The 115,343-nt window shown below is 65.7% G+C and carries 92 protein-coding genes and 1 riboswitch (2 of these 93 cut by a window edge); of the genes, 45 read left to right on the top strand and 47 right to left on the bottom strand.

The features are described from left to right. The 6 genes from O6X71_RS04165 to mazG form a co-directional block, all read left to right on the top strand. Positions 1–543, top strand: the 3' portion of a protein-coding gene (locus O6X71_RS04165; RefSeq protein WP_353464580.1) for an AAA family ATPase. It extends 435 nt beyond the left edge of the window; 543 of the gene's 978 nt are visible here — the last part of the coding sequence; the start codon falls outside the window, past its left edge; the stop codon is at positions 541–543. Between the two features lie 50 nt (positions 544–593). Beyond that, entirely contained in the window at positions 594–2,141 is a 1,548-nt protein-coding gene (gene metG / locus O6X71_RS04170) for a methionine--tRNA ligase (protein ID WP_353464581.1), read from the top strand. Continuing rightward, on the top strand, positions 2,141–2,932 hold the full coding sequence (locus O6X71_RS04175; protein WP_353464582.1) for a TatD family hydrolase: 792 nt from the start codon (positions 2,141–2,143) through the stop codon (positions 2,930–2,932). Before metG ends, O6X71_RS04175 begins: the two co-directional genes overlap by 1 nt. Continuing rightward, positions 2,929–3,693 carry an MBL fold metallo-hydrolase gene (locus O6X71_RS04180; RefSeq protein WP_353464583.1) on the top strand — a complete coding sequence of 255 codons (765 nt, stop codon included), beginning with the start codon at positions 2,929–2,931 and terminating at the stop codon, positions 3,691–3,693. Before O6X71_RS04175 ends, O6X71_RS04180 begins: the two co-directional genes overlap by 4 nt. After that, positions 3,690–4,274, top strand: coding sequence for a retropepsin-like aspartic protease family protein (locus tag O6X71_RS04185; RefSeq protein WP_353464584.1), 585 nt, complete (start codon positions 3,690–3,692; stop codon positions 4,272–4,274). Before O6X71_RS04180 ends, O6X71_RS04185 begins: the two co-directional genes overlap by 4 nt. Positions 4,275–4,346: 72 nt before the next feature. Then, positions 4,347–5,081, top strand: a complete 735-nt coding sequence (mazG, locus tag O6X71_RS04190) for a nucleoside triphosphate pyrophosphohydrolase (RefSeq protein ID WP_353464585.1) — start codon at positions 4,347–4,349, stop codon at positions 5,079–5,081. Here the strand turns inward: mazG and hflX are convergent. The 7 genes from hflX to dusB form a co-directional block, all read right to left on the bottom strand. Continuing rightward, complete coding sequence (gene hflX / locus O6X71_RS04195) at positions 5,062–6,354, bottom strand: GTPase HflX (RefSeq protein ID WP_353464587.1); 1,293 nt, start codon at positions 6,352–6,354, stop codon at positions 5,062–5,064. The genes mazG and hflX overlap by 20 nt on opposite strands. Beyond that, positions 6,351–6,893, bottom strand: a complete 543-nt coding sequence (gene hfq / locus O6X71_RS04200) for an RNA chaperone Hfq (protein WP_082441049.1) — start codon at positions 6,891–6,893, stop codon at positions 6,351–6,353. The genes hflX and hfq overlap by 4 nt, the downstream gene beginning before the upstream one ends. Positions 6,894–6,994: 101 nt before the next feature. Beyond that, entirely contained in the window at positions 6,995–8,371 is a 1,377-nt protein-coding gene (locus O6X71_RS04205; protein ID WP_353464588.1) for a sigma-54-dependent transcriptional regulator, read from the bottom strand. A gap of 4 nt (positions 8,372–8,375) precedes the next feature. Beyond that, complete coding sequence (locus O6X71_RS04210; RefSeq protein WP_353464589.1) at positions 8,376–10,619, bottom strand: sensor histidine kinase; 2,244 nt, start codon at positions 10,617–10,619, stop codon at positions 8,376–8,378. A gap of 53 nt (positions 10,620–10,672) precedes the next feature. Continuing rightward, positions 10,673–12,112: a nitrogen regulation protein NR(I) gene (ntrC, locus tag O6X71_RS04215; RefSeq protein WP_353464590.1), complete on the bottom strand. Its 1,440-nt coding sequence runs from the start codon at positions 12,110–12,112 to the stop codon at positions 10,673–10,675. Next, complete coding sequence (locus tag O6X71_RS04220) at positions 12,109–13,146, bottom strand: two-component system sensor histidine kinase NtrB (protein ID WP_353464591.1); 1,038 nt, start codon at positions 13,144–13,146, stop codon at positions 12,109–12,111. The genes ntrC and O6X71_RS04220 overlap by 4 nt, the downstream gene beginning before the upstream one ends. Positions 13,147–13,159: 13 nt before the next feature. Beyond that, positions 13,160–14,158 (bottom strand): tRNA dihydrouridine synthase DusB, encoded by a 999-nt coding sequence (dusB, locus tag O6X71_RS04225; protein WP_353464592.1) that lies wholly within the window; start codon positions 14,156–14,158, stop codon positions 13,160–13,162. 91 nt (positions 14,159–14,249) lie between these two features. Between dusB and O6X71_RS04230 the strand changes: the two genes are divergently transcribed. Genes O6X71_RS04230 through O6X71_RS04240 form a run of 3 tightly spaced genes read left to right on the top strand, consistent with a single transcriptional unit; the run spans position 14,250 to position 16,434 of the window. Further along, positions 14,250–15,398, top strand: coding sequence for a bifunctional 2-C-methyl-D-erythritol 4-phosphate cytidylyltransferase/2-C-methyl-D-erythritol 2,4-cyclodiphosphate synthase (locus O6X71_RS04230; protein ID WP_353464593.1), 1,149 nt, complete (start codon positions 14,250–14,252; stop codon positions 15,396–15,398). Then, positions 15,395–15,919, top strand: coding sequence for a hypothetical protein (locus O6X71_RS04235; RefSeq protein ID WP_353464594.1), 525 nt, complete (start codon positions 15,395–15,397; stop codon positions 15,917–15,919). Before O6X71_RS04230 ends, O6X71_RS04235 begins: the two co-directional genes overlap by 4 nt. Next, a complete protein-coding gene (locus O6X71_RS04240) occupies positions 15,919–16,434 on the top strand; it encodes a CinA family protein (RefSeq protein WP_056048893.1) in 516 nt (171 codons plus the stop codon). The genes O6X71_RS04235 and O6X71_RS04240 overlap by 1 nt, the downstream gene beginning before the upstream one ends. Here the strand turns inward: O6X71_RS04240 and O6X71_RS04245 are convergent. Both O6X71_RS04245 and lipA read right to left on the bottom strand, forming a co-directional pair. Then, entirely contained in the window at positions 16,380–16,853 is a 474-nt protein-coding gene (locus O6X71_RS04245) for a type II toxin-antitoxin system RatA family toxin (RefSeq protein ID WP_353464595.1), read from the bottom strand. The genes O6X71_RS04240 and O6X71_RS04245 overlap by 55 nt on opposite strands. After that, positions 16,853–17,779: a lipoyl synthase gene (gene lipA / locus O6X71_RS04250; RefSeq protein WP_353464596.1), complete on the bottom strand. Its 927-nt coding sequence runs from the start codon at positions 17,777–17,779 to the stop codon at positions 16,853–16,855. The genes O6X71_RS04245 and lipA overlap by 1 nt, the downstream gene beginning before the upstream one ends. Before the next feature lie 174 nt (positions 17,780–17,953). On the opposite strand from lipA, the gene O6X71_RS04255 reads away from it, so the two are divergent. Next, positions 17,954–18,595, top strand: a complete 642-nt coding sequence (locus tag O6X71_RS04255; RefSeq protein ID WP_353465062.1) for a carbonic anhydrase — start codon at positions 17,954–17,956, stop codon at positions 18,593–18,595. 4 nt (positions 18,596–18,599) lie between these two features. Here the strand turns inward: O6X71_RS04255 and O6X71_RS04260 are convergent, their stop codons facing one another. The 3 genes from O6X71_RS04260 to aspS form a co-directional block, all read right to left on the bottom strand. Beyond that, the gene (locus O6X71_RS04260; RefSeq protein ID WP_353434407.1) at positions 18,600–19,376 is read right to left on the bottom strand and encodes a polyphosphate kinase 2 family protein; all 777 of its coding nucleotides are present in this window, start codon (positions 19,374–19,376) and stop codon (positions 18,600–18,602) included. After that, entirely contained in the window at positions 19,373–20,773 is a 1,401-nt protein-coding gene (locus tag O6X71_RS04265; protein WP_353464597.1) for an APC family permease, read from the bottom strand. Before O6X71_RS04265 ends, O6X71_RS04260 begins: the two co-directional genes overlap by 4 nt. 196 nt (positions 20,774–20,969) lie before the next feature. Continuing rightward, on the bottom strand, positions 20,970–22,793 hold the full coding sequence (aspS, locus tag O6X71_RS04270; protein ID WP_353464598.1) for an aspartate--tRNA ligase: 1,824 nt from the start codon (positions 22,791–22,793) through the stop codon (positions 20,970–20,972). 91 nt (positions 22,794–22,884) lie between these two features. Between aspS and rnd the strand changes: the two genes are divergently transcribed. Together rnd and O6X71_RS04280 are read left to right on the top strand one after the other, a co-directional pair. Continuing rightward, positions 22,885–24,060 carry a ribonuclease D gene (gene rnd, locus O6X71_RS04275; protein ID WP_353464599.1) on the top strand — a complete coding sequence of 392 codons (1,176 nt, stop codon included), beginning with the start codon at positions 22,885–22,887 and terminating at the stop codon, positions 24,058–24,060. Beyond that, positions 24,057–24,353 carry an I78 family peptidase inhibitor gene (locus O6X71_RS04280; RefSeq protein WP_353464600.1) on the top strand — a complete coding sequence of 99 codons (297 nt, stop codon included), beginning with the start codon at positions 24,057–24,059 and terminating at the stop codon, positions 24,351–24,353. The genes rnd and O6X71_RS04280 overlap by 4 nt, the downstream gene beginning before the upstream one ends. A 133-nt stretch (positions 24,354–24,486) precedes the next feature. Here the strand turns inward: O6X71_RS04280 and O6X71_RS04285 are convergent, their stop codons facing one another. From O6X71_RS04285 to O6X71_RS04300, 4 genes are read right to left on the bottom strand one after another with little or no spacing between them, the layout of a single operon-like run. Beyond that, positions 24,487–25,998, bottom strand: a complete 1,512-nt coding sequence (locus O6X71_RS04285; RefSeq protein WP_353464601.1) for a Ppx/GppA family phosphatase — start codon at positions 25,996–25,998, stop codon at positions 24,487–24,489. After that, a complete protein-coding gene (locus O6X71_RS04290) occupies positions 25,995–28,160 on the bottom strand; it encodes an RNA degradosome polyphosphate kinase (protein WP_353464602.1) in 2,166 nt (721 codons plus the stop codon). The genes O6X71_RS04285 and O6X71_RS04290 overlap by 4 nt, the downstream gene beginning before the upstream one ends. Before the next feature lie 16 nt (positions 28,161–28,176). After that, entirely contained in the window at positions 28,177–28,821 is a 645-nt protein-coding gene (locus O6X71_RS04295) for an HdaA/DnaA family protein (protein ID WP_056050416.1), read from the bottom strand. An 11-nt stretch (positions 28,822–28,832) separates the two neighbouring features. Continuing rightward, positions 28,833–30,077, bottom strand: a complete 1,245-nt coding sequence (locus O6X71_RS04300) for a heavy-metal-associated domain-containing protein (protein WP_353464603.1) — start codon at positions 30,075–30,077, stop codon at positions 28,833–28,835. Between the two features lie 64 nt (positions 30,078–30,141). Between O6X71_RS04300 and purM the strand changes: the two genes are divergently transcribed. From purM to O6X71_RS04320, 4 genes are read left to right on the top strand one after another with little or no spacing between them, the layout of a single operon-like run. Continuing rightward, positions 30,142–31,257, top strand: a complete 1,116-nt coding sequence (gene purM / locus O6X71_RS04305) for a phosphoribosylformylglycinamidine cyclo-ligase (RefSeq protein WP_353464604.1) — start codon at positions 30,142–30,144, stop codon at positions 31,255–31,257. Then, on the top strand, positions 31,250–31,822 hold the full coding sequence (gene purN / locus O6X71_RS04310; RefSeq protein WP_353464605.1) for a phosphoribosylglycinamide formyltransferase: 573 nt from the start codon (positions 31,250–31,252) through the stop codon (positions 31,820–31,822). Before purM ends, purN begins: the two co-directional genes overlap by 8 nt. After that, positions 31,819–32,184, top strand: a complete 366-nt coding sequence (locus O6X71_RS04315; protein ID WP_353464606.1) for an MmcQ/YjbR family DNA-binding protein — start codon at positions 31,819–31,821, stop codon at positions 32,182–32,184. Before purN ends, O6X71_RS04315 begins: the two co-directional genes overlap by 4 nt. Next, complete coding sequence (locus O6X71_RS04320; protein ID WP_353464607.1) at positions 32,181–32,786, top strand: hypothetical protein; 606 nt, start codon at positions 32,181–32,183, stop codon at positions 32,784–32,786. Before O6X71_RS04315 ends, O6X71_RS04320 begins: the two co-directional genes overlap by 4 nt. Before the next feature lie 164 nt (positions 32,787–32,950). Here O6X71_RS04320 and O6X71_RS04325 read toward each other — a convergent pair whose 3' ends face one another. The 4 genes from O6X71_RS04325 to O6X71_RS04340 all read right to left on the bottom strand — a co-directional run bounded on the left by O6X71_RS04325 (position 32,951) and on the right by O6X71_RS04340 (position 36,054). Further along, positions 32,951–33,469: a GNAT family N-acetyltransferase gene (locus O6X71_RS04325; protein WP_353464608.1), complete on the bottom strand. Its 519-nt coding sequence runs from the start codon at positions 33,467–33,469 to the stop codon at positions 32,951–32,953. After that, complete coding sequence (gene ndk / locus O6X71_RS04330; protein ID WP_031393391.1) at positions 33,469–33,891, bottom strand: nucleoside-diphosphate kinase; 423 nt, start codon at positions 33,889–33,891, stop codon at positions 33,469–33,471. Before ndk ends, O6X71_RS04325 begins: the two co-directional genes overlap by 1 nt. A gap of 72 nt (positions 33,892–33,963) precedes the next feature. Then, on the bottom strand, positions 33,964–34,410 hold the full coding sequence (locus tag O6X71_RS04335; protein WP_353464610.1) for a DNA polymerase III subunit chi: 447 nt from the start codon (positions 34,408–34,410) through the stop codon (positions 33,964–33,966). A 168-nt stretch (positions 34,411–34,578) separates the two neighbouring features. After that, positions 34,579–36,054, bottom strand: a complete 1,476-nt coding sequence (locus O6X71_RS04340) for a leucyl aminopeptidase (RefSeq protein ID WP_353464611.1) — start codon at positions 36,052–36,054, stop codon at positions 34,579–34,581. Positions 36,055–36,237: 183 nt separating this feature from the next. On the opposite strand from O6X71_RS04340, the gene O6X71_RS04345 reads away from it, so the two are divergent. The 4 genes from O6X71_RS04345 (at position 36,238) to rsmA (ending at position 41,935) form a co-directional block, all read left to right on the top strand. Beyond that, positions 36,238–38,502, top strand: a complete 2,265-nt coding sequence (locus O6X71_RS04345; protein WP_435368440.1) for an LPS-assembly protein LptD — start codon at positions 36,238–36,240, stop codon at positions 38,500–38,502. Between the two features lie 79 nt (positions 38,503–38,581). Beyond that, the gene (locus tag O6X71_RS04350; protein ID WP_435368441.1) at positions 38,582–40,081 is read left to right on the top strand and encodes a peptidylprolyl isomerase; all 1,500 of its coding nucleotides are present in this window, start codon (positions 38,582–38,584) and stop codon (positions 40,079–40,081) included. A gap of 7 nt (positions 40,082–40,088) precedes the next feature. Then, positions 40,089–41,096 carry a 4-hydroxythreonine-4-phosphate dehydrogenase PdxA gene (pdxA, locus tag O6X71_RS04355; RefSeq protein ID WP_353464614.1) on the top strand — a complete coding sequence of 336 codons (1,008 nt, stop codon included), beginning with the start codon at positions 40,089–40,091 and terminating at the stop codon, positions 41,094–41,096. Positions 41,097–41,104: 8 nt separating this feature from the next. Then, positions 41,105–41,935 carry a 16S rRNA (adenine(1518)-N(6)/adenine(1519)-N(6))-dimethyltransferase RsmA gene (rsmA, locus tag O6X71_RS04360; protein ID WP_353464615.1) on the top strand — a complete coding sequence of 277 codons (831 nt, stop codon included), beginning with the start codon at positions 41,105–41,107 and terminating at the stop codon, positions 41,933–41,935. Between the two features lie 161 nt (positions 41,936–42,096). Here the strand turns inward: rsmA and O6X71_RS04365 are convergent, their stop codons facing one another. From O6X71_RS04365 to guaB, 3 genes are all read right to left on the bottom strand, one after another. Next, complete coding sequence (locus O6X71_RS04365; RefSeq protein WP_353464616.1) at positions 42,097–42,597, bottom strand: tetratricopeptide repeat protein; 501 nt, start codon at positions 42,595–42,597, stop codon at positions 42,097–42,099. Between the two features lie 56 nt (positions 42,598–42,653). After that, complete coding sequence (locus tag O6X71_RS04370; protein WP_353464617.1) at positions 42,654–43,841, bottom strand: RsmB/NOP family class I SAM-dependent RNA methyltransferase; 1,188 nt, start codon at positions 43,839–43,841, stop codon at positions 42,654–42,656. Positions 43,842–44,274: 433 nt separating this feature from the next. Further along, positions 44,275–45,732, bottom strand: a complete 1,458-nt coding sequence (guaB, locus tag O6X71_RS04375; RefSeq protein ID WP_056048837.1) for an IMP dehydrogenase — start codon at positions 45,730–45,732, stop codon at positions 44,275–44,277. A 118-nt stretch (positions 45,733–45,850) separates the two neighbouring features. Between guaB and O6X71_RS04380 the strand changes: the two genes are divergently transcribed. Together O6X71_RS04380 and O6X71_RS04385 are read left to right on the top strand one after the other, a co-directional pair. Next, on the top strand, positions 45,851–46,822 hold the full coding sequence (locus O6X71_RS04380) for an SPFH domain-containing protein (RefSeq protein WP_093397470.1): 972 nt from the start codon (positions 45,851–45,853) through the stop codon (positions 46,820–46,822). Continuing rightward, positions 46,822–47,259, top strand: a complete 438-nt coding sequence (locus O6X71_RS04385; RefSeq protein WP_353464618.1) for an NfeD family protein — start codon at positions 46,822–46,824, stop codon at positions 47,257–47,259. Before O6X71_RS04380 ends, O6X71_RS04385 begins: the two co-directional genes overlap by 1 nt. A gap of 128 nt (positions 47,260–47,387) precedes the next feature. Here O6X71_RS04385 and O6X71_RS04390 read toward each other — a convergent pair whose 3' ends face one another. Next, positions 47,388–48,998 (bottom strand): phosphoenolpyruvate carboxykinase, encoded by a 1,611-nt coding sequence (locus O6X71_RS04390; RefSeq protein ID WP_353464619.1) that lies wholly within the window; start codon positions 48,996–48,998, stop codon positions 47,388–47,390. A 340-nt stretch (positions 48,999–49,338) separates the two neighbouring features. Here O6X71_RS04390 and O6X71_RS04395 point away from each other — a divergent pair, with 340 nt between their 5' ends. Then, complete coding sequence (locus O6X71_RS04395) at positions 49,339–51,582, top strand: alpha-galactosidase (RefSeq protein ID WP_353464620.1); 2,244 nt, start codon at positions 49,339–49,341, stop codon at positions 51,580–51,582. Positions 51,583–51,639: 57 nt separating this feature from the next. Here O6X71_RS04395 and O6X71_RS04400 read toward each other — a convergent pair whose 3' ends face one another. Both O6X71_RS04400 and O6X71_RS04405 read right to left on the bottom strand, forming a co-directional pair. Beyond that, on the bottom strand, positions 51,640–52,374 hold the full coding sequence (locus tag O6X71_RS04400; protein WP_353464621.1) for a SapC family protein: 735 nt from the start codon (positions 52,372–52,374) through the stop codon (positions 51,640–51,642). Continuing rightward, positions 52,371–53,924, bottom strand: coding sequence for a tryptophan halogenase family protein (locus O6X71_RS04405; protein ID WP_435368442.1), 1,554 nt, complete (start codon positions 53,922–53,924; stop codon positions 52,371–52,373). Before O6X71_RS04405 ends, O6X71_RS04400 begins: the two co-directional genes overlap by 4 nt. Before the next feature lie 156 nt (positions 53,925–54,080). Between O6X71_RS04405 and O6X71_RS04410 the strand changes: the two genes are divergently transcribed. After that, positions 54,081–56,906 carry a TonB-dependent receptor gene (locus O6X71_RS04410; RefSeq protein ID WP_353464624.1) on the top strand — a complete coding sequence of 942 codons (2,826 nt, stop codon included), beginning with the start codon at positions 54,081–54,083 and terminating at the stop codon, positions 56,904–56,906. A 97-nt stretch (positions 56,907–57,003) separates the two neighbouring features. After that, complete coding sequence (locus O6X71_RS04415) at positions 57,004–60,285, top strand: glycoside hydrolase family 2 TIM barrel-domain containing protein (RefSeq protein WP_353464625.1); 3,282 nt, start codon at positions 57,004–57,006, stop codon at positions 60,283–60,285. Between the two features lie 120 nt (positions 60,286–60,405). Here the strand turns inward: O6X71_RS04415 and O6X71_RS04420 are convergent, their stop codons facing one another. Genes O6X71_RS04420 through mdcA form a run of 7 tightly spaced genes read right to left on the bottom strand, consistent with a single transcriptional unit; the run spans position 60,406 to position 66,462 of the window. Then, positions 60,406–61,317 carry an acyltransferase domain-containing protein gene (locus tag O6X71_RS04420; protein WP_353464626.1) on the bottom strand — a complete coding sequence of 304 codons (912 nt, stop codon included), beginning with the start codon at positions 61,315–61,317 and terminating at the stop codon, positions 60,406–60,408. Continuing rightward, positions 61,314–62,147: a triphosphoribosyl-dephospho-CoA synthase MdcB gene (mdcB, locus tag O6X71_RS04425; RefSeq protein WP_353464627.1), complete on the bottom strand. Its 834-nt coding sequence runs from the start codon at positions 62,145–62,147 to the stop codon at positions 61,314–61,316. Before mdcB ends, O6X71_RS04420 begins: the two co-directional genes overlap by 4 nt. Next, positions 62,144–62,773, bottom strand: a complete 630-nt coding sequence (mdcG, locus tag O6X71_RS04430) for a malonate decarboxylase holo-[acyl-carrier-protein] synthase (protein ID WP_353464628.1) — start codon at positions 62,771–62,773, stop codon at positions 62,144–62,146. Before mdcG ends, mdcB begins: the two co-directional genes overlap by 4 nt. After that, entirely contained in the window at positions 62,773–63,489 is a 717-nt protein-coding gene (gene mdcE, locus O6X71_RS04435; protein ID WP_353464629.1) for a biotin-independent malonate decarboxylase subunit gamma, read from the bottom strand. The genes mdcG and mdcE overlap by 1 nt, the downstream gene beginning before the upstream one ends. Beyond that, positions 63,476–64,495 (bottom strand): biotin-independent malonate decarboxylase subunit beta, encoded by a 1,020-nt coding sequence (locus O6X71_RS04440; RefSeq protein ID WP_353464631.1) that lies wholly within the window; start codon positions 64,493–64,495, stop codon positions 63,476–63,478. The genes mdcE and O6X71_RS04440 overlap by 14 nt, the downstream gene beginning before the upstream one ends. Continuing rightward, the gene (gene mdcC / locus O6X71_RS04445; protein WP_353464632.1) at positions 64,492–64,809 is read right to left on the bottom strand and encodes a malonate decarboxylase acyl carrier protein; all 318 of its coding nucleotides are present in this window, start codon (positions 64,807–64,809) and stop codon (positions 64,492–64,494) included. The genes O6X71_RS04440 and mdcC overlap by 4 nt, the downstream gene beginning before the upstream one ends. A 6-nt stretch (positions 64,810–64,815) precedes the next feature. Then, positions 64,816–66,462 (bottom strand): malonate decarboxylase subunit alpha, encoded by a 1,647-nt coding sequence (gene mdcA, locus O6X71_RS04450; protein WP_353464633.1) that lies wholly within the window; start codon positions 66,460–66,462, stop codon positions 64,816–64,818. Between the two features lie 164 nt (positions 66,463–66,626). Here mdcA and madL point away from each other — a divergent pair, with 164 nt between their 5' ends. Genes madL through O6X71_RS04465 form a run of 3 tightly spaced genes read left to right on the top strand, consistent with a single transcriptional unit; the run spans position 66,627 to position 68,545 of the window. Next, entirely contained in the window at positions 66,627–67,061 is a 435-nt protein-coding gene (madL, locus tag O6X71_RS04455) for a malonate transporter subunit MadL (RefSeq protein ID WP_353464634.1), read from the top strand. Between the two features lie 11 nt (positions 67,062–67,072). Next, the gene (gene madM / locus O6X71_RS04460; protein ID WP_353464635.1) at positions 67,073–67,837 is read left to right on the top strand and encodes a malonate transporter subunit MadM; all 765 of its coding nucleotides are present in this window, start codon (positions 67,073–67,075) and stop codon (positions 67,835–67,837) included. Positions 67,838–67,843: 6 nt separating this feature from the next. Then, positions 67,844–68,545: a GntR family transcriptional regulator gene (locus tag O6X71_RS04465; RefSeq protein ID WP_353464636.1), complete on the top strand. Its 702-nt coding sequence runs from the start codon at positions 67,844–67,846 to the stop codon at positions 68,543–68,545. Between the two features lie 37 nt (positions 68,546–68,582). On the opposite strand, the gene pbpC is transcribed toward O6X71_RS04465, so the two are convergent. The 7 genes from pbpC to O6X71_RS04500 form a co-directional block, all read right to left on the bottom strand. Further along, a complete protein-coding gene (gene pbpC, locus O6X71_RS04470; RefSeq protein ID WP_353464637.1) occupies positions 68,583–70,688 on the bottom strand; it encodes a penicillin-binding protein 1C in 2,106 nt (701 codons plus the stop codon). Then, a complete protein-coding gene (locus O6X71_RS04475) occupies positions 70,685–76,441 on the bottom strand; it encodes an alpha-2-macroglobulin family protein (RefSeq protein WP_353464638.1) in 5,757 nt (1,918 codons plus the stop codon). Before O6X71_RS04475 ends, pbpC begins: the two co-directional genes overlap by 4 nt. Before the next feature lie 205 nt (positions 76,442–76,646). Then, positions 76,647–77,390, bottom strand: coding sequence for a dienelactone hydrolase family protein (locus O6X71_RS04480; protein ID WP_353464639.1), 744 nt, complete (start codon positions 77,388–77,390; stop codon positions 76,647–76,649). Between the two features lie 31 nt (positions 77,391–77,421). Then, positions 77,422–78,927, bottom strand: a complete 1,506-nt coding sequence (locus O6X71_RS04485; protein ID WP_353464640.1) for a S10 family peptidase — start codon at positions 78,925–78,927, stop codon at positions 77,422–77,424. Continuing rightward, complete coding sequence (locus tag O6X71_RS04490; RefSeq protein WP_353464641.1) at positions 78,924–80,753, bottom strand: DUF885 domain-containing protein; 1,830 nt, start codon at positions 80,751–80,753, stop codon at positions 78,924–78,926. The genes O6X71_RS04485 and O6X71_RS04490 overlap by 4 nt, the downstream gene beginning before the upstream one ends. A gap of 143 nt (positions 80,754–80,896) precedes the next feature. Beyond that, positions 80,897–82,183, bottom strand: coding sequence for a glycoside hydrolase family 130 protein (locus O6X71_RS04495; protein ID WP_353464642.1), 1,287 nt, complete (start codon positions 82,181–82,183; stop codon positions 80,897–80,899). 168 nt (positions 82,184–82,351) lie between these two features. Then, on the bottom strand, positions 82,352–83,152 hold the full coding sequence (locus O6X71_RS04500) for a class I SAM-dependent methyltransferase (protein WP_353464643.1): 801 nt from the start codon (positions 83,150–83,152) through the stop codon (positions 82,352–82,354). Between the two features lie 201 nt (positions 83,153–83,353). On the opposite strand from O6X71_RS04500, the gene O6X71_RS04505 reads away from it, so the two are divergent. After that, entirely contained in the window at positions 83,354–84,637 is a 1,284-nt protein-coding gene (locus O6X71_RS04505) for an MFS transporter (RefSeq protein ID WP_353464644.1), read from the top strand. Here the strand turns inward: O6X71_RS04505 and O6X71_RS04510 are convergent. Further along, positions 84,630–86,894 (bottom strand): glycoside hydrolase family 3 N-terminal domain-containing protein, encoded by a 2,265-nt coding sequence (locus tag O6X71_RS04510; protein ID WP_353464645.1) that lies wholly within the window; start codon positions 86,892–86,894, stop codon positions 84,630–84,632. The two genes, O6X71_RS04505 and O6X71_RS04510, sit on opposite strands and share 8 nt — an antisense overlap. On the opposite strand from O6X71_RS04510, the gene O6X71_RS04515 reads away from it, so the two are divergent. The 5 genes from O6X71_RS04515 to O6X71_RS04535 all read left to right on the top strand — a co-directional run bounded on the left by O6X71_RS04515 (position 86,881) and on the right by O6X71_RS04535 (position 94,025). Next, the gene (locus O6X71_RS04515; protein WP_353464646.1) at positions 86,881–87,135 is read left to right on the top strand and encodes a hypothetical protein; all 255 of its coding nucleotides are present in this window, start codon (positions 86,881–86,883) and stop codon (positions 87,133–87,135) included. The genes O6X71_RS04510 and O6X71_RS04515 overlap by 14 nt on opposite strands. After that, positions 87,113–88,180 carry a LacI family DNA-binding transcriptional regulator gene (locus O6X71_RS04520; RefSeq protein WP_353464647.1) on the top strand — a complete coding sequence of 356 codons (1,068 nt, stop codon included), beginning with the start codon at positions 87,113–87,115 and terminating at the stop codon, positions 88,178–88,180. The genes O6X71_RS04515 and O6X71_RS04520 overlap by 23 nt, the downstream gene beginning before the upstream one ends. After that, complete coding sequence (locus O6X71_RS04525; protein ID WP_353464648.1) at positions 88,177–91,212, top strand: TonB-dependent receptor; 3,036 nt, start codon at positions 88,177–88,179, stop codon at positions 91,210–91,212. Before O6X71_RS04520 ends, O6X71_RS04525 begins: the two co-directional genes overlap by 4 nt. 70 nt (positions 91,213–91,282) lie before the next feature. Further along, positions 91,283–92,722: a glucoamylase family protein gene (locus O6X71_RS04530; RefSeq protein ID WP_353464649.1), complete on the top strand. Its 1,440-nt coding sequence runs from the start codon at positions 91,283–91,285 to the stop codon at positions 92,720–92,722. A gap of 49 nt (positions 92,723–92,771) precedes the next feature. Next, positions 92,772–94,025 carry a DUF2254 domain-containing protein gene (locus O6X71_RS04535; RefSeq protein WP_353464650.1) on the top strand — a complete coding sequence of 418 codons (1,254 nt, stop codon included), beginning with the start codon at positions 92,772–92,774 and terminating at the stop codon, positions 94,023–94,025. Here O6X71_RS04535 and O6X71_RS04540 read toward each other — a convergent pair. Together O6X71_RS04540 and O6X71_RS04545 are read right to left on the bottom strand one after the other, a co-directional pair. Next, positions 94,005–95,489 (bottom strand): DUF389 domain-containing protein, encoded by a 1,485-nt coding sequence (locus O6X71_RS04540; RefSeq protein ID WP_353464651.1) that lies wholly within the window; start codon positions 95,487–95,489, stop codon positions 94,005–94,007. The two genes, O6X71_RS04535 and O6X71_RS04540, sit on opposite strands and share 21 nt — an antisense overlap. Before the next feature lie 14 nt (positions 95,490–95,503). Continuing rightward, on the bottom strand, positions 95,504–96,838 hold the full coding sequence (locus O6X71_RS04545) for a chloride channel protein (protein WP_353464652.1): 1,335 nt from the start codon (positions 96,836–96,838) through the stop codon (positions 95,504–95,506). 229 nt (positions 96,839–97,067) lie between these two features. Continuing rightward, a riboswitch (cobalamin riboswitch) is annotated at positions 97,068–97,307 on the top strand. Positions 97,308–97,476: 169 nt separating this feature from the next. On the opposite strand from O6X71_RS04545, the gene O6X71_RS04550 reads away from it, so the two are divergent. The 7 genes from O6X71_RS04550 (at position 97,477) to O6X71_RS04580 (ending at position 107,959) form a co-directional block, all read left to right on the top strand. Continuing rightward, entirely contained in the window at positions 97,477–99,663 is a 2,187-nt protein-coding gene (locus O6X71_RS04550) for a TonB-dependent receptor (protein ID WP_353464653.1), read from the top strand. Further along, a complete protein-coding gene (locus O6X71_RS04555; RefSeq protein WP_353464654.1) occupies positions 99,650–101,107 on the top strand; it encodes a PepSY domain-containing protein in 1,458 nt (485 codons plus the stop codon). Before O6X71_RS04550 ends, O6X71_RS04555 begins: the two co-directional genes overlap by 14 nt. Before the next feature lie 115 nt (positions 101,108–101,222). Then, complete coding sequence (locus O6X71_RS04560) at positions 101,223–101,555, top strand: hypothetical protein (RefSeq protein ID WP_353464655.1); 333 nt, start codon at positions 101,223–101,225, stop codon at positions 101,553–101,555. Positions 101,556–101,610: 55 nt separating this feature from the next. Then, entirely contained in the window at positions 101,611–102,873 is a 1,263-nt protein-coding gene (locus O6X71_RS04565) for a TolC family protein (protein WP_353464656.1), read from the top strand. Continuing rightward, positions 102,870–104,024: an efflux RND transporter periplasmic adaptor subunit gene (locus O6X71_RS04570; RefSeq protein ID WP_353464657.1), complete on the top strand. Its 1,155-nt coding sequence runs from the start codon at positions 102,870–102,872 to the stop codon at positions 104,022–104,024. Before O6X71_RS04565 ends, O6X71_RS04570 begins: the two co-directional genes overlap by 4 nt. A gap of 3 nt (positions 104,025–104,027) precedes the next feature. After that, positions 104,028–107,222 (top strand): efflux RND transporter permease subunit, encoded by a 3,195-nt coding sequence (locus O6X71_RS04575; RefSeq protein WP_353464658.1) that lies wholly within the window; start codon positions 104,028–104,030, stop codon positions 107,220–107,222. 62 nt (positions 107,223–107,284) lie between these two features. Next, complete coding sequence (locus O6X71_RS04580; RefSeq protein WP_353464659.1) at positions 107,285–107,959, top strand: DUF2490 domain-containing protein; 675 nt, start codon at positions 107,285–107,287, stop codon at positions 107,957–107,959. A gap of 50 nt (positions 107,960–108,009) precedes the next feature. On the opposite strand, the gene O6X71_RS04585 is transcribed toward O6X71_RS04580, so the two are convergent. Further along, the gene (locus tag O6X71_RS04585) at positions 108,010–109,260 is read right to left on the bottom strand and encodes an NAD(P)/FAD-dependent oxidoreductase (RefSeq protein WP_353464660.1); all 1,251 of its coding nucleotides are present in this window, start codon (positions 109,258–109,260) and stop codon (positions 108,010–108,012) included. A 10-nt stretch (positions 109,261–109,270) separates the two neighbouring features. On the opposite strand from O6X71_RS04585, the gene O6X71_RS04590 reads away from it, so the two are divergent. Next, positions 109,271–109,453 carry a hypothetical protein gene (locus O6X71_RS04590; RefSeq protein WP_353464661.1) on the top strand — a complete coding sequence of 61 codons (183 nt, stop codon included), beginning with the start codon at positions 109,271–109,273 and terminating at the stop codon, positions 109,451–109,453. 9 nt (positions 109,454–109,462) lie between these two features. On the opposite strand, the gene O6X71_RS04595 is transcribed toward O6X71_RS04590, so the two are convergent. Next, positions 109,463–110,011 (bottom strand): TetR/AcrR family transcriptional regulator, encoded by a 549-nt coding sequence (locus O6X71_RS04595; protein ID WP_353464662.1) that lies wholly within the window; start codon positions 110,009–110,011, stop codon positions 109,463–109,465. A 107-nt stretch (positions 110,012–110,118) separates the two neighbouring features. Between O6X71_RS04595 and O6X71_RS04600 the strand changes: the two genes are divergently transcribed. Both O6X71_RS04600 and O6X71_RS04605 read left to right on the top strand, forming a co-directional pair. Continuing rightward, positions 110,119–110,898, top strand: a complete 780-nt coding sequence (locus O6X71_RS04600; RefSeq protein WP_353464664.1) for an SDR family NAD(P)-dependent oxidoreductase — start codon at positions 110,119–110,121, stop codon at positions 110,896–110,898. A 51-nt stretch (positions 110,899–110,949) separates the two neighbouring features. Then, positions 110,950–111,951: an NADP-dependent oxidoreductase gene (locus tag O6X71_RS04605; RefSeq protein ID WP_353464665.1), complete on the top strand. Its 1,002-nt coding sequence runs from the start codon at positions 110,950–110,952 to the stop codon at positions 111,949–111,951. 114 nt (positions 111,952–112,065) lie between these two features. On the opposite strand, the gene O6X71_RS04610 is transcribed toward O6X71_RS04605, so the two are convergent. Further along, positions 112,066–113,565 (bottom strand): MFS transporter, encoded by a 1,500-nt coding sequence (locus O6X71_RS04610; protein WP_353464666.1) that lies wholly within the window; start codon positions 113,563–113,565, stop codon positions 112,066–112,068. 134 nt (positions 113,566–113,699) lie between these two features. Here O6X71_RS04610 and O6X71_RS04615 point away from each other — a divergent pair, with 134 nt between their 5' ends. Next, positions 113,700–114,380 carry a DUF6445 family protein gene (locus O6X71_RS04615; RefSeq protein WP_353464667.1) on the top strand — a complete coding sequence of 227 codons (681 nt, stop codon included), beginning with the start codon at positions 113,700–113,702 and terminating at the stop codon, positions 114,378–114,380. A 41-nt stretch (positions 114,381–114,421) separates the two neighbouring features. On the opposite strand, the gene O6X71_RS04620 is transcribed toward O6X71_RS04615, so the two are convergent. Continuing rightward, positions 114,422–115,343, bottom strand: the 3' portion of a protein-coding gene (locus O6X71_RS04620) for a LacI family DNA-binding transcriptional regulator (protein ID WP_353464668.1). 95 nt of this gene lie beyond the right edge of the window; only the last 922 of its 1,017 coding nucleotides appear in the window; its start codon lies off the right edge, out of view; the stop codon is at positions 114,422–114,424.

A 115,343-nucleotide genomic window follows, 5' to 3' on the forward strand; every position in this document is an offset into this window, starting at 1 on the left:
AACCTCGAGGAACCGCCGGCAGGGACGATCTTCCTGCTCGTCAGCCATGCGCCAGGCCGACTGCTCCCCACGATCCGCTCGCGGTGCCGGCTACTCCGGTTCGAGGGGCTCTCGGACGGCGAGGTCGCGACCGCGATCCGGACGTTGCAGCCCGATGCGGACGAGACTGAGGTCGCCGCGCTGGTTCGAGCCAGCGACGGCGCGCCCGGTCGCGCGCTCCGCTATGCCGGGCTCGACATCGCCGCGATCGACGATGCCATCGCCGCGATCGCGCAGGACGGCGACCGCGACAATGGACGCCGGCTGAAGCTGGCCAAGGCTCTGGGGCTCAAGGCCGCGCAACCCCGCTACGAGGCGTTCCTAGACCGTGCCCCCGCGTTCATCGCCGACGCCGCCCGGACCCGGTCGGGGCCAGCGCTGCGATCCGCACTCGACGCGCAAGCGGCGGCGCGCGAACTGGCAGGCGCCGCGATCGGCCTGTCGCTCGATGCGCAGGCCACCGTGTTCGAGATGGCCGGTATAGTCGCGACATTGCGCCACTGATCCGCCCGCGCAGGCTTCACCTGATCGGGGCGATGCTCTAGGAGCGCGGCATGGCCGACCCTTTCTATATCACCACCGCGATCCACTATCCCAATGGCCGTCCGCATATCGGCCACGCGTACGAGATGATCGCCGCCGATGCGATCGCACGCTTCCAGCGCCAGGCCGGGCGTGACGTCCTGTTCCAGACCGGCACCGACGAACACGGTCTAAAGATGGTCCAGGCCGCGCGTGACCGCGATATGCCCGTGCGCGAACTCGCCAATGAAATGTCGTCGTATTTCCACGAGATGGCCGACCGTCTTGGCATCTCGTATGACCGTTTCATCCGCACCGTCGACGAGGATCATTACGCCGCGAGCGCCGCGATCTGGCAGGCGATGGCGGACGCAGGTGACCTGTATCTCGACCGCTACGAGGGCTGGTATTCGGTCCGCGACGAAGCGTTCTACGACGAGTCAGAGCTGACCGGGGAGGGCGATGATCGCCGCTCGCCGCAGGGCACGCCGGTCGAATGGACCGCGGAGGAGACCTGGTTCTTCCGCCTGTCGAAATATCAGCAGCCCTTGCTCGATCTCTTCGCCGCCAACCCCGATTTCATCCGCCCCGAAAGCCGTCGCAACGAAGTGATGCGCTTCGTCGAAGGTGGCCTGAAGGATCTGTCCGTCTCGCGGACCAGCTTCGACTGGGGCGTGCCGGTGCCGGGCAGCCCCGGCCACGTCATGTACGTGTGGGTCGATGCGCTTACCAATTACCTGACCGGGATCGGCTATCCCGACATGACCGGCGACAAGGCGAAATACTGGCCGGCGGATATTCATCTGATCGGCAAGGACATCGTCCGCTTCCACGCGGTCTATTGGCCGGCGTTCCTACTGTCGGCCGGCATCCCGCTGCCCAAGAGCGTGTTCGGCCACGGCTTCCTTCTCACCCGCGGCGAGAAGATGTCGAAGTCGGTCGGCAACGTCGTCGATCCGATGGCGCTTGCGGATGCCTTCGGCGTCGATGCGTTGCGCTATTTCTTCCTGCGCGACGTGAGCTTCGGCCAGGACGGCAGCTACTCGGCCGAGGCGATCGTAACGCGTGTCAACGCCGAGCTGGCGAACAGCTTCGGCAACCTAGCTCAGCGGACATTGTCGTTCATCGCCAAGAACCTGGGCGGCGAATTTCCCACGGCCGGTACGGTCCAGGATACCGACGGGATACTGATTGAGGAGGTCGTCGTAGCCTGTGCCGGGTTCAAGTCCGCCTTCACCGATCTCGCGCTGTCGCAAGGCATCGAGGCTTGGATGCGCGGCGTATTCGCGTGCAACCAGTATATCGACGCGCAGGCACCTTGGGCGCTGCGCAAGACCGATCCCGAGCGGATGAACGCGGTTCTTCGTACGCTGGTCCGCGCGATCCGCATGCTCGCGATCGCGATCCTGCCGGTGGTTCCGGATTCCGCTGGGAAGGTGCTCGAGCAGATCGGGGCGACCGAGCGCGACCATGTCGCGATAGACGACGACGGCTGGTATGATCGTGTGGCGGCTTCCGACTTCCGGATCGCACCGCCGGCGCCCGTATTCCCGCGTCTCGAACTGCCTGCGGAGGCCTGATGCTCGCCGACAGCCATTGCCACCTGAACTACAAGGGCCTCGTTGAGGACCAGCAGGCGGTGCTCGCACGGGCTAGGGCGCGCGGCGTCACGGCGATGCTCAACATCTCGACACGCGAGAGCGAATGGGACGATATCGTCGCCACCGCCGAGCGCGAGCCTGACGTCTGGGCGACGATTGGCATCCACCCGAACGAGGCTGACGTGTATCCCGACGTGGACGCCGCCAAGCTGATCGAGCGCGCACGGCATCCACGCGTGGTAGGGCTCGGCGAAAGCGGCCTCGACTATTTCCGCGATACCTCGGACCGTGCCCGCCAGCAGACGAGCTTCCGCGCGCACATCGCCGCGTCGCGAGAGACTGGCCTGCCGATCGTCGTCCACACCCGCGACGCCGAGGACGATACTGCGGCGATCATGGCCGAGGAGATGGGGAAGGGGGCCTATCCCGGCGTCATCCACTGCTTCACCGCGAGTGGAGCTTTCGCCGACAAGGCGTTGGATATGGGGCTTTATATCTCGATCTCGGGGATCGTGACGTTCAAGAACGCGCGGGACCTTCAGGAGACCGCCGCACGCCTGCCGATCGAACGACTGCTGATCGAGACCGACGCGCCGTTCCTCGCGCCGGTGCCGCATCGGGGCAAGACCGGCGAACCTGGGTTCGTGGCCGATACCGCGGCGTTTCTTGCCAACCTTCGCGGCGAAAATGTCGAGGAACTATCGCGCCGTACGGCCGAGAACTTCCACACGCTGTTCGGCAAGACGCGGGTGTCAGAGGCGGCGGCATGAAGATCATGATCCTCGGCTCCGGCACATCCTCCGGCGTGCCGAGGATCGGCAACGACTGGGGCGAATGCGATCCGGCCGAGCCGCGCAACCGGCGCAGCCGTGCGTCCGCGATCGTCGAGCATGACGGTACGCGAATCCTGATCGACACAAGTCCCGACATGCGCGAGCAATTGCTGGCCGCGGATATCGACCGTGTCGACGCGGTGATCTGGACGCACGATCATGCCGATCATTGCCACGGCATTGATGATCTCCGCCAACTTTTCCACGCAGCTGGAGAGCCCGTTCGTGGCTACGCCCGGCCGTTCACGCTGGCAGCGCTGGACGCGCGCTTTACCTACGCTTTTCACGGTCGCCCGGGCTATCCGCCAACGATCGCCGCCGAAGTCCTGCCTGATCGGTTGACGATCGGTGGGATCGATATTTCGGTGACCGACCAGCCACACGGTAGTATCCATGCCGCTGGCCTGCGGTTCGAGGCAGCTGGCGTCTCAATCGGATACGCGACCGATTTCAACCTGATGACCGACGACATGGCCAGCCTGTATCAGGATCTGGACATCTGGGTGGTCGACGCGCTCCGCCGGCGACCGCATCCAACGCACATGGAACTGCCTGCCGTGCTTGCTTGGGTGGAGCGCCTGACGCCAAAGCGGACCGCGTTGATCCATATGGACAACACGATGGATTATGCGACGTTGCGTCATGAACTGCCGGTCGGCGTCGAGCCGGGCTATGACGGGCTGATCCTGACCGCATGACCGGTGACCGCGCAGCCCAATTCGCGCTGTACGCAGTCATGTTGATCCTGCCGCTGTCGGCGTTGGTCGCGCGCCGATTGCCGTTGAAGCCGGTGCTGAAGATGGCGCTGGCCTGGGTCGCGATCTTCGCGGTTGGCCTGCTGATCGCGAGCCAGCGGGATCGGCTGTCTGGCTTGAAGACCATGTTTTCCGATCAGCAGGTGAGCGGAACCGAAACCCGGATTCGCATGGCGGACGACGGGCATTTCTGGGCGGATGTCGATATCGACGGTGTCCGCCGCCGGATGCTGATCGATAGTGGTGCGACGACGACTGCCTTGTCGTCCGCTACGGCCAAGGCAGCCAGCCTGGATAGCGACGAAAGCCCGTTTCCAGCGATCATCGAGACCGCCAACGGTACGGTATCGGCGCGCACCGCGACCGCCAAGAGCGTGACGATCGGCACTGTCACTGCAACCAACCTCGGCATCGTCACGTCGCCGGCGTTCGGCGAGACCGACGTGATCGGCATGAACTTCCTGTCGAGGCTGGGATCGTGGCGGGTCGAGAATGCCACTCTCGTTCTTACGCCGAACAAGTAATAGATTTTACATAATGTATATTATCGATCTTACTCTACGCGTTAGATCGCACGCTATCAATGGGAGTCCCTGATGATCGAACGGCTCGTTTCCATCATGGCGCGACTGCGTCATCCGGTCGAAGGTTGCGAATGGGATCGCGTTCAAACCTGGTCGACCATCGCGCCCTACACGATCGAGGAAGCCTATGAGGTCGCGGACGCGATCGCGCGCGATGACCCGACGGACCTCAAGGACGAACTCGGCGACCTGCTGCTCCAGGTGGTATTCCACAGCCGTATCGCCGAGGAGTCCGGCGCGTTCACCTTGGCCGATGTCGTCGCCGCTATCAGCGACAAGATGGAGCGTCGTCACCCTCACATATTCGGCGATGCAATCTCCTCGCCAGGTTGGGAAACGATCAAGGCCGCCGAGCGCGCGGAGAAGTCCGATCACAGCGCTCTCGCCGGCGTGGCGATCGGCCTGCCTGCCCTGGCTCGTGCGGAAAAACTACAGAAGCGTGCCGCCCGTGTCGGGTTCGACTGGCCCGATGCGGCTGGGCCTCTCGCCAAGGTTGTCGAGGAAATAGAAGAGGTTCGCGACGCCGGCTTAGACACGGTAGAAGAGGAAATCGGCGATCTGTTGTTTGCCGTGACCAACTGGGCACGGCATCTCGGTGTCGATCCCGAAGCCGCGCTCAGGGCTGGCAACGCCAAGTTCGAAGCGCGTTTCCGGGCAATAGAGGTCGATGGCGGCGACGCGTTCGCAGCCATGACACTCGATCAGAAGGAAGCGCTATGGCAGGCGGTCAAGCATCGCGGCGGCTGAATCGGTCGTAGTCGGTCTCGGACAGCCGAACATCGTACGTCGTATCGAGCTCGTCGCTGACGCTGCCCAGCACTTCGCCGTGCGCATGTAGCCACGCCGCCCCCGCTCCGTCGCTAGCCTCGATCGTGATGCTATAGCGTCGATGGGCGCCGGTGAGCTTCGCTGCCACCTGCTCGATGAGGTGCTGGACCCCTTCCCCGCTCAGCGCGGAGATAGCCACGACGTCGTCACGATGCGCTGCCTGTCCGGCGATCTCGTCGTGCGTGTCGGCATCGAGAAGATCGAGCTTGTTCCATACTTCGAAGCGCGGCGTGTTTTCATCGACGCCGATCTCCGCGAGCACGGTCTCGACGTCGGTACGCTGCGCCTCGGTGTCGGGATGTGCAATATCGCGGATGTGCACGAGCAGATCCGCCGACACCACCTCTTCCAGCGTCGCCTTGAACGCCGCGACCAATTGGGTCGGCAGATCGGACACGAAGCCTACCGTATCGGACAGGATAGCCTTGTCGATGCCCGGAAGCTGAATCTGCCGTAGCGTCGGGTCTAGCGTCGCGAACAACAGGTCTTCCGCCATGACATCGGCGCCGGTCAGCCTGTTGAACAGCGTGGACTTTCCGGCGTTGGTGTACCCGACCAGGGCGATCACCGGCCATGGCGCACGTTGGCGTCGCTCGCGGTGAAGGCCGCGAGTACGACTGACTTGCTCGAGCTCACGTTTCAACCGTGCCATCCGGTCACGAATCAAGCGACGATCGGCCTCGATCTGGGTTTCACCAGGACCGCCCAAAAAACCAAAGCCACCACGCTGCCGCTCCAGATGCGTCCAACTCCGCACGAGCCGACCCGCCTGGTAATCAAGATGCGCCAATTCGACCTGCAAACGCCCCTCGGCTGTTGCCGCGCGTTCACCGAAGATCTCCAGAATGAGCCCGGTGCGATCGATAACCTTGGTTTCAAGCGCCTTTTCCAGGTTACGCTGCTGGATAGGAGTAAGGCTCGCGTCGAACACGACGAGCCCTGCCTCTTCCATGCGCACCTGTGTCGCGAGCAGCTCGACCTGCCCGCTCCCGATCAGCGTTGCGGGTTTCGCCTGCCGCACGCGATAGGCGATCCGTTCGACGACCTGGACACCGATCGCCGCAGCGAGTCCGGCGGTTTCTTCCAGGCGAGCATCGACATCGCGCGTCGCGTCGCCCTGGTCGGGAAGAACGACAATCGCGCGCGCGCCGCGCGAGAACTCGTCCCGATCGCGTTCGAAACCACTACTCAATCGTCATCGTCCGTTTCATCCGTGTCAGTAGGCTCTTCGGCAAGGTTCAGCGGGCGCGCCGGCTGGATCGTCGAGACAGCGTGCTTGTAGACGAGTTGTGCCATGCCTTCGCGCTGGAGCAGCATGCAAAACAGATCGAAGCCTGCGATCTGGCCCTGCAGCATGACGCCGTTGATCAGGAACATCGTCACGCTGTCTTCGGATTTCCGCACGGCGTTCAGGAAGATATCCTGCAACAACGGGTGCTTCTTCTGATTTTCTCCCACCGCATCGACGATTGCCGACACGTCCATGGGCCCAGCAGGCATGATCGTCGAGATCGCATGCTTGTAGATCAGTTGCGACTGGCCATCGCGGCGCAGCAGGACGGAAAAATTATCGAACCATGTGACGATGCCCTGGAGCTTTACGCCCTTGACGAGGAACATCGTGACCGGCGTCTTGGAGCGCCGGAGTGCGTTCAGGAACAGGTCCTGAAGCGAGCCTGGTTTATCGGCCAATGGGATAACCCTTTGTTTTTGGCGGGACTTTGCCCGCAAGGCGCCGTTTCCCGGCGTCGGAGATGCACCCGGGTACCGGGCGCGGTACTGATCTATGATCGCTGCCTTGCTATATCCAGAGGGCGGCGAAATTACGGCGTCTATTCCTCGCGGGTTTCGGTGATGCCGAGCAGCTTCAATTTTCGATGAAGCGCCGAACGCTCCATGCCGATGAAGCTGGCCGTCCGCGAGATATTTCCCGAGAAACGTCGGATCTGCACCCGAAGATATTCGCGCTCGAACGTCTCGCGCGCTTCACGCAGAGGTGAACCCATGATCGCGGTGGACCCGGCCGATCCGATATCGCCCTGGTCCCCGAGAACTTCGGCCGGCAACAGGTCGAGATCAATCCGCCCGATCCGGTCTCCCGGCGCCAGAATGATCGTGCGCTCGACGACGTTGCGCAACTGCCGGACATTTCCCGGCCAGTCGTAAGATTGCAACGCAACCATCGCGTCCGGCGCGATTTCCGGCGTCGGCACGCGGCGTTCGGACGCGTAATGCGCGATGAAATGCTGGACCAGCGCAGGGATGTCCTCGCGACGATCGGACAGCGGCGGGATCATCACCGGTACGACGTTGAGCCGGTAATACAGGTCCTCGCGGAAACGTCCTTCGGCGATTTCGAAGACGAGGTCGCGGGCCGTCGCGGAGACGACACGAACGTCGACTTTGACGACGCGCGTACCACCCACTCGCGCAAAGCTCTGGTCAGTCAGGGCGCGGAGGATACGGGCCTGCGTCGCGATCGGCATGTCAGCGATCTCGTCGAGGAACAACGTGCCACCATGCGCCTGTTCGAACAGACCGGGACGAACGAGATCGCCCGCTTCCTCGACGCCGAACAGTTCCTCGTCCATCCGCTCGGGCGTCATCCGCGCGGCGCTGACGATGATGAACGGCGCGTCGGTCCTCAGGCTCCAGCCGTGCAGCAGGCGGGCAGCGACTTCCTTGCCGACCCCCGCCGCGCCCATGATCAGAACCCGACTACCGGTTGCCGCCACCCGCTTCAGGGTCGCGCGGACGCCGTTGATCGAGCCCGAACTGCCGGTTAGGTCGGTTTCGCGGCCGACCGTGGCGCGCAGCGTCGCGACTTCGCGGCGGAGGCGTTCCGTTTCCGTCGCACGGGCTACCATCAGTAGCAGTCGTTCGGCTTCGAACGGCTTTTCGATAAAGTCGGACGCCCCGCGGCGGATTGCTGCGACGGCCGTATCGAGGTTGCCGTGGCCGGAGATAACTAGAACCGGGATCGAGGGATCGCGCCGCTTGATCTCGTCGAGCAGTTCCAGCCCATCGAGACGCGACCCTTGCAGCCACACATCGAGCAGCACCAGCGAGGGACGCCGCGCTGCGATCGCTTCCAAGGCAGAATCGCTGTCGCCAGCGTCGCGGGTCTCATAGCCTTCGTCCTCCAGGACGCCGGCCACTAGTTCGCGAATGTCACGTTCGTCGTCCACGACGAGAATATCGAGCGCCATTAAATCATGTCCGGTTGCGGGTCATCGTGTCGAGTCGGCCCTCCCCAGCCAACTCGGATGCGGATGCCCCTTGGTCGAGCGCGGCCAGCGCCTTGGCGTCGAAGGTCATGGTGACGAGTGTACCGCCCCCCGGCCGATCGGAAAAGCCGATCGTGCCGCAATGCTCCTCGATGATCTTCTTGACGATGGCAAGGCCGAGGCCTGTGCCGCGGGCACGGGTCGTTACATAAGGTTCGACGATCCGGTCCCGCTCCGCGGGTAGCCCGATCCCCGTGTCGGCGACCGCGATGCCTACTATATCCGCATCACTCGTCAGCGTCATCGTCACCGATCCGCCGGGTTCGGACCGCGTTTCAATGGCTTCCACAGCGTTCTTGACGATGTTCGTGAGCGCCTGACCAATCTGACGGCGATCGCAAACGAGCATCAAGCCAGGATCGTCCTGCACCAGTTGGAAGCTAATCGCAGGATGTGCCACTTCGTGCAGGAACAAGGCCTGACGTGCGGCATCGACGAGCGATTCCTCGCGGAACACCGGCTTCGGCATGCGCGCGAACGACGAGAATTCGTCGACCATCCGGCGTAGATCGCCAACCTGGCGGATGATCGTGTCGGTCAATCGCGAGAACGTGCCGTCCTGCGCCTCGATCTTGCCGCCATAGCGACGCTGGAGGCGCTCGGCCGCGAGTTGGATCGGTGTCAGCGGGTTCTTAATCTCATGCGCGATCCGGCGAGCGACGTCCGACCATGCCGCGCGGCGTTGATCGAGCAGCTGCTGCGTGATGTCGTCGAACGTCAGGATCGGCCCGGTAGCGGGTCGCGCGACCCGGACGGCGAGCGTGCGCATTTCGCCCCCCTGCCCGACCTCGACGATCGCCTCTCGGTCGCCGCTGTCCAGCATAGCGTCGAGTTCCGGCGCTACATCGACCAGCCGACGTCCAACCAGGCTATCCGTACCGACAACGGTCGCGAGAAGCCCGGTTGCGGATTCGTTCGCGATCGTAATCGTGCGATCGCGCCTCGTGGCAAGAACGCCCGCGGAAACGCCTGCCATGACCGCCTCTATCAACGCGCGCCGATTTTCGAGTTGACCATTTGCCGTAACCAGTTCGGTATTCTGTTCTTCCAGCCGGCCCGTCATCTGATTGAACGCGTTGGCGAGCGTGCCGACCTCGTCACGGGTGCGCGGGTCCGGTACGCGTGCAGTCAAATCACCCGCGGCCACCCGGCGAGCCGCGTCGACCAGTTCGCCGACCGGCCGCACTAGGCGATCGGCAACGGCCAAAGCGATCCACACCGCAATGCCGACGATCAGTAACGATATTAGCAGCAATGCCGCGTTGAACCGCAATTGCAGGCTACGCGACCGGGCCAGGAGCGATCGATAGCTCGTCAGGACCTCGTTCGCGCGCGTGGTCTGTTCAGACAATAATTTCGTATCCTCGACGCGGCCCGCATAGAGGAACAGTTCGTCCGATCCGGGCAGCATCGTGATCGTCTGGATACGATCGCCGGTGACCGAGAGAACCGCGCTTTTGCCCGACCGTAGCTCCGCGATCGCCGCGGGCGTAACGCGGCGCGTGAAGTCGATCTCGTACGGGTTGACGATCGCCAGCGTCTGTATCCCCCGTTGAGGAGACAGCTTGAACAACGCCGCCTCGGATAGGCTGCGATAATAGACTTGCTGAAGAAACCAGCCCGAAAAGTCCGGGCTTTGTAGCGAGCGTTCGCGAAGATAGGCAGACATGTCGCTCGCCATCGTCACAGTCGCTTCCTGCCACCTGTTAAGTTGGCGCCCGTAGGAGGACTGAGCAAGTCCGGTTGCGTTTTCGAGCATGCCGCGGGCCTGGTCGGAATACCAGAATTGCACGCCGTACTGGAACAGCAGGGACGCGAAAATCGTCACAAGCAGCATCGGCACCGCGGCGACAATCGAGAACAGCGCGACGAGGCGGACGTGGAGTCGTCCACCACCGCCTACAGGCGACCGTGCAGCCCGGCGCATTGCCACGCGTCGACCGAGCAGCATCAACAACGCGATCCCGGGCACGAGATTGGCAACGAGCAACAGCGCGACCAGCGGCGGCGGTATCAGGCGCTGCGGTGCGTCGGTGCCAGTGATGATAAGATAGCTTGCGACGCCAATCGCAACGGCTACTGCGAGAACCAGGGTCTCGATCGCAGGCGTCACCGCGAACCGGTGCGCGGGCCCGTCTTCATCCATCGGTAGCGTCGCGGAAGCGATCATCGTTGCCTCGGTACAACGTCAACCGTTGCCTTGAAACCACATAATGCGCGATTTCATCGCCGATCCGGATCATTCGTACGCATATCGACGACCGCGATGCCGAGCGTGTCGAGCCGCTTGCGCAACGTGTTGCGATTAATACCCATCGCGCGCGCCGCCCGGAGCTGATTCTGGCCATGCCGTGCTAGCATCACCTCGATCAAGGGACGTTCGACCTCGCCAATCACGCGGTCGTACAGACTGCCATCGTCGAGCGCCGTCGGATCGTCGCGCGCGATACGCTCGATCAACGCGCGAACCGCGTGTGCAATATCGATATCAGCCGCATGGTCGGTCGTAGCCGAGTTGCCGATCATCGCACGGATCGCGTCGGCTGCGATCACCTCGTCGCGCGAGAGCACTGCCAATCGGCGCATCAGGTTCTCGAGTTCACGCACGTTGCCGGGCCAGTCGTGCGCACCGAGCGCTGTGAGGGCGTCGCTAGCAAGTTGGCGTCGGGGTAGCCCCTGTGTTGCAGCATGATCGAGAAAATGACGCGCGAGCAAGGCAATGTCCTGGCGGCGCTCGCGCAAGGCTGGCAGCATGATCGGCACGACGTTGAGGCGGTAGAACAGGTCTTCGCGGAATTGGCCAGTCGCGACCTGCGCGGACAGGTCGCGATTGGTGGCGGCGACGATGCGGACGTCGACGCGGATCGTCCGCGCGCCACCGACGCTGGTGAACTCACCCGACTGGAGCACGCGGAGCAGGCGGGTCTGTGCCTCCATCGGCATGTCGCCGATCTCGTCGAGGAACAACGTGCCGCCCGACGCCTGCTCGAACCGGCCGGCATTACGCGTCGCCGCGCCGGTGAAGGCGCCGCGTTCGTGGCCGAACAGCTCGGCCTCGATCAGTTCGCGCGGGATCGCGGCCATGTTGATCGCGATGAACGGGGCTGCGCTGCGGGGGCCCAGATCATGGATCGCGCGTGCGACGAGTTCCTTGCCGGTGCCCGACTCGCCCGAGATCAGCACGGTCAGGTCGTTCGAGACGACGCGGGCGATGATCCGGTACACGTCCTGCATCGCCGCCGAGCGACCGATCAGCGGGAGCGCGCGGTCCTCGTCATGCAGCGCGTCCTCCGACACCATGCCGCCGCGCGCGAGTGCGCCCGTCACTGCGCTGTTCAGAACGTCGAGGTCGAACGGCTTGGGGAGATATTCGTACGCGCCGACCTCGGCCGCGCGGACCGCTGTGGTCAGGGTGTTCTGCGCCGAGAGGACGATGATCGGGAGCAGCGGAAACCGCGCTGCGACGCTGCGGACATGATCGATGCCGTCGCCGTCGGGAAGGATGACGTCGGTGATGAGAACGTCCGGCAGCGACGCCGCGAGCGCGCGTTCGAGTTGCGCGAGGCTGTCGGCGACGGTGACCTCATGCCCCGCGCGGCGGAGGGCCTGCGCGACGACGGTGCGGATCGCGGCATCGTCGTCGACGACCAGGACGGTGCTCATGATGCGGCTCTCGGGAGCAACAGGCGGAGGACGGTCATTTCCGGCGTACCTTCCCGGGCGTATTGGACGATGCCGCCCATGTCTCGGGTGAGCTTGTCGACGAGCGCGAGACCAAGCCCCTGCCCTTCGCGACGACCCGACACGAACGGATCGAACAGGTGATCGGCGATGTCGGCAGGCGCGCCGGGGCCGTTGTCGAAGATGCAGATCTCGATCGGCAGCGGCACGCGCGGCTTGCCCGGCGCGGCGCTGACGGTGATGCCGTGGCGATAGGCAGTGGTCATCACGAGCCGCGGTTCGCGTTCGTTTCTAACAGCTTCGCGCGCGTTCTTGAGCAGGTTTATGACAATCTGGAGCAGGGCGTCGCGGTTGATCTGCGCCGGCGGGAGCGAGGGATCGAAGCGTTCCTCGATCGTGATTCCGCGCGCGAACCCGGCGAGCGCAAGCCGGCGGGCGTGACCGAGCAGCGGATAGATGTTCTCGCTGGCGAGTGGCAGCGGCCGCGTGTCGCTGAAGTCCTGCATGCGGTCGATCAGCGCGGCGATGCGATCGACCTCGGTGACGATCAGCGTGGTGAGTTCGCCTGCGCCAAGTAGTTGGGCGGCACCACGGATGCCGGACAGCGGGTTCTTGATCTCGTGCGCGAGCATTGCCGCCGCACCAACCGCCGCCCTTGCTCCGGCCGCCCGGTCGACCGAATGCCCCAGCCGTCGAGATGTTGCCGACGCATGCAGCGTGATCGCGCGCCAGCCGGGATAGTCGGCGATCTGCGTCTCGGCGAAATCGACGCGGATCTTCACGCCACGCGCGGTCGATATCTCGGTGTCGTAGACCGCCAACCCGTGCCCGTCGCGGTTACGCGGATCGTCGGGCGGCGGGATGATCGCATCGAGCGGTTGGCCGATCATCAACCGCTCGGAGAGGTTCAGCAATTGCTCGGCTAGCGCGTTGGCGTGCGCGACGCGGTGGTCTGGATCGACGACGACGACCGCGACCGGGAGTGCTGCGAACAGCTCCGCAAAGCCCGGCCGCACCCGTGATTGCGTATCAGGCCGCTGCAAGGTCGCGCCAGGGAGCGTAGAACTCGGCGAGCATCGCCTTGACTTGCTTGGGGTCCGGTACCTGGTTTACCTTATTGCGGAACTCGGCCGAACCGGGGAGCCCCTTGGTGTACCAGCCGATATGTTTCCGGGCCATGTTGACGCCGGTCTCGATCCCGTAATGTTCGAGCATCGCCTCGTAATGCCCTGCGATCGCGTCATATTGCTCGGTGATCGACGGGTCTTCGATGCGACGGCCGGTGGCGAACCACTCCATCACCTGGCCGAGCACCCAGGGGCGGCCATAGGACCCGCGGCCGATCATCAGGCCGTCGGCGCCGGATTGGTCCATTGCGGCTTCGGCGTCCTCGATTCCGCAGATGTCGCCGTTGACGATCACCGGCACGCTCACCGCGTCCTTGACCTTGCGGACGAAGCCCCAGTCGGCGCTGCCCTTGTACATCTGGTTGCGCGTGCGGCCGTGGACGGTGATCAGCTTGATGCCGAGGTCTTCGGCGATGCGCGCGAGGTCGGGCGCGTTCAGGCTGTCGTGGCACCAGCCCATTCGCATCTTCAGCGTCACCGGAACGTCGACGGCCTTGACGGTAGCCTCGATGATCGCGCTGGCCAGCTTGGTGTCGCGCATCAGCGCCGAGCCCGCGTCGCCGTTGACGACTTTGCGCACGGGGCAGCCCATGTTGATGTCGATGATCGCCGCGCCACGATCCTGGCTGAGCTTGGCTGCCTCACCCATCTCGTAGGGGGTGCAGCCGATCAGCTGCATCGACACCGGCTCCTCGAGCCGATCCCACGCCGCCTTCTGCAACGACTGGCGCGTCTCGCGGATCGCCGCCTGGCTCGCCACCATCTCGGTGACGTTGAGGCCCGAGCCATAGCGTCGCACCAATGTGCGGAACGGCATGTCGGTGACGCCGGTCATCGGCGCGAGCACGACGGGGCTTTCGATCCGGACGGGACCGATCTGGATAGGGGCAAGATTACGCATGGATGTGCCTGAAAATGAGGCATCGCCCTACCCCAACCTGCCGATTCAGGCAAGGCTGGCGAGGGCCGGAGCGAAACGCTAGGTCGCGAGGATGACACAGGCAAAGCGTATCGTTGCGATCATCGTCGCTGCCGGGACCGGCGTGCGCGCGGGGCGATCAGTTCCTAAGCAGTTCGCGCCGATCGCCGGTCGGCCAATGATCGCCTATTCCTATGAGGCGTTCGCGACGCATCCGGCGATCGCCGAGACGATCGTCGTCGTCGCCGAGGGCCAGCAAGGCTTGGCGACCGCAGCATTAGGGGACGTGTCGATCGCCGTTGGCGGGACGACGCGCCGCGAGTCGGTCACCAACGGCCTCGCGACGGTCGGCGACGCGACGCACGTATTGATCCACGACGCCGCCCGCCCCTTCCTTTCGCACTTGGTCATCGATTCGCTCGTCGCCGCCTTGAAGACCAGGGACGCGGCCATTCCCGTCCTCCCGGTGACCGATACGCTTGCCCGCGGCAGCGTCCTGCTCGGCGACATCGTGCCGCGCGCGGACCTCAACCGGGTGCAGACCCCCCAGGCGTTTGCCGTGGAGGCACTGCGTGCCGCGCATGCCGTCTGGCCGGTGGACGAAGAGGCGACCGACGATGCACAGATGGTGCGACGGCTTGGCGTCGGCGTCGCGTTGGTGCAGGGCTCCGCGATGCTCGAGAAAGTCACGCACCCAGAAGATTTCGCGGCCGCCGAAGCGCGTGTCGCCTACGAAACCCGCACCGCGATGGGCTTCGACGTCCACCGCCTCGAAACCGGCGAGGAGCTGTGGCTCGGCGGCGTCCTGATCCCGCACGACAAGGGCTTGTCGGGGCATAGCGATGCCGACGTCGCGCTCCACGCGCTGACCGACGCGTTGCTCGGCACGATCGCGGCGGGCGATATCGGCACGCATTTCCCGCCGAGCGACCCGCAGTGGAAGGGCGCCGACTCCGCGCAGTTCCTCCAGCACGCCGCCAAGCTGATCGCCGACAAGCGCGGCCGGATCGATTTCGTCGACCTGACGATCATGTGCGAGGCGCCGAAGATCGGCCCGCACCGTACGGCGATGACCGCGCGGATCGCCGACCTGCTCGGGCTTACGCTCGACCGGGTCAGCGTCAAGGCGACGACGACCGAACGCCTCGGCTTCACCGGGCGCGGTGAGGGTATCGCCGCGCAGGCCGTTGCGACCATTCGCTTGCCCGGATCTCCGCTGTGAAGATCGTCGGCGCACTTGCCGCGATCGCACTCCTTGCCAGCCCGGCGGTCGCCCAACAGCGTTGCATCACCGGGCCCGAGGCCGAATCGCTGACGCTCGTCGCGATGCCCGACATTCTCCGCGAAACCGGTCGCGTCTGTGCGGCGCAGCTTCCCGCCAGAAGTCTCATCCGATCGCAGTCGAGTGCGTTGATCGACCGGTATCAGGTCGAGTCCGACCGGGCTTGGCCAGCGGCCCGCGCGGCGATCGTCAAGCTCAGCGATCCTGCCGTGGACGCGATGCTCGATTCGGAGTTTGCGCGACCGCTGCTGACGACGTTGCTGGTGCCGCAGATCGTCGGGCGGATCGCCACGCGCGATTGCGGGACGATCGACCGGATGGTGACGCTGCTCCAGCCCTTGCCACCACGCAACACCGCGGGCATCGTCGTCGAGACGTTGCGGTACCTCAAATCCCAGAAGTCGCGCAGCGGTGATATCGCCGCGGTGGCGATGCTGCTTTGCCCGGTGGAGACTCGCTGATGGATACGATCCTTCCCGCCGAACTGGTCGACGCCGCACGTAAAGTGGTCGAGCAGAACCGTGCGATCGGCCGCCGAGTCGCGGTCGCCGAGAGCTGCACCGGCGGGCTGGTCGCTGCCGCATTGACCGAGATTCCTGGTTCGTCGGACGTGTTCGAGGTCGGTTTCGTCACCTACTCGAACGCCGCCAAGCTCGGCGTGCTGAAGATCAGTTCCGACGTGCTCGAAACGTTCGGCGCGGTCTCGATCGCGGTGGCGTGGAGCATGGCTCAGGCCGCGCTCAAGCAGTCGGGCGCTGATATCGCCGTGGCGATTACGGGCGTGGCGGGCCCCGGTGGCGGTTCGCTCAAGAAGCCGGTCGGCACAGTGGTGTTTGGTCGCGCCGAAAAGGGCCGTGACCCATCCGACGTCCATGCCGATCGCAAGGATTTCGGCGATCTCGGTCGTGGCGGGATCCGGCTTCAGGCCGCGTTGTGCGCGCTCGAACTCTTGTTGCCGGACGCTTCGGCGCCGTAAAGCTCGGCGGCGCGGGTCTCGAACGCCCCGATCATCTTCCGCAGTGCAGCGCCGAATACCTGCCCGGCGATCATCTCGAACATCCGGTTCTTGAACGCGAAGTCGACGGTGAAGTCGACCGCGCAACCCTGTGGCTCGGGACGGAAATGCCATTCGTTGCGCAGATACTTGAGCGGGCCATCGACGTAATCGACGTTGAGTTCGCTCGGCCGGACCTTTTGCACGCGCGACGTGAACGTCTCGCGCAGCCCCTTGAAGCCGACGATCATGTCGGCGAGCGTCTCGGTCTCGGTGTTCGAGCGCACCCGCATCGCGCTGACCCAGGGCAGGAACTCGGCATAGCGACCGACATCGGCCACCAGGTCGAACATCTGCTCAGGCGTGTAGGGCAAATGGCGCGTTTCCGAATGCTTCGGCATCAGATGCGCGCGACGCCCAGCTTGGCGTCACGGTTAGCGCGCAGCCGTTCGAAATCATCGCCTGCGTGATAGCTCGACCGCGTCAGCGGCGAAGATGCGACCAGCAGGAAGCCCTTCGCGCGGGCGATTGAGGCATAGGCGTCGAACGCCTTGGGCGGCACGAACTCGGCGACCTTGGCATGGCGCGGCGTCGGCTGGAGATACTGCCCCATCGTCAGGAAATCGATGTCGGCGCAGCGCATGTCGTCCATCACCTGATGGATCTCCAGACGCTCCTCGCCGAGCCCGAGCATCACGCCGGACTTGGTGAAGATCGACGGGTCGTGGCGCTTGACGCTCTCCAGCAGCCGCAACGACGCATAGTAGCGCGCGCCTGGGCGGATCGTCGGGTAGAGCCGCGGCACCGTCTCAAGATTGTGATTGTAGACGTCGGGGCGCGCCTCGACGATCGACTCGATCGCGGCCTGCGCCTTGTTGCGGAAGTCCGGAGTCAGGATCTCGATCGTCGTCGTCGGGTTCGACGCGCGGATCGCCTGGATCACCTTCACGAATTGCGACGCGCCACCGTCCGGAAGATCGTCACGATCGACCGAGGTGATGACGATGTGGTTGAGGCCCATCTGCGCGGCCGCATCGGCGACGTTCTGCGGCTCCATCCGATCGACCGCGCGCGGCATACCGGTCTTGACGTTACAAAACGCGCAGGCGCGCGTGCAGGTGTCGCCGAGGATCATGACCGTGGCGTGCTTCTTCGACCAGCATTCGCCGATGTTCGGGCACGCCGCCTCTTCGCACACCGTCGTGAGGCTTTTGGAGCGCATCAGCTCTCGCGTCTTTGCGAAGCCAGCGGAGGTCGGCGCCTTGACGCGGATCCAGTCGGGCTTGCGCGCACGGACCGGCGCAGCCATCGAGGTCATGTCGTTCATGCACGCCAGATAGCCCCGCCCTGCCGTCGAGACAATGGCGGCGGACGCAGTCGGCGGGTTGGAACCATCGGACGAACCGGATAAAATCATGGAACCAGTTTCAACATGACAAGTTTTTCATGTTGCATCGCAAACTGATATGGAAGGCTAACCGTGCCAACTCACTTTCCGGAAATGATCGAAGGCTATCACCGCTTCAAGGACGGCCCCTGGGAGGAGCAGCGCGAGCGCTGGAAGGAACTGCAGGACGGCCAGAGCCCCAAGGTGATGATCATCGCCTGCTCCGACAGTCGCGTCGAACCTGCGCAGATTTTCGATACGCTGCCCGGCGAAGTGTTCGTCGTTCGCAACGTCGCCAACCTCGTGCCGCCGTTCGAGACGGGTGGTGGTTACCACGGCGTCTCCGCGGCGATCGAGTTCGCGGTTACCCAGCTGAAGGTCGAAGAGATCGTTGTGATGGGCCACGAGAAGTGCGGCGGGTGCAAGGCTGCGCTGACGCAGGCGTTTGCCGATGCCGATCACGGTGCAGGCGGGTTCGTGTCCGACTGGGTCAGCCTGCTTGACGGTGCCCGCGATAAGGTCATCGCAAAGTACGGTGAAGGCGCGGAGGCCGGCCGCGAGATGGAACTCGAGTCCGTCCGCACCTCGATCGCCAACCTTCGCACGTTCCCGTTCGTGACAGAGGCAGAAGCCGCCGGCACGCTGGTCCTTCGCGGCGCCTATTTCGGCATCGACAAGGGCCAGATGCTGCTGCTCAACGAGGATGACGAGTTCATCCAGGCAGAGTCGACAGAAGCCAAGTCAGCGAAGGCCTGACGCGTCAGCGAAGGCCTAACGCCTTCTCCGCCACCTTTTTGACCTTCGGGTCGAGCGGTGGCGGCACCATCGATACGCCGGCTTCGAGGCGGTCCGCGATCAGCGTCAGCGCTGCGATCCGGGCCGCCTTCTTGTCGTTGCCGTCGATCACCGTCCACGGTGCAGTCGCCGTGTCGGTGCGCGCGAACATTTCGGCCATCGCCTCCAGATAGTCTTCACGCCGCGACCGGTTGTGGAAATCGTCGAGCCCGGTCTTCCAGTGCTTCCACGGATCGTCGAGCCGCGCCTTGAGCCGGCGGTCCTGCTCCTTCTGCGTGGTATGGATGAACAGCTTGATGAGGGTCGTGCCGCTCTCGACCTGTTGCGCCTCGAACGCGTTGATCTCGTCGTAACCGTGGCGCCATTCGGTCTCGCTGGCGAACCCCTCGACACGCTCGACCAGCACACGGCCGTACCAGCTGCGATCGAACACCGCGATGTTGCCGTTCGCGGGCAGACGGTTCCAGAAGCGCCAGAGGAAATGATGCGCCTTCTCATCCGCAGTCGGTGCCGAGATCGGCCAGACCTTGTAGTTGCGCGGGTCCCATTCGGCGGAGAGACGCTGGATGATGCCGCCCTTCCCTGCCGCATCCCAGCCCTCGAACATGACGATCGCGCGCGTACCACCGACAATGTGCGCAACCTGGATATGCTCGAGGCGCTTTTGCAGCGCGGCGAGGTCGTGCTTGTACTTGCCGTCGTACTCGTCGCCGGCTTCGTAGTCGGCCAGGTGTATCGTCATGCATCACGCTCCGTCGCAAGGGTCGGGATCTGAACGTTCCAGGCGCCCCGTCGGCGCAGGACGAACCAATAATAGGCGATCGACAGCAGGATCTGCGCGGCCGTCATGATCAGACCGGGGCGTCCCTCCTCGAGATCGAGCCAACTCGTCCAGCAGACATAGCCGAGCGCGAGCAGCGTCACCACCGGAGCGATTGGGTAGAACGGCATCTGGTAGGGGGCGTGGGCGGTCTTGCCGGTACGCCTGCCGACCATCGCCGCGACGCAGATACCCGTGTAGATCGCGACGAGGCCGGTGCCGCTGAGCACCAGCAGCAACTGGAGCGGCAGAAAGCACGCGACGATCCCGAACCCGCCGACCAGCAACGTGCCGACCCAGGGCGAGCCGAACTTCGGGTGGACCTGCATCATCCATCGGTCGAGCGGGCGGCCCCAGCTTCCGTCGCGCGCGGTACCGTAGAAGAAGCGCGCGCAGGCGAGGATGCAGGCGATCACCGCGTTAACGATCGCGACGACGACGCCGATCGAGATCCAGTTTGCCGTCGTCGTGCCGCTGCGCGGGGCGACGAGCAGGCCGAACGGGTCGTCGGCGGTAAGCGTGGCGTGGAGATCGGGCGCGCCGACGAGGACCGCGACGATCGGGATGCCCTCGAACAGCAGCGTGAGTGCGAGCGCCCCCATGATCGCGCGCGCGATCAGCCGGGGGGCGTCGAGCATCTCTTCTCCAAAATACACCGCCGCGCCGTAGCCGTTGAGCGCAAAGATCGCGATCGAGGTGGCGAGGCCGATCGAGGCGGCGGACGCGGGGACGAGATTGGCCCCTTGCGGCATCACCGGGTGGAGCAATAGGTCGCCGATCGGGCGAACGGTATCGGCGAACCCGAGCCAGACAACCGCGCCGATCGCCAGCATCTCGATCAGCAGGAAGAGCCCGGTCAGCCAGGCGTTGACGCGGATCTGGAGGATTGCGACGAGCGTCGATCCGGCGACCACGGCGATCGCAACGGGGATCTGCGGCAGGCCGGGAACCAGCGTTCCGAGCACGGCGCTGACGCCCAGCCCTGCGACCGGGGGGAAGAGCAGGTTATTGAAGACGTTGACGCCGAGCATGACGAACCCCGCCATCGGCCCGAGCGTGTGCGCGACTGCGACATACTCGCCGCCTGCTACCGGCCACGCGGAGGAGAGTTCGGCGTACACGAATGCGGTGGCAACGCAGACGAGTCCGGCGAGCAGCGTTGCCCACACCGCACCGGTGCCGGCGACCTGGAGCATGCCGGGGACGATGACGAACACCGATGATGCCGGGGTCGCGACGGAGAGGGTGAGGAACAGGACGCCCGAGACGCCGAGACTGCGGACGAGGCTTGGCGCCGGTGTCATCTGATCGTCGCGCATGCCAACCCCTTATCGTGCAGAGGTATTTGCATGGTTAGTTGAGTGGGGAAAGCGGTGGAGGAGATAACGTCTTTCCCTCGCCCCTTCGGGGAGAGGGAGGGGCCCGCCCGCGCTTGCGGGTGGGAGGGTGAGGGGAGTTTGGCGCGCACCAACCTCCCCTCACCCTCTCCCCGTAGGGGCGAGGGACAGAGAGAAGCTACCCCGCGTTCGGCGCGACCACCTTGGTCGCATCCTTTGGACCATCTACCGTCAACCGGATGTTGAGTTCCTTCAACTGCTTGGCGCTGACCGGGCTCGGCGCGCCCATCATCAGGTCCTCGGCCTTCTGGTTCATCGGGAACAGCACGACTTCGCGGATGTTCGGCTCGCCCGCGAGCAGCATGACCATCCGGTCGATCCCCGGCGCCGAGCCGCCATGCGGCGGTGCACCGACCTTGAACGCGTTGATCATGCCCGCGAAGTTCGTGTCGACATCGGCCTGCGTGTAGCCGGCGATCTCGAACGCCTTGTACATGATTTCCGGACGATGGTTCCGGATCGCGCCCGACGACAGCTCGACGCCGTTGCAGACGATGTCGTACTGATACGCGAGGATATCGAGCGGGTCCTTGGTCTCCAGTGCCTCCATCTCGCCCTGCGGCATCGAGAAGGGGTTGTGGCTGAAATCGACCTTCTTCGCGTCCTCGTCATATTCGAACATCGGGAAGTCAACGATCCAGCAGAACTCGAACCGGTTCTCGTCGATCAGGCCAAGGTCCGCGCCGATCCGCGCGCGCGCAGCGCCCGCGAGCTTGGAGGCGGGCAGTTCCGTGCCGGCGGCGAAGAAAATGCCGTCGTTCGGACCGAGCCCCATCTCGGCGATCAGCTTCCGCGTGGCTTCCTCGCCGTGGTTCTTGGCGATCGGGCCGCCGAGTTCGCCGTTCTTCTGCGTGATGTAGCCGAGCCCGGCATGCCCCTCGGCGCGCGCCCAGTCGTTCATGTCGGTGAAGAATTTCCGCGACTTGTCGGCGGTGTTCGGCGCCGGGATCGCGCGAACCACGTCACCGCCTGCGACGATGCCCGCAAACAGGCCGAAGCCCGAGTCGACGAAGTGATGGCCGACGTCGTGGATCAGGATCGGGTTGCGCAGGTCAGGCTTGTCGCTGCCGTATTTCAGCATCGATTCGCGGTAGGGGATGCGCTTGAACGGGAGCGCCGAAACCTGGCGCCCCTTGCCCTGCCAGTCTGCGAACTCCTCGAACACGCCGTGCAGTACGGGCTCGATCGCATTGAACACGTCGTCCTGCGTGACGAAGCTCATCTCGAAATCGAGCTGGTAGAACTCGCCCGGCGAACGATCGGCACGTGCGTCCTCGTCGCGGAAGCACGGCGCGATCTGGAAATAGCGGTCGAAGCCGGCGACCATCAGCAGCTGCTTGAACATCTGCGGCGCCTGTGGGAGCGCGTAGAATTTGCCCGGATGGACGCGGCTCGGCACCAGATAATCGCGCGCGCCTTCGGGCGACGATGCGGTCAGGATCGGCGTCTGGAATTCGGTGAACCCTTGCGAATTCATCCGGTTGCGCAGCGACGTTATCACTTGGCTGCGGAGCATGATGTTGGCGTGCAGCCGCTCGCGACGCAGGTCGAGATACCGATAGCGCAGGCGGATATCCTCGGGATACTCCGCCTCGCCCGCGACCGGCATCGGCAGTTCGCCGGCCATCGACTGGACGGTCGCGGCGTTCGCGCGGATCTCGATACCGCCGGTCGGCAGGTTCGGGTTCACGGCTTCCGGCGCCCGGGCCGTAACCTTGCCGGTGATCGTGACGACGCTCTCGCTCTTCAGGCCTTCGATGACCTTGAAGACCGGGCCCGACACGTCGGTGACGATCTGCGTGATGCCGTAGTGATCGCGCAGATCGATGAAGACGAGGTCGCCGTGATCGCGCTTCTTGTGGACCCAGCCGGAGACGCGGACCTCTTCGCCGACCTGTTCGGGGCGGAGGGCGGCGCAGTTGTGGGTGCGATAGGCGTGCATGATGGGTCTTCTCGGACGATAAACAGGTGGTCCGCGCTTCCCTTCATCACCCGCCTTTGTCAACCTCGACGACCCTCGCTATGGAAACCCCATGCATATCCACCCGCTTATCTCCGACAGTGCCACTCTCGCCAATCTGTGCGCGCGCATGGCCGACGCCGACTATGTGTGCGTCGACACCGAATTCATGCGCGAGAGCACCTATTACCCGGAACTCTGCCTGATCCAGATCGCCGACGACAAGGAAGCCGCGGCGATCGACCCGATGGCGCCGGGGATCGACCTCAAGCCGCTGCTCGACCTGCTCGTCGAGAATCACGACGTGCTGAAGGTCGTCCATGCCGGCGGGCAGGACATCGAGATCGTCTACAACCTCACCGGCAAGACGCCCTTCCCGCTGTTCGACACGCAGGTCGCGGCGATGGCGCTCGGCCAGGGCGAGCAGATCGGCTATTCGAACCTCGTCGACAGCTGGCTCGGGATCGCGGTCGACAAGGGCGCGCGGTTTACCGATTGGGCGCGCCGGCCGCTCGACGCGCGGCAGATCGAATATGCGATCGGCGACGTCACGCATTTGTCGAAGATCTTCCCGAAGATGCTCGAGCGGTTGCGCAAGACCGGGCGCGGGGTGTGGCTCGATCAGGAGATGGAGCGGCTTGGCGACATTGCCAATTATGCGAACGATCCCGATCTTGCGTGGAAGCGCGTGCGGATTTCGGGGCGCAAGCCTGACGTGCTGGGCAGGTTGAAGGCGCTGGCGCGGTGGCGGGAACTCGAAGCGCAGGCGAAGGATTTGCCGCGTGGGCGGATCGTCAAGGACGAGACGCTCGGCGACATGGCGGGTCATCCGCCGCGGAAGCAGGCCGACCTCGCGCGGGTGCGTGGGTTGTCGGCGACTTGGGCCGGCAACGATATTGGTGGTCGCTTGATGGCGGCGATCGAGGGTGCGCAGCCGCTTGGCGACGACGAGATGCCGCCGCGCGACGATCGTAAGCCGGGGCTCGGCAAGGAAGGGTCGCTGGTCGCGGATCTCCTCAAGCTGTTGCTCAAGATCCGCTCGCGAGACATTGACGTCGCATCGAAATTGCTTGCACGCACCGATGAACTCGAGGCTTTGGCGGCGGGCGTGCGGACCGGACTGCCGATGCTCGAAGGGTGGCGGTTCGATCAGTTCGGACGCGATGCGCTCGATCTGGTCGAGGGACGACTGGCGTTTGCGGTCATCGGCGGCAAGCTGAAGATGACGCGTACGGAGGATGCCGCATGAGGATCGTTCTGGTCACAGCGTTGGTCGCCACGGCGGCGTGTACGCCGGTCGAGATGCGTGGCGAGACGCCGGCCGCTGCACCGGTGGCTGCGGCGTGCAATGCCGACTCGCTGGGCGATCTGGTCGGCAAGCGGGCTAGCGATGCCCGGGCCGATGTGATGCAGACCCGGTCGGGAGCGCGGACGCTGCGCTGGATCGCCCCTAATACCGCGGTGACGATGGATTTCCGGCCTGACCGGCTGAATGTCTATGTTGATGCGAAGGGGCGGATCGAACGCTTCACCTGCGCCTGAAGCTGCTCGGTATATCCTCCCCTTGCAGGGGAGGTGGCTGGCACTTGCCAGACGGAGGGGTGCCTTTCTCTCGATAGCGCGATACCCCTCCGTCAGTCCTGCGGACTGCCACCTCCCCTGCTAGGGGAGGAATTTAGCTGAGGGCCAACACGGCTTTGCGGCCTAACGCGGTCGCCAGCGCGGTATGGCGACGTTCTACCGCCTCTCCGTAAAGCCCGCGATCGTCCGAGCGGAGCGTCAGCGTCAAGCAGACCCCGTCGTCCGCGAGGCTGGAGCGTTTCAGCGGTCCGGCCAGGCCGCCGCTCATGCGCTGGCCAAGGCGCATTGCCAGCCCCCACGCGGTCGCGCTCTTTACCGCCGCTGGACTCGCCAGGCGTCCCACCGGATCCGCGGCGGCCAAGTCGCCGCCGAGGCTCGTGTAAAGCGCTTGCGCCAGCATGCCCCGGCCTGGAGCGTCGATCGCCACCCAATTGCCGTGCAGCGCGACCTCTACGCCGCGTTCGGCGCGGAACTCCGGATTGGCCCGCCAGCCAACGTCGGCGAGCAGGCATGCGGTATGACGGAGTCGCGCCATTGCAGGCGGCTCGGTGGTGAATAACGGCGCGAGCCAGCGATCGAGCAGGTCGCCGTGCTCGGGAAACCGGCCAAGCAGGCGGCCTTCTTCGCGGGCTGCAACGATCAGGGGGTCGAGCGTGCGGTCTGCGGGCTTCAGATGTTCGTAGAGCAGCCCTTCGCGCAGACCGTATGCCGATACGACCGTCGTCTTGCTGCCGAGTTGGCGCATCAGCACGCCGAGCAACGCGGCTGCGTCCGCCAGCGTCGCGGTACGGCCTGAAGACAAGCCGGGGATCGCCTTCAGGCGGGGCTTCGAAAGCTGCGGGATCGTTCGGCTCAACCGCGTGATGGTCGCGGCGGTCATCGGGTATTGATGGATGATCGGTAGCGGATAATTCGACAGCTCCATGTCGAGACGCGCCAGCGCACGCCACGATCCGCCGACGAGGTAGAGCGGAAGCCCCTGCCCCTTGGCCGTCCAGCCAGCCTCGCGGACCAACCGCGCCACATAGCGTTCGAGCACCTTGCCGCGCTTGGCGCGAAGCGGGCCGATGCGAAGTACGCCCAAGGGAAACGAAACGCGGTCCTCGATCTTGCCGCGGCGAACGCGGACGAGTTCGAGACTGCCGCCGCCGAGATCGCCGACGATGCCATCTGCATCGGGGATCGCCGAGAGCACGCCGTAGCCGGCCGCGCTGGCTTCCTGCTCGCCGGAAAGAGTCTCGACCTTGAGGCCGAGTTGTTCAGCGGTTGCAATGAGTTCGCCGCCGTTCTTCGCATCACGCACCGCCGCCGTTGCGACTGTACGAAGCGTCGAGCACTCCATCTCGCGCGCGACGGCAGCAAACCGCGCCAACGCGACACGCGCTGTCTTTAGCGCCGACTTCTCGATCGACCCAGTCGCCGCGAGGCCGCGACCGAGGCCGGCGAGCACCTTCTCGTTGAACCGGATCGCGGGCAGCCGTGGTGGCCCCTGATACACCACCAGACGGATCGAGTTCGAGCCGATGTCGATGATCCCGGTGCGCGGGTGATCATCTGTCTCCGCCTTGGGGGGCGAATTGCCAAACAGGACGCTGGTAACGCTCATCGTTTTCGGCGGAGCGACAGCGTTGGCACGGCATTGCTGGTCGCGAGCGAGGCGCCGCGGCCGGAGAGCGAAGGATTCGTCATGAAATACCGATGCAGATTGAACGGGCGGTCGCCGGGATCGACGCGGCTATATTCGCCGTCGGGGCCTAGCTCCCAACTCTGCTCGTTGTCGATCAGGTTCGCGACCATGACCTGATCTAGGATCTGGTCGTGGACGGTCGGGTTCAGGATCGGCAGCATATATTCGACGCGGCGGTCGAAGTTGCGCGGCATCCAGTCGGCGGACGAGATGAATAGCTTCGCACCGTCGTTGGGGAGCGCCTTGCCGTTGCCAAACGCCCAGATCCGGCTGTGCTCCAGAAAGCGCCCGATCACCGACTTCACGCGGATCGTCTCGGACAGACCGGGAACACCCGGGCGCAGGCAGCAAATGCCGCGGATGATGAGGTCGATCTCGACCCCTGCCCCGCTCGCTTCGTACAGCTTCTCGATCACAGCCGGGTCGACCAGCGAGTTCATCTTTGCCCAGACGCCGGCGGGCTTGCCGGACCGCGCGTTGGCGATCTCGACGTCGATCAGGTTCATCAGGTTCTGGCGAAGGTCGCGCGGCGACAGGCTGACGCGCGCCATGTCGGTCGGTTCGACATAGCCGGTGATATAGTTGAACATCTGCGCTGCATCGCGCCCGACCGCGGCGTCGGCGGTGAAGAAGCTGAGGTCGGTGTAGATCTTGGCCGTGACCGGGTGATAATTGCCCGTGCCGAAGTGGCAGTAGGTGCGGAACGCCTGACCTTCGCGGCGGACCACCAGCGAGACCTTGGCGTGCGTCTTCCAGTCGATGAAGCCGTATACGACCTGTACGCCCGCACGCTCTAGCGCGGAGGCCCAGACCATGTTCTGTTCTTCGTCGAACCGCGCCTTCAGCTCGACGACGGCGGTGACGGACTTGCCCGCCTCGGCGGCTGTGATCAGTGCGTTGATGACCGCGGGCTGCTTGCCGGCGCGGTAGAGCGTCTGCTTGATCGCCACCACATCCGGGTCGTTCGCCGCCTGTTTCAGAAAGGCGAGCACTACTTCGAACGTCTCGTATGGGTGGTGGACGACGATGTCCTTGGCCTTGATCGCCGCAAAGCAATCGCCGCCGAATTCGCGGATCCGCTCGGGAAAGCGTGGCGTGAAGGGCGGGAACTTCAGGTCGGGGCGATCCTCGTCAACCAGCCCGTCGAGATCGACGATGCCGAGAAGATTGCCGCTCTCGGTGATGATCGCGTCGGCGCCGCCGAGTTCGTCCTTGAGGACGGCGGCGAGCACGTCGGGGATGCCGGTTTCGAGTTCCAGACGGATCACGCGGCCGCGGCGGCGGCGCTTGATCGCGTTGGCGAAGTAGCGAACGAGGTCCTCGGCTTCCTCCTCGATCTCCATGTCGCTGTCGCGCAGCACGCGGAAGCTGGCGGCGGCGAGGACTTCGTAGCCGGGGAACAGGACCGGCGCGAACCGCTTCAGGATCGATTCGATCGAGATGTAGCGGGCAGGCTCGCCGGGCAGGCGGACGAAGCGCGTCATCGTGTGTGGAAGCATGACAAGCTCGCGGACCGGCTCGTTATCCGAACGGCGGACGAGGTCGAAGATTACCGACAGGCCGCGGTTCGGGATGAACGGGAACGGGTGTGCGGGGTCGAGCGCCTGCGGGGTCAGGATCGGGAAAATCTGATCGCGAAAATGCGTTTCGAGCCACTCGTCGGCCTCACCCTCGACCGCCTCGCGCCGGAGGACGAACAGTCCGGCTTCGTCGAGCAGCACGCGGAGATCGCCCCACACCGCCTGCTGGCTGGCCATGAGTTCGTCGGCCTCGCGGACGATCGCGGTCAGCTGCTGGCCCGCGGTCAGCCCGTCCGCCGAGCGTCGATCGACGTCCTGCGTCTGCTGCCCCTTCAAGCCGGCGACGCGGACCATGAAGAACTCGTCGAGGTTAGAGCCCGAGATCGACAAGAAGCGAAGCCGCTCGAGCAGCGGATGCGCAGGGTTGCAAGCCTCCTCCAACACACGCCGGTTGAACGCGAGCCAGGACAGCTCGCGGTTGAAAAACCGGTCGTTCGGCTCTGCGCCGATGGGATCGTCGTCGTCTTCCGATTGGCGGACGATATGGGCTGGACGGTTCATCGGGCCTCTTGGGAGCTTATGGTGGCGTGAAGAGCGGGAGGTCGAGAGCGAGTTGCGGCCGGAGGATCAGCCCGGCCTCGGTGAGTGTGGTTCGTGCAAGAGGAATGGACAAGCGCTTGCGACGTTCCATCGCCTCCTGATCGAGCGCATCGACGGTTCGCGTTACGGTAATATGACTGCGCTCGATTCTGGTCGCGAGCCAGTCGATCAGATCGGGCCGTGCATCGAGGCTGCGCCGCTCGAACAGATGCGCCAGCAACAACCGCATCAGCTCGTCGTCGGGCGCGCCGATCGCCGCGATCGGGCTGGCGGCGAGGCGCGAACGGAGGTCGGGGAGCTTCACCTTCCATTCGGGCGGCGCGGCGTCGGCGACGATGAGCAGCGGCCTGTGCTCCTCCTGCGCGCGGTTCCAGGCGTGGAACAGCTGTGCCTCGGGCACGCGCTCGGCATCGTCGATGATCGTCCCGCCGCTCTTCGCCGCAAAAATGCGCGCGAGCAGACTGCGGCCCGATTTACGCGGGCCGGTGAGGATGGCGGTCATGACGGGCCAGGTCGCGGTGTGCTCCAGCGTATGGACCGCGCGCGAGTTGGAGGGGGTAACCAGGAAGGCGTCGTCGCGAGGGTCCGCCGGCCACCCGAGTGGCAGCGCAATTTGAGTCATCTTGGTCGCGCTCACCCTGTCGTCGCATTGTCCGCGGGCAAGTCCGGCGGAAGAAGTTGGGCGACCCGGCGGATGCGGATCGTCTGGCCGGAGCCGAATACCTGGTAGCCGCGCGCTTCGAGCGCGGTCTTCAGCGCCGCAGGGTCGCCATCGTACGCGACGCGCATCAGCGAGACGCCACCGAGCGCAAGGCTGGTTGTTGCGGCCGAGCGTACGCCGGGAATCGCACGGAGTGCGGCTTCGGTCGAGGAGACGTTTGCTGCCGCGGGCGTGTCGAACTGGACGATGATCGAGATGCCGGCGCCGCCGGTCAGGACCGCGGTGTTAGCGTCGGCAGTCTCGTCTGTGGGCAGGTCGTCGATCACCGCGGCTTCGGGCGGCGGCGGTGGCGACAGGCTGTAGTCGACGCGGAGCGAGCCGTTGCGACGTGCCTGCTGATACAGGTCGTCGATCCGCTTCACGCCGGTGTCGAGCAATTGCGCGATGCCGTCTGGCGTGCCGACCCGCAGCGTGAAGCTGCCGATCAGGTCGTTGTCGGGGCCGTGGCGCGCTTCGAACACGCCGATCACCGGGCCGCCGGGCCATTGGCGATAGAGCTTCACGACCGGGGTGAGCACGTCGCTCGCGCCATATTGGTCGAGAATCGTCCGCCACCAGCCGCGGCCGGGACGCTGCGTCTGGCCGACGTTGAGCAGGAGCGCGTCGGGGCCGGAGCCGGACGGGCGGACATAGTCGATGCTGCTGTTGCCGGTGCGATAGCGCGCCCAGGCCTGCTGCCACTGCGTACTCTGCTCGAACGCCTGGCCGACGCCACCCGAATATTGGACGGGGATGACGAGCATCGGCTGCGAACGATCGGAATAGGTCGAGATGCCGAGGATCGATCCGGCTCGGCCGCGATCGAACAGCACGCCGAGCTTGGCGATGTAGCGCTGCGGGCCGATCTGTTCGTTCTCGACGACGATCCCGGAGACGAGCGAATCGAGCGTGCCATCGGAAACGAGACCGCCACCACCGCCGAGCCGGTTCGACAATTGGACCCAGGCCTTGCGCTGGGCGAGCCGCCAGCCGCTGTAGCGCGCGGCGTCCGCCGTCTTGCCGGCGACATCGACCGTGACGCCGCTCACCTCGTACGCGCTGCCGCTGTCGACCGGGGCTGCGCCTCGGCTGCCGCCTTCGATCTGCGCGAGCACGGCTCCACCGCTCAGCAGGAGAGCGGCGCCAGCAAGCGCGGTGGGAAGGGTACGGATACGCATCAAGCGGGCCTTTTGGCGAAGCAGACGTGGAAATCCAAGCGCGATGTGGCTAGCAGCACCGATCATGACCGATACGCCAGACTCCGCCGCTCCCGCTTCGGGCCCTTATACCTACGCTCAGGCGGGCGTTTCGATCGCCGCGGGCAACGCGCTGGTGCGGGCGATCGCGCCGCTCGCGCGCTCGACCCGTAGGCCGGGGGCGGATGCCGATCTCGGCGGGTTCGGGGGGATGTTCGATCTCAAGGCTGCGGGGTTCGTCGATCCTTTGCTGGTCGCGGCGAACGACGGCGTGGGCACCAAGCTGAAGCTGGCGATCGAATGGGACCGGCATGAGGGCGTCGGCGTCGACCTCGTCGCGATGTGCGTCAACGACCTGATCGTCCAGGGCGCCGAGCCGCTGTTTTTCCTCGATTATTATGCGAGCGGGAAGCTCGATGCGGCGGTTGCCGAGCGCGTCGTGGCGTCGATCGCGGAAGGCTGCAAGACCGCGGGTTGCGCACTGATCGGGGGCGAAACCGCCGAGATGCCGGGCATGTATGCGGACGGCGATTACGACTTGGCGGGCTTCTGCGTCGGCGCGGTCGAGCGGACCAACGTGCTGACCGGGCGCGAGATCGCCGCAGGCGACGTGATGCTCGGGTTGGCATCGTCGGGCGTGCATTCGAACGGGTTCTCGCTCGTGCGTCGTCTCGCCACCGATCGCGGGTGGAAGCTCGATCGGCCTGCGCTGTTTGACCAGGACCGGTTGCTGATCGATCACCTGATGGCGCCGACTCGCATCTATGTCGCGAGCCTGCTGCCCTTGCTGCGCGAGCGCCGGATCAAGGGCCTGGCGCATATCACCGGCGGTGGCCTGCTCGAGAACATCCCTCGCGTGCTGCCCGACGGTGTGCATGCGGTGGTCGATGCGGACGCGTGGGAGCAGTCGCGGTTGATGGCGTTCCTACAGGCGCAGGGCGCGATCGAGCCGGAGGAGATGGCGCGGACCTTCAACTGCGGGATCGGCATGGTCGTGATCGTCAGCGCCGACGAGGCCGAAGCGGTGACCGCGGCGCTGGAGGCGGCGGACGAGACGGTGTTCACGATCGGGCGGATCGAGGCGGGCACGCATGGCTGCACGGTGCGCGGGTCGGCCGGCACGTGGAGCGCGCGCGAGGACTGGACTGCGACGCATGGCTGAGAAGACGCGGATCGGCGTGCTGATCTCCGGGCGCGGATCGAACATGATGGCGCTGGTCGGCGCGTCGCGCGCGGCGGAGTGTCCGTACGAGATCGCGCTTGTCGCGTCGGACAAGCCGGGCGCGGCCGGGCTCGACTGGGCTCGGTCGGAGGGCTTGGCGACGTTCGCGCGCTCGCCGAAAGGTTTGGGGAAGCCGGCCTATGAGGCCGCTATCGATGCGGCGTTGCGCGGGGCTGGTGTCGAGGTCGTTGCCCTCGCCGGCTACATGCGGCTCCTGTCGGACGGGTTCGTCGCGGCGTGGCGGGACCGGATCGTCAATATCCATCCGTCGCTGCTGCCCAAGTACAAGGGCCTCGATACGCATGCGCGGGCGATCGCGGCAGGAGATGCGGTCGGCGGGTGCTCGGTGCATGTCGTGACCGAGGAGCTCGATGGCGGCGTGGTGCTGGGTCAGGCCGAGGTGCCGATCCTTGCCGGCGACGATGCGGATGCGCTTGCGCGTCGCGTTCTGGCGGCCGAACATGCTTTGTACCCGAAGACCTTGGCGGAGTTCGTGACGCGATGACCGATCTGTCCCCCCTCGACCGCGTTCGTGCGGCGGCTCTTGCCTTGCCCGAGACCGAGGAGAAGGTTTCACACGGCCAGCCGACCTTCTTCGTGGCCAACAAGCAGTTCGCGCAGTTCCGGGCGGATCATCACGGCGATGGACTGACACTGGTGTGCGTGAAGACCAGCGGCACCGATGAACAGACGACGTTGATCGAGGCGAACCCGGCAATGTATTCGCGGCCGGCGTATCTTGGCGCGACTGGTTGGGTCGGGATGAATGTTGCCGGCGATCCCGATTGGGCGCTGGTCGAGGACCGGATCGCGCGGAGTTGGGAACTGGCGGCCCCTGCCCGATTGCTGGAGGCTGGCGGACGATGAGCACCGAGACTCCGACCGAACGGCGCGAGGCTGCGGCGACGCGGCGGCGTTGGGTGACGCTGGCAGAGGTGGTTGCGGTCGCGGGCGTTCTGATCGCCGCGCTGACGTTGTGGACCAACTGGTCGGATCACCGTGCTAACGAGGCCGACAAGATCGCCGCGCAATCGAGTGCGGCGCGGGAGCGGACGAAGATCGATCTGTCGGCGATCGTGCAGGATGGCGGCAACACGCTGTTGTTGAAGGACGCGCGGCATGATCTTCAGGACGTGACGGTGACGTTTCCACGGTCGTTGGGGGTTTCGCCACAGCGACCGCCGGCCGAGCCGGTTATCGATGCGTCGTGGTTCTCGGCGCCGTTGCTGAAGCTTACCGATGGCGGGTCGGACGATCGTGCGGGACGGCTGCCGGTGCTGGTGAGTGTGCAGTATTTCGATGGGGATACCACACGGTCGGCTAGCGGGATCTACGACGTGATCTGGAAGACGCATGGTCGGAGGATCCTGGGTCGCTCGTTCAAGCTTGAGGGACTGCGGGTTCGCCAGCTTGGTGGCGATCAGGCGAAACTCGATGCTATCTGGGCGAAAGAGAAGCCGGCGACGTAAGTCGCGTACCGCTAAACGGCACCACCCCGGCGGAGGCCGGGGTCCAATTGGGGAACGTTGCTAACAGAGGGCAGCGTTCCGTTACTGCGACCTTTCCGATTGGGCCCCGGCCTTCGCCGGGGTGGTAGCGCTGCTGTGCAGTGCAGAGCTTTCGCCGGGGAAACTTAGATCGCTCGCGCGTAGACCGGGTCGTCGTGGAGCGTGGTGCCGACCATGAATTGGCGGGCGCCGATTACCTTGAAGCCTTGGCGTTCGTAGAAGGCTCGGGCGCGGGTGTTCTGGTCCCATACGCCTAGCAGCACTCGGGTGCGGGCTGCCGACGCGGCGTCTCCAAGGGCGCGGGCCATCAGGGCGGCGCCCAGGCCTGTGCCTTGGGCCTGCTTCATGAGGTAGATCCGGCGGAGTTCTATGTCCGCGGGGCCGGGTTCGATCGGAAAGTCCGGAGCGGTCAGCACCGTGTAGCCGATCGGCGCGTGGCCGGGCTCGTATTCGGCCAGCGTCACGATCGTGGCGGGATCGACCAGCCACGTTTCGAACGCGGCGATGCTGTTGTTGCGCGTGCAATGGGCGACGATGTCGGCGCCGGACAGCACGGTCGCATAGGTGTCGAGGAACGTGGCGGATGCGACGAGCGATAGCGCGGGCGCATCGCCCGGCTCAGCCCGTCGCAGCCGCCAGGTCATCAGCCGACGATTTCTTCGGGCTTGAAGAAGTACGCGATCTCGATCTCGGCGTTCTCGTCCGAGTCCGAACCGTGGACCGAATTGGCTTCGATCGACTCGGCGAGTTCCTTGCGGATTGTGCCGGGCTCTGCGTTGGCGGGGTTGGTGGCGCCCATGATGTCGCGGTTGCGCTGCATCGCGTTCTCGCCTTCGAGAACTTGGACGACGACCGGGCCCGAAATCATGAACGAGACGAGCTCGCCGAAGAACGGACGCTCCTTGTGGACCGCGTAGAAGCCTTCGGCCTGCTCGCGGGTCATCTGGATGCGCTTCGAAGCGACGACGCGCAGGCCGGCTTCCTCGAGCATCTTGGTGACCGCACCGGTCAGGTTGCGGCGGGTTGCGTCGGGCTTGATGATCGAAAAGGTACGGTTCGCGGCCATGATGGTCACGGGCTCCTGTGTTGACGGTAATCGGATGCGCGGCGATTAGGCGGGGGACGGCCGTAAAGCAACCTATGCGGCCTGTTCCCAGCGGCCGGAATCGTTCTGCTTCCAGTAGCGGCGTTCGACGTCGTCGCGGTCGGCGAGTCCTTTCCAGGCGAGGCGGGCTTCGCGGATCGCTTCGTCGTCGAAGATGTGGAAGGCTCGGTCAAAGGTTAGGATAAGGTCACGCCAACGTCCGTCTACCACCGCGACGTTGCGGGCGGCATTTGCGGGGGCGGTTTCCTGGATGTCTTGAGCGATTAGAATGGGTTGGGCGGTGTCGTCGCTGCTGCCGGCCTGGGCGTGCGGGAGGAAGCTCTCCGGTGCGTAGGACCAGAGCAGGCGGTCGAGCACGACGCGTTGTTCTTCGGGTTCGGCTACGATCAGGAGGCGGCCGCCGGTTTGGACGACGCGCTCGGCGATGCGTGGGAGGACGCGGTCGAGGGGGCTGGTTAGGTGGTAGAAATCGACCTGCATACTTTCCATCCCCCTGCCCAACCCACTTAGTCATCCTGACGAAAGTCAGGATCCAGAGCCACGGAGCGCATCGTTTGGTATCCTGGATCCTGACTTTCGTCAGGATGACGCCGGGGGGAGTTTCCCCTCGCCTAACCCCACCCGCAAGCGGGAGGGGAATTCTTGCGTTCAGCCTTCGAAATTGTCGGCGACGAACTGGTCGAGCAGGCGGACGCCGTAGCCGGTTGCGCCCTTGTCGTGGTTCGTCCCCGGCTTGTCGGACCAGACCATGCCGGCGATGTCGAGATGCGCCCACTTCACGCCCTCGTCGACGAAGCGCTTGATGAACTGCGCGGCGGTGATCGAGCCGGCGCCGCGGGGGCCGACGTTCTTCATGTCGGCGATCGGCGAGTCGATCAGCTTGTCGTAGGCGGGCGACAGCGGGAAACGCCAGAGCGTGTCGCCGGTGGTCTTGCCCGCCGCGATCAGCTGGTCGGCGAGCGCGTCGTCGTTTGCGAAGATGCCGCCATTCTCGGTACCCAGCGCGACGATCATCGCGCCGGTGAGCGTAGCGAGATCGACGATCGTGGTCGGCTTGTGCGCCTGCTGCACCCAAGTGACGCAATCGCAGAGCACGAGGCGACCCTCGGCGTCGGTATTGAGCACTTCGATCGTCTGGCCCGACATCGAGGTGATGACGTCGCTCGGACGGAGTGCCGCGCCGTCGGGCATGTTCTCAACGAGCCCCATCACGCCGACGACGTTCGCCTTCGCCTTGCGGCTGGCGAGCGCCTTCATCGCGCCGGCGACCGCGCCTGCGCCGCCCATGTCCCACTTCATGTCTTCCATGCCCGCGCCGGGCTTGATCGAGATGCCGCCCGAATCGAACGTCACGCCCTTGCCGACGAACGCGAGCGTCGGCGCATCGGACTCTGCCCCGTTCCACTTGAGCGCGAGGATGCGGGCTTCACGGCGCGAGCCCTGGCTGACGCCGAGCAGCGAGCCCATGCCGAGCTCGGTCATCTGCGCTTCGTCGAGCACGGTGATCTCGAGCCCGAGACCTTCGACGTCCTTCGTCACCTTCTCGACGAAGCTCTCAGGGTAGACGACATTCGGCGGCGAGGTGACCAGCCAGCGCGTCAGGTCGAGACCGCCGGTGACCGCGGACGCTTCGGCCCAGACTGCGTCGGTGCCGTCGGGCGCGCCGGCGATGGTGATCTCGGTCAGCGTTGGCTTCGACTTCTCGGCGAGCTTGGTGCGGTACGTGTCGTAGCGCCATGCGCGCTGGGCGGCGGCGGCGGCGAAGTGCGCGGCAGCCATTGGGGTCGGCGTGGCACCGGCCGAGAGGTCGGCGACGACCGACGTCGCGCCCGAGGTCAGCAGGCGCGCGGTGATCGCACCGCCGGCCTTCTCCCAATCGGCGGTCTCGCCGGCACCGACTCCGACGAGCAGGACCTGCCGAACCGCGCCGTCGACCGGCACGAACAGCTCGACGACCGACCCTGCTTCACCTGCAAAGCGTGCCGCAGACGCCGCACTGGTCGCCACTGCCTCGACATCCCCGCCGATCGCGCTCCACGTGATCTTTGCCACGCCGTCCTTTGCAACGGGGACAGCGAGGATCGGGGCGTTGGCGGGAACGGTCGGGGCGAAGACGATCTGCATGAAGAAACCTCGGGGAGCTTTTGAACTATAGGATGGGCTTGGCTCTAAGTTGATGCCGCGGGTACGGCAAAGCAAGGTGGCGGCCTGTCATCTCACGGCGATTGCAGCGAAGCGCCGGTGATGCGATAGGCGGGCGATATGGCGGCAAACGGCTGCCCAGTGCCAAAGGGGTTGGTTCGGATCGTGTTGCGTATCGACCTTTTGACGGGTTGCGCCCTTTCGCTCGCGTTGGCGACCGGGATCGCGACTGCGCCTGCCCAGGCCCAGGATTTCCAGAACCGCCCGGTCGCGCCTCCGGTGCAGGACCCGCCCGTCGCCAACGCGTCGACCGCGACGCCGGCCGAAGACCAGGTGCAGTTCAGCTCGACCGCGCTGGAGTACAACACCAACACCGATATCGTCACCGCGACGGGTGAAGTCCGGATGTTCCGCCAGGGCAGCCGGCTGCGCGCCGACAAGGTCGTCTGGAACCGCAAGACCGGCAAGGTCGTCGCGACCGGCAACATCGCGGTCACCAATCCCGAAGGCGACATCGCGTACGGCGACGAGATCAACCTCACCGATTCGCTCAAGGACGGCGTGGTCGACAACATGCTGGTCGTGCTCGAACAGGGCGGACGGCTTGCGGCCAAGCAGGGCACGCGCGACGCCGACGGCACGGTCAATTTGAAGACCGCCGCCTACACGCCGTGCAGCGTCACCAACACCGCCGGGTGCCCCAAGGAACCGACGTGGAAGATCACCGCGGTCCGCGTCACCTATCGCCCCGAGCGGAAACGCATCTTCTACAAGGGTGCCCGGCTGCACCTGTTCGGCCTGCCGAGCCTGCCGCTGCCCGAATTCTCGAACCCGGTCGGTGGCGGCAGCGACAGTGGTCTGCTCTCGCCCAACGGAGGCTATAGCCGCGTCAACGGCGTCGAAGTCAGCGTCCCCTATTACTGGAAACTCGCCCCGAACCAGGGGCTGGTCATCACGCCGCATATCTACAGCAGCGTGCTGCCGATGGCGCAGGTCGATTATTCCGCGCTCAACTCCAAGGGCGCGTTCAAGGTGCGCGCCTATGCGACCGAAAGCCGGCGCAGTGACGATCTGGCAACCGCTAACACGGCCGACACCAGCATGGCGTTCCGCGGCTATATCGACGGCATGGCGCGCTATCAGTTGACGCCGAACTGGACCGCGAGCGGTTCGCTGCGCCTGACGACCGACCGGACGTTCCTGCGCCGCTACGACATTTCGCGTGACGACCGGTTGCGCACCACGGCGAGCCTGGAGCGGATCGACGACAGCAGCTATTTCTCGCTAAGCGGCTGGTACGCGCAGACGTTGCGCGTCGCTGACATCCAGGGACGGCAGCCCATTGCGCTGCCCGAAATCGATTATCGCAAGCGGTTCGACGATGGCGTCGTCGGCGGTCGGTTCCAGCTCCAGCTGAACACGCTCGCGCTGACCCGTACCGATGGCCAGGACACGCAGCGCGCATTCGCCAGCCTGCAATGGGATTTGCGCCGCTTCACGAACTGGGGTCAGGAAGTCACCTTCACCGCGTTCGCGCGTGGCGACCTGTACAATAGCAACGAGATCAGTTCCACGATCCTCAGCTATCAGGGATTCGGCGGCTTCCGCCAGCGCGCCATCGGCGCGGCCGCGGTGGACGTGAAATGGCCGTTCATCGGCACCTTCCTGGGCGGAACCCAGCGATTCACGCCGCGCGTCCAGTTCGTTGCGGCGCCCAAGGTCGCCAATATTTCGTTGCCGAACGAGGATTCGCGCGCGGTCGACCTGGATGACACCAACCTGTTCTCGCTGAACCGCTTCGCCGGCTATGACCGGTTCGAGGATTCGTCGCGTGTAACCTATGGTGGCGAATGGGCGCTCGACCTGCCGGGAATCGCGTTCACGACCAACGTCGGCCAGAGCTATCGTGTCGACCAGCGGCCGACCATCCTGCCCGACGGTACCGGCCTCAGCGACCGGTTCTCCGACATCGTCGGGCGCAGCGAGCTTCGGTTCCGCGACTTCGTGTCGATCGTCCACCGCTATCGGCTGGACAAGGATGGCTTCGCGATCCGTCGCAACGAACTCGACGCGACGATCGGCTCGCGCGCTACGTATGTGCTGGTCGGGTACCTCAAGCTCAACCGCAACATCGATGCCTCGATCGAGGATCTGCGCGACCGCGAGGAAGTCCGCGTTGCCGGCCGGGTGCAGTTCGCACGGTTCTGGTCGGCGTTCGGCTCGGGCGTGGTCGATCTTACCAATGCGTCAGAGGATCCTCTCTCCCGCAGCGACGGCTTCACCCCGATCCGCCATCGGCTAGGCGTGCAGTACGAGGACGACTGCCTGCGTCTCGGCGGGACCTGGCGGCGGACGTACAACGACACCGGCGACGCGCGGAAGGGCAACAGCTTCCTGTTGACGCTGGCCTTCACCAACCTCGGCCGCTAAGCCCGCGTTCAGCTACTTTGAGGCAAACGTCGCCGGATATGCGCCGTCATGGCAATGACGGTGCGGATTACGGCGTGCGATGATGGGATACCGACACTTGAAGCATGATGTTCGACTGGCGGCGCGTGGCGGCCGTGTGATCGGTTCTGTGGTTCTGGCTGCGCTGGCAGCAGGCGCAATCGCCCAGGCGGTGCCACCCAAGGGCGCTCAGGGCAGGCGCTCGCGACCGGCGTCGGCCCAGGCTGTCCCGGCCAAGACCCCGCAGTCTCAGTCTCAGCCTGCGCCGGCGCAATCGGCTCCGGGCCAGACGGTCCCGGATCAGAGCGTGCCGGACAATACCGGTCTCGACATCCCGACCAACCTCCAGATCTTCGGCAAGGTCGATCCCAACGTCCGCAAGCCGACCGCGATCGTCAATGATACGGTCATCACCGGTACCGACGTCGACCAGCGCGTCGCCCTGGTGGCAATGGCGAACGAGGCGAAGCTGTCGGCGGAGGATCGCGAGCGGCTGAAGCTCCAGGTGTTGCGCCAGCTGATCGACGAGACTCTCCAAATCCAGGAAGCCAAGACCGCCGATATCACGATCACCCCGGCCGAGCTGACGCAGAGCTATGATGCGGTGTCGAAGCGCTTCAACCGCACGCCGGTCGCGATGCGCGCGTTCCTGCGCGAGTCCGGGTCGTCCGAGCGGTCGCTGAAGCGCCAGATCGAGGGCGAGCTCGCCTGGCAGCGCTATCTGCGTCGCCGCGTCGAGCCGTTCGTCAATGTCGGCGACGAGGAGGTGAAGTCGATCATCGACCGTCTCCAGGCGGCCAAGGGCACCGACGAGTTCAACCTCAAGGAAATCTATCTCGCGGCGACGCCGGCGAACAGCCAGCAGGTCTATGCGAACGCCAAGCAAATCCTGCAGGAAATCCAGAAAGGCGCGCAGCCGTTCGAATATTTTGCGCGCCAGTTCTCGGAAGCATCGACGCGCGCCGTCGGCGGCGATCTTGGCTGGATTCGCGCAGCCACGCTGCCGGCGCAGCTGGCCGAAGCCGCGACGACGATGCAGGTCGGCCAGGTTGCCGGACCGATCGAGGTCTCGGGCGGCTATTCGATCCTGTACCTGACCGACAAGCGGCAGGTGCTGACCGCTGATCCGCGTGATGCCAAGCTCAGCCTGAAGCAGCTGACGCTGCGCTTCCCGCCGAATACCAACCAGGCGCAGGCTTCCGCGCGCGCGCAGGCGTTTGCCAAGGCGACGCAGGAGTTGCGTGGCTGTGGTACCGTCGAGAAGGTCGCGGCCGGGATCGGTGCGGATGTGGTCGACAACGACACCGTCCGGATCCGCGATTTGCCGCCGCAGCTCCAGGAAGTGATGCTCAAGCTTCAGGTCGGCGAGTCGAGCCCGCCGTTCGGGTCCGCCGAACAGGGCGTTCGCGCACTGGTGCTGTGTGGCCGCGACGAAGCGGCTGGTGGGTCGGTGCCGAATTCCGAGCAGATCCAGGGTCAGCTCGAGCAACAGCGCGTCAACCTGCGCGCCCAGCAGAAGCTGCGCGATCTGCGGCGTGACGCCGTGGTCGAATATCGGTGATCGGATCGTGACCCGCATCTCGCCGCTGGCGGTGTCGATGGGCGATCCTGCCGGGATCGGGCCCGAGATCATCGCCAAGGCGTGGGATGCGCGCGAGACGCATGCCTTGCCGCCATTCGTGGCGGTCGGCGATGCGCGGGCGATCGAACGGGTCTGGGGCGGCCCGATTGCACGAATTGCCGATCTGAGCGCGGCGGCCGCGGTGTTTGGCGAAGCATTGCCGGTGCTGACTGTGGGCGACGCGGGGGCGATCGTACCGGGCGAGCCCGATGCGGACGGCGCGCGCTGTGCACTGCATTCGCTTGAGCTGGCGGTCGGTCTCGTTCGCACTGGCGCGGCGCGTGCGCTGGTGACCGGTCCCGTATCGAAGTCGCAGTTGTACGCGATCGGCTTCAGCCATCCGGGGCAGACCGAGTTCGTCGCCGAGCGCTACGGCGTCGCGGGCGACAATGCGGTGATGATGCTCGCGGGACCTTCGCTGAAGGTGGTGCCGATCACCACCCACGTGCCGTTGAAGGACGTATCCGCGTTGCTGACGGTCGACCTGATCGTCGCCAAGGCGCGCGCGACCGCCCGCGGGCTGCTGCGGAACTTTGGGATCGAGAACCCGCGGTTGGCCTTTGCGGGATTTAATCCGCATGCTGGCGAGCAGGGCGCGCTTGGCCGCGAGGAAATCGAGATCATCGCCCCGGCGATCGCGATCCTGCGCGAGGAAGGCATCGATGCGACCGGACCCTTTGCCGCCGACACGATGTTCCACCCGCGGGCGCGTGCGACCTACGATGTCGTCATGTGCTGCTATCACGATCAGGCGCTCGTGCCGCTCAAGACGATCCATTTCGACGAGGGCGTGAACATGACGCTGGGGTTGCCGATCGTGCGGACCTCGCCCGATCACGGCACCGCGTTCGCGATCGCCGGCAGGAACCTTGCCGAGCCGGGCGCGATGATCGCGGCGATTGCGATGGCGGGTGAAGCGGCCGGCCGACGCGCGCAGACCGCTGCGCAGTCGTGAGCGATGCGGTGACTGAGTTGCCACCGCTGCGCGAGGTGATTGCGCGCTATGGCTTGAACGCGAGCAAGGCGCTCGGGCAGAATTTCCTGTTCGACATGCAACTGCTCAAGCGGATCGCGGAGGTGCCAGGTGATCTTCAGGATGCCGAGGTGCTCGAAGTGGGGCCCGGCCCGGGCGGCCTGACGCGCGCATTACTCGCGGCAGGTGCGCGCGTGACGGCGATCGAGCGTGACCGGCGGTGTATTCCTGCGCTGGCGGAGCTTGGCGAGGCGTATCCGGGGCGGCTGCGGGTTATCGAGGGCGACGCGATGGAGGTCGACGCGCCTGCGCTGTTCGAGGGCAAGCCGCATATCGTCTCGAACCTGCCGTACAACATCGGAACGGCGTTGCTGGTCGGGTGGCTGTCGACGTCGTGGTTGCCGTGGTGGCAGTCGTGCACGCTGATGTTCCAGAAGGAAGTCGCCGAGCGGATCGTCGCGAAGACCAACGACGACCATTACGGGCGGTTGGCGGTGCTGGCGCAGTGGCGCTCGACCGCGCGGATCGCGATGCCGGTGCATAGGTCGGCGTTTACGCCGCCGCCTAAGGTGATGTCGGCGGTGGTGCATCTGACTCCGGTCGAAGCGCCGGAGGGGGTGAACTTCGCGGTGCTGGAGCGACTTACGGGCGCGGCGTTCGGGCAGCGGCGCAAAATGCTCCGGCAGAGCCTCAAGAGCGTGCCGGGCGCGCTCGATGCGCTGGAGCGGATCGGGGTGGAGGCTACGCGGCGGGCGGAGACGCTTTCGGTTGCCGACTTCACGGCGTTGGCGAACGCTGTCGGCTCCCCGGTACGGACCTAAGCGGACTGTATTCGACGTAGGACCATGGTGCACCACCCCGGCGTAGGCCGGGGCCCAATTGGAGAGGTGGAAGTAACCTCGCACCGTCCACATTTAGCACCGTTCCCCAATTGGACCCCGGCCTACGCCGGGGTGGTGCATGGGGTGGATCCGCTGGTAGCTCAGTCCTTGGCGGCGATTGGTGTCTTCTCGACCTGCGCCGTTGCGATCGGCGGGCCCTTTGCGATCACCGCCGCGAGTTGCGTCGCTTCGGGGCAGACACCCTTGCAGAGCGTGCGGATCTTCACGAGATTATCCTTCGCGCGGACCACGGCGCCCTTGGCGACCAATGCCTCGCCCTGCCCCTTCAACGCGGCGACGTCGTTCGGTTCGAGCAGCAGCGCCTCGCGGTAGAGGCGGATCGCCTTGCCTGGCAGGTCGCGGGTTTCGGCGACGCGCGCGAGCAGGAGGAACGCGCCCCGGTTGCGCGGATCGACCGCGACCGACGTTTCGAGCACATCCGTCGCGCCGTCGAGGTTGCCGGCCGTCATCAGCGAACGCCCTTGCGCCAACAACTGCATCGAGCGCGCGTCGATCTGGGCGTCGGGGCGTTGCCCGCTGAGCGAAGTCGACACGCATACGACGGTCAGCGCGGCGGCAAGGGCAACGGACGAAAAACGCATCATCGTCTCCAGGCGGGATACAGGTTTGGCCGTGAGTTGAGCCATAGGTCGGCTGGCTAGCACGCAGCCCGGAGGCGCGCGACAAAAAAGCCGTCGGTGCCGTCACGGCCGGGTTCCAGGCGGACGCCGTGGCCGTGCTTCGCGCCGGCGGGGAGCGTCAGGGCTTCCGTGGTCCAGCCGGGGTGAGCGTTGAGGAACCAGCTGACCTGGTCCGTTCCTTCGGCGTCGAGCAGCGAGCAGACGATATAGACGAGCGCGCCGCCGGGCTTGACCAGCGTGGCGGCCACGGAGAGCACTTGCTGCTGTGTCGATTGCAGCCGCGAGACGCGGTCGGGGGTAAGCCGCCAGCGCGCCTCGGGATTGCGCCGCCATGTGCCGGTGCCCGAGCAGGGGGCGTCGACCAGTACGCCATCGGCGCGACCGGCCCATTCGCTGAGCGCCTCGATCTCGCGCGTCGGATTTAGCAGGCGGCTCTCGACGATCGTCGCGCCGGCGCGGGTTGCGCGCGGGGCGAGGCGCGAGAGGCGGTTGCGGTCGGTGTCGCAGGCGAGGATGACGCCTTCGTTCTTCATCGTTGCGGCCAACGCGAGGGTCTTGCCGCCCGCGCCTGCGCAAAGATCGACGATGCGTTCGCCGGGTTTCGCCTGCATTGCCAGGCCGACGAGCTGACTGCCTTCGTCCTGCACTTCGAGCGCGCCTTCGTTGAAGAGCGGGAGTGCTTCGACGTTGGTGCCGGTCGGGAGGCGGATGCCGTCGGGGGCGTGCGGGGTGGCTTCGGCGTCGGGAAGTGCTGCGAGGACGGTCGCGCGATCGGCGATCAGCGTGTTGACGCGGAGATCGAGCGTGGCGCGGCCGGCTAGATCGGTCAGTGCGGCGCCGTCTAGGCCGGATGCGCGGAGGGCCTTGCTGAGCCACTGCGGGGCGACGCCGGCGCGGGCTCGGGGTTCGTCCTTGGCGATCGGGGCGGGCGCGTGGGTGGAGCCGTCGAAGGTTGCCGCCACTTCCGGATCGGCGTCGGCGACGAGGAGCATCGCGGTGCGGCCGTTTTCGGGGCGGTCTCCGGCCTTGCGGATCGCGGCGTAGACGAGTTCGCGGACGGCGCGGCGGTCCTTCGAGCCGGCGTAGCGGCGGGTGGCGAAATAGCGGGCGATCAGCGTGTCTGCTGCTGCGCCGGACTCGCGGGCGGCGGCGATGATCTGGTCGAGGAGCTCGATCGCGGCCTGGGTGCGTGCGGGAGGAGTCACGTGTTGGCCCCCGTCTTCGCGGGGGTTCCGGGGGAGGCTTGGTAGGAAGTGTTCGTCATCATCCCCTCCCCTAGCCCCTCCCGCGGGCGGGTGGGGAATAATTTCGGGGCTTGGCTTCGGAGCCCGGTCGCGGGCGGGACTCGGCCCTTCCCCCCGTCATCCCGGCGAACGCCGGGACCCATGGTTGCGGTTTGGGTGGTGGTTGCACGCCACGGCAGGTTCGCCGTGTCCGTGGGTCCCGGCGTTCGCCGGGATGACGGAGAGAGGTGGCAGCGATCTTTTGCGTCCTTCCTACCACGCGCGTTCCGCACCTACGGAGTGGCCCGAGCACAAAAAGCATGTTTCCCCGCGAAGGCGGGGATCCAGACTGGGCTCCCGCCTTCGCGGGAGAACAACGAGGAGCCGGACCAAGCTCTCACCAATTATCCACGTCTTACCGAGTCGGGTAGTTCGGCGCTTCCCGCGTGATCGTCACGTCGTGGACGTGGCTCTCCATGAGTCCGGCACCCGTGATCTGCACGAACTCTGCGCGCGCCTGGAGATCCGGGATCGTTGCCGAGCCCGTATACCCCATCGCCGCCTTGATACCGCCAACCAGCTGGTGAACGACATCCCTTGCCGGGCCCTTGTACGCGACCTGCCCCTCGATGCCTTCGGGCACGAGCTTCAGCTGGTCCTTGATGTCGCCCTGAAAATAGCGATCCGCCGAGCCGCGGCCCATCGCGCCGACCGAGCCCATGCCGCGGTACGACTTGTAGGCACGGCCCTGATACAGGAACGTCTCGCCGGGTGCCTCGTCGGTGCCTGCTAGCAGCGAGCCGATCATTACGGTCGAGGCGCCCGCCGCGAGTGCCTTGGCCATGTCGCCCGAGGTGCGGATGCCGCCGTCGGCGATCACCGGCACGCCGGCCTTGTGGCCTGCCTCGGCGCAATCCATCACTGCCGTCAGCTGGGGCACGCCGACGCCTGCAACGACGCGGGTGGTGCAGATCGAGCCGGGACCGATGCCCACCTTGATCCCGTCCGCGCCCGCACCGATCAGTGCGCGCGTCGCTTCGCCTGTGGCGACGTTGCCGGCAACCACCTGCACCGAGTTAGACAGCTTCTTCACCCGCTCCACCGCACGACCGACGTCGCGATTATGGCCGTGCGCGGTGTCGATCACGATCAGGTCGCAGCCGGCGTCGACCAGCTGTTCGGTCCGGTCGAAGCCCTTGTCGCCGACCGTCGTCGCCGCGGCCACACGCAGGCGGCCCGCCTCGTCCTTGGTGGCATCGGGGAACATCACCGCCTTCTCGATGTCCTTGACGGTGATCAGACCGACGCAGCGATACTGCGCGTCGACTACCAGCAGCTTCTCGATGCGGCGGGCGTGCAGCAGGCGGCGTGCCTCTTCCTTGCCAACTTCGGTCGAGACGGTGGCAAGGTTCTCATGCGTCATCAGCTCGCTGACGGGCTGTTTCGGATCGCCCGCGAAACGCACGTCGCGGTTGGTGAGGATACCGACGAGCTTGCCGTCCGCTTCCACTACCGGGATGCCGCTGATCCGGTGGCCGGACATGAGGGCCTGCGCCTCGCCGAGAGTCGCGGTCGGCTTGATCGTGATCGGGTTGACCACCATGCCCGACTCAAACCGCTTGACCTGACGGACCGCGATGACCTGCTCCTCGACGGTCAGGTTGCGGTGGAGCACGCCGATGCCGCCGAGCTGTGCCATCACAATGGCCATGTCGGCTTCGGTGACGGTGTCCATCGCGGACGAGAGGATCGGGATGTTGAGCGCGATGCCGCGCGTCAGCTGAGTCCGGGTATCGGCCTGGCTTGGCAGCACGTCCGATTCCCCCGGATACAGGAGGACGTCGTCGAAAGTGAGGCCGAGGCGGATATCCATGAGAGCTGCCGTTCCTGGGTGTGAGGTGGCGCGCCATGTAACCAAAGCGCGCCCGTACGGCTAGGCCCTGTCGCGCGCGACGTGCTATAGCGGTGCGATACACGGATGGGGATGTTCGATGGGCTTGACCGTTGCCGCACTCTTATTGGCGCTGGTGCTGCTGTACCTCTTCACCAGCATCAAGATCGTCCACCAGGGCTATCAATACACGATCGAACATTTCGGCCGCTTCACCACGGTCGCGCGGCCCGGCTTCAATTTCTATCCCGCGTTCTTCTACCGCGTCGGGCGGAAGGTGAACATGATGGAGCAGGTGATCGACATCCCCGGCCAGGAGATCATCACCAAGGACAATGCGATGATCTCGACCGACGGGGTCGTGTTCTTCCAGGTGCTCGACTCGGCGAAGGCGGCGTACGAGGTGTCGGACCTGTACCAGGCGCTGTTGCAGCTCACGACGACCAACTTGCGCACGGTGATGGGGTCGATGGACCTCGACGAGACGCTGTCGAAACGCGACGAGATCAACGCGCGGCTGCTCAACGTGGTCGATCATGCGACGACGCCGTGGGGGGTGAAGATCACGCGCGTCGAGATCAAGGACATCCGCCCGCCCGCCGACATCGTCAACGCGATGGGCCGCCAGATGAAGGCCGAGCGCGAGAAGCGGGCCAACATTCTGGATGCGGAGGGTTCGCGCGCTTCGGAGATCTTGCGCGCCGAGGGGCAGAAGCAGGCGCGGATCCTCGAGTCCGAGGGGCGCAAGGAATCGGCGTTCCGCGATGCCGAGGCGCGGGAGCGGGCGGCGGTGGCGGAGGCTTCGGCGACGCGGGCGGTGTCTCAGGCGATCGAGGAGGGTGGCGCGCAGGCGATCAACTACTTCATCGCGCAGAAATACGTCGAGGCGATCGGCAAGTTCGCGACCTCGCCCAATGCTAAGACGATCCTGTTTCCGGTCGAGGCAACGCAGTTGATGGGGACGCTTGGCGGGATTGGCGAGCTGGCTAAGGATGCGTTGCGCGACGCGACCGCGTCGCCGCCGGCCAAGCCCGAGCCGCGGAAGGGGCCGTTCGAGCTGCCGAAAAGCTGATGGACGTGATCGGGGCGGCTGGCGCGTGGCTGATCGCGGCGTTGGTGCTGGGAATTGCCGAGCTGGCGGTGCCGGGGGTGTTCCTGGTGTTCCTCGCCATCGCTGCGGCGGTGACGGGGGTAGCGGTGTACGTGTTGCCGGATCTGCCGGTGGCGGCGCAGTTGGCGGCGTTCGGGGTTTGGAGCGCGGTTACCGTGCTGATCGGGAAGCGCTGGTACCGGGATTATCCGGTCGAGGGCGGGGATCCGATGTTGAACGATCGGTCTGCGCGGCTGGTGGGTATGGTTGTGGTCGTGGAGACGGCGCTGGTCGGCGGGCGTGGGCGCGTGCTGGTGGGCGACGGAAGTTGGCCGGCTCGTGGCGAGGATGCGGTCGTTGGGACGCGCGTTCGGGTAACGGCGGTTGTCGATGGCGAAGTCGTGGTCGAACCCCTTTGAACCCTCTCCCCTCAGGGGAGAGGGAAGCCGCGTAGCGACGAGGGTGAGGGCACGCCGTACCACGTGCCCTCACCTTCCCACCCGACTTCGTCGTGTGGGCCCCTTCCTCTCCCCAAGGGGAGAGGAGTTTAGGCCGACTCTTTCACCTTTGGCGCCGCTTGCCGGACACCCTCGTCGACATGCTCCGCGAATTGGGCGAAGTTTTCCACGAACAGGTCGACCAGCTTGGCTGCGGTCGCATCGTATGCGTCCTTGTCAGCCCAGGTCGTCCGCGGATCGAGGATCGCGCTGGCGACACCCGGCACGCTCACGGGCACCTGGAAGCCAAAATTGGGGTCGGTCCGGAACTCGGCATCGTTCAAGCTCCCGTCCAGCGCCGCGTTCAGCAAGGCCCGCGTCGCCTTGATCGGCATGCGGTTGCCGACGCCGTATTTGCCGCCGGTCCAGCCAGTGTTGACCAGCCAGCAATCGACGCCGCCCTTCGCGATCCGCTCCTTCAACAGATTGCCGTACACCGACGGATGCCGCGGCATGAACGGCGCGCCGAAGCAGGTCGAGAAGGTCGCATCGGGCTCGGTGACGCCGATCTCGGTCCCGGCCACGCGAGCGGTGTAGCCCGAGAGGAAATGGTACATCGCCTGGTCGGGCGTGAGCTTGGCGATCGGCGGCAGCACGCCGTACGCGTCCGCGGTCAGCATCACGATGTTGCGCGGCACCGGCCCCATGTTCTCGGCCGACGCATTCGGGATGAAGTCGATCGGATACGCACCGCGGCTGTTCTCGGCGAGCGTGTGGTCGTCGAGGTCGAGCAGGCGCGTCGCCGGGTCCATCACGACGTTCTCCAGCACCGTGCCGAACCGCTTGGTGGTCGCGAAGATCTCCGGCTCTGCGTCGGCGGAGAGGCGGATCATCTTGGCATAGCACCCGCCTTCGAAGTTGAAGACGGCGGTGTCGGACCAGCCATGCTCGTCGTCGCCGATCAGCGTGCGGCTGGCATCGGCCGAGAGCGTCGTCTTGCCGGTGCCCGACAGGCCGAAGAATACCGCGGTGTCGCCGTTCGCGCCCATGTTCGCCGAGCAATGCATCGGCATCACCCCGGTCGGCGGGAGGAGGTAGTTGAGCAGGCCGAACACCGACTTCTTCATCTCGCCGGCGTACTTCGTGCCGCCGATCAGGATCAGCTTGTCGGTGAAGTTGACCGCGATCACCGTCTCGCTGCGGCAGCCATGACGCCCAGGATCGGCGCGGAAGCTCGGCAGGTCGACGATCGTGTAGTCCGCGACGAAATCCTTCAGCGCAGCCTGCTCGGGACGGACCAGCATCGTCCGGATGAAGAGGTTATGCCACGCCAGTTCGGTGACGACGCGGACGTTGACGCGGTGGTCGGGCTGCGATCCGCCGTACAGGTCCTGCACGAAAAGCTCGTCCTTGGCGGCGAGCGCAGCGAAGAAATCCTCCTTCAGCGCGGCGAAATGCGTGGGCTCCATCGCCTTGTTGCTCTTGCCCCACCAGACGGTCACCTCGGTCTCGGCATCACGGACGATGAACTTGTCCTGCGCCGAGCGACCGGTATGCGCGCCGGTCTCGACGACCAACGGGCCGTCCGCGGACAGCGTCCCCTCGTTCCGCTCCAACGCCGCCTCGACGAGTTGCGCGGTGACCAGGTTCCAGTGCAGATTGGCGCGGGTTTCGATCCCCTGCGCGGATAGGCCGACGGCCGGAATACGCTCGTTCGACACGGCATCTCTCTCCTCAGATTTTCGCATACGTATGTATGTCGTTGGGTCCGGCTGTACGGGGCACAGTTTCGCCGGTCAAATGGGTCGCGCAAACCCGTTCAAGGCTGCCAAGACCGTTCGATTTCAACCGGTTCTTCCGTCATGGGTACGGTAGGTTGCGCCTGGCCGCTGCGGATCCGCGCCGTTCAGCACGAAGGCGACGGGGCGCGGTGTAGATATGGTTTCTGGGGTCTGCCTCGCGTGCCCATCAATCGGCTTTCCATGCGAAGGCAATTATCATACCACGATGTCAATCGTTTGCAGGACCGTACCGGACCATGCGGCGGAAGGGGAGCGGGATATGCGGAAGACGGGATTGGTCCTGGCGTCGGGACTCGTGGCGGCAATATGCGCGACGGCCGCGCAATCGAAGGTCACTGCGCCTGCGGGTGCGAGGATCTTTCGATTGGACGGCGCTGGCGTGACCTACGCGATGGGCGTCGACGAGAAGGGCTATCTGCAGCCGCTCTACTGGGGGGCGCCGCTCGCGGCCGGCGATCCACTCGTCGCCACTGATCCGGTCAAGAGCGGGGATCCGGTGCTTGTGAAAGCCCCTGGCGAGCTTTCCGGGTTCGACCCGGCAGGGTCGGTCACGCTGCAGGAATATCCGGGACAAGGCGAAGGCCTCGTCAACGATCCCGGCATCAAGGCGCTGTTCGAGGACGGTAATCGCGACCTCGTCCTCAAATATCGCTCTCATTCCGTCAAGGGCGAGACGCTGATCGTCGAACTGGCGGACATCAGACGCCCGCTGACCGTAACCCTCCGCTATACGATCGACCCGAAAACCGGGGTCCTCGCGCGCTCGGCATCGGTGCGCAACGGCGACCGTCGCCCGGTACGGGTCGATCAGATCGCCTCCGCGGTGTTCACGTTGCCCGTCGGTGACGACTATCGCCTTCACTATCTCACGGGGCGCCATGCCGCGGAATGGCAGAAGAAGGACGTCCCGATCACCCCTGCCCTGACCGTGCTGGAAAGCCGGCGCGGTTCGACCGGCCATGGCAACAACCCTTATTTCGCGATCGGCAAGGAAGGCCTCACCAGCGAGGACCATGGTCCGGTCTGGTACGGCGCGCTCGCCTGGTCGGGGTCGTTCCGGATCAGTGTCGGCCAGGACAATCTCGGCCGTGTTCGCCTGATGGGCGGATATAATCCCTATGATTTCTCATGGACCTTGAAGCCCGGCGAAACGCTCGAAACGCCAATCTTCTACGCCGGTTATTCCAACGCCGGCATGGGCGGCGCCTCACGCAATTTCCACGAGTTCGAGATCGGGCACATCCTTCCGGGCGGCGTCGATAAAAAACCGCGCCCGGTCGTCTACAACAGCTGGGAAGCAACCGCGTTCGACGTGACCGAGGCAGGCCAGGAAGCGCTTGCTCAAAAAGCCGCACGGATTGGGGTCGAGCGGTTCGTCGTCGACGATGGCTGGTTCGGTGCGCGGAACAGCGACAAGGCCGGGCTTGGCGACTGGACGGTCAACCGGACCAAGTTCCCGAACGGGATGAAGCCGCTGATCGACAAGGTCCACAGTCTTGGCATGGACTTCGGCCTGTGGGTCGAGCCGGAGATGGTGAACGTCGACAGCGACCTGTATCGTGCGCATCCCGACTGGGTCCTGAACTTTCCCGGACGCCCGCGTACCGAGGGGAGGAACCAGCTGGTGCTGAACCTCGCGCGGAAGGACGTACGCGATCATCTGCTCGGCGTTCTCGACACGCTGGTCAGTGAGAACGACATCGCGTTCCTCAAATGGGACTATAACCGCAACTGGACCGAGGCGGGCTGGCCCGAAGTTCCGGTGCAGGACCAGCAGCGGGTCTATGTCGACTATGTCCGCAACCTGTATCACATCTTGTCCGAGTTGCGGCGTCGACATCCCAAGCTTGAGATCGAAGGCTGTTCGGGTGGCGGCGGTCGCGTCGATCTCGGTATCCTCGGACTGACGGACGAGGTGTGGCCGTCGGACAATACCGACCCGGCGGACCGGCTGATGATCCAGGACGGCTTCACCCAGGCCTATCCCGCGGCGGTGATGATGGCGTGGGTGACCGACAGCCCCAATTGGGCGAACACGCGGACGACGTCGCTGGACTACCGGTTCCTGTCGTCGATGCAGGGCGGCCTCGGCATCGGCGCCAACCTCGACAAATGGCAGCAGGAAGACTTTACGACGGCTGCCAAGTGGGTCGCCGCGTACAAGACGATCCGGCAGACCGTGCAGCGCGGCCAGCTCTACCGTATCGATCCGCCCTCGAACGACAACGCGTCGTCTGCGACGATGTACGTGTCGCAGGACAGTCGGCAGGGCATCATGTTCCAGATGCTGCATTCATCGATGTGGCGCGACAATCCGGCACCGAACCATCCGCAGGGCCTCGATCCGGCCGCCACCTACCGCGTGTCGATTCTCGGCGGCGGCGCGTTGCCCGACGGCGTGCCGACGCGCGCGAGTGGCGCATACTGGATGGAACACGGCCTTCGAGCACCGCTCAAGGGCGACTTCGTGGGGGTAGCCTTCGTGTTCGACGCAGTGCGATGAACCCAGCGCGATGGTCGTCGATCACGCTCCGGGTGATCGACGACCGTCCGGTTCTAGTCAGAACGCCGCCAATCCGTCGTCGTGCGATAGACGCGTGATGCGCAGCCGTTGCCGGCCACCGGCATTGTGCAGCTGGCACAGTCGTTCGACCTGCACCAGCGACGCGGCGAGAAGCGTCGCGGAGGCGAGCGCGCCCGAGCGGTGCATGCGCGCAACCTCGTCATCGGATAGCTGCATGAGCGGCTCGGTACCGATCGTGTAGAGCCCGTCGATGACATGCTCCTGCCCGTCGTCGCTTTGAAGCACGAGGTTGAGCGGGCGGATCAGCCGCTGCGTCGCATAGTCGTCGATCACCGCGCGCGCCGCAGCGATATCGGCGATGAGATGCTCCAGCGCCGCTGTGATGCCCGCCAAGACCGGCGATGGCTCCCCGTCCTGGAATAGCGGATCGCCCGAGCTGCCGATCGCCGGATCGTCCTTGACCACCGCCAGCCCTGCGACGCCGTTCGGGTCCAACCGGAACCCCGTCAACTGCAACGCCCGGGGGCAATAGGTCGCATGGAAGTGGCAATCGTGAACGAACAGATTGACCGGCTCGACCAAGCCGACGAGCGCGACCAGATTAAATTGTCCGGTGTTGGCATCCTTGGCAAGGCAGAGCGGCATGTCCGCCGCAGCGAGCGCAAGTTCGGACAGACCGATCTGCACGATGCGTCGCGACGGACCGACGACGGTCGGATCGAAACGGAGCGCACCGTGATCGGCGCGATCTAACGGACGGACGCGGCTCATACCCGTTGCAGCCCGTGTTTGCGTACCGCCCGCAGGAGATCGCGGTGGCGCGGCAGTTTGCTCGTCAGTTCGGCACGAACGCGCGCGTTACGCGCCACCAGCGTGGCGACCAGCTTGCCGTCGGCGGTGACGGGTTCGCCGCGATAGCTACTCCCGAAGCGCATGCCGTGAAGAACATACTGATAGCTCGGCCAGGAAAACACTTCCCGCGCGTGGGCGAAATCCTGCGCGGCGGGAGAATGGTGCGTCCAAAGCTCGAGCCGCTCCTGCAACCCGTCGGGCATCGACGACACGGCGGCATGATCGCGCCAGAAGGCAGTGTCGCGCCGCTGCGTGATGACATAATGGAGCTTGAGGAACTCGATGATCCGTTGCCAGTGATGGCTGAACGTCTCGTTGAACTGTCGCGCGATCGCATCCATCGTCGATCGCGTCTGCGGCAATCGGTCGACCAGCGCATCGAGCGAGGTCTCGATCAGCATCAGTGCAGACGCCTCGAGCGGCTCCAGGAACCCTGCCGACAGGCCGATGGCGACGCAATTGTTCTGCCAGAACCGCTCACGATGTCCTGGATCGAACGCGATCCGACGAACTGGCAGCGCGTCCGACGCCGGGCCGACGTACCGGCGCAACGCCGCCTCGGCCTCGTAGTCGCTGGTATAGGCGCTGCTGTAGACATGACCGACGCCGCGGCGGGTCCAAAGGCCGATGTCCCAGATCCAACCCGCATCCTGCGCCGTGGAAATGGTATGGCAGGCGATCGGATCGTCCTCGCCCTGATACGGGACCTGCATCGCAAGCGCGCGGTCGGCGAACAGGACGTCACGGCAGCTGCGGAAGGGGACATCGTAGACGCCACCGATCAGCAATGCAGAAAATCCGGAGCAATCCACGAACAGGTCGCCCGCCAAGATGCGTCCGTCGGCCAGTTCGACGTTCCGTATGTCGCCGTTGTCGGCCAGGTTTGCGCGCGCGACGTCGCCGATCACGTGCTCGACGCCCAACGAACCAACCGCATGATCGCGCAGCAAGGTCGCGAATTTGCCCGCATCGAGATGATAGGCGTAATTGGCATGGCCGCCATATTCAGGCGCGGTGATCGTCTTCGGTGCAAGCCCTGCGTCGCACAGCGCCGACTGGTAATCCACCCAATCGGCAAAGCTCGCCCCATCCGCGTCCGTCTCCGCTTTCGCGTCTGGCAGACCGAGCCAATAGGGGGCAAGGTCGACATCCCCTGCCCCCGCCGGCGGGTTTAGTGGATGGTAATAGGCGTCATCGGCACTCCCATCGGTCCAGCCCACGAACCGCGCGCCCTGTTTCAATGCGACGTCGCAGGAGCGGATGAACGTGGTTTCGTCGATCCCGATCTTGCGCAGCGTGTTGCGCATCGTCGGCCAGGTTCCCTCGCCAACGCCGACACTCGGTACGGTGGCGGACTCGACGAGCAGGACCTTGATCCCGCTACCCAAGCCGACGGATCGTGCCGCAAGCCGACACGCTGTCAGCCAGCCCGCGGATCCACCACCAACTACGACTATGGTCCGGATCATGCCTCGCATACCCTCGGCGTTCGACATCTCGTCTCCAATCTTATTTACGGCGCGCACCGCTATTTTTCTTGATTGTATTTATAAGATAATACTGTAGCAATCGATTTAAATCTGCCCAATCGAGGCGGGTCGGGAACTGTATAGGAGGGGAGAGCGATGCTAGCCAAACTAGGGCGACCAGAATCTAAATACCTTTACACCGCATGCGGACTGGCCAGCGCGCTTGGCGCGTTGATCGCTGCCGTACCAGCGATTGCACAGGTTGCGCCGCCGACCAGCGAGCAGGCCGGCGGCATCCAAACCGACGCCGACGCGAGCCAGGCCGACATCGTCGTCACGGGCATCCGTCGCAGCATCGAATCGGCCGCCGCCCAGAAGCGCGACGCCGCCGGTATCCTCGATGCGATTTCCTCCGAGGATCTGGGCAAGTTCCCCGACGCCAACGTCGCCGAGTCGCTCCAGCGCATTCCGGGCGTGGCGATCGATCGCAGCAACGGCGAAGGCCAGTCGGTCACGGTCCGCGGTCTCGGCCCGAACTTCAACACCGTGCTGTTCAACGGCCGCAGCTTCGCCTCCGACAACTATAACCGGTCGTTCTCGTTCGACCTTCTCCCCGCCGAACTGATCAGCGGCGCGCAGGTGTACAAGAGCTCGCAGGCCCCGTTGCAGAGTGGCGGCATCGGCGCGACGATCAACCTGCAGACCCCCAAACCGCTCGCGCTGAAGGGCTTCAAGGGCGTCTTCACCGGCAAGGCGAATTACGAGAAGAACAGCGACAAGTTCACGCCGCAGCTGTTCGGCCTGCTGAGCGACACGTTCGCGGACGGCAAGCTCGGCCTGCTCGGCTCGGTGTCGTACCAGCGACGCAAAGCTGCGGTCACGTCGATCACCACCGACGGCTATATTCCGAACACGACGGTCGGACCGACCAACGCGCCGCTGTTCACCAACGTCTACGCGCCGCGCAACCAGAATGTCGGCACCACCACCGATGACCGCACCCGGCTCGGCGCAACGCTGGTGGCGCAATATGCCCCCACCGACGAGCTGACCTTCACCGTCGACGGCCTGTTCAATCGCTTCAAAAGCGATAGCGAGACGCATGCCCTCGGCAGTTGGTTCGAGCCATCGAGCTACACCGCCGCGACGATCGACGGCAATCGCTCGATCACGTCGCTGACGACCAACGGCAATGCCGACTTCATCTCGTCCGGCGCGGTCCGCGAAACCAAGACCTACGAAGCGGGCTTTAATGCCGAATGGAGTCCTAACGATCAGGTCCATATGGTGTTCGACGCTACCTGGTCGCGCGCGAAGAACGCAGGTGGCGGCAAGAGCTATTTCGCGGTGATCGGCACGCCGACCGCCTATTCGTTCACCGCCGCGGGCGATGATGATATCCCGTCGACGTTCGGCTATAATGCCGGCGCACTGACCGACCCGTCGCGCGGAAAGACTCACATCGCCGGGATCAACGGCAACGACGTCACCGAGAAGGTGACCGAATACCGCTGGAACACCGATTGGAAGCCCGGCTGGGGGATCGTCGATACCATCCGCTTCGGCCTGAACCGCACGTCGCGCGACAAGAGCAACGTGCCGATCACCTCAGACCCGAACGTCGGTTGCGTCTATTGCGGTTACGCGACGTCCGCCGATCCTTCGTTGCTGAGCGCGTATTCGCCGAATTCGCTGGGTGCCAGCAGCGGTTCGGCACCGACGCAGTTCCTGCAGTTCGATGCCAATCGCTATTTCGACTTCCTGACCAGCGCGTCGGCGGGCGCGGCGCTTGACCGTGCGCGTAACCAGCCGGTCGGCACGACCGCCGCGCTGTTTGCGGCGAGCAACGGCTATGCGGTGTCCCGCCAGCCGTCCAATCGCGTCAAGGAAATCGTCTATGCGAGCTATGCGGACATGGACCTCGACGGCGACGTCGCCGGCCTGCCCTGGTTCATCAACGTCGGTGCTCGTTACGAATATACCGAGCTCGTATCAGGCGGACAGCAGCTCCTGCTGACCGATCTTCTGCCGGTGCCGGGCGATCCGACCATCTATAACGGCGTGTACGCGAACAACCGCGTCGGCGTATCCGTCAACCGCCGGTCGACCTACAACAACTTCCTGCCCAATTTGAACGCGAAACTGAGCTTCACGCCGAAGTTTCAGATGCGTCTCGCGGCGTACAAGACGCTGACCCGCCCGGCGATCGGCGATCTCGCGCCAAGCCTCAGCTATGACACGCTGCGCCCCGCCACGCTGACCGCGAGCGGCGGCAATCCGGACCTGAAACCATACCGCGCGACCAACTACGACGCGTCGCTCGAATGGTACCCGACCAGCACGACGACGGTATCGGCGGCGGTGTTCCACAAGACCATCGACGACTTCATCGTCCAGAGCTTCGGCGAGGAACTGTTCCCGATCGCCAATGCGGGCAACATCCCGGTCGGCGGTTTGATCGTCGGTCCGAACACGGCACGGTTCAGCGTACGCCGGCCACGCAACGCGCAGTCGCTCAAGGTGAAGGGGCTCGAACTCAACCTGGTGCACACGTTCGATTGGTTGCCGGGCGTTCTGAGCGGCTTCGGCGTGCAGGCGAACGCGACCTTCGTGAAGACCAATCGCGAGTTCGACGTCACGCAGGTCGGTACGTCGTTCGCCGCGGAAGGCATCGGCAATTCGCAGAACGCCACCGTGTTCTACGAGAAATACGGCATCTCCGCCCGTATCGCCTATAACCGTCGCGAGCGGTTCCTGCAGACCTTGGCAGGCGGTCCGGGCAACGAGCCGGTGTTCGTCCGCGATTACGGTCAGTTCGACGGCAGCGTCGCGGTCAACGTCACGCCGTTCGCACAGGTCTTCCTGGAAGGGACCAACCTGTTCAACGCGAAGTACATCACCACCGGCCGGTTCGATAATCAGGTGCTGACGTACCAGAACTTCGGACCGCGCTACGACGCGGGCGTACGCTTCTCCTTCTGATACCCTCGACACCAGAGCATGGGCGGGATCCGGTGACGATCCCGCCCATGCTGACTACACTCGGCGTGCAAGCGGCTGACAAGGACCAGATCTCGGCATGACAAAATTCGGTTTCTTAGGTGGCGTCGCAATCGTCGCGCTTGGCAACATCACCGCGATCGGCGCTGCATGGGCGCAAATTCCTGCCGGGGCCCCCGCCCCGACTCCCGCCGAGCTTCCCGGCGCCCAGCCCCCGCGGGTGCAGCCGGTCCAGATCGATCCGACGCGACCCGACTGGGAAAACCCCGCCGTGTTCGCGCGCGGCAAGATGCCCGCTCGTGCCACCAGCTTTCCGTTCGAGACGCGCGCTGCCGCGGTCGCCGGAGACCGTACCAAGTCGGCGCGGTTCCAGTCACTCAATGGCCAATGGCAGTTCCAGTTCTCGCCCAGTTCGGACGCGGTGCCGCCCGGGTTCGAGCGGCCGGACTACGACGCCTCCGCGTGGAAGAGCATCAAGGTCCCCGCCGACTGGCAGACCGAAGGCTATGACCAGCCGCGCTACAACAACATCGTCTACCCCTTCCCCGCCAACCGCCCACTGATACCCCACGCGACCAACCCGGTCGGTTCGTACCGCCGCGACGTCGTGATCGCGCCGGGCTGGCAGGGCCAGGACGTGATCCTTCACATCGGTGCGGCAGGCTCCGCGTATCAAGTCTGGGTGAACGGCCAGTCGGTAGGCTATTCGGAAGATTCCAAGCTGCCGAGCGAGTTCGACGTCACGCGCTATCTGAAGCCGGGCAAGAACACGATCGCGATCCAGATCCATCGCTGGTCCGACGGCAGCTATCTCGAGGACCAGGATTTCTGGCGAGTGTCGGGGATCGAGCGCGAGGTCTTCCTGATGGCCGCGCCGCGCACCCGCGTACGCGACACGTTCGTCCATGCCGGGCTGTCCGACGATTACCGCGACGGCGTGCTCGGTCTCGATCTCGCGGTGACGCCGGGCGCCGCGACCAGCGCGCGCTATGCGTTGATGGACGGCGAGCGCCAGGTGCTGGAGGGCCGCGTCGCGGTGCCCGCCGGCAAGGACGAGCGTACCGTCAAGCTGGCCGGACGGGTGCCGGGCGTGAAGCCCTGGACCGCGGAAACGCCCAATCTCTACCGGCTGGTCGTCGAGCTGACCGATGCCAAGGGCAAGGTCATCCAGTCGACCGCGCAGTCGATCGGCTTCCGCACCGTGGCGATCAAGAACGGTCTGGTCAGCGTCAACGGCAAGCCGATCACGATCCGTGGCGTCAATCGCCACGAGCACGATCCGGAAACCTTCCACGTCGTCAGCCACGAATCGATGGAGCGCGACATCACGTTGATGAAGGGCGCCAACATCAACGCGCTGCGTACCTCGCATTATCCGAACGACCCGTACATCTACGAGCTCGCCGATCGCTACGGCCTGTACGTGATGGACGAGGCGGATATCGAGAGCCACGCGTATATGGAGCAGGGTAATAATCACCCTGAATCGCGTGCCAAGTTCCAGGTCGGGTTCGATCCCGCGTGGAAGGACGCGCATGTCAGCCGCGTCGTCAACATGGTCGAGCGCGACAAGAACCACCCGTCGATCATCTTCTGGTCGCTCGGCAACGAGGCGGGCATCGGTCCCAATTTCGAGGCTGCCGCGGCGGCTGCGAAGGCGCGCGATCCGAACCGGCTGATCAGCTATCTCGGCTGGGGCACGTTCGACGGCGTCACCGACCATCGTCCCAATTACTATGCCGACATCTATGCGCCGATGTACGACCCGGTCGTCAAGCTTGAGGACTACGCGACCAACTGGAACTTCAAGCAGCCGATGATCCAGTGCGAATATGCGCACATGATGGGCAATTCGGGCGGCAATCTGAAGGAATATTGGGACACGACCTACGCGCATCCGAACAAGCTCCAGGGCGGGTTCGTGTGGGACTGGGTCGACCAGTCGATGTATCGCTATACCAAGGACGGCAAGCGCTATTGGGGCGATGGCGGTGAGTACGGCCCCAATCCGGGCGGCGATATCGAGTTCGGCGACGGCCTGCTCCAGTCCGATCGCACGCCGAACCCGGCCTTCTACGAATTGCGCAAGGTGTATGCGCCGGTGCAGTTCGACGGGTTCGATGCGGCTAACGGCAAGGTGACGGTGCGCAACCGGCACGATTTCCGCGACCTGTCGGGCTTCGACTTCGACTGGACCGTGGAAGAGAACGGCATCGCGGTCGCGTCGGGCAAGCTGCCCGGGTTGACCACCGCGGCGCGGACCGCGGAGACGATCACGCTGCCGATCGCGGCGGTGACGCGAAAGCCGGGGGCGGAGTATTTCGTCACGGTGAAGGTCCATGCCAAGGACGGCGCGGTGCCGCTGGTGGCGGGCGGTACGGTGCTCGGGTTCGAACAGTTTGCGCTGACTCCCGGCGCGGCAACCGTGCCGGCCGCCGATGCGAACGGTGTCGCGGTACGCCAGACGGGCGGTAGCCTGACGCTGGCCGCGATCGGCGCGTCGCTCGATATCGATCGCAAGACCGGCTTGATCACCGGCTATCGCAAGGACGGTCGCGTCCTGGCGAGTGGCGGCCAGCCGCATTTCTGGCGCGCGGTAACCGACAACGACCTCGGCATCGGCACCGCCAAGCAATTGGCGATGTGGAAGACGATGAGCGACACGCGGAAAGTCCGCTCGGTCACCGCCGATCGCGGTACGGGGGCAATCGTCGTCGATTACGATCTTGGCGATGGCACGGCGTCGTTCGAAACACGCTACACGATGGCCGCGGATGGATCCGTCGGCGTCGCGGGCCGCTTCACGCCGATCAAGCAGGATCTGCCCGGGCCGTTCCGCATCGGCATGGCGTTTGCGATGCCGACCGAGACGAAGACGGTCGAATGGTATGGCCGTGGCCCGCACGAGAGCTATGTCGATCGGAAGACCTCGGCGCCGATCGGCCTGTGGCGCGGCGCGATCGCGGAACAGAACCACGACTATATCCGCCCGCAGGAGACCGGCAACAAGGTCGACGTACGCTGGATGGAGCTGTCGGGTGCGGCGGGCGGCGTTCGCGTCCAGGGCGACCGGCCGCTGATGATGAACGCGCTGGCGTTCCCCTATGCCGATCTCGATCGCAAGACACCGGGCAGCTGGAAGTCGAGCGACGTCGTCCCGCACGGGCAGGTCACGCTGCTGGTCGACGCCGCACAATGGGGCGTCGGCGGCGATACCGAGTGGAGCGAAGTCGGCAAACCCCTCCCCGGCTACCGCATCCCGCTTGCGCCTACCACGGTGACGTTCCGCCTGACCCCGTTCGTGGGCGAGGGCACTTCGCCGGACAAGGCGCATCCGGCGACGGCCACGACGGGGGAGTGACCCCGCGCGGTACTATGGGCACTTCGATTTGATCCTCCCCCGCCTGGGGAGGATTGCAGATTCCAAATCGGATCGGAGGGCCTCGGGCAAAGAGGCGCCCGCCGACGATAGCCTACTACCTTAGCCCGCGATCCAAGCCTCGACGCCGGCGATGCTACGAAAATCGTCGACAGCGCGGGCGTCGAGCATCGGGTAGGTAGCCCGCACCATGTCGGCTAGCGCACTGCCGGGGCCGAGTTCGAGAAACCGGCTGCCGCCGCGCTCGACGATCGCTTCGAGCGTCGCCGCCCAGTCGATCGTCGTATCAACCTGGTTCGCGAGGCCCGCGATGCCGCGTGCGCCGCTGACCGTCGAGGCATCGGCCGCCGCTATCAATGTACGGCCAGGCACGGGCCGAGCCGGCTCGGAGGCATCGAGCACGGCGCGAAACGGCGCGACCGCGCGGGACAATCGCGGGGTGTGCGAGGCGATGTGCACCGCAATCGGACGCGCCGCGATCGCCCCCTCCTCCAACGCCACGGCACAGCATCGCTCGACCCGCTCACGCGCGCCGCCAATCACGAACACCCGGTCCGGATTGACGATCGCGATCGCGCAATCGAACTGCGCAACCAGCGTCTCCACCCGGTCCCGCGCCAAGCCGCGCACGAAGCCCAGACCATCGTCGTCGCCGCTCGCCGAATCCATCGCCTCGGCGCGCGCAGCGGTAAGCTTGAGCGTGCGCGCAGGCGACCATATGCCGGCAACGCCCCACGCGGTCATTTCGCCAACGCTGTACCCCGCCACCACGAACGGCAGAGCGGGCGCAAGGCAAGCCGCTGCGACAAGACCGCGTGCGACGCAGAGGATCTGGCTCGTCCGGTTGGCGAACAGCGTCGCGTCATCTGCGGACTTCAGGGACGTGCGGATATCCCGGCCCAGCAGCGTCGAAGCCTCCGCCAGGATTGGCGCGGCGGCGGGGTGATCGACGAACAGGTCGAGCATCGCACGATCCTGGCGGCCCTGCCCGGAGCACAACAGGACGAGCGTCATGCGTCGTGCACCGCAGCGAACAGCGCCATCGCCAGCAGGTCGGCACACCCTCCGGGGCTGAGCCGTCGCGCGGTGAACGCCCCGTGGATCGCGACCGCGCGGGCGCGCCAGTCGTCGGCGCCGATACTGCCCGCAGCGAGAAAGTCCGTCGCCTGAGCCCGCGCGAAGGCGAGCCCTGCGAGACCACCGCGGTAGAGAAGATTGGTATCCTCCACCGCGGCGATCAGCGCCATCAGCACATGCACGCGCCCGGCTTCGCCATCTGCGGTCAGACGCCGCCCCTTGGCCAGCGCGGGCAGCGCGATCTGGTACAGCGTCGGAAAGCCCGCTGCCGCTTCCATGCGCGCACCGCCGCTGGCGTGGCGGCGCGCGACCATGCTGCCGTGGCTGTGGAGCGCGACGGGACCGTGCACGATCTCCGCGCCCCAACGTTGCGCGACGATCGCGCCGAGTGTGCCCCGCATGCGGTACACCGCGCGAAACCCGGCCGCAGCGCAGAGCAGCCCCATGCCGAAGATCGCGCCGCGGTGCGTGTTGACGCCGCCGGTCGCCGCCATCATCGCACTCTCCGCCTCGATCCCAATCACGCGGAGACGATCCATTCCTGCGCCTGCTGCACCCGCCTCGGCGAGCCGTGCGAAGAACGGTTCGAGCGCGTCGGCGCTGCGGTCCATCATCGCCGCGTCCATGTCGTCGTGCGCGCCGCTATCGACCGGGCTGACGAGACCGGGCTTGGGATAGGTCGCGACTTCCAGCTTGAGGCAGTCGGTGGCGATCCGGCCAATGCCTTCGCAGTCGATCGCCGTGGTGGAGCGGGCCAGCGCGGTCATGCGAACACCTCGGCGCGGGCGATCATCCGGTTACCCTCCGCCGTCTTCACCAGCATTTCGGGCGCGTCCGATGCGAACTCCCGCCACTGCACCGCGAGCCCGGTCGGCGTCACGATCTCGCCGTCCAGCCGCATCGGCGCCTTCGCGTCGATGCGCACCAGCGCTGCCACCAGTCGCGCCGCATCATCGGCGGTCGCGACCTGCCATAAGGAGTCCAGGTCGGACGTCTCCGACAGATACGGCAGGCCGGTCAGGTAAGCCCACGCCAGGCTGCCGAAGGACCGCGTCTCGGGATCGAGCGCGACCAGAGCGGTGATCGTCTCCTGCCAAGTAGCCGGCGCAGTCCGCTTTGCCTCGGCAAGCAAAGGCGGCGGCACATCGGACAGGATCGCGTCCGGCGGCACCATGATCGCCAGACGCTGTTTGCCGAGCGATGGCGGTAACGGCAGGCCAAGCGGTACCAGCCCCGCCATGTCCTCGCATACCGACCGGCGGCCGATCAGCGGATGCCCCGCTAAGACCCAGTCTACCACCACCGGGATCGCCCGGAGGGCCGGATATGCTGCAAGTATCTCAGTCCAGCGCGCCGGATCGAGGTAGATCAGGCGGTGCCGCTCGAACTGCATTACGCCTCCGCCGCCGCCGCGACTTCACCGGCGATCAGCGCCGATTTCGGTCGACCGCCCCGCTCCGCGCCGAGTGCGGCCCGGTCGTCGCGCTCGCGCGGGCGTGCCAGAAGCGTCTGCAACTGGTCCGCGAGACTCTCGGCTGGACTCCAGACCTGCGCGATGCCGCCGACGCTGACGAGGTTGTCGAGGCCGGGCGCAAAGACGGGCGTGGTCTTTGCCTTGGCCTCCAGCACCTCGATCGGCAGCTTCGTCACGCGCGCCATCGAGGCGAGGTCCATGACTTCGGGATGTGCGCCGGGCAGCGCGACCAGCGTGCCGCAGGCGAGTGCGGTGGCAATGAACGCCCCCGCCGCGCTGCCACCATAGAGCAGACCGATCGTGCGGTGGCCTTTCGCTTCCGCGAGCAACAGCGACTTGCCGAGATGCGCGAGGTATTCGCTCAGCCCAAGCAGTTCGTCGCGGCGGCTCATGCGCTGGCTGGCGCTGTCTACGAGGAACAGGATCGGCGTGGTGTCGTCGCTGCGGGCGATATCCAGCACCGCAGCGGACAACCGGATCGCCTGATCGATCCCGATCGGCGCGCGTGCAGTCGCGCCGACGACGTGGACCACGTCGCCATCCCGCCAAGTCCCTTGGCCGAACAGCAGGTCACCCTCGGCGGACACCGAATGACCGGCGGGGAACAGCGAGGCGAGGATATCAGCGGGCGTCATCGGCGCTCTCCCGATACTGGGCGGCAAGGGTGGCGAATGCGGTCGATGGCATGTCGGGGATAGCCTTGGGATCGTCGATCCCGAGCGCGCGCCAGATGTCGGTCGCATCGGTCGCGTCGCCGAACCGTTCGATCCGCCGTTCGAGCCGCGCCTGCTCGGCGGTCATAGTATGCAGATCGAGATTGGCTCTATGCGCCGTTCCGGTCGCCCCGGACGAAGTCGAAGGGCTCGGCTCAACCGGTGCTTCGACTTCGCTCAGCACGAACGGTAGGGGGGAGGCGTTTCGATCGTACGCCGCGCCAGTCGGACGCGCCAACGCTGCGCGCGCCGCGTCGCGGAACGCTGCTGCGTCGTCGTCGACGAACACGTCCGCGCCGCCGATCAACGTGCGATGCTTGCCGCCCATCGTCCGCCAGACCAGCGCGCGATCCCGCGAATCGAACTCTTCCACGCCCATGTTGGTCTCGATCACCTCGGGGCCGGTCACGCTGACGCGGCCCTGTTCGGATACGATCAGCGTCGAGCAACAGCCCGCAATCAACCCGCCGCCGCCGTAGCAGCCGGCACGACCGCCGATCAGGCCGACGACGCGGACGCCCGCCATACGCGCTTCGACGACCGCGCGCATGATCTCGGCGATCGCGATCTCGCCGGCGTTGGCCTCCTGCAAACGCACGCCGCCGGTGTCGAACGCGATCACCACGTCGCGCCCGAGCGTCTTGGCGGCGCGCAACAGCCCGGTCAGCTTGGCGCCGTGGACCTCGCCGAACGCGCCGCCCATGAAGCGGCCCTCCTGCGCGGCAACCAGGATCGACGTGCCGTCGAGCGTCGCGCTGCCGACGACGATCCCGTCGTCGAACTGTGCGGGCAGGTCGAAAATGCCGAGGTGCGGGCTCGTCTCGCGCTGTTCGGGTCCGACGAACTCGGTGAAGCTGCCGGTGTCGACCAGTGCCGCGACCCGCTCGCGCGCACCCGCTTCGTACCAGCTCTGGCGAAAATTGCTCATGCCTCGGGCTCCTCGATCATGCGAACGCCCTGGGCGAGCCGCAGCGAGACGGTGTCGGGCCGCGCGCCGCCATCGTTTATGGCGATCCGCAAGCCGCCGGCCGCACGCCGGCCGACGAAATCGGCGACCACCGCGTCCCACAGATCGCGAAAGCCGTGTGCCGCGGTACTAATCTCGATCGCGCACCGATCGGGTGCGTCGCCGCGCTCGACCAGTACCTCGAGATTGCCCGACGCGACAACGCCGACCAACGCCATTTTCCGCGTGCCGGCCACCGGAATCGGTGCGGCGATATCGAAATGGAGAATTTCCATGTTGTCCTACCAGTTCCGGAAGCGGCTCGGCGGCCGGTACAGCCCGCCCGAGGCGAGCATGAGGTCCTTGATCGATCGGGCGGCGAGCATGTTCCGGTTCGCATCAAGCGGATCGATGCCCAGATCCTCGGGCCGCTGGATGATCTTCCGTTCGCGTAATCGCTCGACCATCGCCTTGTCGCGGCCACGGCCGATCTCGGTAAAACCCGCGACGCCGCGGATCGCCTGCTCGCGCTCGTCGGCGGTACGGCACAGCAGCAGGTTGGCGATGCCTTCCTCGGTGACGATGTGCGTGGTGTCGTCGGCATAGACCATGATCGGCGCCAGATCGAGATCGAGCTTCTCGGCAAGTTCGAGCGCGCCGAGCTTCTCGACGAACAGCGGCGCGTTGCCCTCGCCGAAGGTCTCGCCGATCTGCACCACCAGTTTCCGCCCTCGCCTTAAAGGCGCCGCCGTATCCGGATCGGCCTCCGCCCCCGCTTGGAGCCAGGGCGCGCTCGGATGGCGCCGACCGCGCGCGTCCGATCCCATGTTGGGCGCGCCGCCAAAGCCTGCGATCCGGTTCGCGGTGATCGTCGAGCTGTGTCCGGCGAGGTCGATCTGGAGCGTCGAGCCGATGAACATGTCGCACGCGTACAGCCCCGCGGTCTGGCTGAAGGCGCGGTTCGAGCGCAGCGATCCGTCGGGGCCGGTGAAGAAGATATCGGGCCGCGCGGCGAGGTAATCCTCCATGCCGACCTCGGAACCGAAGCAATGCACCTGCTCGACCCAGCCCGCCTCGATCGCCGGGATCAGCGTCGGATGCGGGTTGAGCGCCCAGTGCGTGCAGATCTTGCCCTTCAGCCCGAGCTTCTCGCCATAGGTCGGCAGCAACAGCTCGATCGCCGCGGTGTTGAAGCCGATGCCGTGGTTCAGCCGGCGCACGCCGTAAGGTTGATACAGCCCCTTGATCGCCAGCATCGCGGTCAGGATCTGCGTCTCGGTCATCGCCGCGGGATCGCGCGTGAACAGCGGCTCGACATAGAAGGGCTTGCCCGCGTCGAGCACGAAATGGACCTGGTCGCCGGGAATGTCGACGCGCGGTAGCGTGTCGACGATCGACCCGACCTGCGCGATCACCAGGCCGCTGCCAAAGCTAGTCGCCTCAACCACCGTCGGCGTGTCCTCGGTATTCGGGCCGGTGTAGAGATTGCCGTGGCGGTCCGCGCTGACCGCGGCGATCAGCGCGACCTGCGGCGTGAGGTCGACGAAATAGCGCGCGAACAGTTCGAGATAGGTATGGATCGCGCCCAGCTCGATCTTGCCGCCGAACAGCATCTTGGCGATCCGCGCCGATTGCGGGCCTGAATAGGAGAAATCGAGCCGCTTCGCGATGCCGCTGTCGAACACATCGAGATGCTCGGGCAGAACGACCCCGGACTGGACCATGTGCAGATCGTGGATCCGCGCCGGGTCCATTGCCGCCAGCCCCTTGGCCAGCACGTCCGCCTGCTTCTGGTTGTCGCCCTCCAAGCAGACCCGGTCGCCGGGGCGCAGTACCGCCTCCAGGAAATCGACCAGCGTTTCGGGTTGGACCAGCTTGCCGGTGGCGAAGCCAGACCCGGCCGCGATCCGTTCCTCACGCAAAGCCTTCCGCGTATTCCACTGCCGCACGCATCGTCTCCTGACGCTTATTCTGCACTCTTTGTATTCTCTATTGCTCCAAACGCAACCCTGTGCATACTTAAACCCGTATAAGACGATAGATCGAATACAGTGAGAGGATATGCCATGAGCGAGTCCCTACCCGTCGCCGCTCCAGATCCGGGACGCGGCGCATGATTGCGGGAGTCGCGTTGCTCGCGATCTGCACGTTGATCGGGCAGTTGCTCGGCGAAGGCCTCGGCGCGCTGCTCGGCGTGAAGGCCAATGTCGGCGGAGTCGGCATCGCGATGATCCTGCTGATCGCTGCGCGGATGTGGCTGAAGTCACGTGGCCGCTATGTCGAGGGCGTTTCGCGCGGGATCGGCTTCTGGGGTGCGCTGTATATCCCGATCGTCGTCGCGATGGCGGCGCAGCAGGACGTCGTCGCCGCGGTCGAGGGCGGACCGGTGGTGCTGATCGCCGGCGTCGGTGCGCTGCTGGTGTGCTTCAGCGCGGTCGCGCTCATCAGCCGCCTGTCGGGCACGCCCGAAACGATGGACGAGATCGAGGCACGCGAAGCCCGCGAGGCCGAGGCTGCGCTCGCCCCCTCCACTGCACCCCAGCACTGAGGCGCACCGACATGGAAATGATCACCAAGGTGCTGACCGCCAATGCGCTGCTCACCGCGTTCGCGGTCGTCGGCATCGTCATGTGGCTGTCGAATATGCTGTCCGCCAAGCTGACGATGGGGCGAGTCCACGGCTCGGCGATCGCGATCCTGATCGGTCTCGCGCTCGCCTTCTGGGGCGGGATCGCGACCGGCGGGCACAAGGGGCTGGCCGATTTGCCGATGCTCGCCGGGATCGGCCTGATGGGCGGCGCGATGCTGCGCGACTTCGCGATCGTCGCCACAGCCTGCGAAGTCGACGTCGAACAGGCCAAGAAAGCGGGACTGATCGGCGTCGTCGCGTTGCTGCTCGGCACGGTGCTGCCGTTCATCGTCGGGACGCTGGTCGCAGCGTCGTTCGGCTATACCGATGCCGTCTCGATGACGACGATCGGCGCGGGCGCGGTGACCTATATCGTCGGCCCGGTCACCGGTGCTGCGATCGGCGCGAGTTCGCCGGTGATCGCGCTGTCGATCGCGACCGGCGTGTTCAAGGCGGTGATGGTGATGGTCGGCACGCCCTTGGTCGCCGGGCTGATCGGGCTGAACAATCCCCGCAGCGCAATGGTGTTCGGCGGGTTGATGGGCACCGTCAGCGGCGTGTCGGGCGGGCTCGCCGCGACCGATCGCCGGCTGGTGCCCTATGGCGCCTTGACCGCGACCTTCCATACCGGGCTAGGCTGTCTGGTGGCGCCGTCGATCCTGTACCTGATCGTCCGCGCGATCGTGGGGGGCTGAAGGCAAGTGAGCGGTATCGACATCGAAGACACCGGGCTGCTGTCCGACCGGATCCGCAATGCGCTGACCGATGCGATCTCGTCGGGCGAACTGACGCCGGGCACGATGCTCGACGAACAGCAGTTGGCGGATCGCTACGGCGCCTCGCGCACGCCGGTCCGCGAGGCGCTTCGACAATTGGCGACCAGCGGCATGGTCGAGATACGCCCGCGCCGCGGCGTCATCGTCCGCCACGTAACCGCCAACGAAGTGATGGACATGTTCGAGACGATGGCGGAGCTAGAGGCTACCTGCGTTCGGCTTGCCACCTACCGTATCACGCCGCTTGAACGCAGTCGGTTGCTCCGCATCCACGAAACAAGCGAGGCGGCTGTCGTGAACAATGACGTCGATGCCTATGACGCGCTCAACCGCGAGTTCCACGAGGCGATCTATCATGCCGCCCACAACGATTTTCTGGCGGACCAGACGATGGCAGTACGAACACGCCTGAACGCGTTCCGCCGCATGCAATTGAGACAGGATCGCCGTCTTGCGCATTCTCGCGAAGAACATGACGCAGTGATGCGCGCCATTGCAGAAGGGAATGGCGATGAAGCCGGCCGCCGCATGCGTGCGCATATGCTCAACGCTGCAAGCGCGCTCGACAGCTACATTGCGCACCAAGATCAGGCACTTGCCGAGCCGGTACATCTTCCAAAGCGCTGAGCATTTATTTCGCGAAGCCCCGGTGAGCTATGCATGATCACCGGATCGTGACGATCACCTGATCAGTGATGCGGCCGGCTTGGTCGACTAGGCGAAGGCGGTGTCGGCCTGGTGGAGCGAAGAACAGCAGTTGTTGTGCGGCGGGGCCGAGGTCGCGGTTGTCGAGGAAGACGTGATGCGCGCGGACGTCGCCGGTGGTCTCGATCGCGAGGCGCTGGCGGTCGGCGGGGATGTCGGGGTCTATCGCGTAGACGCTGCCCGAGGCGGGGTTGACGATCCGCGCGCGCCGGGCGGTGGCTGGCGCCGCGGCGATCAGCGACTGGCCGGTGCCGCGGAGAAAGTATTCCACGCGGGGCTGCTCGATCGCGTCGGCAAACGCGATGCGGCGGTGCTCGACGCCGGCGGGCATGGGCGGCCCGCGTTCGTCGTCGCGTCCGAGCGCCAGCATCACGTCGCGCCACACCGGCGCCGCGCCGCTGGTGCCGGAGACCGCGCGCATCGGGTCGCCCTCGACGTTCCCGACCCAGACCGCGACCGTATAGCGGCGCGAGAACCCGACGCACCAATTGTCGCGCATGCCTTTCGAGGTGCCCGTCTTCACCGCGGTCCAGAACGGCAGGCGCAGGGCCGAATCGAGGCCGAAGGTGGCGGCGCGGGCGTTGGGGTCGGCCATCATGTCGGCGACGATCCACGCGGCAGCGGGGGTCGTGACCGGACGAGCGGCAACGTGGGGAGCATCGGCGGTGAGCCGCAACGGGGACCAGCGCCCGCCGTTCGCCAGCGACCGGTACGCGTCGGCCTGTTCGAGCAGAGTCACCTCCGCCGATCCGAGCGCAAGGCTGAACCCGTAATAATCGCCGTCCTCGACGAGACCACGATAGCCCGTATCCCAGAGCCGATCGCGGAACGGTTCGACCCCGACCAGCAGCAGCGTCCGCACCGCTGGCACGTTGAGCGATCCCGCCAGCGCACTGCGCACCGACACGCGCCCCTTGAACCCGCGATCGTAATTTTGCGGTACGTACAGCCCCGACGCGGTATCGAGCTGCACGGGAGAATCGTCGAGCACCGAGGCCGGGGTCAGGTATCCGCGCTCGATCGCCTGCGCGTAGAGGAACGGTTTCAGCGTCGACCCGGCCTGGCGATAGGCGTTCGCGGCATCGACGGCTGGCGCGGTCGAGGCGCCGCCGATCCCGCCGACATAGGCAAGGACGTCACCGCTCGCATTGTCGATCACCACCGCGGACCCGTCGCGCGCGCGCGATCCGCCGAGCCCGAGAAGCTGGCGACGCAGCGCGGCGGCGACCGTGCGCTGGAGCGCGGCATCGAGCGTGGTGGTGATCCGCAGACCGGGCTTGGTCAGCAGGCGATCGGCGAGATGCGGCGCGAGGCCCGGATCGAGCGCGAGCGTTCGGACGGGACCGAGCATCGACGCGGCCTCGCTCGCGAACCGCGTACAGTCCCCCGCGCCACCCAGGCGACACGCCCGCGCGGCGATGCGAGGGGCGGGCGCCTGGGGATCGGGGAGCAGCGCGGTCAGCAGCAGCGCATCGTCGCGCGCCATCGCCGCGGGGGTCTTGCCGAACAGCGACAGCGCCGCCGCGCCGATCCCCTTCGCCTCGCCGCGGAACGGTGCGAGGTTGAGATACGCCTCGAGTATCTGGTCCTTGCTCCACGTCATCTCGAGCAATCGCGCCGCGCGCATCTGGCGGAGCTTGTCGCGCCAGCCGCGTGCGCCGGGCATCGCCAGCGTCGGCGACAGGAACGCCGCGACCTGCATCGAGAGCGTACTGGCACCCCTGCCCCGCTCGCCCTTCGCGCGCGCGCGAACCGAGCCGAGGATCGCCAGCCAGTCGACGCCGCCGTGGCTGCGGAAGCGGGCGTCCTCCGCCGCGACGACGGTGGCGGGCACGATCGGCGCGATCTGGTCGAGCGGTACCCATGCCAGTCGCCGCGCCGCGAAATTGACGCGGGCGCTGTCGATCAGCACGCCGTGGCGATCGTACAGCCACGCTTCCGACGGCTTCCACGCAGCGCGCACCTGCGCATAGCCCGGCAAGGGCGGCGGGAACGTCGCCCAGTCGAACCCGACCGCGGCCAGGATCAACACCAGCAATCCGGCAAGCGCCGCGCGCTGCTTCATCGATCCGCGACGACCATCGTCTGGTTCGGCACTGCGGCGCGAATTGCGGGCGAATACATCGCCTCGACCCGGCTTGGCGGCATCTGGAACCGGCCGGCGCCGTTGAGCCGCAGCGTGTACGTCACGGTGGTGGTCCCCTTGGGCAGCCAGGCGAAATAGGCGCGCCACGTATCGCGGCCGCGTTCGACATAGCTCGGCCCGCCGCTTTCACCATCTGCCCCGCCGCCCTGCTGGAGCAGCTGCGATTGGCCACCGAGGTCGCCGATCACGGTCGCGCCGGCGGGCACCGGATCGCTGATTGCGACCCAGTTGCGCTCGGCGGTCGCCTCGACCGACAGCGTCACCCGGAGCACGTCGCCGGTCGTCAGCCGCCCTGCCGTACGCGCCTGTACGACGTCGACTTTCCGCGTCAGGCGATAGCCGGCGAACAGCGGTTGCCGCAGCGGCACCGCCGCCGAGATCGACACGGTCGCCCACGGCCCGGCCCCGCCGCCTTGCGCCAACCGCAGCGGTCCGGCGGCGGCGAGCGGGAACGATACCGTCCTCGCCGGCTCCGCCAGCGGCCAGCCGCGCGCGACGCTACGCCCTGCATAAGACAGCATCGTCGTCCCCGTGACCGCCTGCGCCGGATAGACCTGCGCGAACCGCCGCGCGGCGATCGCCCCCCACGCGTTGGCGGTGGTCGTATCCCAATGCCCGCGCGACTGGCGCAGCGCCGTGCCGACCATCAGCCGCGGCGCGTCGTCCTGCCAACCCGGCCGCCCGAGCACCACCGCGGTCGCCTTGTTCGCCGCCTCGTCCGCCGACGACATCAGCCACCACGACGCGTTGGCCGAGTCCGACAGATCGAGCCGCGTGCCCTCGAACACCAACCGCGTCCGCAACACCGCCTCGGCCTGCGCCTTGGCCTCGGTCGACGCACCAGGGATCGCCGTCAGTGCGGTGATGTAGTCGGCGAGGCTCGCGGTCGGCATCTCGGCGGGCGTCATGCCGATCTGGCCGAGCATCGCTGCCGTCGCCTCGCCCTGCCGCGCCAAGGCCGCCAGTGCCGCGACCTTGGTTAGGCGGACATCGCCGTAATCCTCATGCCGCAAGCGCCCGTCGAGCACCGCCTTCATCGCCTCGATCATCCGCGCGCGCTGGACCGGCGGCAGTGACAGGTTCGCCGCGCCCGTCATCGACAGGACATAGGCGGTCAGCGCCTCGGACCCCTGCAGGCTGTCGCCGGGGAAATACCGGAGCAGGCCATCGGGCGCCTGATAGGTCGGGATCTCGCCCGCCAGCGTCACCCAACCCGCGATGTCGCCAAGCACGACGATCCGCGACAGCCGCTGCTCGAAACAGTTGAACGGATAGCGGCTCATATAGTCGCGCACCCCGGCTAGCGACGGCGCCAGCGTATCGGCGAGGCGGATGTCGACGCTGCCGCGACCCGGCAGCGCCCCCATCGGCGGCGCGATCGGGATCATCGTATTCTCACCGACCTGCGCGAGCGTTGCCGCCCAGATCTCGGTCGGCACCGCCGGGATGACGTCCTGCGTTACCGTCACCTGATCGGTCGCGCGGCCGTCGTGACTGCTAGCCCGCACCGTCCAGCGCAGCGTATCGACGCCCGCAGGCGCGGTGAGGTTCCACGCCACCGGTGCCGCACCACCCGCGGGAATGGTGACGGTGAGCGGCTTGCCTTGCGCGATCCGCGGGAAGACGTCGACGTTCGCCGTGACGGTCATCGCGCGGTCCGATCCGTTCCGGAGCGTAAACCGCGCGCCGTAGAAATCACCCGATCGGACGAGCGGCGGCATCCCGGCATAGAGCGACAGGTCCTGCGCGGTGCGGATGTCGGTGCTGCCGGTGCCGAAAGCCTGCGCGCCATCGGTGGCGATCGCGACGAGCTTGAACGACGACAGCGCATCCGACAGCGGCACGGACACGCGCGCACGCCCTTGCGCATCGAGCGGGACATGCCCCTTCCACAGCAGCACCGGCTGGAAATTCTCGCGGTTGAGCCCCGACAGGTCGCCGCCGCCACCGCCGCCACCCGCTTCGAGCGCCTTGCGTCCATAATGCCGCTTGCCGACGACCTGCATCTGCGCGGTCGCGGTCAAGACCGACAGAGGGCGATCGCCCATCATCGCGTCGAGAATGTTCCAGCTGTCGTTCGGCGCAAGTTGCAGCAACGCCTGATCGACCGCGGCGAACGCGACATCGGCCTCGCGCGCCGGGCTGCCATCGGGCTTCCGCACCTGGATCGCGACGTTGGCCGTCCCCCGCGGCGCGTAACGCTCGCGATCCGCCTTGACCGCGACGGCGAGCGTATGGCCCTCCCAGCCAACCTTCACCTTGGCGATGCCGAGGCGGTAGGCGGGCTTGGCGAGATCGACCAGCGCGGTCGGCTCGGCCGCGTCCTCGGGCGTGTCCGACAGCCCGAGCGTCCGCGCGATCCGGTGGATCCAGCTCCAGAAACCGCTCTCGACACGGCCGCGCACGACCAGCACCGAGACATAGACGTCGGGCGCATAGGCCGCGTCCATCGGCACTTCGATCACCGGGTCCTTGCCCGACAATTCGGTCACGAAGCTCGACAACACGCCCTCGCGCTCGACGCTGACCAAAGCGGTCGCCGAGCGGAACGGCATCCGTACCTGGAACCGCGCGGTCTCGCCCGACGCATAGGTGAGCTTTTCTGGCACGACGTCCATCCGGTCGCCATTGTCGCCGCCGAACCACCAGTCGTCGTTCCCCGCGAGCCACACCGACTTCACCGCGCGGGCGACGTTGCCGTCGGCGTCGGTCGTGGTGACGACCGCGTAGATCTCGCCCGATACGCCCGGATCCGCCTTGCACTGCGCAAGCCCCTGCGCATCGGTGGTCGCGCTGCACGAGGCCGACAGCTTGGTCGTCCGCATCCGGTTGTCATAGGCGTAGAACCCGCCGATCAGCCGCCGCCGCGCGGTCAGTATCTGGCGACTGTAGAGCGCGACCGACAGCTTCTGTCCCTTGATCGGCTTGCCGTCGGTATCGAGCGCGACGAAGCGCAGGCGCAGATCGTCCGCGCGCATCATCCACCCATCGGTCGCGATGCCGAGTTGCACGCCCGAGGCGTAGATCGGGATCGATTTCGACGCGGTCAGCGTCTCGCCATTGGCATCGCGGTAATCCATCTCGACCTGCATATCGGTCGTGCCGGGCAGCGTTTGCGGCATGTCGACCGTCATCCGCCGCGTACCGTCGCTGCCGAGCGTCGCCGGCAGCATCTGGGTGGGCGGCAACGGCGTCTTCGCATCCTCGCCCTCGCCGTCGAGCGGCTTGACGCCCTCGGTGATCGGTTCACCGCCGAAGCTGAACTTGTCGTAGCCGACAGGCGTCGCACTATGCGCGAACCAGCCGATGCGGACGTCGACCGGCAAGCCGGGGGCACCGCCGCCCGAGAGATAGCCTGCGAACAGATCGAGCTGGGCGGTGCGTGGCTTGACGAGCGCGGTCTTCGGCCCGGTCACGCTCGCGCGCATCGTCGGCAGGCGATATTCGTCGACCTTGAACGACTGCGCGGATTCGGTGGTGATGTCGCCGACGACAAAGACGAGGTCGTAATCGCCCATCGGCGCTCCATTGGGCGCGGTCCAGACCGTCTCGCCGGTACCGTTGGCGCCGATCGTCACGGGCATCTCGAACTGCGTGTCCGAGCCGCGATGCGACAGCCGCAGCGTGCCGGTAAAGCCGGGCACCAACGAGAAGCCGCGCGCGTCGGGGCGGCGCAGGATATGCTTCATGTGGATCGTCTCGCCCTGGCGGACCAGCGCGCGATCGAACACGGTGTGGATGATGTCGGTCGCCGCCGAATAGCCATAGGACAGGTCGAAATCGAACGGCCGGATGCCCTCGCCCCAGTCGGTCAGCGTGAAGCTGAAATCGTCGCCCGTACGCGCCGAGATCATCAGCGGATGCGGCGAACCCTCGCCCTTGCAGCTACCATAGGTCTCGGGTTCGGGCAGCCCGCGCGCGACCATCAGCCCGCCGCTCTTGTCGGTCGCGCCGCGCGCGAGCGGCTTCCCCGTACAGCTGTCGCTGACCTGCACGACCGCGTTCGCCACCGGCTTGCCGGTCGACAGCCGCGTGACCCAGGCGAGCGAGCGATCGCGCCCCCATTCGAAATGCACCGCCAGATCGGTGACTAGCGCGGCGCTCGCAACATAGCGCGGCACGTCGCGGCCGAGCAACGCGCGGCCCAGCGTCGGGCTGGCGAGTTCGACGACGTAGAAACCAGGCTTGCCGAGCGGCAGGCCGACGACCTCGAAGTCCTTGCCCTTGCCCGGCAGATCGAGCTTGAACGGATCGCCTCCACCGCCGCTAGCCCCGCCGCCACCGCTCCCGAACAGCAGCGGTTTCTCGCCGGTATGGTTGATCTGGAGCGGCTCGGCCCCCTTGCGCTCGATCGTCTGATAGTCGGTCTTGCCCGCCTCCTCGACGCGCCGCAGCCACGCGGCGATCTCGCCGTCGGTACCGCCCACGCGCAGCCGCTGGCCGCCGATCCCCGCGGTCTGGCCTTGCAGCGACGGCTCGACGTTGCGCACGGTAACGGGCAGCACGCCGCCCTGTTTCGCCTCGAGGATGCCAAAATCGGCCGCGAACTTGACGAGCGGCGGCGCTTCGTCGAACTTCACCTCGAGCGGGAAACGTTCGCGGTTGGCGAGGATGCGGCCGCTTTCGTCCTTGAGCTCGGCGGGGATCGACACGTTGCCACGCGTCGCGAACGGCAAGGGTGCGGCGAAAGTGACCTGTTCGATCGTCGCGCGGGTCTTTTCCTCGTCGCTGAACACGGGCGCGATCGACTTGCCGTCGGCGAGCATCAGGCGGACCTGCGTCGCCGCGCTCATCGGGACGGGCGCGGAGAACCGCAGATACGCCTTCTCGACCGGGCTGCATCCCGCCGCGGTGTTGACGCGCGAGCATTCGAACCGCGCGGTGAAGGGTTTCCGAACGGTGAAGTCGAACCGCTGGTCGGCACCGGCGAGCTTGCCCCCGGCACTGGCGATGTTCGCGCCCCACACCAGCGCCATGTCGCGGCCCGGCGGCAAAGGCCGACGACACTTTAACGCGGTAATGCCGGCCAGCGCGCGCTGGCGCGACGCGGTATCGGCGGGGACCGTCTTGGGCAGCCCGGCGCTTTCGAGGAAATTGGTGACCGAGTAGTTGTTGCCCAACCCGGCGAGCAGCTTGCCCGGCAAGTCGGGCGCGAGCACGTCGACCGCGATCTTCTCGCCGATTCCGTCGACCGCGCAATAGGCGTTAGCGGCGATCGATTCACGGGTCGCAAGCATGTTCGCGGCGACCAGGAACACCTGGTCCTCCTCGATATCGCCTTCGCCGGGCAGCACCGCGCGGGCGATGGGACCGCCGGCATCGACGGTGAAGCTCTCCGCATCGACGCCGTAGCCCGCCGCGCTTTTGAGTCCCTCTCGCGTCGCCAGCGTGCAGCGGGTGCCGCCGGGCAGGCCTTGCGCGAAGTCCCAGACATAGGTCTGCTGATCTACCCAGCGCCCTTCGCCCGACACCGCGCACTCGACCTTCAGCGGCGACGCGGCGCGCGGATCGCCGAGCGGGACGATCGCGTCGCTGAACCGCACGGTAAAGCGCGTGATCGCGCCGTCCGAGATGTTGGGCGTGGCAAGCGTGACGTGCGGCGTATCGCCCCCGAACGCGGCAACCGGCGCAACGACGATCGCAAGCGCCGCCCACAGTCTAGCAAATCGCATGCCCGCTCTCCCCGCCCGTAGAATAGTGGCTGGGTAGCGCTAGTCCAGACTTAACCTCGGAACGCTTGATCGCGGTGTTACCAGGGGCGACAAATGGTTTGCCCGAAACCAACACATAGGGCGAAATATGAAAGCCGCGGATGCACTATAAAACTGGTATTTCGCGGGCTTAAGCGTTCCAAACACTGGACTATTCAACGACCTGTCATACCAGCGCGCGGCGGTAGAACTCGAAGGTGAGGCTCATTGCCTGCAGGAACAACGCAGGGTCGTAGCGCGGGCCTTCGTCCCTCAGGAATGCGTGCTGGGCATTCAGCTCGTGCCACTCATAGTTCGCGCCGACCTCTTCCAGCCGAGCGCGGATCGTTTCCCGACCGGCGAAGGGAACGTGTGGGTCCTGCCGGCCAAATACGAACATCGCGGCGGCCTTCAGCGCGGCCATCCGCGCAAGGCTGTCGTCCGCTCGCCCCTCACCGAGCGTGCCCGAATGGATGTCCGTCGGATAGAAGCATGCGGCTGCGGATACGCGCGGGTCGAGCGCGGCGCGGTAGGCGAGATGGCCGCCGAGGCACACACCGAACGTTCCCAGCCGGCCATTGCATGCCGGGTGTGCGAGCAATGCGGACAGGCCGGCCTCCGCGTCCGCGTCGAAGGCGGCGACGGGCTTGGCGACCTTCAACGCGTTGCCGCGATCCGTGCCGGCGGGATCATAGGCGAGAACCGTGCCCGGCGCCTCATACTCGTGATAGACCTCGGGCACGGCGACGACATAGCCGTTGCCGGCGATCATCGCGGCCAGCCTGCGGATCGGTGCGGTGACCTGGTAGATCTCCGAAAACAGGAGAATGCCGGGGAAGCGGCCCTCGATCGCGGGCCGGAACATGTGCATCCGCATCGGGCCGCTGCCCGACACGGCGACATCCTGGGTCTCGTCGCTGCGCAAGATCATCCGCTCATCCTCATGCCGGTACGATTCGGAGTCATCGCGCGCCGCCGCCATAGATCGCGCGCGCGTCGCGCTTGAACGCCGCGCCGCTGTCCTCGCGGCTGTAGAACATGTGGCCGCCCGGATAGACGTTGAGCTTCACGCGCTCGGTGGCGCCGAAGCTCGGCATCTGGTCGACGATCAGCCGCGAGGCGAAGAACGGGCAGGACAGGTCGTCCCAGCCGTGCACGATCATCACCGCCATCTTGGGATCGTTGGCGATCGCTTTGCGGAGGTCGGTGACGGGGGTGTCGTCGGGCTTGCCGCGATCCCACGCCGAATTCACCTCGTAGGACAGCGCATGATAGCGCGCGTCGGTCTTCCACCCGACGACGCGCGTGACGAAGTCGACCATCGCGCTGGTCGTCGGCGCGATCAGCGCGTCGAGGATCGGGTCGTTCGACTGGCGTTGCGCGGACCAGGGAAACGGATCGAACGCGGTGACGTTCGAATCGTAGACGCTGCCGATCGTCCCGTCCGCGCGGTGGATCTCGCGCAGGAACGTCGCGGAATCGACACGGCCGCCCATTTTCTGCACCAGCGCCGGATCGAGCCCCGTCAGCCGGCTGACGTTGGTGACGAGCCGCGAGACCGCCTGCGGATCGGTGCGTCCGCGCAGCAGATCGGTGGCGAAGGCGCCACGGGTGTACGCTTCGACATCGACCATCGCCGCGGGGGTGAGTTGATGCTGTTGCTCGAGATGCGCCGCCGCCATCGACGGCAGGTCGATCATCCACGGCAGCGGCGACAACGCGGTCGCGCCGTCGCCCGAGGCGGGATCGAGATACGGCGAGACCATGACGATCCCGTTGACCCCGACGCCGATCTGAGACTGGAGCTCGTACGCGATCCGCGGCGCGCGGTAGCCGCCATAGCTTTCGCCCATTACGTATTTTGGCGAGCGCAAACGCCCGGCTTTTACCAGCCAGTCGTAGACGACCTTCGACAAATATTTGATGTCGGGATCGTTGGCGTAGAACGCCTTCTTGGTCTTCTCCTCATCGACCAGGCTGCGGCTGAAGCCCGTGCCGACCGGGTCGATGAAGACGAGGTCGGTAAAGTCGAGCCAGCTGTTCGGATTGTCGGTCGTGATCGGTGCGTCGGACGGCGCATTGCCCTGCGCGCCGAACTGGACGCGCTTGGGTCCGACCGCGCCGAGGTTGAGGTAGACCGACGATGCGCCCGGCCCGCCGTTGAACGCGAACGTCACCGGGCGGTTGGTGGCGCCTCCCGTCGCGACATAGGACGTGTAGACGACCTGGCCGATCTCCTTGCCCTTGTCGTCGCGCACCGGGATCGTGCCGATGGTGGCGTCGTAGGCGATCGTCCGGCCGCCGATCGATGCCGACTGGCGCACCGTCTTGTCGGCGGGGAGCGGCGGGAACTTGAACTCGTCGTCGACCTTCTTCTCGACGGTCGAGGTCTCCTTCTTGTCCTGTGCCGCGATCGGCGCGGCGAGCAGGCAAGTCGCGGCGAGTGCGGTGACGAAACGTGCGATCACTTGGCTGCACCACCGCCGGCGGCGATCCAGGCGTCGATCTTGCGTTCGAGCACGGGCATTGGCAGCGACCCGGTATCGAGCACCTGTGCATGAAAATCACGCGGATCGAACTTCGCCCCGAGCGCCGCCTGCGCCTTGGCCTTGGTTCGCGCGATCGTCAGCTGGCCGATCTTGTAGGCTAGCGCCTGGCCCGGAATCGCAATGTAACGTTCCACCTCGGCGGTCGCATCTGTCCGCGCCATCGGCGAATTGGCAAGCATGTAGTCGATCGCCTGATCGCGCGTCCAACCCTTGGCGTGAATGCCGCTGTCGACCACCAGCCGCATCGCGCGCAGCATCTCGTCGTTCAGCCCGCCCATCCGCTGATACGGATCGGTCTCCATCCCGAGCTCCTTCCAGAGGCTCTCGGCATAGAGCGCCCAGCCCTCGACATAGGCGGTGTTGCCGCCGAACCGCATGAAGGCGGGGAGTGCGGTGTTCTCCTGCGCGAGGCTGATCTGGAAATGATGCCCGGGCACGCCCTCGTGCAGGAACAGCGTCTCCATCTCCCACATGTACCGCGAGGGCAGGTCGTAGCTGTTGTAGTAGAACACCCCCGGCCGCGATCCGTCCGGCGTGCCGCCCTCGTACGAGCCGCCGGCCGAGCCCTTTTCCTTGAATGCAGGGACCGGGCGGATTTCGAGCGCGGTCTTCGGCGTCAGCGAGAACTGCTCGGGAATCCGCTGATAGATGCGCTTCTCGATCGCCTGATAGCCGTCGCGAAGCTGCGCGACCGAACTTGGCTGGAACTGCTTGTCGGTGCGCAGGAAGGTGAAGAACGCGGGCAGATCGCCCTTGAACCCGACCGCCTGCTTCTGCGCCTCCATCCCCTTCAGGATGCGCGCGACTTCGGACAGGCCGAGCTGGTGGACCTGCTCGGCGGTCATCGGCAACGTCGTGCGCTGCTGGATCAGGTAGGTGTAATAGGCATCGCCGCCGGGCAGCGCAGACAGGCCGACGGTGTCGCGCGCGACCGGCAGATACGTCTTGGCGAGGAAATCGCGCATCCGCTGGTGCGCGGGCGTGATGACGTCGCGGATCTGCTTGGCATAGGCCGCCTTGAGACGCGTCTGGTCGGCGGCCGAGATCGTCGCGGGGAAGGTCTTAACCGGGCCGTAGAAGGTCGAGCCCTCGACGCCTTCCGCGATCAGATTGTCGAACTCCTGGATCATGTTGGTGACGACCAGCTTGGGCTGGACGATCTTGTCCTTCATGCCCTGGCGGAACAGGGTAATCGCGCGGTCGAGCAGGGCCGCATATTGCGCGCTACGCTTGAGGTTGTTCTCATAGTCCGCGAGCGTCTTGAACGGCGCCGCGCCCTTGCCCGACGCGAAGTCGGGATAGAAGGTCTGGAAACCGCCGAAATGGTCGATCGGCAGGTCGCGTTGCACCTTCAGGATAGCGGGCGCGTAGCCGGCCAAATCGGTCTCGTTGCGCGTCCTGAACACGTCATAGGCGATCTGGTCGGTCGGCGACAGCTTGGTCCGGTCGATCGCTTTCAGCGCGGCGAGGTCATGCTCGATCGCGGCGCGTTCGGCGGCGAGGTACGCATCGGTGAGATAGTCGCCGAGCCGGTCGGCATAGCGCAGGTCGCCGCGGAAAATCGCCTCGATCGGGTTGCGCTTCAGGCTCGCCTCATCGCTGTCGTAGAATAGTCGTTTCAGGCGCGTGTCGTCCGTGCTCTCGCCCGCTTGCGCGACCGGCGGGGGGAGCGCCTGCGCCGTCGCCGCGCCCGCGGCAATCGTGGTAGACAGTAGAGCGACGAACATCAGTTTGACGGACACCATGCGTTCCTTTGGATGCGATGGTGCGGGGGTAGGATGCGGCAGGCGTAGCTGCAAGCGTCTGCGACGATGTCCCTGATCAGGGGAAACCGCCGAGCAGCCACCGCTATCCCGGCGCCGGGCAGGGGGCCGGGATACAGGCCCGATCAGGCGGGCTCCATCACTGCCAGCAGATCGTCGACATTGCCCACGGCGAACGCGGAGAACTCGTCGCCGATCGCGTAGGGCAGCAGGATGCGACGATCGCGGATGAGGGCACCGCAGCTATAGGTCACGTTGGGCACATAGCCTCCGCGATGCTCTGCGCTGGGAAACAACAGGGGCGATGCGGTGCGGGCGAGCACCTTCGACGGATCGTCCTTGTCGAGCAGGCAGGCACCGATGCAGTATCCCCGGACCATGCCGACGCCGTGCGTGAAGACCAGCCAACCCTCGTCTATTTCGATCGGCGATCCGCAATTGCCGAGCTGGACGAATTCCCAAGGGTATTTCGGCGCCATGATCGGCGTTCCAGTGTCCCACGTGTAGAGATCGTCGGACCGCAGCAGCCAGATATTCTCGCTGTCCTGGCGGCCGAGCATCACGAACTGGTTGTCGATGCGCCGCGGGAACAGCGCCATTCCCTTATACCCGGTCATCGCGCCGGCCAGCGGCCTCATCTCTACCCGGCGCAGGTCGACACCGCGCAGGATCTCCTGGCGCGCATCCTTGCCGTCGAACGCAGTGTACGTGCCGATGATACTGCGGACACCGTCGTGATCGGTGAAATTGACGAGGCGGAGGTCCTCGATGCCCTGGCGCTGGCTCGGCAGTACGGGGAAGATGACGGTTTCGGACGCGTCCTGACTGTCCTCGCATACCAGCCGGACCCAGCCGTCCTCCTGCCGCTCGATGCGAGGTGGTACGCCGTGCGCGCTCGGCGGATCGATCACCAGTCGGTCGCCCGGGCCCCATTCACCGGTGCGAAACGTAATCGACGAAATATGTCCCTCGCCGATCCCCCGCAGCGACATGACGAAGCGGATGGCGCCGGGCATTGTCGGTTCTTCGTCCGTCAGCGAGACGATGCTGGGATTGAAGAGGGCAGCCGACTCGAATGCGTATTCCTGGCTGAAATAGGCGCCGATCAGGAGCCGTTCGTCGTCGTTGAAATCGCCGTCACCTAATTCCTCGCGCATCTCCTCGAAGCGGCGAAGCAGCACCTGCTCGACGTTGCGATGACGCTCCCGCATCGGGGTAAGCAACAGGTCGAGCATCCTCGCCCGCATCGCATCGTCGAGTCCCTGGATGCGGTCCACGACAACCTGGCTGCGCGGCGGGTGATCCGCCGCAAACGCTGCCGGATAGCCGAAGCTGAACGGCCGGATCACGGTGCGCGACGGATCGGGCTTCAGTTCGACGTCGAGCGTGTTGAAGACATCGGCAGCGTTCATCGGCATCGTTCCTTTGACCCGGTCGCGGACGGACATTCGCGACGAACTTAGGTAACGATGCCGAGCGGCTCACGATCCCAGGCCGAAATTTAGCCGTGCATCGCCAACCGACGGGTCAGGAGGCGGCCGACTCAACTGCCTCCGATTAGGAAACCGGCCGGATCACCATCAACGCGGCTTCACGAACTTGAGCGTCAATCGATCGCTTTCGCCGATCGCTGCATATTTTGCGTGATCGACGTCCTTCAGGCGATACGTCGGCGGCAGCGTCCAGACACCTTCCGGATGATCGTGCGAATCCTTCGGATTGGCATTGATCCGGGACTCGCCCGCAAGCGTGAAGCCAGCTTGCTGCGCGAGCCGGACTATCGTCGACCGCTTGATGTAACCGCTCGTCTTCTCGCGTGCCGTGTCCATCTCCTCCGGCAAGCGATGGTCGACCACGCCAAGCACCCCGCCCGGCTTCAACGCTGCATAGAACCCGGCGAACACGCGGTTCGCTACGGCGGGATCGTCCTGCATCAGCAAATTGTGAACGTTGCGGAACGTGAGCACCACGTCGGCGCTCCCGGCTGGGATCGACGATGCTCCGGTCTTGAAGTCGATCGTCGCAACCTTCGTCGCGCCATAAATAGCGACCTTTTCGGCGAATGTCTTGCGCGTGCGGTCTGCCTGGGCAGCGGGGACCAGGGCGACATACTCCCCCCGGCCCTTTACGATCGGCGCGAGGATCTCGGTATACCAACCGCCCGCCGGCAGGAATTCGACGATGGTCTGCGTCGGCTTCACGCCAAAGAACGCCAGTGTCTCCGCCGGATGGCGATAGCGATCGCGCGCCCGGTTAGCAGGCGTCCGCGTCGAGGCCGCGATACCGGCAGCGATGTCCTTGGACGGGGCAACGGACTGCGCGACTACCCCCGTAGCCCCAAATGCGGCGAGGCAGGTCAAGGTGGTGAGCAATCGGTTCATGTCGTTACACTCCCTGGAATAGTCGGGAGTGTTCATGCCCCGCCCGAGCCGCTCGTTCAATCTCGGCCTTGCTGTCCGACGATACCCGACAGGCGCGTCAGTCATCCGATCCACCGATAGGCTACTGGCATTCATTGACGCGGTCGAACGGAGGCATCAGACGCGCCAGCTACTGCTTCGCTGGACTGTGGTGGGTCGATCTTGCCTGAAAATACCGCAACTCCGGTCGGTACGCTGGTGCTGTTCAGCGCCGGGGACTTTGCGTTCAATCTCTACTGGCAGACTATCAGCCTTTACCTGCTGTTTTTCTACATGGACGTGCTGGCGTTGCCGCCTAGCACCGCCGGGCTGATCTTCATGATCGGGGCGATTTGGGATGGCGCCGCCGATTTCCTCGCGGGGGCGGCCACGGAGCGGATGCGGCTTTCGTATCGTCGGCTGGTTGGATGGGGCGCCTTGCCGCTCGGGTTGGCGTTCGCGGCGATGTTCTCAGTGCCGACCGGTGCGGCACGCTGGGCGCTGGCTACGCAGGTACTATTTCGGATGCTGTATGCGTTCACAAACGTTCCGTACGCGGCATGGACGACACGCGTGGCGCTAACCAGTGGGGAACGCTCGCTGGTGGCGGGCTGGCGTATGGCGTTCGGTTCGGCCGCCGCAGCGTTGGTGGCACTTGCCCTGCCCTGGCTGGCGGAACGGACCGGGAGCTACGGTGCGGCCAGCACAATGCTTGCGATCATCGGCGTGCCGTTGCTCGCAATCATGGCGTGGCGCGTTCCCGAACCGAGCCCCCCGGCCCCGAATGCCGGTCGACCCGCCATCCGTGCGAAACTGGCGGCGCTCGCACGCAACCGGGCGTTCGTTGCGCTCAATCTCGCGGTGGCACTGGGCGGCGCGGCGACTGCACTGACCACGCAATCGGTGCTGTATTTCTTTCGCTACGTATTGCTGGACACCCCCGGCGGACCGCGATCGCTAGCCGGTATGGCGTGCGCCAGCCTTGTCGCCGTGCCGGTCTGGACTGCGCTCGGCCGTCGTCATGGCGCGCGCACCGCGTGGATCGGCACAGGCACGCTGGCGCTGCTTTTGCCCGCCGGATTTGCACTGATCGCTACCCCCGGCAGTGTGGAGACTACCGCGTTCTTGCTGGCAATGCAGGCGACCTTTATCGGATTCGCCCTTGCCGCATGGACGCTGCTGCCCGACGCGGTCGACTGGGACGAAGCGCGCACCGGCGAGCGGGTCGAGGCGCTCGCGTTCGGTACGTTCGCGCTCGTGCAGAAGATCGCACTGGCCGGAGCGGGGTTTGCAATCGGCGCAGTGTATCAGGCGAACGGCTTCATCGCTGGCGCTGCACAGGGCGCGGACAGCTTGCGCGCGATCCGTTGGCTTATGCTCGCCGGGCCTGCCGTTTTGATCGCGGCGATGGTCGCGGCGGTGATCGCCATCCCGCTGCGCCGCGATACGCTGTCGCGTCTCAGGTGAGCGTGAACTCGCCTGAGACGCCTTCGGCCTGTGCCGAGGGGGCGATCCATATCTGGAACCGGCCTGGCTCGACGGTCGGTTTCAGATCGCGTCCGACGAACAGCAGATCGCTGCGGCGGAGCGTGAACGACACGATCTGCCGCTCGCCGGGCTTGAGCGCGATCTTCCGAAACGCCTTCAGTTCGCGCACCGGCCGGGTGATGCTGGCGGCGAGATCGCGGCTGTAGAGCTGGACCGTTTCTTCCGCCGCCCGCGTGCCGGTGTTGGCGATCGTCGCGCGCACGACAAGCCCACCATCGCGGGCCATGATCCCGGTGCCGAGGTCGAGGCCCGAATACCCGATCGCGCCATAGGTCAGGCCGTGGCCGAACGGGAACAGAGCGTCGTTGGCGAACTCGCGGTAATGCGCTTTGTACTCTGTCAATGGACCCGACGGGTTTGGGCGACCGGTACTCTTGTGATCGTAGTGATAGGGTTCCTGCCCGGTCGCATGCGGGAACGACACCGGCAGGCGCGCGGACGGCCCTATCTTGCCGAACAGTACGTCGGCGATCGCCGGCCCGTCCTGCGACCCTAGGAACCACGTAACGAGGATCGCGGGGGCGCCGAGAACCGCTCCGCTGAGCGCCAATGCACGGCCGGTGCGAAGTAGGACGACGAGCGGCTTGCCGGTTGCGGCGACCGCTTCGACCAGCGCCATCTGCGCTGAGGGGATAACGATGTCGACGCGCGATTGTGCCTCGCCCGACATACGCTGGCTCTCGCCGATCGCGAGCACGACGACGTCGGCCGCGCGCGCTGCGGCGATCGCTGCGGCGATGCCGCCGGCCAGAGGTTCGTCGATACCCGAGCCGAGCGCGGTGCTGACGAGCGACGGATCGGCAACGGTTGCGCGAACGCCGGTCGCGAGATCCACGGCCTCGGCATCTGTGCCGTAGACGTTCCAGGGGCCGATCAGGTCGTGCTGTCCGGCCGCGAACGGACCGATCAGCGCGATCCGTTTCCCGATGCGTGGCAACGGCAGGAGGCTGCCGTCGTTCTTCAGCATGACGATCGACTTCGCGCCGGCCTCGCGGGCGAGTGCAAGGTTCTCGCGGGTGCGGATACGGGTTTTCTCGCGGCGCGGATCGATTCGACGGAACGGGTCATCGAAGAGGCCGAGCTGCACCTTCAACGCGAGGACGCGACGGACGGCTTCGTCGAGCCGGGCCATCGGCACGTCGCCCGACGCGACCAGATCTGGCAGGTGCTTCAGGTAGAACCCGCTTTGCATGCTCATGTCGACGCCGGCCATGAACGCGAGCTTGGTCGCTTCGCGCGCGTCGGCCGCGAAGCCGTGCGCGATCAGTTCCTCGTCGCCGGTGTAATCGGACACGACCAGCCCGCCGAAACCCCATTCGCGCCGCAGGACATCGGTGAGCAGCCACCGGTTTGCGGTCGCGGGGACGCCGTTGATCTCGTTGAACGACGCCATCACGGTTGGCGAGCCCGCCGCGAACGCGGACTGGAAGGGCGGGAAATACGTCTCGCGGAGAGTGCGCTCGGAAATGTCGACCGAGTTGTAGTCGAGCCCCGCCTCAGCCGCGCCATAGGCGGCGAAATGCTTGGCGCACGACGCGACCGCATCGGGTGCCGCGAGACCGTGCTCGCCCTGGAACCCGCGGACGCGCGCAGCCGCCATCATCCGGCCGAGCAGCACGTCCTCGCCGGCACCCTCGACCCCGCGTCCCCAGCGCGCGTCGTGGGCGATGTCGACCATCGGCGCGAACGTCCAGTCGATGCCGGATGCCGCTGCCTCGGCGCCTGCCGCGCGAGCGGTCCGCCGCGCCAGCTCCGGATCGAAACTCGCGGCTTCGGCGAGCGGTACGGGGAAGACGGTCCGCAGGCCGTGGATGACGTCGGCGGCAAACAGCAGCGGGATCTTGAGCCTCGACTCGCGCAGGGCAACGGTCTGCATCCGCTGTGCCATGACCGCGCCGTTGCCGTTGAACACGCCGCCGAGTCGCCCCGCCCGGACGTCGGCGATCTGTCCGTCGAAGCTGGCGGACCCGCCCGCCGGGTTGAGCGAGGTCGCCGCCCCCCCTGCCCAGGCCGCCGCCATCAGCGTCAGTTGCCCAGCCTTTTCGACGACCGTCATCCGGCCGATTATTGCCTCGACCGATGCGGGCAACGCCGCTGCACCACCCTTCGCCTGCTGGAGCAGCGCGCGTGCAGGACTGGCCGCCCAAGCCGTCACCGCGGCCGTGCCCATCATCATCGCGCGCCGTGAAATGGCCGTAGAAATCGCCCGTGAATTCGTTGCCGCCGTCATCCGCTCACCCCTGTCCGTGCCTGTAGCGATCGCCTTGGCTCACACCGGAAAGACGATCGTCGCAAGGTTCTTGATCCCCGCTTCTGGATCATGTAACCGGTTACATCAAGAACAAGATGCCGATCGCAAGTCGCAGATCGTGCCAGAGGGGATGCTGACACTTCATGCCGCACGCCACTGTCCGTGATATCGCCCGCGAAGCCGCGGTGTCGGTGGCGACGGTGTCGCGCGCGCTGAACGGGCACAGCAATGTGCGCCCCGAAGTGCGCGAACATATCGAGGCTGTCGCCTTGCGGCTCGGCTATGTGCCGCACGCGGCGGCGCGTCATTTGAGCTCGGCAAAGTCGGGGATGATCGGCGTCGTCGTGCCGGACCTGCACGGCGAGTTCTTCTCCGAACTGTTGCGCGGCATGGACCGCGAGGCGTCCGAGCGCGGCCTGTACTGCATGATGATGGTGATGCACGGCGATGCGCAGCGCGGCGTCGCGGCGCTGCACGCGATGCGCGGCCGCGTCGACGGGCTGGTGGTGATGGCGCCGCAGGTGTCGGCGGACGAACTGCTCGCGCACCTGCCGCGCGGCATGCCTGCCGTTCTCGTGAACTGTGCGCCGGGCCAATCGGGTCGCACCGAACTGCGCATCGACAATGTTGCGGGTGCGTCCGCGCTGGTCGAGCATCTGATTGCGACCGGTCGGCGGCGGCTGGTCCACATCTCCGGGCCCGCGGGCAACATCGATGCCGATGAGCGTCTCCGCGGCGCGCAGGACGCCTGCGCACGCGCCGAGCTGTCGCTCCGCGTGCTGACGGGTGATTTCAAGGAGCCGTCGGGTGCCGCCGCCGCCACGATCCTGATCGAGGAGGGCGCCGATATCGACGCGATCTTCGCCGCCAACGACATGATGGCGATCGGCGCGATGATGACTCTCAAGCGTGCCGGTATCGTCGTGCCCGACCAGATCGCGATCTGTGGCTTCGACGACATTCCGTTGACCAGACTTATCTCGCCGTCCCTCACGTCGGCGAGTATCGACATCGCCAGCTTCGGGGCCAGCGCTGTCGCGCGGCTGGTGAAGGCGATCGCTGGCGATGACGACGGCGGCGTCGAGCAGCGCGTACCGATCGTGATGGTGCGCGAGTCCACTGGCCCCGCGCTCCGGGGCCACCGAGTTCAAAATCCTTCCAGCATTTACAACGAGAAACCCGAACAATCGGGAACAGGGGAACTACCATGAATACGATGATGTTGCGCGCAGCGCTCGTCTCGCTGACCGCATTGTCGAGCGGGCTGCTGTTCGCGCCGGCGCCGGCAACGGCACAGGTCGGTCAGGCATCGCTCCGCGGCACGATCACCGCCCCCGCCGACAATCCGGTCGTCGAGGTCACCGCGGTCGAGATCGCTACCGGGCTGCGGCGCACCGTGCCTGCCGAGACCGGCGGCGCGTACAACTTCGCCTCGCTGCGCGCAGGTACCTATCGGCTTGAGATCAAGCAGCGCAACGGCACGCGCAATTCGGACGCGTTCACGCTGCGCGTCGGTCAGGTTGCCGGGCTCGACCTCGATTTGTCGGCGCCGACCGCACCGGCTGCGCCTGCCGGCACCGCCGAAACGCCCGCTTCAGGCACAGCCGAAACCGGTGACGAGATCGTCGTCACCGGCAATCGCATCCGCTCGCTTGCCGGTGGCCAAGTCGGCAGCGTCATTTCGTCGCGCCTGATCGAGCAACTGCCACAGAACAACCGCAACTTCCTCGCCTTCGCCGATCTCGCACCCGGCGTGCGCTTCATCGAGGACGCGAGCGGGGCGTCGCGAATCCAGGGCGGTGGCCAGGATAGCCGCACCGTCAACGTCTTCATCGATGGCGTCAGCCAGAAGGATTACGTCCTCAAGAACGGCATCACAGGGCAGGATTCCTCGCCCGGCAACCCGTTTCCGCAGCTCGGTATCGGCGAGTATCAGGTGCTGTCGTCGAACTACAAGGCGGAGTTCGACCAGGTCAGCTCGGTCGCGATCACGGCAGTCACGAAGTCGGGCACCAACCAGTTCCACGGCGAGGGCTTCTACGACTTCACCAACCAGAATTTGCGCGATCGTCGGCCGAGCGAAATCTTCCCGACCGTGATCTCCAAGGTCGACACCAGCAACAAGCAGTTCGGTGCGGCGCTCGGCGGCCCGATCATCAAGGACAAGGCGCACTTCTTCTTCACGTACGAAGGCAAGCGCATATCCAGTCCGTACGACGTTCGGCCCGAGAACGGCTATCCGGTGTCGTCGATCCCGCAGCAGTATCAGGGTAATTTCGGCACCTTCGCGCAGCAGTTCAAGGAAGACCTGTATTTCGGCAAGATCGATATCGTGCCGACCGACAACGACCTGATCGAGCTGTCGGGCAAGTATCGCGACGAGTCAGGCCTGCAGAACGCGACCGGGATCAATGCTGCGAGTACGTCGACCTTGAACAAGGTCGTCGACAAGCGCGGCCTGCTCCGCTGGCAGCATACCGGCGACAAGTGGATCAACGACGCGCGCGTGTCGTACGAGGACGTGGTCTTCTCGCCGAGGCCGTCGACCGATGGCATCACGCAATTCTTCCAGGCGACGCAGCGGATCGGCACGGGCACGCAGCGCACCGACCTGCTCCGTGCAGGCGCCGGCGGCAATTTCCAGACCAAGGGCCAGAAGGGTTGGACCGTCCAGGACGATTTCACCTTCACCGGCCTTCAGGGCCACACGATCAAGGTCGGTGCCAAGGCAAAACGGGTCAAGCTCAACACGCTTGAGCAGAATTTGACCAACCCGCAATACACCTACGACGTCAACGCGATCCCCGGCGTCGCCTTCAACGATACGCTGCCCTATAAACTCGAGTTCGGTGCACCGGGGACATCTGGCAATGCGAGCGTTCGATCGAACAATTTCCAGATCGGCTTCTACGCGCAGGATGATTGGGACGTCACCAGCCACCTGACGCTCAATCTCGGCCTGCGCTGGGATTACGAGCGGACGCCGGCGTATCTGGACTATGCCACGGCTCCGGAGATCGTAGCGGCGGTGTCGCCTGCCAATTATACAAATCTCATCGGCGCCGATTACGACATCAACAACTATATCTCGACCGGCAACAACCGGAAGGCGTTCAAGGGCGCGTGGCAGCCGCGGCTCGGCTTCACCTATCGCTTCGACGAGGCCGGCCGCTTCTCGATGTTCGGTGGCTATGGCCGGTCCTATGACCGCAACCAGTTCGACTTCCTCCAGCAGGAGGTCAGCCAGGGCGCGTACCAGGTCCGCACGTTCAACTTCATCGGCAACGATTCCCTCAACCCCTGCGTGGCGAGCCAGACCTGTATCGCGTGGAACCCCGCCTATCTGACCGAGGCCGGACGCCAGCAGCTCACGAGCTCGGCCGCGGGCGGCGGGCGTGCCATCGTCATGATGAACAACGACCTGAAGCTGCCCTATGCGGACCAGTTCAGCCTCGGCCTGCGCGGACGCTTCTCGCCAGTCGAACTCGAAGTCGGTTTCACGCATATCGAAAGCAACGACGGGTTTGCGTTCCTGCTCGGCAATCGCCGTCCGGATGGGAGCTTCTTCTTGAACGATCCCGCAAGCGTGTCGGATGTTCCTCAATCCCCATTCACCTACTCACCCAACGGCTATGGCTCGATCATCCTCGGCACCAATGGCCTCAAGACCAATTCCGACGCGGTTTATTTCAAGCTGACCAAGACCTATTCTGCGGCGTCGCCGTGGAGCATCGACGCGACCTACACCTACACGCAGGCGGACGAGAACCGGCAGTTCGGTGAGACCTATGCGCTCGATTACGCGCAGATCTCGGATTATCCGACGCTGCGGTCGTCGGGGGTGCCGCGTCACCGGTTCGTGATCGCGGGCAGCGTCGATACACCGATCGGCGTGACGATCTCGAGCAAGTTCCAGATCGAATCGCCGAGCTACCTGAAGGCCTTCCTCGATAGCTCGGAGCCATTCGCGCGAACACTGCTCGGGCGGCAGGCGGATAGCCTCGGCGATCTCTGGGGTCGCCGACAGCTCGACTTCGCGTTCACCAAATACGTGCCGCTCGGCTTCATCACCGATCAGACGAAGATTCGCATGCGGCTCGATATCCTGAACGTGATGAACGACCGCAATTACGTCGACTTCAACAACAGTCCCATCGATCCGAATTACGGCCAGCGATCGACCTACAGCACGGGCGGCAACGCGCCGCGTACGATCAAGCTGTCGGCGGGCTTCTCGTTCTAGACCATCTCGGCGGGACGCGGTCTTGCTGCGTCCCGCCCCTATTCTTGCTTACCAGTAACCGAAGGACGTCATGATCGATCGCAGGCAGATGCTGGGCCGCACGTCGTTGGGCCTGGCAGGACTTATCGCCGGCTGCGCCATGCCATCCGCCACTACCCGGCTAGGCAGCGTAACCGGCACCGCTACGGGCACGGCGATGCCGACCGCGCTGCTCGGCGATCTGCATCAGCGCAGTTTCCGATTCTTCTGGGAGACTACGGATCCCGCGACCGGACTGGCACCGGATCGCTGGCCGACGCCGTCGTTCGCGTCGATCGCCGCAGTCGGGTTCGCGCTGACCGCGTATCCGATCGGCGTCGCCAACGGATGGATCACGCGGGACGAGGCGCGCACGAGGACGCTCGCCACACTCGAATTCTTTGCCGCGGCACCGCAGGGCGACAGCAAGAGCGACGATAGCGGTTACAAGGGGCTGTTCTACCACTTCCTCGGCACCACCAAGGGCCACCGGTTCGCCCGCGCGGAACTGTCGACGATCGACACCGCGCTGTTGATCGGCGGCGTGCTGTTCGCGCAGAGCTGGTTCGATTCGGTTCATCCTGGCGAGGTCCGAATTCGGACGCTCGCGGACCAACTTTACGCGGCGATCGACTGGAACTGGATCGTGCCCCGCACGCCGTTCATGTCGATGGGCTGGCACCCCGAAAGTGGGTTCATCGCACATGATTGGAACATCTATAACGAGGCGTTGCTGCTGTACGTTCTGGCGCTGGGGTCGCCGACGCACGCGTTGCCGGCGGAGACCTGGGACGCGTGGACCGATCGCTTCGATGCGCAGTGGACCGACAAATGGGGCGAGCCGCACGTCCATTTCGCGCCGCTGTTCGTGCATCAATATAGCCATTGCTGGATCGACTTCCGTGGCATCCGCGATCGTTACATGGCGAAGAAGGGCATCGATTATTTCGAGAACAGCCGCAGGGCGGTGCGCGCACAACGGAACTATGCGATCGTCAATCCGGGCGGGTGGACCGGCTATGGTCCCGACGTCTGGGGGCTGACCGCATGCGATGGTCCGGGCGATTTCACGATCGACCTCGGCGGACGTAAGCGCGAGTTCTTCAGCTATTCCGCGCGGGGTCCGGCCGACCGCGACGATGGCACCTTGGCACCTACCGCGGCGGCGGCGTCGATCGCGTTCGAGCCGGAACTGGCTCGCCGCGCAATCGAGACGATGCATGGTCGCTACGGCCCGCAGATCTACGGCAAATACGGGTTTCTCGACTCGTTCAACCCGACGCTGACCGCGGCGTCGGCGCCGTTGAAGCATGGCCGCATCGATCCGAAAATGGGCTGGGTCGACGGCGACTATCTCGGCATCGATCAGGGTGCGATCGTCGTGATGATGGAGAATTGGCGGACCGGGCTGGTGTGGACGACGATGCGGCGCAACCCGCACATCCGCCGCGGTCTGCAGCGCGCGGGCTTTACCGGTGGCTGGCTGGGCTGACCGACGGTACCGTGCCGTAGTTCGTGATCGGTAATCGGGAGAAAAGACCATGAAACGATGGGCATGGATCCTCCACCGTATCATCCGGCAGATCTGGTTTCGTGCAGCAATCATCAGCCTGCTCAGCGTGGCGCTGGCAATCCTTGCCGGCATCGTGACGCCGTATCTGCCCTACACATTCGACGTGGATATCGGCCAGCGGTCGGTCGGTACCATCCTGCAGATCATGGCGTCCAGCATGCTCGCGGTGACGACGTTCTCTTTGACGGCGATGGTCAGCGCCTATTCGTCGGCGACGCAACTCGCCACGCCACGCGCGACGCAGTTGATGGTCAGCGATCCAACCTCGCAGAACGCGCTGTCGACGTTCCTCGGTGCGTTCGTCTTCTCGATGGTCGGCATCGTTGGGCTGAACACGAGTGCCTACGGCCATGACGGTCGCATCATCCTGTTCGCCGCCACCGTCGTCATCATCATGCTGGTGGTCGGCACGCTGTTGCGCTGGATCGGCCATATCACCGCGTTCGGACGCATGGCCGACGTCATCGATCGCGTCGAGGAGGCCGCGACCCGGGCAATGGCGGACTTTGTCGCCGCGCCGCACCTGGGCGGCCGCGCGGCCATCGCCGTACCGCAGGACGCTGCGGCGATCGCCGGATCGCAAACCGGGTATGTCACCCATATCGACGTTGCTGCACTCCAGGCGACCGCCGAACGGAAAGGACTGCGCGTTCACGTCGACGTCCTGCCAGGGACGATGGTGCACCCGGCACGCCATCTGGTTCACGTCGAAGGCCATGTCGACGACGCGACGCACGAGCCGCTGATCAAGGCCTTTACGATCGAACGGCATCGCAGCTTCGACCAGGATCCTCGTCTGGGCCTGATCGCGCTGTCCGAGATCGCCAGTCGCGCGCTGGCGCCGGCGACTAACGATCCTGGTACCGGGATCGAGGTTCTCAACGCACTACTCAGAGTCTTTCTGGCCCTCCGATCGCGACCGACGGACGGACTTCCGGAGGATGAAGGGGGTCGCCGGGTGTATGTTGGCCGACCTTCGCTCGACGATATGCTGACCGACGCCTTCGGACCGATCCTCCGCGAAGGCGGCAAGGAGGTCGAAGTATCTCTTCGTCTGACCAGCACGCTCTCGGCCATGCAGGCGAACCTGCCAGCGATGAGCAAGCCGATCGAACGCTGGGCCGCGCGTCATGCCAAGCGTGTGGGCGAAACGATCGCGGATCCCGACGACCTCGCCGTGTTCGAGCGACGCTATGCGCAGCTATGGCCGGCGCACGTCTGATCCAGGCGCAGGCTGCTCGGTATCGATCGACCATATCAGGCGCAGGCGACCGCCCGCGCCACCCGGTTCCGCCCTACCCCCGCGCTCGACGATCCCCCGCGCGATCGCCGTTCGCTGCCGCAAGGTCCCGCCCAGCACATCGAGCGTCCGGGCATGCCGAGCAGAGACCCAGCCAGCTTCGCCGAGCGCCCGATCGTCGATAACCCCGGATACGATCGCTACGTCCGGCAAGGCGACGTCGTTCGGCGGATCGAGAATGACGTGCCAGTCGGCGACCGCGGCGTCCGCACGACGTTCGAGGTCGCGATAGCCGGCGATGCCGAGGCCAGCGAGCGGCGCCGCCACGGCGCGGATCGTCCGCTGGGCGGCGTCTGATTGCACCGAGGCGGCAGGAACGCCTGCGATCAGTGCGACGTCCGCAATCGCGCGATCACGCTCGCGGGCGGCACGCAGCGCATCACCATTGCCCGCCCGCGCGATCTGCGCCGCCTCGACCGCGCCGGTTTCGGGTGAGATGCGCACCTGATCGACATGGACGTCGACGGGCCGCGATAGGCGTTGGCGAAGATCGGCCGCGAGCTTGCGATCCGCGCCCGGTTCGATCCGCGGAGTCAGCATCACCGCGCGAACGCGGACCGGGTTTGCGCCATGATCGATCTCGACCTGGCTCAGTCGCGCACCGGGTGGGAAATCCTGACCCAGCGCATCGCGGACCTGCCGCTGTGCGACGGCCTCGAAGGCGATCCGACGCAAGCCGGCGCCAAGCGGGATCGACAGCACGCCGATCGCGACCGCGAACAGCACGAGTTGCCACCCGGTATGATGCGGCGAAAGATGGCTGCCGAAGCCGTAACAGCGCGCGACGAGCGCGGCGGTCAGCGCAATGGTGATCGCGTTGGTCAGGAACAGCAGTAAGGCGCCCGAGAAGACTACCCAGTTCCAGGTCGCGATGCCGAACCCGACCACGACCAGCGGCGGCATCAAGGCGATCGCGATCGCCACACCGACGACCGTACCCCCGCGCCCGCGGATCAGGGCATAGCCGCCCGCAATTGCCGACAGCAGCGCGACGAGCAAGTCGAACAGCGTCGGCTGCGTCCGCCCGGCGATTTCGCTCGTGATCGTCTGGACCGGCGACAGCAGGACCAGCACGACGGATAGCGCCACGGCGATAGCCGCGCCTAGGGTCAGCGCGGTCGCAGCGCGGCGTATCTCATGGAAATCGAACGTGGCGATACCGAAGCCCAGGCCGATGATCGGCATCATCAGCGGCGACAGCAGCATGGCACCGATCAGCACCGCGACCGACGGCATCAGCAGCCCGAGCAGCGAGATCGCGGCCGATATGACGATCAGGAAAGCGTAGCGCCCCGACCATCCGGCTTCCTCGGCGATCTGTCGCAGGACACCATCATGGTCGACGCCTTCGGTCGCCTTGGCCAGCCACGCCCGCGGACGGGTCACGAATTTTGCAGCAGTCAGGTGGATCGGGTCGTCTCCGTCATGGCGAAGGTCTTCGACAGACCATGGTACAGCTTCTCGCGGCATACCCATTGGCTTGCCGCGTCGGCGATGAAAGCGGTCGCGAACATCGGCAGCATCAGGCCGCGGCTGGCGGTCGTCTCCGACAGGATGATGACGGCTGTGAGCGGTGCGCGGACGACGCCCGCGAAATAGGCGACCATGCCGAGGATCACGATCGCGCTGGCCGGCTCTCCGGGGAATATCTCCCGCAGCAGATTGCCGACGCCGGCGCCGACTGCGAGCGACGGCGCGAAGATCCCGCCCGGCAAGCCGGCGATCGCGGTCGCGGCCGTGGCAATCATCTTGGCCGGGCCGAACCAGAGCGGGGCATCGACGCCGACGATCATCGCGCGCGCCGATGCGTAGCCGGTTCCCCATGTCAGTCCGGTCGTGACGCCGAGCACTGCGACGACCGCGCCGCAGATGCCGGCGAACGCCACCGGGTGCGCGCGGGTCCAACCCGTCAGTCGATTGCGACTGACGGCCATTCCCAAAAGGATCCGCGAGAAGAGCCCGCCGGTCATGCCACCGGCGATGCCGGCGACCGGTGCGACGATCAGGGCGGACAGCAGCGGCATATGCGCGCCGATCGCACCGAAATAGATGTAGTCGCCTTGCACCGACTGGGCGACCATTCCGGCGATGACGATCGCGGCAAGGACGAGCAACGTCACCCGCTGCTCATACGCGGAGGCGAGTTCCTCAATCGCAAACAGCAGTCCGGCGAGCGGCGTGTTGAACGCCGCTGCCACGCCCGCCGCACCGCCGGCAATGACGACCCCGCCCCGCAACGGCACGCGAACGAGGCGGTGTGTGAATCCCATGACGGCGGCGGCCAGCTGGACGGTCGGCCCTTCCCGACCGACCGAAGCACCACCCAGTACCGCGCCGATCGTCAGCACCGCCTTGGCCGCGACGGTCCGAATCGAGATCAGTGACCCGGTCGCGTCGTTCGGATTGGCCTGCGCGGCGATGACCTGAGGAATGCCCGATCCCCGCGCGAGCGGCGCATAGCGACGGGTCAGCCAGACCAGCCCCATGAAGGTCAGCGGCGTCGTGATCAGCGGTATCCAGTGCCATGTCGTCGCAAAACGGCTGAAGACGGCACCCGCCCAGTCTGCCGCCTCCGCGAACAGCGTTGCGACGATGCCGACAAGGATCGCACCCGTCAGGATCGCGACGCGTGTGCGAAACTGCGTCGATCGCGGTCCGCGCGCGCGCAACAACGCCCTGTACCGCGACGGCGTCCAGCGTTTCGCCGGTACCAGGCGATTGAATAGGCCAGTCATGATGCTTCTTTAGGTCGAGCAGCCAGTTAGGCCACCCCCCTCTGCGTCTCGTTCATCGAGATCGTTGCGGCGGTACTCACGGTCGTGACGCGGGCCACCACCCAAACAAACACCGCTCACCGTATTGCAGTGATGTTCAGGACCCGGCCAGTGCGACGGCTCCCCTGGATTGCCCGCAGGCATGGATCGGGATACACCACCCTCCGTCGGCCAGCTCCATCGGAGCAGGTCGACATGATCGCGTCGGTGTCCCGAGAGGGACTTAAAAGGGAACGCGGTGAGGATGGTTCGCCGTTCGAAGCCGAGGCTGTCCCTGCAACTGTAAGCGGCGAGCGCGATGCATATCGCTCCTTTCTCGAACGAAAGGGGCAGCCACTGGGCCAAGCGTGATGTCACGCACGGCCTGGGAAGGCCGTGCATCGTGTGACGACCCGTGAGCCAGGAGACCTGCCGGCGTCTGGTCGCTCTTGCCTGGCCCAGGGGGTGGCCGCGGCACGGTACTCCGTCGAGCGACGACGTGTGCGGTGAGGACCGCACGGGCATGCGTGTCGGTCGCGATGGCGTCCGGCTGGCGCGGATGCCGGCCGTTCGCGGGAGGTCCTTGCCGGGTTCGCTAGACGCTCCGGGGAATTACCGTAATGCCGTTCCTAACTTCTCGCCTCGCGCTTGCGGGGGCTTTGCTGTCGCCTGCGTTTGCGACACCGACCGGCGCACAATCCGCGCCGCCCGCCAGCACAATCGCCAACGCCGAAGACATACTGGTCGTCGGCCAGCACGCGAAGGACACGCTGACCACGCTCAACACGACCGGCAGCCGCCTCGGCCTCACGCCGCTCGAGACCCCGGCCACGATCTCGGTGATCGACGGCGATACGATCCGCGCGCGCGGCGACATGTCCGTGATCGACGCGGAGAGCCGCGCACCGGGCATCAGCAATGCCGGCAACCCCGGCAATGGCGGCACCGCGCTCGCCGCCCGCGGCTTCAGCGGCCAGGGTTCGGTGCTCCAGCTTATCGACGGCGTGCGGTTGTTCCCGTCGGCGGGCACGATCACCTTCCCGACCGATCCGTGGATGGTCGAGCGAATCGACATCCTCAACGGTCCCGCCTCCGTGCTGTACGGCCAGGGCGCGCTGGGGGGAGCGGTGAATGTCCTGATGCGCAAACCGAATACGCAGCACACCGAGGTCGAAGGCGAAATCGGCTATGGTTCGCAGGACAGTTTTCACGTCGCGGCCGGCGCTGGGGGCCCGATCACTGACCGCCTCGCCTACCGCGTCGACGGCAGCTATCGCCGATCGGACGGCTATGTCGATCGCGGGCGGTCGCGCAGCTATGCGCTCTCCGCCACGCTACGCTGGGCGCCGACCGACACGCTCGTGGTCACCGCCCGTGACGACTACGGCAGCCAGCAGCCGATGCGCTATTTCGGCACGCCGCTGATCGACGGCCGGCTCGACGACGCCAACCGGGAACGCAACTACAACACGCGCGACGGCTACATCCGCTACCGCGACAACCGCTCGACGGTGCAGGTCGACTGGACTTCCAGCGATACGCTCACGCTCAGCAACCAGGCGTATCGCCTGACGTCCAAGCGTTCCTGGCTCAACCTCGAAAGCTATTGCTGGATCGCCGCCGACGGTTTCTGTCCCAATGGGTATAACGCCGATGCGGGCACGCCAGGGCGCATCTTTCGCACCGACATGACGGGTATCGTCCACGACCAGACGCAATGGGGCGATCAGGCCAGCCTCGCGCTCAAGACCCCGATCGCGGACGGCATCGACAATGATTTCGTCGCGGGCTTCGACATCAACCTCATCAAGCTGACCTATTCGCACAATTTCGGCTCGGACCCACAGATCTCCGAGGTCGATCCCTTTGACTTCGATCCCGGCCTGATCGCCGACACGCAGGGTATCGCGCCGCGCTATCGCACGCGAACCGACGAATATGCGGTTTTCGCCGAGGATCGCCTGAAGCTCGGTACGCACCTCTCGATCGTCGGCGGGATACGCTACGAGCGTGACAAGATACGACGCTGGACGATCGCCTATCCAGGCGGCGTCGGCACCGAGACGTTCGCGCTCGACAAGCGGCTGCGCAACGTGACCTGGCGCGTCGGGAGCGTGTATCAGCCGATCCCGACCGTCTCGCTGTACGCGCAATATGCGACGGGCGTGGACCCGCTCGGCACGCTGACCACCTATTCGACCGGGCAGGTGCAGTTCAGCAACGCGGTCGGCGACCAAGTCGAGGTCGGCGCGAAGGCGGTGTTCCTCGACGGCCACGGCACCGCGACGCTGGCCGCCTACCGCATCGTCAAGAAGCGCCTCCTGGCGCAGCAGACCGCGACGAGCCCGATCGAGCAGGTCGGACAGCGATCGGCCAAGGGGATCGAGGCGGCGGTGTCACTCGATCTGCCTTACGGTATCGGGATCGATGCCAACGGCAGCATCCTCGACGCGAAGTTCGACGACTTCATCTCCGGCGGCACCAGCTTCAACGGGAACACGCCGCCGGACGTACCCGAGACGCTCGCCAATCTCTGGCTACGCTGGAACGCTACGCGCGCACTGAACGCGCGCGCCGGGCTGCGCTATGTCGGTCGGCGCTATTCGGACAATGCCAACAGCTTCCGCGTCCCCAGCTATACCACGGTGGATGCGACCATATCGTACGCGGTGACGCAAAGCCTCGCAGTCGACGTCCATGCCTACAACGTGTTCGACAGGACCTACGCACTCAACACCTATAACGCCCAGCAATGGGTGCTCGGTCGACCCCGCTCGATAGACGTGGCGCTTCGTGTCGGCTTCTAACGCAGCCACACGGCCAGCGCTGGGCAAGTTTGCCCGGCGTTGGCTCTACCTCATCCATCGGTGGATCGGCATCACCAGTTGCCTGTTTTTCGCCATGTGGTTCCTGTCCGGACTGGTCATGGTCTACGTGCCCTATCCCTCGCTCACGCCGGTTGAAAGGCTGGCGGGGGCCGAGGCGATCGGTTGGTCAGCGGTAAACGTGCCACCCCGGTTCGATAACGGACGGTTGCCGCGAGAACTGATGCTCGAAATGCGTGACGGCATAGCCGTGTGGCGTGTCACCGGGTGGGACGACGCGCAGACAACGGTCGCAGCCAGTCGGGGCGCTGTCCTGCGGCCGGTCGACGCTTCCTATGCCGGCCGTGTCGCCAGTCGTTTCGTCAATGCACCGGCGGAGCGTGTCGCGCGGCTCCAGCGCGACCAGTGGACGGTCGGCGGCGGCTTTGATCGGCACCGACCACTCTGGAAAGTCTCGCTCGGCGACGCGCCGGGCACGGAGGCCTATGTGTCATCGAGTACGGGTGCCGTCGTTCAGGCAACGACGCGTCATGAGCGTTTCTGGAACTGGCTCGGATCGGTGCCCCACTGGCTGTATCCGACCGTATTGCGACAGGATCAGGTCGCCTGGCGTCAGGTCGTCATGTGGGTGTCCGGAGCCTGCATCGCCGCAGCCGTGACAGGTATGTGGATCGGTATCCTGCGGACCCGTGTCGGCAAACGCCGCTTCAAGGGTGGGCGGGTGTCTCCCTACACCGGCTGGATGTTGTGGCATCACGTCGCAGGACTGGTCGGTGGCGCGTTCCTGATAACGTGGATTTTCAGCGGCTGGCTATCCGTCGATCCTGGCCATCTGTTTCACGGAGCGAAACCGGACGACGTGGCGATGCGCATCTATCAGGCGTCCGACCCGATGCCAGCCGTGTCGCTCGAACGCCTGCGGGCGGTGGGCAAAGGCGCCGTCAAGGCGCAGATCATCGACAACGCCGGAACCCCGCTCGTCCTGCTGTCCTATTCCGACGGCCGGCGATCGACGTTGGATGCGACAACGTTCTTGCCGTCCCGCCCCGCGAGCCAAGCCATCGTGAACGCCGCCAGCCGCCTGGCAGGCTTCGCGCCGCTGCTCTCGATCACCCACCTGACATCGCCCGATGCGTATTGGTATGCCGTCGGGACACTACCACAGCTTCCAGTACTGCGGCTGCGCTTTGCCGATCCGACGCGAACCTGGATGTATATCGATGTCGCTACCGGCGAAATCCTCCTGACGGTCGATCGAAGACAACGAGCGTATCGATGGGCATTCGGCCTGCTTCATAAATGGGATTTGAACGCGCTCACCGTGCGTAGACCAGCATGGGATCTGCTGATCTGGGTGTTCTCGATCGTCGGTATCGTCACGTCGATAAGCGGCGTCTGGCTCGGTTACAAAAGGCTCGCACGGTGACGAGGGCCGCAACGCGTAACCACGGCGAACTCTCGTGCGACCACTGGACCTTTCGACAATTTTCTTGGTCGTCGACCCGGTTACAGCAACGCCCGCATCTGCTACCCGCTAGGTCATGCGTAGGCTTCTGCCCTTCCTTGCCTGTCTGATGCTCGTGCTGACCACATGGGTCGGGGTGGCGCATGCGGCCGAGGTCGGCGGGTGTATCGAGACCAGCCAATACGAAGCAGCCGCCCATCTCGATGGCGATGCGGATCAGGTCGCGGCCGATGGGGACAAGGGTTACCCGCATCATCATGGCAGCTGCCATGCGCATCACATGAGCGTGGCGGACGCCGATGCGCTGGACGGCATGACGGATCTCGCCAGCGCCACGCTCGTCGCCTTCGATAGCGCCACGCTCGTCGGTCGGAATGCCGACACCGCTTTGCGACCGCCCCAGGCCTGACACGTCGATCGGGTGCGCGATGCGCGCCTGCGTCCACATCGTCAGGAGCATTCCCATGTATCGCATTTTCGCGGCCATCATGGTCGCAGGCGTCTGCGCACCATCGCTGCAGGCCCAGACCCTTCCGCACACGTCGGCGGAACCGGTACTAACGCTGGCCGACGCGCTAATTCACGCACACGTATCCTCGCCATTCCAGGACGTGGCCTCGGCGGGCATCCGCGCCGCCGAAGCGCAGCGTCGGGTCGCCGCACTGCGTCCGAACCCGTCGATTATTGCGGAGACCGAAAACGTCGCCGGGTCCGGCATCTATCAAGGTCTGCGGTCGTCCGAGACGACGCTAGGGCTGGCGTTGCCGCTGGAACGCGGCGGCAAGCGGCAGGCGCGGATGGCACTCGCCGACGCGCAGATCGGGCGCGCAGGTATCGCCGCGGAGATCGCACGTGCCGATCTCCGCCTTCGGGTCACGCAGTCGTACGTCATCGCGGGGGCGGCACAGCGCCGTGCCGCCATCACGCGTGATCAGGTCGGTATTGCCGCCGAGGTCCTCCGCGCCGCCAGAGTGCGGGTCCAAGCCGGTCGCGCGTCGCCACTCGAGGAACAACGAGCCGACGTCGCGCGGGTCGCTGCCGAGGGCGCCGAGGAGCGGGCAGAACGGTCTGCCGACGTTGCCGCGGCGAACCTCGCTCGGCTTATTGGCATGCCGGTAGAGGCGATCGACGAGGCGTGGTTCGAACGGGTGGACGCGCTCGACTTGGTCCGACCACTCGGATCGACCAACACGCTCATCGCCACGGCAGCACGCGCCGATCTCGACACCGCGACCGCGCAGGTGCGGCTCGCGCGCAGCCAGCGGGTGCCGGACCTGACGCTCAGTGCCAGCGCTCGCCGGCTCGAACAGACCAACGACTCCGCCGCCGTCTTTGGCGTCTCGATCCCGCTGACCGTCTTCAACGGCGGTCGATCGGCGGTTGCCGTCGCCGATGCGCAACGCGACCAGTTGGACGCGCTACGTCGCGTGGCCTTGCTCGATGCCGAGCAGGACATCGCCACCACGCAGGCTGAGGCCGCGAACGCCGCGACAACTGCGCGCAACGCGACCGGGCCAGCGCTCACAGCCGCCGTGGAGGCGGCGCGGATCGCGCGCATCGGCTACCGCGAAGGCAAGTTCGGGCAGCTCGACCTGCTCGACGCGGAGCGGACGCTTCTCGACACACGGACGGCCGCGACCGACGCGCTTGCCGCCTATCACGACGCACGCGCGCGCCTCGAGCGGCTGACTGCCGAAGCGCCGATTGCCAAGGACACCGACCGATGAACCGCACGATCTTGCGCGCAATCGCGTCTGCAGCTGCCGCTCTGGCATTCGCAGGCTGTGGCCCCTCCCCCGACCCGACGCCCGCAGCCAACGCTACGGCGAACGAGGACCGAGAGAAGGCTTCCGGCGATCCCACGGTCGCGACCCTGTCGACACAGCAGATCGCCGATGCCGGTATCGAGGTCACGCGCCCGACCGTCGGCGGCGTCGCCGGCGCGATCGAACTGCCCGCGACGATCGAGGGCGATCCGCAGGGCGTGCAGGTCGTGGCCGCGCCGATCGGCGGCCGGCTGGTCTCGCTCACCCGCAACCTTGGCCAATCGATCAGCCACGGCGAGACGCTGGCGATCATCGAAAGCCGCGAGGCAGCGTCGCTCAATGCCGAGGTCGAAGCGGCCGGTGCGCGGTCCGCGCTCGCCCAGTCGAACCTACGCCGCGAACAGCGATTGTTCGCCGAACGCGTGTCACCCGAGCAGGATCTCGTCGCCGCCCGCACCGCCGCAACCGAAGCCAACATCGCGCTCCGACTCGCGAGGCAGCAGCTGTCGGCCACGGGTGGCGGCGGCGGTGCGCTCAACCGCATTGCGGTGCGCTCGCCGATCGCCGGCCAGGTGATCGCCCGGTCGGCCACGCTCGGACAACAGGTTGCGACCGACGCCGAACTCTTCCGCGTCGCCAACCTCGCCAAGGTGTCGGTGACGATGTCGCTCGTGCCCACCGACGCCGGCCGCGTGAAGCCGGGTGCACGCGTGGAAGTCACGTCCGCCGGCCGCCGCCAGGACGGCCGTGTCACCTTCGTCTCGCCGATCCTCGACGAAACCACGCGGCTCGTCCCCGTGATCGCGACGATCGACAATGCGAGCGGCGTCTGGCGCGTCGGCGAGAATGTCGGCGTATCGGTGCTGCTCCCGGCGAGCGGGGACCGCAGCGTCGCCGTGCCCTCGGCCGCCGTGCAGATGATCGGCGACCGGCCACACGTCTTCGTCCGCACCGCGACCGGGTTCCGCGCGACGCCGGTGACGCTCGGTCGCACCAATGGGGGCGCCGTCACCGTGACAGCCGGCCTGACGGGCGAGGAGCGCATCGCCTCGACCAACTCGTTCACGCTCAAGGCGGAACTCGGCAAGAGCGCGGCGAAGGACGAGGACTAGGCCATGCTCTCGCGTATAGTAACGCTCGCCGTCGAGAAGCGCTGGCTCGTCCTGCTGCTCACGCTCGCCGCGGCGTTCGCCGGAATGTTCGCCATCCAGCGGCTGCCGATCGACGCCGTCCCCGACATCACCAACAACCAGGTCCAGATCAACGTCCGCGCGCCCGCGCTCTCTCCCGACCAGATCGAGAAGCAGGTCGCCTTCACCGTCGAGACCGCGCTCGCCGGCATTCCCGGCCTCGACTACACGCGGTCGCTCAGCCGCAACGGCTTCGCGCAGGTTACCGCGGTGTTCGACGAAAAGACCGACATCTACTTCGCGCGGTCGCAGGTGGCGGAGCGGCTGCGCACCGCCGAGGAGGACCTGCCGGACGACGTGGTGCCCGAGATGGGACCGATCGCCACGGGTCTCGGCGACATCTTCATGTGGACGGTCGAATACCGCGAGCTCGACCAGGTCCGCCACCGCAACGGCGAACCCGGCTTGCAGAAGGACGGCAGCTACATCACGCCCGAGGGCGACCACCTCGTCAGCGGACCCGACAAGGCGACGTATCTGCGCACCGTGCAGGACTGGATCGTCACGCCGCAGCTGAAGAGCAGCGCGGGCCTTGCGGGGGTCGACAGCCTCGGCGGCTATACCAAGCAGTATCTCGTCGTCCCCGATATTCAGCGGATGGTAGCGATGAAGATCACGCTGAACGACCTCGCGACTGCGCTCGAACGCAACAACACCAGCGCGGGCGCCGGCATCGTCGACCGCAACGGCGAAGGTCTCGCGGTCCGCGCCGACGGCCGGATCCGCAACGCCGACGAGCTCGCGCGCACCGTGGTCGCGACGCGCGAGAGCGTGCCGATCCTGCTCAGCCAGATCGCCACCGTCCGCACCGGCCAGGCATTGCGGATGGGCTCGGCGTCGGAGAACGGCCACGAGGTCGTCGTCGGCACCGCAGTCATGCGGATCGGCGAGAACAGCCGCACCGTCTCGACCGGCGTCGGCACACGGCTCGAGGAGATCGGCCGCGCGCTTCCCGTCGACGTGGTGGTGAAGCCGGTGCTCAACCGCACCGAACTCGTCAATTCGACGATCGCGACCGTCGCCCGCAATCTCGCCGAAGGCGCGGTGCTGGTCATCGTCGTGCTGTTCGTGCTGCTCGGTAATTTCCGCGCCGCGCTGATCGCCGCACTGGTGATCCCGATCACGATGCTGCTGACGAGCATCGGCATGCTGAAGGCCGGGGTGTCCGCGAACCTGATGAGCCTCGGCGCGCTCGATTTCGGGCTGATCGTCGACGGCGCGGTCATCATCGTCGAGAACGCGCTCCGCCGCCTTGGCGACGCGCAACATGGTCGCAGCGAGCCATTGCCGTTGCGACAAAGGCTCGACCTGGTCGCCGCGTCGGCGCGCGAGATGATCCGACCGTCCGTCTACGGCCAGGCGATCATCATCCTCGTTTACGCGCCATTGCTCACCTTCACCGGTGTCGAGGGCAAGATGTTCGAACCGATGGCGCTGACCGTGATCATCGCGCTCGTCTTCGCGTTCGTCCTGTCGATGACGTTCGTCCCCGCGGCAATCGCGATCGCGCTCAGCCGAACCGTCGACGAGAAAGAGAGCCGGATCATCGGCTGGCTGCGTCGCCGCTACGAACCGGGTCTCGGCAAGGCGATGCGCCGCCCGAGCATCACGCTGGGCATCGCCATCGGCGCACTGGCGCTGGCGGGCGTCGCCTTCACCACGCTCGGCCAAGAGTTCCTGCCGCAGCTCGACGAGGGCAACATCCTCGTCCAGGCGGTCCGCATCCCCGGCACCTCGGTCGACCAGAGCCAGGCGATGCAGTTCCAGGTCGAGAAGCTGCTCGCGCGCCAGCCCGAGGTCCGCTTCGCCTTCTCGCGCACCGGCACGTCCGAGATCGCTAGCGATCCGATGCCGCCGAACGCCACCGACACCTTCGTCATCCTGAAGCCCAAGGCGGAATGGCCAGACCCGAGCCTAGCCAAGGAAGCGCTCGTCGCGCGGATGGAGCAGCAACTCTCGGCGCTACCGGGCAACGCGTACGAGATCACCCAACCGATCCAGATGCGCTTCAACGAACTGATCGCCGGCGTGCGTGGCGATATTGCGGTCAAGGTCTTCGGCGACGACTTCGGCGGGATGAACGCCGCCGCGGACCGTATCGCCGAAATCCTGCGCAAGACGCGCGGCGCGGTCGACGTGCGCGTCGAGCAGACAGAAGGCCTGCCGATGCTCGACATCCGCCCGAACCGCATGGCGATGTCGCGCATCGGCGTCACCGCGGGCGACGTGCAGGACACCGTCGCCGCCGCGATCGGTGGACGCGAGGCCGGCATGATCTTCGAGGGCGACCGGCGTTTCCCCGTCGTCATCCGCCTGTCGGAGGCGTCGCGATCGGACTTGACCCAGGTGGCGCAAATCCCCGTGCAGACGTCGGCGGGCGGGTTCGTGCCGCTGTCGACCGTCGCCGACATCGCGGTCGTCGACGGCCCCAACCAGATCAGCCGAGAGAACGGCAAGCGCCGCGTGGTCGTCCAGGCCAACGTCCGCGACCGTGACGTCGCCGGCGTAGTCGCCGACGCGCGTGCGGCGATCGACGCGGAGGTGACGATGCCGCCCGGAACCTATGTCGAATGGGGCGGGCAGTTCGAGAACCTCGCCTCCGCGCGCGACCGCCTGATGCTCGTCGTGCCGGTCTGCTTCGTGGTCATCATGCTGTTGCTCTACGGCGCACTCGGCTCGGTCCGCGACGCGGCGATCGTGTTCACCGGCGTGCCGCTCGCGCTGGTCGGTGGCGTGCTTGCGCTCGTAGTTCGCGGCATGCCGTTTTCGGTCTCGGCGGCGGTCGGGTTCATCGCTCTGTCGGGCATCGCGGTCCTCAACGGGCTGGTAATGGTGTCGTCGATCCATGACCTGATGGCGCGCGGCATGGACAGGGCACGCGCCGCGCACGACGGTGCGTTGGCGCGACTGCGACCGGTCGCGATGACCGCGCTCGTCGCAAGCCTCGGCTTCGTACCGATGGCACTCGGGCATGGGGCCGGCGCCGAGGTTCAGAAACCGCTGGCGACCGTGGTGATCGGCGGCTTGGTATCGGCGACCCTGTTGACGCTGTTCGTATTGCCAACGCTCTACGCCCGCTTTGGTGGATGGGCTGCGTCTAGGGACGTCGACGTAAAGTGAAGCCGCCTCCATTGCCTGTATCGGCCGAGGCGTGCCAATCACATGCAATGCATCGTCCGCTCATGGTAATCGTTTTCCCGTTGGTTCTCGCCGCGACTCCGGCCTGGGCGCAGCAGCAGGATGCGCAGGCTTGGGAACAGCTCAACGTGGTCGTTCCCGTGGCGCCGCGATTGCGCGTGACGCTTGAGGAAATTGCGCGGATCAGCGATCGCCAGGACGGCGTCTATACCAAGGAATTCGGCGCGCTCGTCGGCTGGCAGCTCGTCAAGGGGGTCGAATTTGGGATCGGTTACCGCCATGTCGGATTCCACAGCCGCAACCTCGCCCCCGACGAGGAACGGCTCCGCCAGCAGATGGTGGTCTCACATGGCCGCTTCGCCGGTCGCCTGCGGCTCGACGAACGCTTCAATCCCGATGGTAGCGAAATCGGTTTCCGTGTCCGCCCACTGCTACGCTACAATCTACCTGTAGGATCCAGGCGACTGACCCTGTTCGGCAGCCACGAGAGTTTCTTCCTGCCGAACACTACGGCTTGGGGCCAGCGTGCCGGGTACGAGCGGATGCGTAACATTGTCGGGCTGGCTTTCCCGCTCGGCAAGGCGGTGACGGCCGATATCGGCTACCTCAACCAGTATCGTTTCGCGCGAGGCGGCGCTCGGGCACAGATGGACAATGCGTTGAACGTGCAGATGACGCTGAACCTAGGAACACTTGGTGTGGCAGGCCTCCACGACTAGGATCCTCGGGCTAAAACGACAGGGATGCGATCGCGGTAGGCGGCCGTAATTCAGACTTCAGCGGGCTTACTCGGAATGGCTTTCAAGTCGATCGCCGGATCCGCCAATAATTCTGGATCGGCTTCGAACGATCCGACGACCAATGCGCGGCCCTGTACGTAATCCCGTACGCGGTTGACGCAGTCGAGCGCGATGACATGTCCCGCTTTCAGATAGATCACGGAAAAGCTGCGCTCGGCGGGATTGCCGCGCAGAATCGCCTCATCATAGCCCGTAGACAATCCGACCGTCTGGAGCTTGAGATCGTACTGGTTGGACCAGAACCACGGCACCGCGTGATAGGGTTCGGCCGCGCCGGTCAGCATCTTCGCCACGGTCGTTGCCTGATCGTTTGCGTTCTGCACCGATTCCAGCCGGATCGTCGCGCCGGCGGCGAACGCATTGGCGTGCGCCGCACAGTCCCCGATCGCGAAGACGTCGGGCAAGGTCGTGCGGCAATGGTCGTCGACCATCACGCCGTTGTCGCCCTCGGCCCCGGCGGCGAGCAACGGTGCGACCGCGGGGACGATACCTATGCCGACGATCACCATCTCGCAGCAGAGTATTTCGCCATCCGCCAGCCGAACGCCGCATGCCGCGCCGTCGGTTTCCTCGATGCATGAAACCGCGACACCGGTCCGGAGATCGACACCGCGCGCGCGATGTTCGGCTTCATAGAACCGCGACAATGGCTCGCCTGCCACGCGCGCCAGAACGCGGTCTTGTGCCTCGATCACGGTGACGTGCCTGCCGAGCTTGGTCAGGACCGCGGCGGCTTCGAGCCCGATATAGCCGCCCCCGATCACGACGACGCGCTCGACCTGGGGTAGTTCGGCCATCATCTGGTCGACATCGGCGCGGGTGCGAACGCCGTGGACACCGGTTAGGTCATGGCCCGTACAGGTCAGCCGCCGCGGCGATCCCCCGGTCGCCCAGATCAACGTACCGTACACGATAATGCCGCCATCCGCGGTCGTGACCTGGTGGGCCACGGGATCGACGTCGACCACCGTCCGCCCAGGCAGCAGCGTAATCGCGCGGTCGGTCCAGAATACGGCGGGACGCAGCAGAATGCGCTCGAAAGGCTTGTCGCCCGACAGATACTCTTTCGACAAGGGCGGCCGCTCATAGGGAAGCGACGGCTCGTCGCCGAGCAGCGCGATCGTACCGTCATAATTGCGCTGGCGCAGACTGATGGCGGCCTGTGCGCCGGCATGCCCCGCGCCGACGATCAGGATATCGTACTGTCCGGTCTCAGACATTGCTCATTCCTTGCCCCTTGCCCTCTCGCATCGCCTGCCACCAGCCAAGTTCTGCGCCGATCGACAGGTCGACGACCAACCGCGTGGCGTGATCGCCCGCTGCGACGCCGAGTGCAAGCCCGCGCTTGATGTCGTGACAGATCTCACCGAAACGACACAGGAACTCGATCTGGCACCCAGCATCCGGGTATGATCGCGCGGACTATGCAGCGCGGAGGTCGATCCAGGCCCGCGTCTGCGCCAGAACCTCGTCGGACAGCGCGGGATCGTCGACGGCGCGCGCGAGGATCACCGCGCCCACCATTGCCGCCCAGTTCCCGATCGCGGCGCGTCGCTTCTCGGCATCATCCGCGCCCGGCATGCGTTCGGCGAACCGATCGATCTGGCTGCGCAGACCGGTGGTCATGGCCGCACGAGCCTCGACCGATTGATGCCGCAATGCGCTGGCGAGGCCTGCCGTCGGACACCCGGTTGCCGCGCGATCCCGGTGATCGGGTGACAGGTACGCATCCACATATGCCTGTAGATCACCGCTGACGCTGTCGGACGGCGTGAGCGCATGCGTGACCGTCTGCGCGATCAGATCGTCCTTCGACGCAAAGTGACCGTAGAACGCGCCATGCGTAAGCCCGGCCCCCTTCATGACCTCCGACACGGTGACGGCGTCAAACCCACGATCGCGAAACAATGTGCTCGCAGCATCGAGGATGCGCGTGCGGTTTGCCGACATCTGCTCGCGACTAACCTTCATGACGAAAAACTCCTCGGCCCGCATTGACAGTTACATGACGACCATCATATTTAGCCAATCATGATACGCGTCATGTATATAAGCATCGACTGAAAGAGAGCAATCCTATGCCCCTCCCAACCGTTCTCATCACCGGCGCCTCGACCGGCATCGGCGCAATCTATGCCGATCGTTTCGCTCGTCGCGGCCACGACCTCGTTCTCGTCGCCCGCGATACCGCACGGCTCGAGGCTCTTGCGGCACAACTCAAGGATGAGAGCGGTGTGACGGTCGATATCCTGACCGCGGACCTGACGCGCGAGGACGACATCGCCGCGGTCGAGGCGCGCCTGCGCGATGACGCTGCTGTCGAGATCCTGATCAACAATGCGGGTGCTGGTCTGGGCGGAAACTTCGTCGACCAGTCGTCGGACGCAGTGCTCGGCAACGTCGCGCTCAACACGACGGCGGTCGTCCGACTCGCGCATGCCATCGCGCCGCGGCTTGTCGCGGCGGGCACGGGATCGATCGTCAATCTGGGCTCGGTCGTCGGGCTCGCCCCCGAGTTCGGCATGACCGTCTACGGTGCGACCAAGGCGTTCGTGCTGTTCCTGTCGCAGGGGCTTGCGCTCGAACTCGGGCCCAAGGGGGTGTATGTCCAGGCGGTACTGCCGGCTGCGACCAAGACCGAGCTATGGGGGCGTGCAGGTGCCGACGAGGCTGCACTGCCGCCGATGATGGACGTGAACGAACTGGTCGATGCTGCGCTGGTCGGCTTTGATCGCCGCGAGGGCGTGACGATGCCGACGCTGCACGAAGGCGAACTATGGGATGCGTTCGACGATGCCCGCAAGGCGATGGTGCCGCGGTTTGCCCAGCTGCTCCGCGCGGAGCGCTACGCTGCCTGACCTGCGCACCAAACGCCGTAACCCCGACGCCTTCTGAGGACACGAAGCATCATGAAAGCCTATATCCTCGACGCCTATGGCAAAGGTCACCAGCTCCGGCTCGGCGAGATGCCGGACCCCGTGGTCGGGCCGGATGACGTCCTCATCGAGATCCACGCCGCTGGCCTCAACGTGATCGATTCGAAGATCCGAAACGGGGAGTTCAAACTGATCATGCCATACACGCTGCCCCTCGTTCTGGGGGCGGATCTCGCGGGGATCGTGAAGCGCGTTGGCGCCAACGTGACGCGGTTCGCGGTCGGCGATGCGGTCTATGGCAGCCCACGCCAAGGACGGATCGGCACGTTCGCCGAGGTCATCGCGGTGGACCAGGCCGATCTTGCGTTGAAACCCGCCAACCTATCGATGGTCGAGGCCGCATCGATCCCGCTCGTCGGCCTAACCGCGTGGCAAGTTCTGGTCGAGCGCGCCAAACTGCAGCGCGGGCAGAAGGTGCTCATACATGCAGGTTCGGGCGGCGTCGGGACGTTCGCCATCCAGCTTGCCAAACATCTCGGTCTGCACATCGCGACGACGGCTGGGACCGACAATCTCGATCTCGTCCGAAGCCTCGGTGCAGACGTCGTCGTCGATTACAAGATACAGGATTTTTCCGAACTGCTGTCGGGCTACCACGGAGCACTCAACAGCCTCGACGGGAAAACGCTCGCAAAGTCGCTGCAGGTGCTGAAGCCGGGCGGCAAACTGATCTCGATTTCGGGGCCACCCGATCCGGCATTCGCACGGCAGCAAGGCCTGCACTGGCCGCTGCGCCAAGTGATCCGCTTGCTGAGCGCGAGCATCCGACGCAAGGCCAGACGCCGGGATGTCAGCTACTCGTTCCTGTTCATGCAGGCGAGCGGCGAGCAACTGACGACTATCACGACGCTGATCGAAAGCAATGAAATCCGGCCCGTCGTCGACCGCGTTTTCCCCTTCGCCAAGATGAACGACGCGATGGCGTACATCGATACCGGCCGCGCGAAGGGCAAGGTCGTGCTCAGCGTTCGCTGATCAACTCCGTTGAGCGTGGTAACTGTCATAGCGAGCCCGTTTCGCGCTCGCGCCACCGACGGCCGATCAAAAGCAGTGGCGCGCAGCGAAAATCGGGTATTCAGGGGCGGCGCATCAGGCGACGCCCTGTTCGACTTCGGGGACACGCAACATCGCCAGCGCGGCAAGCGCCATGACGATCGCGGCGAACGCCATCGTCCAGATTGGTTCGGTTGGGAAGAACGCCTTCAGCACCGACCCCATCAGCGTTGCGACCAACAACTGCGGGAGCACGATGAAGATGTTGAACAACCCCATATAGATGCCAAGCTTGGCCTGGGGCAGGCTGGAGGCGAGGATCGCGTAGGGCATGGCCAGGATAGACGCCCAGGCGATGCCGACGCCGATTTCGCTGACGATCAGCATCGTCGGATCGCGCACCACGAAAAAGCTCGCAAACCCCGCCGCCCCGCACAGCAGGCAGACGATATGCGTTTTCACGCGACCGATCCGCCGAGCCAGGCGCGGCAACACGAGTAGCGCGACTAGCGCCGCGACCGCGTTGTAGACTGCGAACAACACACCGACCCAGTCGCTGCCGGCGTTGTAGGCCGCGCTCGTCGCGTCGCTCGACCCGTACATGTATTGCGCTACGACCGGCGTGGTGAAGATCCACATGATGAACAAAGCGGACCAGCTGAAGAACTGGACGAGCGCCAGACGCTTCATCACCGAGGGCATCGCAGAGAAGTCGCCGACGATCTGGCTCAGCGCGTTGTTCACGTTGCCGCCGCGCGCGAGTGATATCGCGGCGAGGCTGGCGCCACCGTAAGCGACGAGGAGCCCTCCGAGCAGGTACACTTCCTTCTGCAACGCCAGTTCGGGTACCGCGACGATCACTGCAACCCCGGCGGCGATCCAAGCGATACTGGTTGCGAAACCGTGGCTTGCGAGTGCGCGGACGGGAGCGGCGAGCACCTCGGCCGCGTCGCGCTCGGCGAACGACGCCATCTGTTCGGGGCTGTATTCGCGCGTGCTGCCGACCGTCCAGAGCACGGCTAGCAGAAGTGCCGCGCCGCCGAACCAGAAGCTGTAGCGTACCGTATCGGGCACGCCAGCGAGCGCATCGCCCGATACGCCGAGATGCGCGAGCACGAACGGAAAGATTGAGCCGACTACCGCGCCCATACCGATGAAGGCAGTCTGAAGCGCGTAGCCCGCGGTGTGCTGGTCCTTGCGCAGCATGTCGCCGACGAACGCGCGGAACGGCTCCATCGAAACGTTGATCGAGGCGTCGAGTACCCAGAGCGTCAGCGCGGCAAGCCATAGCAGTTTCGCTTCGGGCATCACGAACAGCGCGAGCGCGGCGAGTACGGCACCAGCGAAGAAGTACGGGCGACGGCGGCCGAACCGCGTCCAGGTGCGATCGCTGTAATGGCCGATGATCGGCTGAACGAGCAGACCGGTCAGCGGCGCCGCGACCCACAGATAGGAGAGGTCGTCGAGCGATCCGCCGAGCGTCTGGAAGATCCGGCTCATGTTTGCGTTCTGCAAGGCGAAGCCGATCTGGATGCCGAAAAAGCCAAAGCTGATGTTCCAAAGGCCGCCAAAGCCCTGAACTGGTTTCTCGGTCAAAATTTGGCTCCCCTTGGCCGTCGTTTGTCGACACGACGATCCTGAGGCCTCGGCTTGACGTCAAGCGAACGGCAAAACAACCATGCATACGAATACCTTGCTCCACCACGCAGCCGCGCTGCATGAGAGGCGGCATGACCGACATGCCGACAACCGCGCTTTATCTCCAAGGTGAGGAGCAGCGCCCGTTACTAACGATCGACAATTTCTGGCCTGATCCGGATGCGCTGCGCGAGGATGCGGCGAGCCTGCGCATGGCCCCGATCGGTCCGCATTATCCCGGTGTCCGCGCCGAGGTGCCGCCGCGCTTGGCCCAGACGATGCGCCGCCGGATCGCGCCGCTGCTCGCGGAGCATTTCGATCTCGATCCAGCGCCGGCGGTGTCGGAAGCCTATTATTCGCTCGTCACCACGGCCCCCGCCGATCTGGCACCGATCCAGCGATTGCCGCATTTCGATGGCGTCGAGCCGCGGCGGATCGCGGTGTTGCTGTTCCTGGGTCACGGCGAACAGGGTGGCACCGCCTTCTATAGACAGCGCGCAACCAGGTTCGAGAGCGTCGATAGCTCCCGGCTCGACCGGTTCAGGACGGAACTGGAAGCAGGTGTGCAAACGCACGGCATGCCCGAAGCGTCCTACATCGCCGGCGATACGGCCTTGTACCAACGCGTCGCGGTCCAGCCCGCCTGTTTCAACCGTGCGCTCGTCTATGCCGGCAACACGCTGCACTGCGCCTATCTGCCGCCCGAAGTGACGCTGAGCCCCGACCCACTGGTCGGCAGGCTAACGCTGAATCTCTTTCTGTTCGACGACTGAGTGCGGCGATCCACTCCGCGGGGCCAATCGCGGCGCTCTACTTAACTGCTCGCGCGGATCACCAGTCGTGTCGGCAAGAACGCATCCTCTGATACCTCGCCGCGTAATTTGACCAGCAGGGTCCGCACCAACGCCTCCCCTGCCCGGCGTGCATCCTGCGTTACCGTCGTCAGCGGCGGGTTGGTCAGTTGTGCCGAAGCGATATCGTCGAAGCCCACGATCGCGACGTCGTCCGGGATCGATCGCCCCGCCGCCGCCAATGCGCGCATCGCGCCGATCGCGATGCTGTCGCTCGCTGCGAAAATTGCGTCATAGTCGGCGCCGCGTCGCGCGAGTTCGGCAATCGCCTCCCGTCCGGCGTCTTCGGTGGTGATCGCATCGACCTGCAGTCCATCGTCCACTGCCAGTCCCGCGGCCGCCAGTGCATCCCGATATCCCAGATAGCGGTCTTCGAGTTCGGGATACCGCCCGTCCGCGGCGCCCAGGAACGCGATCCGCCGCCTACCCCGCGCGATCAGGTGCGCGGTCGCCGCCTCGCCGCCGCCGCGGTTGTCCGAGCCGACCGTGATCCCGGCAGGCCCCGTGCCGACCGCGCCCCAGCGCACCACCTTGGTTCCCTGTTCGGTGAGGTGATCGAGGCGCGCGCGGTACGCTTCATAATCGCCATAGCCGAGCAGGATGATGCCATCGGCTTTGCGACTGTCCTGGTAATCGACGTGCCAGTCGCCCGACAATTGCTGGAACGAGATCAGCAGGTCGTAGCCGGCGCGCGCGCACGCGTGCGTGATGGAACCCAGCATCGAGAGGAAGAACGGGTTGATCGTCGACTCGTCTTCGGCGGGTTCTTCGAAGAACAGCAGCGCCAGCGTGTTGGCCGACTGACTGCGCAGCGACGACGCATGTTTGTCGACGGCGTAGTGCAGGCTGCGTGCGATCGCCTCGATCCGCTGGCGGGTCTGCGCG

It is taken from the genome of Sphingomonas faeni, assembly GCF_040407505.1.
Taxonomy (GTDB): domain Bacteria; phylum Pseudomonadota; class Alphaproteobacteria; order Sphingomonadales; family Sphingomonadaceae; genus Sphingomonas; species Sphingomonas faeni_E.

What these genes read in the sequence shown, in the direction of transcription:
- metG (WP_353464581.1), top strand. Translation starts at nt 594, where the DNA reads ATGGCCGACCCTTTCTATATCACCACCGCGATCCACTATCCCAATGGC.
- O6X71_RS04175 (WP_353464582.1), top strand. Translation starts at nt 2,141, where the DNA reads ATGCTCGCCGACAGCCATTGCCACCTGAACTACAAGGGCCTCGTTGAG.
- O6X71_RS04180 (WP_353464583.1), top strand. Translation starts at nt 2,929, where the DNA reads ATGAAGATCATGATCCTCGGCTCCGGCACATCCTCCGGCGTGCCGAGG.
- O6X71_RS04185 (WP_353464584.1), top strand. Translation starts at nt 3,690, where the DNA reads ATGACCGGTGACCGCGCAGCCCAATTCGCGCTGTACGCAGTCATGTTG.
- mazG (WP_353464585.1), top strand. Translation starts at nt 4,347, where the DNA reads ATGATCGAACGGCTCGTTTCCATCATGGCGCGACTGCGTCATCCGGTC.
- O6X71_RS04205 (WP_353464588.1), bottom strand. Translation starts at nt 8,371, where the DNA reads ATGGCGCTCGATATTCTCGTCGTGGACGACGAACGTGACATTCGCGAA.
- O6X71_RS04210 (WP_353464589.1), bottom strand. Translation starts at nt 10,619, where the DNA reads ATGATCGCTTCCGCGACGCTACCGATGGATGAAGACGGGCCCGCGCAC.
- ntrC (WP_353464590.1), bottom strand. Translation starts at nt 12,112, where the DNA reads ATGAGCACCGTCCTGGTCGTCGACGACGATGCCGCGATCCGCACCGTC.
- dusB (WP_353464592.1), bottom strand. Translation starts at nt 14,158, where the DNA reads ATGCGTAATCTTGCCCCTATCCAGATCGGTCCCGTCCGGATCGAAAGC.
- O6X71_RS04230 (WP_353464593.1), top strand. Translation starts at nt 14,250, where the DNA reads ATGACACAGGCAAAGCGTATCGTTGCGATCATCGTCGCTGCCGGGACC.
- O6X71_RS04240 (WP_056048893.1), top strand. Translation starts at nt 15,919, where the DNA reads ATGGATACGATCCTTCCCGCCGAACTGGTCGACGCCGCACGTAAAGTG.
- O6X71_RS04245 (WP_353464595.1), bottom strand. Translation starts at nt 16,853, where the DNA reads ATGCCGAAGCATTCGGAAACGCGCCATTTGCCCTACACGCCTGAGCAG.
- lipA (WP_353464596.1), bottom strand. Translation starts at nt 17,779, where the DNA reads ATGAACGACATGACCTCGATGGCTGCGCCGGTCCGTGCGCGCAAGCCC.
- O6X71_RS04255 (WP_353465062.1), top strand. Translation starts at nt 17,954, where the DNA reads ATGATCGAAGGCTATCACCGCTTCAAGGACGGCCCCTGGGAGGAGCAG.
- O6X71_RS04260 (WP_353434407.1), bottom strand. Translation starts at nt 19,376, where the DNA reads ATGACGATACACCTGGCCGACTACGAAGCCGGCGACGAGTACGACGGC.
- O6X71_RS04265 (WP_353464597.1), bottom strand. Translation starts at nt 20,773, where the DNA reads ATGCGCGACGATCAGATGACACCGGCGCCAAGCCTCGTCCGCAGTCTC.
- aspS (WP_353464598.1), bottom strand. Translation starts at nt 22,793, where the DNA reads ATGCACGCCTATCGCACCCACAACTGCGCCGCCCTCCGCCCCGAACAG.
- rnd (WP_353464599.1), top strand. Translation starts at nt 22,885, where the DNA reads ATGCATATCCACCCGCTTATCTCCGACAGTGCCACTCTCGCCAATCTG.
- O6X71_RS04280 (WP_353464600.1), top strand. Translation starts at nt 24,057, where the DNA reads ATGAGGATCGTTCTGGTCACAGCGTTGGTCGCCACGGCGGCGTGTACG.
- O6X71_RS04285 (WP_353464601.1), bottom strand. Translation starts at nt 25,998, where the DNA reads ATGAGCGTTACCAGCGTCCTGTTTGGCAATTCGCCCCCCAAGGCGGAG.
- O6X71_RS04290 (WP_353464602.1), bottom strand. Translation starts at nt 28,160, where the DNA reads ATGAACCGTCCAGCCCATATCGTCCGCCAATCGGAAGACGACGACGAT.
- O6X71_RS04295 (WP_056050416.1), bottom strand. Translation starts at nt 28,821, where the DNA reads ATGACTCAAATTGCGCTGCCACTCGGGTGGCCGGCGGACCCTCGCGAC.
- O6X71_RS04300 (WP_353464603.1), bottom strand. Translation starts at nt 30,077, where the DNA reads ATGCGTATCCGTACCCTTCCCACCGCGCTTGCTGGCGCCGCTCTCCTG.
- purM (WP_353464604.1), top strand. Translation starts at nt 30,142, where the DNA reads ATGACCGATACGCCAGACTCCGCCGCTCCCGCTTCGGGCCCTTATACC.
- purN (WP_353464605.1), top strand. Translation starts at nt 31,250, where the DNA reads ATGGCTGAGAAGACGCGGATCGGCGTGCTGATCTCCGGGCGCGGATCG.
- O6X71_RS04315 (WP_353464606.1), top strand. Translation starts at nt 31,819, where the DNA reads ATGACCGATCTGTCCCCCCTCGACCGCGTTCGTGCGGCGGCTCTTGCC.
- O6X71_RS04320 (WP_353464607.1), top strand. Translation starts at nt 32,181, where the DNA reads ATGAGCACCGAGACTCCGACCGAACGGCGCGAGGCTGCGGCGACGCGG.
- O6X71_RS04325 (WP_353464608.1), bottom strand. Translation starts at nt 33,469, where the DNA reads ATGACCTGGCGGCTGCGACGGGCTGAGCCGGGCGATGCGCCCGCGCTA.
- ndk (WP_031393391.1), bottom strand. Translation starts at nt 33,891, where the DNA reads ATGGCCGCGAACCGTACCTTTTCGATCATCAAGCCCGACGCAACCCGC.
- O6X71_RS04335 (WP_353464610.1), bottom strand. Translation starts at nt 34,410, where the DNA reads ATGCAGGTCGATTTCTACCACCTAACCAGCCCCCTCGACCGCGTCCTC.
- O6X71_RS04340 (WP_353464611.1), bottom strand. Translation starts at nt 36,054, where the DNA reads ATGCAGATCGTCTTCGCCCCGACCGTTCCCGCCAACGCCCCGATCCTC.
- O6X71_RS04350 (WP_435368441.1), top strand. Translation starts at nt 38,582, where the DNA reads ATGATGGGATACCGACACTTGAAGCATGATGTTCGACTGGCGGCGCGT.
- O6X71_RS04365 (WP_353464616.1), bottom strand. Translation starts at nt 42,597, where the DNA reads ATGCGTTTTTCGTCCGTTGCCCTTGCCGCCGCGCTGACCGTCGTATGC.
- guaB (WP_056048837.1), bottom strand. Translation starts at nt 45,732, where the DNA reads ATGGATATCCGCCTCGGCCTCACTTTCGACGACGTCCTCCTGTATCCG.
- O6X71_RS04380 (WP_093397470.1), top strand. Translation starts at nt 45,851, where the DNA reads ATGGGCTTGACCGTTGCCGCACTCTTATTGGCGCTGGTGCTGCTGTAC.
- O6X71_RS04385 (WP_353464618.1), top strand. Translation starts at nt 46,822, where the DNA reads ATGGACGTGATCGGGGCGGCTGGCGCGTGGCTGATCGCGGCGTTGGTG.
- O6X71_RS04395 (WP_353464620.1), top strand. Translation starts at nt 49,339, where the DNA reads ATGCGGAAGACGGGATTGGTCCTGGCGTCGGGACTCGTGGCGGCAATA.
- O6X71_RS04400 (WP_353464621.1), bottom strand. Translation starts at nt 52,374, where the DNA reads ATGAGCCGCGTCCGTCCGTTAGATCGCGCCGATCACGGTGCGCTCCGT.
- O6X71_RS04405 (WP_435368442.1), bottom strand. Translation starts at nt 53,924, where the DNA reads ATGATCCGGACCATAGTCGTAGTTGGTGGTGGATCCGCGGGCTGGCTG.
- O6X71_RS04410 (WP_353464624.1), top strand. Translation starts at nt 54,081, where the DNA reads ATGCTAGCCAAACTAGGGCGACCAGAATCTAAATACCTTTACACCGCA.
- O6X71_RS04415 (WP_353464625.1), top strand. Translation starts at nt 57,004, where the DNA reads ATGACAAAATTCGGTTTCTTAGGTGGCGTCGCAATCGTCGCGCTTGGC.
- O6X71_RS04420 (WP_353464626.1), bottom strand. Translation starts at nt 61,317, where the DNA reads ATGACGCTCGTCCTGTTGTGCTCCGGGCAGGGCCGCCAGGATCGTGCG.
- mdcB (WP_353464627.1), bottom strand. Translation starts at nt 62,147, where the DNA reads ATGACCGCGCTGGCCCGCTCCACCACGGCGATCGACTGCGAAGGCATT.
- mdcG (WP_353464628.1), bottom strand. Translation starts at nt 62,773, where the DNA reads ATGCAGTTCGAGCGGCACCGCCTGATCTACCTCGATCCGGCGCGCTGG.
- mdcE (WP_353464629.1), bottom strand. Translation starts at nt 63,489, where the DNA reads ATGACGCCCGCTGATATCCTCGCCTCGCTGTTCCCCGCCGGTCATTCG.
- O6X71_RS04440 (WP_353464631.1), bottom strand. Translation starts at nt 64,495, where the DNA reads ATGAGCAATTTTCGCCAGAGCTGGTACGAAGCGGGTGCGCGCGAGCGG.
- mdcC (WP_353464632.1), bottom strand. Translation starts at nt 64,809, where the DNA reads ATGGAAATTCTCCATTTCGATATCGCCGCACCGATTCCGGTGGCCGGC.
- madL (WP_353464634.1), top strand. Translation starts at nt 66,627, where the DNA reads ATGATTGCGGGAGTCGCGTTGCTCGCGATCTGCACGTTGATCGGGCAG.
- madM (WP_353464635.1), top strand. Translation starts at nt 67,073, where the DNA reads ATGGAAATGATCACCAAGGTGCTGACCGCCAATGCGCTGCTCACCGCG.
- pbpC (WP_353464637.1), bottom strand. Translation starts at nt 70,688, where the DNA reads ATGAAGCAGCGCGCGGCGCTTGCCGGATTGCTGGTGTTGATCCTGGCC.
- O6X71_RS04475 (WP_353464638.1), bottom strand. Translation starts at nt 76,441, where the DNA reads ATGCGATTTGCTAGACTGTGGGCGGCGCTTGCGATCGTCGTTGCGCCG.
- O6X71_RS04480 (WP_353464639.1), bottom strand. Translation starts at nt 77,390, where the DNA reads ATGATCTTGCGCAGCGACGAGACCCAGGATGTCGCCGTGTCGGGCAGC.
- O6X71_RS04490 (WP_353464641.1), bottom strand. Translation starts at nt 80,753, where the DNA reads ATGGTGTCCGTCAAACTGATGTTCGTCGCTCTACTGTCTACCACGATT.
- O6X71_RS04495 (WP_353464642.1), bottom strand. Translation starts at nt 82,183, where the DNA reads ATGAACGCTGCCGATGTCTTCAACACGCTCGACGTCGAACTGAAGCCC.
- O6X71_RS04500 (WP_353464643.1), bottom strand. Translation starts at nt 83,152, where the DNA reads ATGAACCGATTGCTCACCACCTTGACCTGCCTCGCCGCATTTGGGGCT.
- O6X71_RS04510 (WP_353464645.1), bottom strand. Translation starts at nt 86,894, where the DNA reads ATGATGATGGGCACGGCCGCGGTGACGGCTTGGGCGGCCAGTCCTGCA.
- O6X71_RS04520 (WP_353464647.1), top strand. Translation starts at nt 87,113, where the DNA reads ATGCCGCACGCCACTGTCCGTGATATCGCCCGCGAAGCCGCGGTGTCG.
- O6X71_RS04525 (WP_353464648.1), top strand. Translation starts at nt 88,177, where the DNA reads ATGAATACGATGATGTTGCGCGCAGCGCTCGTCTCGCTGACCGCATTG.
- O6X71_RS04530 (WP_353464649.1), top strand. Translation starts at nt 91,283, where the DNA reads ATGATCGATCGCAGGCAGATGCTGGGCCGCACGTCGTTGGGCCTGGCA.
- O6X71_RS04535 (WP_353464650.1), top strand. Translation starts at nt 92,772, where the DNA reads ATGAAACGATGGGCATGGATCCTCCACCGTATCATCCGGCAGATCTGG.
- O6X71_RS04545 (WP_353464652.1), bottom strand. Translation starts at nt 96,838, where the DNA reads ATGACTGGCCTATTCAATCGCCTGGTACCGGCGAAACGCTGGACGCCG.
- O6X71_RS04550 (WP_353464653.1), top strand. Translation starts at nt 97,477, where the DNA reads ATGCCGTTCCTAACTTCTCGCCTCGCGCTTGCGGGGGCTTTGCTGTCG.
- O6X71_RS04560 (WP_353464655.1), top strand. Translation starts at nt 101,223, where the DNA reads ATGCGTAGGCTTCTGCCCTTCCTTGCCTGTCTGATGCTCGTGCTGACC.
- O6X71_RS04565 (WP_353464656.1), top strand. Translation starts at nt 101,611, where the DNA reads ATGTATCGCATTTTCGCGGCCATCATGGTCGCAGGCGTCTGCGCACCA.
- O6X71_RS04570 (WP_353464657.1), top strand. Translation starts at nt 102,870, where the DNA reads ATGAACCGCACGATCTTGCGCGCAATCGCGTCTGCAGCTGCCGCTCTG.
- O6X71_RS04575 (WP_353464658.1), top strand. Translation starts at nt 104,028, where the DNA reads ATGCTCTCGCGTATAGTAACGCTCGCCGTCGAGAAGCGCTGGCTCGTC.
- O6X71_RS04580 (WP_353464659.1), top strand. Translation starts at nt 107,285, where the DNA reads ATGGTAATCGTTTTCCCGTTGGTTCTCGCCGCGACTCCGGCCTGGGCG.
- O6X71_RS04585 (WP_353464660.1), bottom strand. Translation starts at nt 109,260, where the DNA reads ATGTCTGAGACCGGACAGTACGATATCCTGATCGTCGGCGCGGGGCAT.
- O6X71_RS04595 (WP_353464662.1), bottom strand. Translation starts at nt 110,011, where the DNA reads ATGAAGGTTAGTCGCGAGCAGATGTCGGCAAACCGCACGCGCATCCTC.
- O6X71_RS04600 (WP_353464664.1), top strand. Translation starts at nt 110,119, where the DNA reads ATGCCCCTCCCAACCGTTCTCATCACCGGCGCCTCGACCGGCATCGGC.
- O6X71_RS04605 (WP_353464665.1), top strand. Translation starts at nt 110,950, where the DNA reads ATGAAAGCCTATATCCTCGACGCCTATGGCAAAGGTCACCAGCTCCGG.
- O6X71_RS04615 (WP_353464667.1), top strand. Translation starts at nt 113,700, where the DNA reads ATGACCGACATGCCGACAACCGCGCTTTATCTCCAAGGTGAGGAGCAG.